The sequence below is a fragment of the Salinisphaera sp. genome (assembly GCF_002729955.1).
GTDB lineage: Bacteria > Pseudomonadota > Gammaproteobacteria > Nevskiales > Salinisphaeraceae > Salinisphaera.
Genome location: NZ_PBYA01000028.1, coordinates 1 through 115,343 on the forward strand (window position 1 = coordinate 1; position 115,343 = coordinate 115,343).

The window sequence follows — 115,343 nt, forward strand, 5'->3', positions numbered from 1 at the left end:
GGCGAGGGCACGGTCGGCGACGCCGGGCCTTCCGGCGGCGGAAAGCTGGTGCGCTGGGTGGTGGCACAGCCGGCCAGCGCTATGGCCAGCGCCAGTACTGCGATTCGTTGCATGCTCCCAAACCTCTCGTTGCAAGACCGCGCGGCTTGCGCGAGTACGTGGTCAAGACCGGCGTCGATAAACCTCGGGCGATCACTCACTGCGATCAACCGAACAATCTTTGCAGCCAGTTGCCTTCGTCCTGCTCCTGCTGTTGTTCCTGCTGACGCGGCCGCTCTCGGCGATAGCGGTTTTCGCGCATGATATCGCTATCGCAGTCGGAAAGCCCATCCGGCACCTCGCCGCGCACGAAGGGTACCGGGGTGGTGCCGCTACAGCCGCCGTAGTCATTGCCGGCCGTGCCACTGGGGTCGAAGCGCATGCGCAGCGGTATTTCCACCACGTCTTCCGGCGGCACGTTCATCAGCCCGCGCGGGTCGATATCGGCCATGATACCTGCCCACAGCTGCAGCGCGCCGGTGGCACCCGTGAGCTGCGCGGGCTTGTTGTCATCGCGACCGACCCAGACCACGGCCAGGCGATTGGCAGCGAAACCCGCGAACCAGCTATCGCGCAGATCGTCAGTGGTACCGGTCTTGCCGGCCACGTTGATGGAACGGTCGAGCGTTTTGTACATCGATGCCCCCGTGCCGTAGCGCGCAACACGCTGCAGAATCCAATTGGTGATATACACCGGCGATTCATCCACGGCGCGCCGGATCTTGAGCGGATAACGCGACAGCGGCTCCCCGTCACGCGTGGTGACATCGCGAATGGCGAGCAACGGCGTGTAATAGCCACCCGCGGCGAGCGTGTTGTAGATCTGGGCGACCTGCATGGGCGCCATATCCACGGCGCCAAGGGCCAACGACGGTACAGACAGCGGATCGCCGTTGTAGCCGAGCTTCTTGAGCGTCTCGATGACGTTGGGAATACCCACGTCGAGGGCCAGGCGCGCCGTCGACAGGTTATAGCTGTGGGTAAGCGCGTAGTGCAGCGGCACCTCGCTGCCGTGCGAGCGCATGGAATAATTGTTCGGCCGCCACGTGTCACCGTTGGCGAGTTTGACCGCGAACGGGCCATCGTCCAGTGGTGTGAGCACGTTGTATTTCGAGGGCTCGGCGAGCGCGGTCAGATAGACCACTGGCTTCATGAGCGAGCCGATCGGGCGCCGGGCGTCCAGCGCCCGGTTGAAGCCGGCAAAGCCGGCGTCGCGGCCGCCAACCAGTGCCAGTACACGCCCGCCCTCGACGCTGGTCACCACCGCCGAGGCCTGCAGGCTGTCGCGAGAAATCCCGCGTGCTGCCTCGACCTTGTCCAGCCCGTCCGAGACGCGCTGCTCGGCCGCGGCCTGTACCGCCGGATCAAGCGTGGTGAAGATACGCAGCCCTTCTTCGGTCAGGTCGGCGTCCTTGTACTGGCCCAACAGCTGGCGGCGCACCAGATCGATGAAGGCCGGATACTGGCTGGTACTGCGTACCGTGCGCGCGGTCACGCCCAGATCCGCCTTCTTGGCTTCGCGCCAGCTTTCGTCTTCGAGAAAGCCGGCGCTATGGAACATGTCCAGCACCAGATTGCGCCGACGCAGGGCGCGCTCGGCGTTGCGGCGCGGGTCGTAATAGCTCGGGCCCTTGACCATGGCCACGAGCAGCGCGATTTCCTGCGGCTGCAGCTCTTCCAGCGGCTTCTGGAAATAAAAATAGCTGGCCAGGCCGAAACCGTGGATGGCGCGACCGCCGTCCTGACCGAGATAGACCTCGTTGAGATAGGCCTCGAGAATCTCCGGCTTGGAATAATGCGCATCGAGCAGGATCGCCATGAGCGCTTCCTTGGCCTTGCGCACCAGTGTCTGCTGATTGTTCAGGTAGAAGTTCTTGACCAGCTGCTGGGTGATCGTCGAGCCGCCCTGCACTACGCCGCCGGCGCGCAGGTTGGCGACCGCGGCCCGCAGGATCGATTTCGGGGAGACCCCCCAATGGTTCATGAAATCGCGGTCTTCGACCGTGATCAGCCCGGCCGGCAACATCGGCGGCACCTCGCCGAGCTTGACCAGAATCCGGTCCTCGCCCTGCTTGGGATAGATACTGCCGATCATCAGCGGGTCGAGCCGGATCAATGCGGGATCGCCGGCGTTGTCGAGCGCGCTCAGCGAACTGACCCCGCTGCTATTGAAATTCAGCCGGATCTCGCGCGCGTCCTGCTTGCCGTCCCAGAAATGGAAGGCGCGGGTATGGATATCCAGCTGCCCGGCGCTGCTGCGATACGTACCGGAGCGCGACAGGCTGGAGCTTGCGCGATAGCCCTGCCGATCAAGGCGCGAAACGATTTCGCTGCGTGTGAGATCAAGGCCGCTATAGAGTTCCAGCGGGCTGGCATACACCTTGGCCGGCAGGGTCCAGCGCGTACCCTCGAACTGGGCCCGAACGGCGCCGTCCAGATACACCATATAGCCGGCCAGCACCGCTGCCGCGATACAGCCAAACAGGAAAACGTACGGCAGCAGCCGTCGGAAGAAACCGCGCTTTTCTTTCGCGCGCGAAGGGGTGCGCGCCTTGCGCTTGGATGCCGTTCGAGTGGGTCGTTTTTTCTGGGCCAATTCCGCTATCCGCGCCGGTCAGGGTCGCTGATAGTACCAAAGCTCGATGGGACTTTTGTGCGCTGCACCCCGCTCAGGCCAACCCGCAGGACTGGCCCGAGCTCACCCACCGCGCCGCCGCGCGGCGCCCTCGGTGACTTCCTTCTCCATCGCTTCAAGGCCGATATGGCGTACGTCCTTGCCCTCGACGAAGTACACGACGTATTCGCCGATATTCGTGGAATGGTCACCGATACGTTCCAGCGCTTTCACTGCCCACAGTACGTCGAGCATATGCCGGATCGTGCGCGGGTCCTCCATCATGTAGGTGATGCACTGGCGCACGATGCCTTCGTATTCGCGGTCGACCTCGGCATCCTGCTGGGCCACGCGCAGGGCGGCTTCGGAGTCGAGACGAGCGAAGGCATCGAGCGAATCGCGAAGCATTTCTCGCACGTGCCGTCCGAGTGTCTCGATCTGGCGGAACGCGCTTTTCGGCCGGTCGTAGCTGGCCAGATGGGTGGCCATGCGGCCGATCTTCTCGGCCTCGTCGCCGATGCGCTCCAGATCGGTAATGGTCTTGGCTACCGCGATGATCAGGCGCAGGTCGCCTGCCTGGGGCGCGCGCCGAGCCAGGATGCGCGTGCACTCCTCGTCAATCTCGACTTCCATGCGGTTGACCTGGGAGTCGCCCTGCACGACGTCTTCGCCAAGCGAACCCTCGCCCGTGATCAGCGCGCGCACGGCGTCGGCGATCTGCTGCTCGACCAGGCCGCCCATCGAAAGCACGAGCTCGCGCACATCCTCCAGGTCCGCATCGAACTGCTTGGACGTATGTTTTTCCAGTCCGACTTTATCCATGACGCTCTCCTCCCTGCTGCCGATCAGCCGTATCGGCCGGTAATGTAGTCTTCGGTCTTCTTCTCGCGGGGGTGGGTGAACAGCGAGTCCGTGTCCGAATATTCGACAATATTGCCCAAATGGAAAAACGCCGTATACCCGGCCACACGAGCGGCCTGCTGCAGGTTATGGGTGACGATCACGATCGTGTAGTTTTCCTTGAGCTCGTCGATGAGCTGCTCGACCGTGGCGGTCGCCACCGGATCGAGGGCCGAACACGGCTCGTCCATGAGCAGGACCGACGGGCTCACCGCGATCGCGCGGGCGATACACAAACGCTGTTGCTGGCCGCCCGACAACGATAGACCCGGCATCTGCAGACGATCCTTGACCTCTTCCCACAGGCCCGCGCGTTTGAGCGAATGCTCCACCAGATCCTCCATGTCGGTGCGCTTGCGCACCTGACCCAGGATCTTGGGGGCGTAGGCGATGTTGTCGTAGATGCTCTTCGGAAACGGGTTCGGCTTCTGGAAGACCATGCCGATATGCGAACGCAGCTCGACAACGTCGACCTCCGGTGCATAGATGTTCTGGTTTTCGAACTCGACCTCGCCCTTGATGCGCACGTCAGGAATCAGGTCGTTCATGCGATTCAGGCAGCGCAGAAAGGTGGATTTACCGCAGCCCGAAGGACCAATCAGCGCCGTGACCTCGTTCTCGACCACGTCCATCGAAACACCGTGCAGCGCCTGTTTCTCGCCGTACCAGACCTCGAGGTCGCTTATCTTCATCTTCATGTTCTGGTTCACGCGCGGGCGCTCCGTCGTCGGCACTTTCACCACCTGGGTGTTATCGCCGGTCAAGTCTCGTGTACGCATCCTAAATCTCCGCCCCGGGAAAGGGAAAATATTTCAATTCGTTAGTACCGCTCACGCCTACCAGCGACGCTCGAAACGGTTGCGCAGAATCACCGCCGTGGCATTGAGCGTGATCAAAAGCGACAGCAGCACGAGAATGCCGGCCGCCGTCAGACTCACGTAGGCGCCCTCCGGCATACCCGACCAGGTATAAATCTGGGCGGGCAGCACCGTGGCCGCTTCGGTCATGCTGGTCGGCGCATCGGGAATATAGGCAATCATGCCAATTAACAGCAGCGGCGCGGTCTCGCCTATGGCCTGGGCAATACCGATGATCGTGCCGGTGAGAATGCCGGGCAGTGATAGCGGCAGCACGTGGTCGCGAATCGCCTGCCAGCGGGACGCACCGACAGCCTGTGCGCCCTGGCGGATGTTCTGGGGCACCGCCTTGAGCGCCGCACGGGTGCTGATGATGATCACGGGCAGCGTCATCAGCGACAGGGTCAGGCCGCCCGCCAATGCCGAAGAACGCGGCACGCCGAAAAAGTTGATGAAGATGGCAAGACCGAGCAGACCGAACAGAATCGAGGGCACCGCCGCGAGGTTGTTGATATTGATCTCGATCGCCTGGGTGAAGCGATTGTCCGGCGCGAACTCTTCCAGATAGATCGCCGTTGCCACGCCGATGGGGAAACTCACCACCAGCACGACGATCATCACATAGAACGAACCGACGAACGCCGACCATAGACCCGCGTTGGACGGGATCTTGGAATCGCCCGAAAAGAACAGGCCGCTGTTGAAGCCATAGCTCACGCGGCCTTCCGAGTCTAGTCGGTCGAGCGTGGCCTTGAGCTCGGGATCAAGCCGGTCGCTATACCCCTTTCGGTACTGATCCACGTGCGCGGTCGCCGTCAGCCAGCGCGTCTGGGTGGTATTCATAAGGTCGGGATTGGCCTCGACCTGGCGCGGAATGGTGCGATAAAAGGCGCGCGAGATCAGCGGCGAGACTTCTTCCGTCACCGATTCGTTGGTGAACTTGATCGTGTCTTCGTCGTACGTGACATCGACCTTGATCTCGGTCTGCACGAACGCCGAATAGCCCTGTCGGATCATGTCCGAGAAGAACACCACGAGAAACGCCAGGGCCAGCAGCAGCGCGGCTATGCAATAGGCCTTGAAGCGTTGTTCCGCACGGTAGCGTTTCTTGAGCCGGCGTGAAGGGGCCAGCGTAATGCCTTGACTCATAATCGAATGCCCTTTAGCGCTATTCGTAGGACTGGCGGAACTTGCGAATGATGATGATCGAGATCAGGTTCAGCGTGAGCGTGACCACGAACAGCACCAGGCCCAGCGCGAACGCGGCCAGCGTCTCAGGGCTGTCGAAGGCCTGATCGCCGGTAAGCGCATCGACGATGCGCACCGTGACCGTGGTCATATCCTCGAGCGGATTCCATGTCAGGTTCGGGCGCAGGCCGGCGGCCATGACCACGATCATGGTTTCACCAAGCGCGCGGGATATACCCAGCAACGAGGCCGCCATGATGCCCGGGAAAGCCGCCGGCAGAATGATCTGCTTTATGGTCTCGGACTTGGTTGCGCCCAGCGCATAGGCGCCTTCGCGCAGGCTGTTAGGGATGGAGTTGATCACGTCATCCGACAGCGAGGAAATGAAAGGAATGATCATGATCCCCATGACCATCCCCGGCGCGAGCGCGTTGGTATACGACGCGTGCAGACCAAAGAAGTCGGCCACCTCGACGACCAGCGGACTGACCGTGATCGCAGCAAAGAAGCCATAGACCACGGTAGGAATGCCGGCCAGGATCTCCAGCACCGGCTTGGCCAGCGTGCGGATGCGATAGCTGGCGTATTCAGACATGTAGATGGCCGAAAGCAGCCCCACCGGGATCGCCACCAGCATGGCGACCAGCGTGATCATGAAAGTACCGGCGAACAACGGCACCGAGCCGAACTGGGAGTCCGCTGCCTCCTGGCCGGGGCGGAATGTCGCCACGGGCGACCAGTTGGTGCCGGTTACAAAGTCCCAGACGCTGACCTGGCTGAAAAACTTCAGCGCCTCGAACAGAATCGAAATGATGATGCCGAACGTGGTGAGAATCGACACCAGCGATGCGGAAAAAAGCGTCCAGTAGACGAACTTCTCGATCGCGTTACGGGCGCGCAGCGTCGGCTCGACCTTTCGCAGCGCCAGCATCAGGCCCACGGCCGCGCCGAACAAGGCGAACGAGAGTACGAACGGCGCCGGCGGAACCTGCAGGCCGAGCAAAGCGACCGCGGCCGCGACGATACCGATCGCGAGTGCCGGCAGTGCCATCCAGGTGGCGACATACACGCCGTACTGGGCTGGCAGGGAATGCATGCGGCTGCCGGAGGCATCCGACATCAGCGCCTTGCGGCGCCCCAGGGCAAACGCTACGGCGGCCATGGGCACTAGACCACCGAAGAAGACGAGCAGTACTTGGCTGGTTTCCAAAACGCGTTCCTAGGCTTGAAAGCGAGTGCGGCGGGCCGCCATGTTAATCGAGATGGCGCCGGCACGCCGCAGAGCGACATGAACCGGCGCCGCTTAGAGTCGAACGTTTAGCCTTCGAGATCCGATGCCTTGAGCTTGGCGCGGGATTCCCATTCACTACGCTCGGATTCCAGGCGATCTTCCGGCAGCGGAATCAGGCCCAGGTTCTTCAGATAACCGCGATCGCTGGCCATCTGGTCCGAAAGGAACATGTCGACGTACTGTTCCATGCCCTTGACCTGGTCGACGTGCGCGTTCTTGGTATAGAAGAACAGCGAACGCGAGACCGGGTACTCGCCCGAGGAGATCAGATCGCGCTCGGGTTCGACGCCGTCGATCTTGGCGCCCTGGATCTTGTCGCGGTTTTCTTCCAGGTAGGAGAAACCGAAGATGCCGAAGGCAGCCTTGTTCTGGGCCAGCTTCTGCACGATCAGGTTGTCGTTCTCGCCGGAGGGCACGTATTTACCGTCCTGACGGATGGTGGTGTAGGCCTCGTCGTAGCCGTCGATGTTCTCGGAGCCATGCTCCATGACCAGCTCTTCGAAGGCATCACGCGTACCCGAGGAGGTCGGCGGGCCATAGATGAGGATTTCGCGATCCGGCAGCGACGAATCGATGTCGCTCCACTTGTTGTACGGGTTGTCGACCAGCTCACCGTCCTTGGGCACCTTGGCCGCGACCGCCAGCGTGATCTGCTCGCGGGTTAGGTCGATGGCGTCATCGGACTTGCTCTGTGCGAACACGATACCGTCGAAGCCCACCACGTTCTCGGTGATGTCCTTGACGCCGTTCTTCTGGCACATCTCGAATTCCGACGGCTTCATGCGACGCGAAGCGTTGGTGATGTCCGGCGTATCGGCGCCCACGCCGCCGCAGAACAGCTTCATGCCACCGCCCGAACCGGTGGACTCGACGACCGGCGTGCGGATGTCGGTGGTTGCGCCGAGCTCTTCGGCCACGTAGGACGAAAACGGATAGACCGTGGACGAACCCACGATACGAATCTGATCGGCGGCCTGGGCGGTGCCGGCCGCGGCGAGCAGGCCCGCAGCGATACCCGCTGCGCCCAGCGTGTTTTGAAAACGAAGTTTCATCAATGTCTCCCGGATGAAATATTTCAGGCCAGCGGTTCTGACCTGCGGTGAGTGTGGGAGCAAACTTTGAACAGGGTATTGCCGATCCGTGACAGATTTATGACAACACCCCGACGTCCCCTTCGTAACGCTTATTCGAGGACCAGACGATAGAGCGTGGTCGAGCCGCTGACCTCGTTGCCCACCGCCAGCAAAGCGACACCCGTTACCGGACTCTTGTCGGCGGGGATGAACACGATGCTTTCAGGCCCCAGATCACCGGCCACCAGAGCACCGTTCTCTGTCTCCATGTCGGCGCTGACGTCGCGCGAATTGGTATAGCTGACATAGACTGGCGCGTTGACGTCGGTGATGTCGTAGACGAGGAAGCCGCCCATGCGTTCCAGACCGATGAACGCATAGCGCCGGCCGTCGATCACGCCATAGGCGATGGCTTCGGGCTCTGGCCCCTTGTTGTCCGAACGCGAATCGCCGTCGTTTTCGCTGTTGTCGTTGTTGAACGCGTCGCCGTAGCGTTCACCGGTAATACGCTCAAAGTCGTCCCCGGAGTCATAGACGAGTTCGGCCGTGTCGGCACGACGAATCGAGAAGGACCGGGCGCCGTAGGCATAGAGCGTGTCGTAGGTGGGTTCGCCCTCGGCATTGGTCTGGCCTGTCCGGCCCAAGGTGTTGGTGACCTTGAGGTCGCCCAGTTGAGCGTCTTCCTGCAACATCGCCGCGTTCGGGAACGCGCTTGGATCGAGCGAAAGATCCTTCACGTCGACTTCTTCACTGAAGCCGTCGTAATCGCGCGCATCGCCTTCGTTGGCAGTCAGCAGATAGGTGGTACCGTCTTCGCTGAAGGCGGCGATGGTATCCGGTTGATACATACCCAGAACCGGCACGGTACGGATGTTCAGCCCATCCTCGTTGCTCGGGTCGATGCCCTGCCCTGCAACGCTGTGGTCCTTGTAACCCAGCGGCAGGACGTCGGTAATCTCCATGGCCTGCAGGTCGATTACCGCGATCGCGTTGTTCTCCTGAAGGCTCGCGTAGGCGCGCTGGCCATCCGGCGCGACCGCGATGTATTCCGGCTCGAAATCCTGGGCCGCAGTCGCATTGGGCCCGAATATGCGTACGCCGGCCGCACGAAGTTCGTCGGCCCGGTCATTGAAGTCGCTAAAGCCCAGCGTATTCACCATCGGCGCATTGAAGCCGGCGCTGACGTCGATCACGCTGATCGAGCCTTCCGGGTCGTTGTCATAATCGTCGTTGGGCTCGCCTTCGTTGGCCACGAGTACGCGTGTGCCGTCGGGCGTGAAGGTCACCATATCGGGCAACGCGCCCACTGTGGCCTCGCCGAGCTTTTCCAGACCGGTGCCGGAGTAGAACACGACCTTGCCGGGCGCCTGGGCGTCGTCGGCTTCGATGGCTACGGCAACCGTGCCCTCGTGGACCGCAACGCTGTTGGCGGAATCCCCTTCGGCGGTGGCGTCAATCTGGCCCATGCGCATGAGGCTGCCGCTGCTGTCGATCGCCAGCACGTCGACCGTTTTAGCATTCGAGTTGACCACATACAGACGCTGCGTGGTCGCGTCGTAGGTCACGATCTCGGCCGCCCCCTCGTCGAACACATCGTCCAGAAACGACTCGCCGGCCGCAGGCTGGACCTGATAGCGCCCCACCTGGTTCACCGTCAGCGTGCGTGTTGGTTCGCTGTTGCGGTCCTCAACCGACCGCGTGTCGTCACTGCAACCGCTCAGCCCCGCCGCAGCGATAGCGACTGCGAGCCCTGCCCATTGGTATTTCATTTCCCGATCCCCGTAAAAGTTAAATGAACCTAAAAAAAAAAAGACCCCGGCCAAGCCGGGGTCATCGTCGATGGGAACAATCCGCTTTTTATTCTCTGGGAGCTTTGTTTACAGGACCTGCTGGAACTGCAGGAACAGCGTGTTCTGGTCCTCGCCGATACCGGCCGGGTTGATCACCTGGCCGTTGGCGTCGTTGGCGTACAGCACATCGCGGCCGATTTCATAGGTCAGCTGAATCTTGGCGTCGTGCTTGTTGAAGAAGTAGTTCAAGCCCGCCGTGTAGCGCTTGTCCATGTCGTCGGAGATGATGTTGCCGGCGCTATCGCGATAGCCATCGTCGAGGTCCAGCGCCGAGAAGCCGGCGGTGAATTCGAGCTTGCTGGGCACGATCATGTAACCGGCCTTGACCATGTAGGTCATGAACTTCGCGTCGCCGTCGTTGTTCACGAAGCCGATACCGTTGAAGTCCGTGCCGCCATTCGCGGTCGCGACGAAATCACGGGTGTCGTTGGTGACTTCAGCACTGGTGTACTGAACCGCCGCGTCTGCGGAGAAGTAACCGCTGCGGAAGGCCGCGTCCAAGCCCAGGCCGGTGACGTTGTCGTATTCGCCTTCCGGGCTGCTATCCGCTTCGAAATCGTCGAAGCCGGCGTCGCTGTCGTTGTCCCAGTAGAAGGCGTTCAAGCCCATGCCGAACTTCGTTTCTTCGCCGAAGGCACCCTGCGCAAGCTTGAAGCCGCCCAGCGGGGTGAAATCGATACGGCCGGCGAACAGCTTGCCGAAGTAGTCGGGGTCGCCGCTCACGCGCGATTCGAAGTCCACTTTGTCCAGGTCGCTTTCGAGGCCGGCGTTGAACACGCCCGCAGCCACCTGGAACACATCGCTCGGCGCGGCGGTGTAGAGGATACCGATCTGACGATCCGGCACACCGAAGTTGTGGTCGCCCACCACTGTGCGTTCGACGAACTGCTGGCGCTTGGAGGAGGTCAGCAGCTCACGCGAGTACGGCACCTTCATGTTACCGACCTGGATCTCGCCGGCCGACAGCCCCGAATAGTTGATGAAGGCGTCCTTGACTTCCGGATCGTCGGACACGCCGCCGAAGTCGACCTGCCAGATGCCGTAAATGTCCTTGGTCAGCGTGCCTTCGATATAGAAACGCATGCGGCGCAGAAAAAAGTCGTCGCCCGAATCGCTGCCCTGACCTTCGCTGTCGGCATCGACCAGACGATACTGCGGTTGCAGACGGCCGCCGATTTCCAGCGACTTGTCGCCTTCCTCATACAAGGTGATGCCGGCCGAAGCGAGCATGGGCATGGCGGTCACGGCCGCGCCGGCGAGCACGCCCATGGCGCGCAGTTGAAAACGGTTCATCAGTAGGTCTCCCTGGATTGTGTCTCGGCTTGTGCAGCCGCGGGAGAAGCTACCTAAGGCTTGTGACAGCTACATAACGGCGGTATGACATAAATGTGACAGCGTCGATCGTCGCCCGATGCGCGCCCCAGAGCGATGCGTGGGGCGACGGTTGAAGCACGGAGCCGATAGACGAGCGCTGCGCCGACTAGGTACGGCTGAATCCGCCGGCCATCGCGCCGAGCCACGGCCCGCCAGGCCCGACTGCGCTTACCCGGTCGCGTTCGAAATCGCGCGTGAAAACACGCGGCTCAGGCGGCCTGCCGCTCGAGAGCGCGCTGGACGGGGAACCGGCAGGTGAAGGTCGAGCCAACGCCGGGCTCGCTGTCGATATGGAGCTCGGCCTCGTGATGCTCGAGACAGTGCTTGACGATCGCAAGCCCCAGCCCGGTGCCGCCACTGCTGGCCTGACGGCCCGGATCGACACGATAGAAACGTTCGGTCAGGCGCGGCAGATGGCTGGCTTCGATGCCGGGGCCGTTATCGGTGACCGAGAAACAGGCGGCCTCATCCTCGCGCCACCAGCGCACGTGAATGGTACCGGCGTCGCCGGTGGTATAGCGCACCGCGTTCGATAGCAGATTGGAGAACACGCTCTCCAGTTCTCCCGGCCGACCATACAGATCCAGTCCAGGCTCGATGTCCATCACGATCTCATGGCTGGTACTGTTCGCGCGTCGGATATCGTCGACCAGCGATTGAATCATCTTCGGAATATCGATGCGCTCCTGGCGCTGTTGAAGCCCCTCGCTTTCCAGCCTTGCGAGTTTGAGCAGGCTTTCGATGATCCGGTTCATGCGTCGCGATTGCTCGCCCATCTCACGAATCGGCGCCTGCCAGCCGGCAAGCGCGCCGTCGCTGCCGGCTTCTTCCTCCATCATTTCCAGATAGCCGCGCAATACCGTCAACGGCGTGCGCAGTTCGTGGGATGCATTGGCCACGAAGTCGCGACGGGTATGTTCGAGGCGCTTCTGCTCGCTGATATCCCGTGCAATCAGCAGGCGCTGATTATTGCCATAGGGGATAAGACGCAATAACAGGGTGTCTTCTTCGTTAACCGGAGACGGCACTTCCAGCTCACCGATATGCTCGGCTTTAATCAGGTGGCTCGATACCCGCGGATGACGCAGCAGATTGGCCAGCCGCTGACCCAGATCCTGTGGGCTGCGCAAAGCCATGAGCGCGCCGGCCGCCTCGTTGAACCATACGATGCGCCCCTGCGAATCCAGCACCACCGCGCCGTCCGGCAGGGCCGCGGTCGATGCCTGAAACTCATGAACGATGCTCTTGAGACGCTTCTTGCGTTTGCGATTGCGCTGTTTGAGCCGGTAGAGCTCGGTATAGATTTCCTGCCAGACGCCCATGCCTTCGGAGGGCTCGATGCGATCCGAAGCCAGCCAGCGATGCAGCTGGTAGGCATAGGTCAGATGAACCGCAAGATAGGCACTTACACCGAACAACAGGGCCAGCAGCGCATAACCAACCATCAGCCCGGTCAGCGTACACAGAGCGAGCCAGAGCGCGACAACGACCAGCTCGCGACGCCATGTCCGCGCGGTCCCTGCCGAAGGCATGCTCATACACGGGCTCGCGGGATCGGCGCGAGGCTAGATAGCCTTGCTTGAGAATCGATAACCACTGCCTCGCACGGTCTGGATGAAATGGTCGAAACCGAACGGGGCCAACGCCTTGCGCAGCCGGCGGATATGTACATCCACCGTACGCTCTTCGACGAAAACATTCTGACCCCAGACACGGTCGAGCATCTGTTCGCGCGAATATACGCGCTCGGGATTGCTCATGAAAAACCGTAGCAGCCGGTATTCCGTGGGGCCGAGCTTGACCGGCGAATCGCCGGCCGCCACGCGCTGGCTGGCCGCGTCCAGTACGAGGCCGTCCAGTTCCAGCGTTTCGTCCTCGCCGCCGGGCAGGCTGCGCCGGAGCACGGCGCGTACGCGCGCGACCAGTTCGGAGGAGGAGAAGGGCTTGGTGATGTAATCGTCGGCGCCGAGGTTGAGACCGCGCACCCGGTCGTCGGCATCCACACGCGCGGTCACCATGATTACCGGCAGCTGGGCCGTGAGCTCGTCGCGCCGTAGTTCGCGGGCGAACTCGGCGCCCGACACACCGGGCAGCATCCAGTCGAGCAACACGAGGTCCGGCCGCCGTTCAGCCATGGCAAGCCGCGCCGCCTGGGCATCCTCTGCTTCGCTGACGGCAAAATCGGCCCGCTCCAGGGCAAACCGAATCATGTCGCGGATCGGCGCTTCGTCCTCGACGATCAGAACATGCTTGTGCTGCATTACGTTGGGTCTCATGGAGATTACGACGCCGTAACGCTAGGCACTCAATATTACAACAATATGACGGTGCAGGCCGCAGGCCACACGCCGCACGGCTCAGCTCGCGTCGGCGCCCTCGAGCCCTGTCGCGACGATCTCGCGCGTGTTCTGCGACAAGTCGGCTTCTGCAATACGCGTAAGTGCGGCTCGCATCCCGTCGGCCTGGGCCGTCACATGGCGCGCCCAGTTGGTGAGCATGCCGGCAAGCGCGGCCGCGAGCTGGGGGTTGAGCCCATCCAGGCGCAGTATTTCGTCAGCGATCAAGGCATAGCCGGCGCCGTCGGCACGATGAAAGCCCACCCGGTTGCCGCGCACAAACCCGCCCAACAGCGCACGAATACGATTCGGGTTGGTGAAATCGAAGCGGCCATCACCCAGCAACTCACGCACATGCTCAACGCTATCGTCGCGACGAGTCATGGCCTGCAGACGCAGCCATTTATCCATGACCAACGGGTAATCGGCCCACTGCTCGGCGAAATCCGCCAGCACGCGCTCGCGTTCGGGCGTTTGCAGATCGCGCAGTGTTTCGAGTGCGGCCATGCGATCGGTCATGTTGTCGGCGCTGTCATAGAGCCGGGCCGCACGGGCCGCGATGCCCGGTGCTTCGATGGCGGCCAGATAATCCAGCGCCAATGCCAGTACACGCCGACGCCCGGCTTCGGCCACGTCGAACACATAGGCGCGCGTGGCGGCATGGGTGTCGGCCAGCGTTTCGAAACGCGCCGCGAAGCGCGTGGCGATCGCCTGCTTGAGATCGCGACGGGCGGCATCGATTGCGAATATGTCGATCGCATCGAACTGCTCGCCCAGCATCGCTTCGCTGGGCAGAGTCAGCATTTCGGCGAGCAGTTCGAGATCGGCCGGGGGATTGTCGAGCAGTGTCTCGATCGCTTCGAACAGATGTTCCGGCGCCGCCAACGCGGGCCTGCCCCCACGCCGCGACTCGACATCGGCGACCAGCGTTTTCAGATACAGCGCCTGGGCCGCGTCCCAACGACAGACCGGATCGCTGTCGTGCGCCATCAGCCGGGCGAGCGCCTGCTCGTTCTGGTCGTATTCCAGGCGCACCGGCGCGGTAAAGCCGCGCAGTGCCGAAACCGTCGGCTCGGCAGCAAAGCCGTCGAATGTCCAGGTCTTTTCGGCTTCGTTCAGACGCAGCACCTCCGGTTCGCGCACCGGTGCGCCGGCGCTATCAAACAGGGCGATTTCGACCGGAATATCGAACACCGGCTTATCCGCCTGGCCGTGCGTGGCCGGCGTATGCTGCGCCAGCTTAAGCTGCAGCCGGCCATTGTCGAATGCGGTGGAAACGCGCACTCGCGGCGTACCGGCCTGGGCATACCAGTGGCGGAACTGGGCCAGGTCGAGACCGGTCGACTCTTCCATGGCGAGCACGAAGTCCTCGATCGTCACCGCCTGGCCGTCGTGTTTGTCCAGGTAATGGCGTACCGCGGTAATGAACGCCTCGCGCCCTGCCATCTGCGCGATCATGCGAATCACCTCGCCGCCCTTTTCATAGACGGTGATGGTGTAGAAGTTGTTCATCTCCACGTAGGAGTCCGGGCGTACCGGATGCGCACGCGGGCCGCCGTCCTCCGGGAACTGGATCTCGCGCATGGCACGTACCTGGCGGATTCGGGTCACGCCCGGCGAACCCTGATCGATGGCGAACTGGTGCTCGCGATAGACCGTCAGCCCCTCCTTCAACGACAGCTGGAACCAATCGCGGCAGGTCACCCGGTTGCCGGTGTAGTTATGAAAGTACTCGTGGGCGACGACATCGCGCACCAGGGCAAAATCGCTGTCGGTCGCGGTATCTGCACGGGCGAATATGCAGGCCGTGTTGAACACGTTCAGGCCCTTGTTCTCCATCGCGCCCATGTTGAAGCTGCCCACGGCAACGGTGACATAGCTGTCCAGGTCGTATTCCAGTCCGTAGGTGTCTTCATCCCATGCCATGGCCTGCTTGAGCGAGGCCATGGCGTGATGGCACTGATCCTCGTTGCCGTGCTCGGTATACAGCCGTAGATCGACCGCGCGCCCCGAGGTGGTGGTGTAGCGGTCGCGGATCATGCCCAGATCGCCGGCCACCATGGCAAACAGATAACAGGGCTTGGCGTAGGGATCTTCGAATACGGCGTAGTGGCGGTCGTCATCCAGCGCGCCCTGCTCCACGCAGTTGCCGTTGGCCAGCAGCACCGGGAATTCGCCCGCGTCGGCGCTGATACGCGTGGTATAGCGCGCCATCACGTCGGGGCGATCCGGAAAATACGTGATCCGGGAAAAACCGTTTGCCTCGCACTGGGTGCACAGGATGTCGCCGGACCGGTAAAAGCCTTCGAGCGAGAGATTTTGTTCCGGGTCGATCGTGTTCTCGACGGTGAAAGTAAACGCCGACGGCGGATCGGCAATGATCAACGCATCGTCGCGCAGACTGTACTCGCCGGCCGCCAACACCTGGCCGTCGATCGCTGCCGAAACGAAGGTCATATCGCGACCGTCCAGCCGCCATTGCGAGGCGTCTGGCGCATCGGGGTTGCGGCGTACCGCATACGTCGCACGCACCCGGGTGTGATCGCTGGCGATATCGAAATCCAGATCCACCGTATCCACGAGATAGGCCGGCGGCTGGTAGTCCGCACGGTACTTGCGCTGCGTTTCGCCCGTCATAACAAGCTGCCTGCTGAGATCGTCAAAATGGTCGGCGGCGCGGCTGGCACCGCGCGTGCCGCGCTATCGCTTGCGGGTGACGACGCTGCCCGCGGAATAGCCGGCCCCGAAGCCGCAGAGCACGCCCACCTCCCCGGCGGCCATATCGTCCGAGAACTTGTGAAAGACGATCACCGGAGAGGCCGAACTGGTGTTGCCGTATTCGGCCAGCACCGACGGCATTTCGGCTTCGCTGGCCTCGCGGCCGAGGACACGCTTGCAGATGAGCGTGTTCATGTTGATGTTCGCCTGGTGCAGCCACAGCCGCTTGATGTCGGCCGCCCCCAGCTCGAGCTCGTCGGCGTGCTCGACGATCATCTGCGCCACCATCGGCGCGACATCCTTGAACACGCGGCGCCCGTTCTGGATGAACAGCCGGTCGCCGTCAGAGCGGGGTTCGGTTTCGGTACGATTGAGAAAGCCGAAGTTGTTGCGAATATTGTTCGAGAACTCGGTCTTGAGCTTGGTGCCGAGCACATCGAAGCCCTGCCCCGCCTCGACATCGTCGCCGTGCTCGATGAGTGCTGCGGTGCAGACATCGCCGAAGATGAAATGGCTGTCGCGATCACGAAAGTTCAGGTGCGCCGAGCAGATTTCCGGATTGACCATGAGCACGGTCCGGGCGCTGCCGGACTTGATCATGTCGGCCGCGGTCTGAATACCGAAGGCGGCCGAGGCACAGGCCACGTTCAGATCGAAGCCGAACTGCCCGGCACCCAGATACTTCTGAATTTCCACCGCGAGCGCCGGATAGGGGCGCGGCAGGTTCGAACAGGCCACCAGGACCGCGTCAATATCCTCCGGTCGCTTGCCCGCCTTTTCCAGGCAGGGCTCGATCGCCGCCATGGCCATCTCGCACTGCAGCGACGGCTCGTCGTTGCCACGGGTACGAATCCAGGGGTGCATCACCTCGGGATCGAGAATGCCGCTCTTTTCCACCACGTAGCGGCTCTTGATACCCGACGCCTTATAGATGAAGTCGGCGTTCGAAGGCGACAGCGCCTCCAGTTCGCCGCGTTCGATGGCGGCGGCGTTGTCGCGGTTGTAATTCTCTACGTAGGCATTGAAGGCGGTGACCAGTTCTTCGTTGGAAACCGACTCCGGCGGTGTATAGAGCCCGGAGGCCGAGATAACGACGTTGTTCACCTGTATTCCCCTTCCATGACCGACAAAGACAGCAGTGCGCGGCATTCTCGCGCGCGAGCGGCTGTGTCACAACCGTGTCTTATTCGGCCGGGCGGTTGCCGGGGGTGATCAGGCCATGGCGCGCAAGCGCGTTTTCGACGAACGGCAGCAGTTCGGCCTCGCGGCGTACCGAAAGATGCGAACCGTGATACCAGTGCATCGCCGGCTCGTCCCAATGTCGCCACAGCCGCAGCGGCTGATCCGGCTCGACCAGCTGATCGGCGGTTGCAGCGAAGATATAGCGCCGCTCGTGTGGCACCGCCGGCGTCAGATGCAGCGGCGATACGGGCGCCATGAGTTCACTCAGCGCGCGCTGCGACAGACCCTGCGCTTCCAGAAACCGCAGGTGCAGCGTCGGCATATGCGCCCACAGCGCGGCCGGGATATCGGTCAGGGGAATGCCCGCGATCACACAGGCCAGATCGGCTTCGAAAGCCGCCAGCAGCGCGGCATGATAGCCGCCCAGACTATAGCCGAGCGCGCCGATCGGCTGATCGGGCTGATCGGCTTCGATCCAGGCTTTCAGACGACGCAGATCCCACAGCCCCTGGGCCTGGGCATGGATCAGATCGGCCATGGGCCCGTCCAGAAATTCACCGCCGGTCACCCGGGCGATACTCCGGCTGCCATGCAGCGGCAGAATCGGCATGGCCACGTTCATGCCGAACTTCAGATGCAGCCGCTTGGCACGAAACAGCGACAGATCGAGTCCGTCGATGCCCATGCGATAGCCGTGGATACAGATCAGCCACGGCCGCGGCGCGCCCTCGTGGCGAAAGATGCGCGCCGCCATATGCTGGTTCGGCCGGTGGGACTCCCAGCGCGCCGCGCCCGGCAGGGCCGGGTCGGCTTCGAACTCGCTATCGAAATGCAGCCATTCGAACTCGCAGCCGCGCGATTTTGTCGGTAACAGGCGAAAGTCGGCGGGCGCGCTCGGCGTTCGGTGCCAGGCCTTGGCGCCATCGGCCCAGTAGCCGTTTTCGGCTGCCGACTGCAGCGCCAGCAGCTCGTTGTAATCGCGCTTGACCACCGCGCCCCGCGGAATACGCGCGCCGGCAACGAACAGCCCCAGCAGGGCCTCGTCGGTGGCCACCTTGCGGCACACGCCCAGCGACAACGGCGGCTGCGGCACCGCCGAAGGCCGTACCGATTCCAGCGTGGCGACCCAGCCGGCCACGAGAAAACAGGCGAGCGCGCCCACGAGTAGCAAGAGCGCCGCCCAACTTACCCAGGGGGCAAGCACCAGCGCGACCGGCAGGCTGACCAGTGCACTCAACGCCAGATACTGGGTGATCTGCCGGTCACCCGGCCACAGCAAGATCGCGGTGCCGCAGCCGAGAATCGGCACGCCCGCCAATGCGGCCGGGATCGCCACCCCCCAGGCATGGCTCCAACCGCTGGCCAGCCAGAACAGCCCCACCGCCAGCGGTATCAACGCCGCGAGCTGCCAACGGGGCTGGTTGCGCATGGCTTGTGGTTCGCTCATATGATCAACCTGGCATCGAGCAGTCGGAACGCCGGCATGCGACAAGCCGCATGCAGCATGAAATCGCTGTTTATCGGGCGCCGTTGTACGCCCGATTCGCTGCGAGCCGATGAAGGCATCGGAGAGCCGGCGCGCCGATCGGCCGGTATACCGTCAATACCGCTGGGCCACGGCAAAGATCACGACGCCGATCAGCGCGGCCAGCAAGACGCCTTGCCCCAGCCACAGCGCGGGGTGGCGCTTCTGGACCAGCCAGGTCGAAAGACCCGCCGCGGCGGTGAAACCGGCGGTCACGAGCGCGATCCGGACCACGTTATCGAAATCGCCGCCGGCGTCGGCCACCAGCTGCGGGTACGGCCACATCATCAGACAGACCACGGCATAGAGCAGCGTCGTCACCGCGCCGATACCCAGGGCCACCCAATTGAGAAAAGACAGAAGTTTCAGCGTCGGTCCCCGTGCTACGGATCGAACAGCGCACGATGAGACCGTGCGCCGTGGCATAGTACGACGCCCCGCCAACCAACGTCCATTCCATGCCCGAGATGTCCGAACCCCGTGTTGTCTTCGCCCACGGCAAGGAAAGCGGCCCCTGGGGGAGCAAGATCCAGCATCTGGCTGCCATCGCCCGCAGTCAGGGATTTGCGGTCGAAAGCCTGGATTACAGCGACCTGATGGATGCGAGCGCCCGCGTCGAACGCCTGCTGGCGCACGCGCCCACCGGCACACCCCTGATGCTGGTCGGCTCCAGTATGGGCGGCTATGTTGCAGCGATGGCCTGCGAGGCGCTTGCCCCCGATGCCCTGCTGCTGATGGCGCCCGCGCTCTACCTTGAGGGGTATCCGGGCGATCCGTCCCACTGCCCCGACGATACGGTGGTCATCCACGGCTGGGACGACGATATCGTGCCGCTGGAGGGCAGCTATGCCTTCGCCAGCGCAAGGCGCGCTGCCCTGCATGTGGTCGCCGATGGCCATCGGCTCGCCGAATCGATCGAACTCATCGGCGAACTGTTCAGCGCACAGCTGCAACGCGCTCGCGATCGCGGGTAACCACCCGCTTAAGCTCCCGCGCGCGCTGGCCCGCGTAGACGTGCTGTGCGGCCTTCGCACAGTCCGCGATCAGACGTGGGCCCTGATAGATCAGCCCGGTATACATCTGCAGCGCCGTGGCCCCGGCTTCGAGCTTGTCGGTGGCATCGCGCGCGCTCTGAATACCGCCCACCCCGATGATCGGCAGCCGCGAACCCAGGCGCGCGTAGAGCGCCGCAATGACCTGGGTAGAGCGTCTGCGTACCGGCACCCCGCTCAAGCCGCCCGCCTCGCGGGTCCAGCGTAAGTCCACGCCTTCGCGCGCGATGGTGGTGTTGGTGGCAATCACGCCATCGATCCCGTGCTGAAGCAGACGATCGGCGATGGCGTCCAGCTGGCCCTCGGTCAGGTCCGGCGCGATCTTGACCGCCAGCGGCACATAACGCGACTCGGCCTCGGCCAGGCGGTCGCGCTCTTCGCGCAGCGCGCCGAGCAGTTCGTCGAGGCTTTCCCGGCCCTGCATGTCGCGCAGGCCCTTGGTATTCGGCGACGAAATATTGATGGTCACATAGTCGGCGATGGCATAGACCGCCTTCAGCCCGGCCAGGTAATCGGCCACGGCCTGTTCCGGCGGCGTGATTGCATTCTTGCCGATATTGATCCCCAGCGCTGTCGTACTCCGTCGGTGCTTTGCGCGTTCGACCAGGGCGGCCACACCGTCGTTGTTGAACCCCATGCGGTTGATCAACGCACGCTGTTCGGGCAGCCGGAACAGGCGTGGACGGGCATTACCCGGCTGCGGCTCCGGCGTGACCGTACCCACCTCGACAAAGCCGAAGCCGAGTGCGGCCAGGCCATCGATACAACGGCCGTCCTTGTCCAGGCCGGCGGCCAGACCGATCGGGTTGGGTAATTGCAGGCCCATGAGATCGACCGGCACATGGGCGACCTTGTCGCCATACAGTCGGCGCGCGAGCACCGTGCTACGCGCAAGCGCGCCCAGGGTGACGTCGTGTGCCCTCTCCGGGTCCAACGTAAACAACGCACGCCGAGCGAACGCGTACATAACCGCTCCTGCAGATCGAACCGATGAAATCTATCCGGGCCCATATTGTGACGCCGATCACCGGCCCGTGCGAGCGGGTAGCCCGCGGCCCGGCCACCCGGCGATCAAAAGCGCGTAAAATATGTGCCGATGACGGCAACAGCTACGCAAACGTCGATTCGAACCGCCACCGGCCCCACGCCGGGCGCGCGTATCAGCGTGGCCCCCATGATGGCCTGGACCACGCGCGAGCAGCGCTATTTCATGCGCCAGATCACGCGCTCTGCCCTGCTCTATACCGAGATGGTGACCACCGGCGCGTTGATCCACGGCGATCGCGAGCGCTTTCTCGCTTATAACGCCGACGAGCATCCGATTGCCCTGCAGCTCGGCGGCAGCGATCCCGCGGCCATGGCCGACTGCGCTGTCATGGCCCAGGACCACGGCTACGACGAGGTCAATATCAACGTCGGCTGTCCGTCGGACCGTGTCCAGAATGGCACCTTTGGCGCCTGTCTGATGGGCGAGCCACAGCGCGTGGCCGACTGCGTGGCGGCGATGAAGGCACGCGTTGATATGCCGGTGACGGTCAAGACCCGCATCGGTATCGATCACCAGGACAGCTACGAGTTCCTGCAGGCGTTCACCCGCGCCGTGGCCGACGCCGGCGCCGACGCGCTGATCGTGCATGCCCGCAAGGCCTGGCTATCCGGGCTCAGCCCGAAGGAAAACCGCGAGGTTCCGCCACTCGACTATGCCCGGGTGCATGCGCTCAAGGCCGATTTCCCCGACCTTGCGATGAGCATCAATGGCGGCATCGTCGATCTGGATACGGCCGCGGCCCAGCTCGAACACCTCGACGGCGTGATGATCGGCCGCGAAGCCTATAAGAACCCCTATGTGATGGCCGCGGTGGACCGGCGCTTTTTCGACGCCGATGCCGACATACCCCGGCGCGGTGAGATCGTGGCCGCCATGCGCGGCTACATCAGCAATCACCTGGCGGCGGGCGGCGCGCTCAAGGACGTTACCCGTCACATGCTGGGTCTGTATCATGGCCAGCCAGGCGGTCGGGCCTGGCGACGCGTGCTCTCCGAGCAGGGTCATCGAAAGGACGCCGACCTGAACGTTCTCGATGCGGCACTCGCACGCGTCGAACCAACCGAGGCCGTTGCCTGATGAAGTTGCTCGCTACTGTTTTTGTTTCTCTCGCGCTATGCGCGCCCCTCGCGTTCGCCGCCGGCGACGCCAGCAAGGATGATTCCATGGTTGTTATGCATACCAATCTCGGCGATATCACGATCGAGGTTTTCGAGGACGATGCGCCGAAATCGGCGGCGAATTTCCTGCAGTACGTACGCGACGGTTTCTACGACGGCACCATCTTCCACCGCGTGATTCCGGGCTTCGTGATCCAGGGCGGCGGTTTCACCGAAGACTATCAGCAGAAGAAAACGCGTGACCCGATCGTCAACGAAGCCGACAACGGCCTGAAAAACGACCGCGGCACCCTGTCGATGGCCCGCACCAGCGATCCCAACTCGGCCACCTCGCAGTTCTTCGTGAACCTCACCGACAACGCGCCGCTCAACCCGAGCCGTGGCAACGCCGGCTATGCCGTATTCGGCAAGGTCACCGACGGCATGGACGTGGTCGACAAGATCGCCGCCACGCCGACCGGTTCGGCCGGCCCGTTCCGCCAGGATGCGCCGCAGGACCAGGTCGTAATCGAGACGGCCGAGGTCGTCGAAGACTAATCGAGGGTGGCGGTTCATCTACTTGCCGATGTCCATCTCACCGGCGACGACGACCCGAACGCCCAACGCCTGATTCGCTATCTGGACGGCCCGGCCCGCGCGGCCGAGGCCGTCTACGTGCTCGGCGATCTGTTCGATGTATGGGTCGGCGACGACGGCTCCCTGCCGACCCACGCCGGAGTAATCGACCGCTTTGCGGCCCTGGCCCGAACCGGCGTGCCGCTGTATTTCATGCGCGGTAACCGCGACTTCGCGGTGGGCGAGGCGTTCGTGGCGGCCAGCCATATGCAGATCCTCGACGACCCGGTGGTGGTCGATCTGCAGGGCACGCCCACCCTGCTGTCTCACGGCGATATCTTCTGCACCGACGACACGGCCCACCAGGCCTTTCGTGCGCGCTACACCAACCCGCGCTGGCGCGCTCGCATGATGAAGATTCCGCTCTGGCTGCGAAGACGCATCGCCCGTCGTGCCCGCCGGCGCAGCCTGCGCGGCAAGGCCCGCAAGCCGGCCCACATCATGGACGTCAACGCCGAGGCGGTACGCGAGAGCCTGCAGGCGCATGACGTAACCCGGCTCATCCACGGCCATACCCACCGCCCGGATACCCATTATTTCGATATTGAGGGCCAGGCCTGCGAACGTATCGTCCTCGCGGACTGGCGCCCGGAGCGCGTCGAGGTGCTCATCGCCGATAGCCACGGTATCGACCGCGTGGACGTCAGCTCAGGCTGAAAGCCGCACTGCCCGAGCGCGATCGGCCGTGATAATGTGAAATCATCTCATTTCACAAGCCAAACGCAGCATGAGCCAATACACCCTGATCACCGGCGCCAGCTCCGGTATCGGCGAAAGCCTCGCCCGTGAATATGCCGAGAGCGGCCACGATCTGATTCTGACTGCCCGTCGTACCGACCTCCTGGAGAAGCTGGCCGCAGAACTGCGCGAGCAACACGGTCGCACCGTTGAAGTCGTCAGCGCGGATCTGGGCGACCCCGGCGGCGTCGCCGAGCTGGCCGATACGGTCATTTCTCGCGAATGGGGCCTGCAGGGGCTGGTCAACAACGCCGGCTTTGGCGACAGCGGCCCCTTTGCCAAGCGCCCGCGCGAAAAACAGCTGGCGATGATCCAGGTCAACGTCACCGCGCTGGTGGATCTCACCCACCGTCTGCTGCCGCTGCTGCAAAAGGCCAAGGCGCCCTTCATCCTCAACGTGGCCTCGGTCGCCGCCTTCCAGGCCGGGCCGAACATGGGCGTCTACTACGCCAGCAAGGCATTCGTACTGTCATTTTCGGAAAGCCTGGCCGAGGAACTGCGCGGGCGCGTGTCGGTAAGCGCGCTCTGCCCGGGGCCGACCGAGTCCGAGTTCGCCGAGCGGGCCGAGGCGAGCAAGGCGAAGCTGTTCAAGATGGGCACGATGAGCAGCCAGCAGGTCGCCGAGATCGGCGTCAAGAATCAGAACCGCACGATCGTGATTCCGGGTATGCGCAACAAGATGATGGTCTGGAGCGGCAAGATCACGCCGCGCGCTCTGCTGCGCCGAGTCGCCTATCGCATCAATCGCTGAGCGCGGCTATGAATGACGTTTGGCGAGCCAGTCGAGTTCGTTTTCCGAGAACCGGGCTTCGCGCCGGGCCGGAAAGTTGTACGGGCCCGGCGGGCCGCCGTTCATGTATTCGTCGAGCAGCTTTGTGAAGGTGCTGTCCGGGTCGAGCCCGCGCGGTTCGGCGCAGTAGCGAAACCAGCGGGTGCCGATTTCCACATGCGGCACCTCTTCTTCGAGAATGACTTCCAGGATGGCGACGGTTTCATCGTCGCCGGCCTGGCGCAGTTTCTCGATCATGCCCGGCGTGACGTCCAGCCCGCGGGCTTCGAGTACGCGCGGCACGAGCGCCATGCGAATCATCACGTCGTGGGCGGTCTTCACCGCCATTTCCCACAGGCCGTTGTGGGCATCGAAATCCCCGTAGGTGAAGCCGTAGTCGGCCAACCGGTTGTTGAGCATCTCGAAGTGGCGTGACTCATCGGCCGCCATGCTCAGCCAGTCGGCATAGAAGGCGGCCGGCATGCCACGAAACCGATAGGCCGCGTCCAACCCGAGATTGATCGCATTGAATTCGATATGGGCAATCGCGTGGATCAACGCGGCCCGCCCGGCCGGTTTGCCCAGGCCCCGCTTGGCCAGCCGGGCCGGATGCACAAGGGCCGGCGCATCCGGGCGCCCCGGCACGACCACCGTCTCTGGCGTACCCCCGGCCTCGGCCAGCGCCGAACTGTCTGCGGCGTGCAGAGCCCGCGTCGCCGCGCACTTCTGCGCCGGGTCGCACATCATCAGCGCTGCATGGACGTCGTCGATATGCACGCTCAGCCCAGACCGCGAGCCAGATCGGCGATGATGTCTTCGACGTTTTCCAGCCCCACCGAGATACGAATCACCCCTTCCGTGATGCCGGCCCGAGCACGGTCCTCGGCCGAGATGCGGGCATGGGTCGTACTGGCCGGGTGCACGATGGTGGTACGCGTGTCGCCCAGATTCGCGGTGATCGGGAGCATCCGCGTGGCATTGATCAGCTTGAACGCCGCCTCACGGCCACCGGCCACCCGCAGCGACAGCACGCTGCCAAAGCCGCCCGGCTGCTGGCGCGCGGCGAGTTCGTGCTGGGCATGCGAGGCCAAGCCCGGGTAATAGACGTGTTCGACGCCCGGCTGGGCCACCAGCCATTCGGCGACCTGCTGGGCCGAGCGGCAATGCGCCTGCATGCGCACTTCCAGCGTTTCCAGGGCCTTGTAGAACAGCCAGGCGTTGAACGGGCTCATGGTGGGCCCGCAGGTGCGCAGAAAGCGAAACACCTTGTCGCCGACGATATCGGCATCGCCGACCACGGCACCGCCCAGGGCGCGCCCCTGGCCGTCGAGGAATTTCGTAGCCGAATGGGTCACCACATGGGCGCCGAAATCCAGCGGTCGCTGCAGGGCCGGCGTACAGAAACAGTTGTCGACCACCAGCAACGCATCGTTATCGTTGGCGATCTCGGCCAGCGCGGCCATATCCACGATTTCGGTCAGCGGATTGGAGGGCGTTTCCACGAACAGCATGCGCGTGGCGGGCGTGATCGCGGCTTTCCAGGCATCGACGTCTTCCGGCGATACAAAGGTCGTGGTGATACCGAGCTTGCCCAGATAGTTGTTGAACATTCCGATCGTGGAGCCGAACAGCGTATGCGCGGCCACGATATGGTCGCCGGCTTCGAGGGTGGCCAGACAGATCGCCAGGATCGCCGACATGCCCGAGGCCGTGGCCACGCAGCATTCGCCGCCTTCCATCGCCGCCAGACGCTTGCAGAACGCATCCACCGTGGGGTTGGTGAACCGCGAATAGATATTGCCCGGCGCGTTGCCGGCAAAGCGGTCGGCACATTCCTCGGCCGAGTCGAACACGAAGCTCGACGTCATGTAGATCGCGTTGCTGTGCTCGCTTTCGGGCGTGCGATGGGTGCCTGCACGCACACCGCGTGTGGCCGTACCCCAGCTTTCGTCGAATTCTTCGGTCATGGACAATCTCCAGGCAGACGGTTTCGGGCACAAAAAAACCCGCAGTCGCGATGCGATGCAGGCTTGCAGTCCCCGGACCGTTTAGCGGAATTTATAGGGCGCCCGCAAGCTGTTACAAATCGGCGCATATGCAGTATGAAGCCATCTGTCTACATCGGCAACCATACCGGCGCTTATCCGGCCCCGATTTGCGGATCCTGAATACGCACGTAATAAACCGCCGTTGCTGAAGCGGGATCGTCGTGACGGTCTTCTACTTCAACGTAATTCAAGGCATGGACCAATTGTCCAAGCTTCTGGTAGCCATAATTACGCGCGTCGAATGAAGGGTCGTTCTTGTTGATCTGACTACCGACCGCAGCTAGCGATGCCCAGCCATCATCTTTTGACACCGCGCTTACAGCCGACTCCATCAAGCGACGCAACACCGCATTCTTCGACTCGTCGGTGATCGCGACCCGGTCTCCGAGGTCTAGAACTTCCGTGTACAGAAATCGATCACAAGCTGAAACAAAAGCTTTCGGTGTCTTCTTTTCACCGAACCCATAAACCAACAAGCCGGACTCACGAATTCGGGTCGCTAACCGGGTGAAGTCGCTATCCGATGAAACGAGCACGAATCCATCGAGATGCCCTTGATGCAGCAAATCCATGGCGTCGATAATCAACGCTGAATCAGTCGCGTTCTTTCCCGTCGTATAGCCAAATTGCTGAATGGGTTGAATTGCGTGTTCGTTGAGTTGTTCTTTCCAGCCTTTTAAATGTGCGGTAGTCCAGTCGCCGTAGGCACGCTTGACGCTGGCTAATCCGAAAGACGCGACTTCGGCGAGCAACTGGCTACAGCGCTTAGCCTGCGCGTTATCGGCGTCAATTAGAACAGCCAGTTTGTCGTGTTGGGCTACAGCCATTAAAGCACCTTGAACGGCTCCTGGATCTCAGCCGTCGTTGTGCAGTTCCAGCACGGCATTGTCCTTGGCACGCCGATCTTCGCGGGCGGCGTCGGCACGGAACAGCTCAAGCTGCTCGAGATACGAGGCACTGATATCGGCGGTGACGTATTCGCCGGTGAACACGGAATCGTCGAAGCGCTCCAGGTCCGAGTTGCCGACGTTGACCGAGCGCACCAGGTCTTCCATATCCTGATAGATGAGCTTGTCGGCGCCAATGATTTCCGCGATCTCGTCTTCGCTATGGCCATGGGCGACCAGTTCGGTCGCGCTCGGCATGTCGATGCCGTAGACGTTGGGGTAACGCACCGGCGGCGCGGCCGAGGCGAAATAGACCTTGCGTGCACCCGCCTCGCGCGCCATTTCGATGATCTGGCGCGAGGTCGTACCGCGCACGATCGAGTCGTCGACCAGCAGTACGTTCTTGTCGGCGAACTCCAGATCGATGGGGTTGAGCTTCTGGCGCACCGATTTCGCTCGCTGCTGCTGGCCCGGCATGATGAAGGTCCGCCCGATATAGCGGTTCTTGATGAAGCCTTCGCGGTACTTCACGTCCAGCTGGCTGGCCAATTCCACCGCCGCGGTGCGGCTGGTCGACGGAATGGGAATGACCACGTCGATATCGTGATCCGGCCATTCGCGCTGGATCTTTTCGGCGAGGTACGTACCCATGCGCAGACGCGCCTTGTAGACATAGACGTCGTCGATCACCGAATCCGGACGTGACAGATAGACATACTCGAAGATGCACGGCGCATAGCTGGGCGCGTCGGCGCACTGCTGCACGTGAATCTCGCCGTCGAGGGTGATGACCACGCATTCGCCCGGGTTGATATCGTCGATCAGCTCGTAGCCCAGCGCATCGAGCGCCACCGACTCGGAGGCGATCATGTAATCGGTGCCGGCTTCGGTTTCGCGCTTGCCGTAAACCACCGGCCGAATGCCGTGCGGATCGCGAAAGCCCACCAGGCCATAGCCGGTGATCAGCGCGGTGGCGGCATAGCCGCCGCGGCAGCGCCTATGAACGGCGGTGACGGCTTCGAAGATATCCGAGGGCGCCAGCTGCAGGCGTTCGCTGCGCATCAGTTCGTGGGCGAACACGTTGAGCAGGATCTCGGAGTCGGAATCGGTGTTCAGATGACGCCGGTCGGAGCGATACAGCTCTTCCTTGAGCTGATCGGCGTTCGTCAGGTTGCCATTGTGCGAAAGGCAGATGCCGTACGGCGTGTTCACGTAGAACGGCTGGGCTTCGGCGCTGGTATCCACCCCGGCCGTGGGATAGCGCACATGCCCCACCCCGGCGTTGCCCTGAAGGCGCAGCATATGGTCGGTACGAAACACGTCGCGTACCAGGCCGTTGTCCTTGCGCAGAAACAGCCGCCCGCCACTGGTGGTGACGATGCCGGCCGCATCCTGGCCGCGGTGCTGCAGCACCGTCAGGGCGTCATACAGCTCCTGATTGACGGGGGTATGAGAAACGATTCCTACAATGCCGCACATAGCGAGACCAGTTCAGATAGAGGATAGAGAATCTTCAGCCGGCGCTGCCGGATCGGGATAGGTGATCGCGCCGGCCAGATCCGGCGGCAGGAGATCGCGCACCCGAAGCGCGCCTTCCTGTAGATGGGCGATGAATATCGACTCTTGCCACCACGCGTCGCGAGGTATCGGCGTCACTCCGGCGAGCAGCACGAGCACGATCAACACGGCGACGCCGCGCAGCACACCGAACACGCCGCCGATCGCCCGGTCGGTACCGGCGAAACCGGTCTGGTTCACCAATCGGCCGATAACGTAGTTCAAGATCGCGCCGACCAGCAGCACCAGAATGAAAATCAGACCGAACGAAACCGCCAACCGGGCCGAGGCTACCGATATCCAGCCCTGCAACAGAGCAGCGCCGGATTCGGCGAAGGAAAACGCCGCATAAAAGGCCAATAACCAGGTTGCAAGCCCGACCGCTTCGCGCAGAAAACCACGGGAGAAACCAATGACCGCAGACAGCGCGACCACCGCCAGAATGACGATATCGACCCAGATCATGGCACTCGTTCAAACCGGCCGGACGCGGGTAGTCCAGGGAAGCTGGCAAACACACACCCCGCCCGGCCGTACATGATCACTCGGCCCGGCGAACCAGCGTGGCTCGCCCGGCTCGCTTGAGCTGGGCGGCCGCCGCGTTGGCCGCGGCCTCGTTCTCGAACGGCCCGACACGCACCCGGTAATAGGTGGTGCCGTTGACCTCGCCTGCACGATAGAAGGCCTTGAATTCACTATTGAGTTCGCGTGCCACTTTCTCGGCGCTGGCCTCGTCGCGGAAACTCGCTACCTGGACCACGTAGCCCCCCGAAAACGAAGCATTCTGGCGTAGCGAACCGCTATTCGACGCGGACGACGCGGCACTCGCCGCGGTCGGTTCCGAGGGTTCCTGGCCCGCCGGTTCGGGTTCGGGTTCGGGCGCAGCAGATTGCTCGGGCTCGCTCTGCACCGGCGTACGCTCCGGCACGGCCGCCGGGGACACGGCGTCCGGCAGGTCCGGGGTTTCCACTTCTTCCGGCTCGGGCTCGGCCGCGCGGCGTTCGTTGTCGGCCACACCGCTGGCGCCATCGACATCGTCGCGCACCGGCGTGTCACCGTCATCGGCGCTTGCCGGGCGCGCTTCGCCATCCGGGGCAACTTCGTAGACACGCATGGCCTCGGTTTCGCCGTCGCCACCCTGCATGCAGCGTGCCAGCAGCAACGGCAATGCGATGCCGAGAACGACCAGAACCGTGGCTCCGACAACTCGTTTTTTCATTACATCCTTCATGACGGCATTGGCCTCCGGGCGTGCGCCACGGTAAGAAACGAACCACACACGACCACGCGATCTCCGGCCTCGCTGGCTGCCAGCGCCGCGCTCAACGCAGCAGCCGGCGACTCGAAACACCCACCTTCGATACCGGCACGCCGGGCCAGCTCCCGTGCTGAAAGACCGCGACTGCCCAGCGTATCCAGCCCTGCGAAATAGAACCGGTCGGCGATCTTTTCAAGGTGTGCGATCACCGTTTCGACCGGTTTGTCCGCGAGCATGCCCAATACGACGTGCGTCTGGCCGGGCACGCGTTCGCTGGCCAGTTCCGTGGCGAGCACCGCGACCGCCTCGGCATTGTGGGCGACATCGTAGATGATCGGGACGGCGGCGTCGACGCGCTCGCGACGCCCGACCAGCCGAGCCTGTGCACGACAGGCGTTGTCGATCGCCGCCGCACCCGGCAGCGTACCGGTCAGCGCATCAACGACGGCCAGAGCGCCGGCGAGATTGTCAGCCAGCACGCCGCGCACCCGCGACAGTTCACGCCTGCGGCCGCCGCGATGAAAAGACCAGCCGCCGGCAACGTATTCGATATCGAATGCTTCGCCGATGCCTTCCAGCCGTGCGCCGATCTCCCGGGCATGACGCGCCAGCGAGGCCGGCGGCTGACGATCGCAACAAATGGCCGGGCGATCCGGGCGCATCACCCCCGCCTTCTCGTAGCCGATGCTTTCCCGATCGTTGCCGAGCCAGTCGAGATGATCGAGGCCAATGTTGGTGATCAGCGCGACATCGGCGTCGACGATATTCACCGCATCCAGACGCCCGCCCAGGCCAACCTCGAGCACGGCATAATCCACGCGCTCGGCATCGAACAACCAGAGCGCGGCCAGCGTGCCGTACTCGAAAAACGTCAGCGAGGTCTCTCCGCGTGCGGCTTCCACGGCCTTGAAGGCACGCAGCAGCGCGGCATCCGAGACCGGCGCGCCGTCGATACGAAAGCGCTCGTTGTAGCGCCACAGATGCGGCGAGGTATAGGTGCCCACCCGGGCCCCGTCAGACAGCAGCTGCTCGATAAGCGCCGCACAGCTGCCCTTGCCATTGGTGCCGGCAACGATTACGCGTCGGGCACGGCCCGTGGGTACGCCCAGGCGGTGGGCCACCTCGGCCACCCGAGACAGGCCCAGCTCCATCTCGCTGGCATGCAGCGTGAGCTGCCAGGCCAGCCAGTCGTCGACGCTGCCTTCGAGCGGCGCAGGTTCGTTCACGTTACATCGGCGGCCTGTTCGGACGCGGCATCGTGATGCATGAATACGGAGACGACTTTGTGAATGCGGTCACGCAGGTGGCGGCGTTCGACGATCATGTCGATCGCGCCGTGCTCGAGCAGAAATTCGCTGCGCTGAAAACCTTCCGGCAGGGTCTGCTTGACCGTCTGCTCGATCACGCGCGGGCCGGCGAAGCCGATGAGCGCTTCCGGTTCGGCCACGTTGATATCGCCCAGCATGGCGTAACTTGCGGCCACGCCGCCCATGGTCGGATGGGTCAGCACCGACACGAACGGCAGGCCGCGATCGGCCAGACGGGTGAGCGCCGTACTGGTCTTGCCCATCTGCAGCAAAGAGAACAGACCTTCCTGCATGCGGGCGCCACCGCTGGCGGAAAAGAATATGAACGGGCAATTGCGCTCGATGGCGCCGTGCACGCCGCGTACGAAGGCTTCGCCGACGACGCTGCCCATGGACCCGCCCATGAAGCCAAAGTCCAGTGCGCCTGCCACCACCGGCATCTGCTTGAGCGTACCGGCCATCACCAGCGCGGCTTCGCGTTCGCCGGAATCCTTCTGCGCCTGGCTCAGGCGCTCGCGATACTTGCGGCTGTCGCGAAACTTGAGCGGGTCACGCGGCTCTATGCCCAACGCCAGCTCTTCGCGATTGTCGGGGTCGAGAAACAGGTCGAGCCGCTTGCGCGCGCGCAGGCGCTGGTGTGCATTGCACTTCGGGCAGACTTCCAGCGCGCGCTCCATTTCCGCGCTGTAAAGCACCGCGCCGCAATTGCTGCATTTGGTCCACAGTCCTTCGGGGACCGTGCTTTTCTTTGCCGCCGAGTCGTTGCGCATCTGCGACGGCATGAGTTTTTCGAGCCAGCTCATGCGCGGCGTGCCTCCCCTTGCGTATTGTCCTGTTCGTCGATCGCGCGACGCATGGCCGACAGCGTATCGCGTAACGCGGCCTGGGTGGCGTCGCGGTCGGCCCCGTGTTCGGCGATCTGGCGCACGAGCGCGCTGCCCACCACCACGGCATCAGCCACCCGCGATACATCGGCGGCGTTTTCCGGCGTGCTCACACCGAAACCCACGGCGACCGGCAGCTGGGTTTTAGCGCGAATACGCTCAACGCTTGCCGCCAGCGACGATACGTCCAGGCTCGCCGAGCCGGTCACGCCCTTGAACGATACGTAGTAGATGAAACCGCTTGCCTTGGCGCAGATCTTTTCGATGCGGGCATCGCCCGTGGTGGGCGCGATAAGACAGACCGCGTCGAGCCCGGCGTCTTCCAGCGTCGGTACGACGTCGGGCGCCTCTTCGGCGGTCATGTCGACGATGAGCACGCCGTCCACGCCCGCCTTTTGTGCGCGCTCGGCGAATGTATCCAGCCCCATGCGATCGACGGGGTTGAGATAACCCATCAACACGATCGGCGTTTCATTATCGCGCTGACGGAACTCCGTGACGATATCCAGCACGCCCGACAGGCTCATGCCAGCCGCCAGGGCCCGTTCGCAGGCACCCTGAATGACCGGCCCATCGGCCATGGGATCGGTGAACGGCACGCCCACTTCCAGCACGTCGGCGCCGGCCTCGACCAGGGCATGCATGAAGCCCGCGGTCGCGTCCGGCGCCGGATCGCCGGCGGTGAGATACGGGATCAGCGCGCTACGGCCCTGCTCGCGAAGTGCGCCCAGACGGCTGGCCAGACGGCTCACAGCGATTCTCCTGCGGCTTCGGCGACGCTGTTCATATCCTTGTCGCCGCGCCCGGACATGTTCACCAGAACGATCTGATCCGGCTTCATCGTGGCCGCCAGCTTCTGGGCGTAGGCCACGGCATGGGCGGATTCCAGCGCCGGCATGATGCCCTCGATACGAGTGCATTCATGGAATGCGTTGAGCGCTTCGGTATCGGTGATGTCGACGTAGTGCGCACGCCCGATATCCTTGAGCCAGGAGTGCTCGGGGCCTACACCCGGATAGTCGAGCCCGGCGGACACGGAGTGCGTACCGCTGATCTGGCCGTTGTCGTCCTGCATCAGGTAAGTGCGATTGCCGTGCAGCACGCCGGAACGCCCGGCCGACAGCGGCGCCGCATGGCGGCCGGTGGCCACCCCGTCGCCGCCGGCTTCCACGCCGTAGATCTGTACGTCTTCGTCGTCGAGGAACGGATAGAAGATGCCGATCGCATTCGAGCCGCCGCCCACACAGGCCACCACCGCATCCGGCAGCCGATCCAGACGTTCGAGCATCTGACGCCGGGACTCGCGCCCGATCACGGCCTGGAAATCGCGCACCATGGCCGGATAGGGATGCGGGCCGGCGACCGTGCCGATGATGTAGAAGGTATCGTCGACATGGGCCACCCAGTCGCGCAATGCCTCGTTCATGGCGTCCTTGAGCGTCTTCGATCCGGATTCCACCGGCCGCACCTCGGCGCCGAGCAGACGCATGCGATAGACGTTGGTGGCCTGGCGGCGCATGTCTTCGCTGCCCATGAACACCACGCACTCCAGCCCCAGCCGGGCGGCCACCGTGGCCGTGGCCACGCCGTGCTGGCCAGCACCGGTTTCGGCGATGATGCGTTTCTTGCCCATCCGGGCCGCCAGCAGCGCCTGGCCGATGGTGTTGTTGATCTTGTGCGCGCCGGTATGGTTCAGATCTTCACGCTTGAACCAGATCTGGGCGCCACCCGCCTTCTTGGACAGACGCTCGGCGTGGTAGATCGGCGTCGGCCGCCCGACGTAGTCGGCCAGATCGTTGTCGAGTGCGGCCATGAAGGCCGGATCGTTACGCGCGGCTTCGTAGGCTTCGGACAGTTCATCGAGCGGCGCCATCAGCGTTTCGGCAACGAAGCGCCCGCCGTAGGGGCCGAAATGGCCACGCACGTCCGGCATGTTGCGCCAGGCGTGAACCAGCGGTGTGCCGGGGTCGAGCTGCTGGGGTTCGGGTGTATTCATACTTCAAGCCTCCGTTCGATCGAAACGCCCGATCGGGCGTCGCTCGTCAATCCTAGTTCTTCGCCTCAGCCCGGCTCGGCCTGCTCGCCTTGCCGGCGCTCGATACCGCCGGGCCGGGCGCGGCTCACGGCAGCGGTGAAAGCACGCACCTTGTCGGCATCCTTGATACCCGGTGCGCTCTCGACCCCGCTGCTCACATCCACCGCATACGGCTGAAAACGCTGAATGGCTTCACCGACGTTGTCGGCATGCAGGCCACCGGCGATGATGATGGGCATATCGGGCATCGCGGCCTCACGCTGCCAGTCAAAGGTCTTGCCGCTGCCACCGGCTGCACCGGCACGGTTGGCGTCGAGCAACAGCCCCTGCGCATCGTGATAATAATCGGCCCAGGCCCTCGGCTCGACGTTTTCTTCGCCCATCGGCACGCTCTTGAGGAACGGCCAGGCGAAACGCCGACAGAACTCCGCCGTCTCGCGACCATGAAACTGGAGCGCGTCCGGACGCAGCTCGTCGAGCACGGTTTGCACCGCAGCGGGCGCCGGTTCGAGAAACAGCGCCACCCTCGCCACGAACGGCGGCAGCCGGCGGCTTATTTCACAGGCGTGCTGAACGTCGATGGCCCGGGCGCTGGCTTCGTGAAAGACGAAACCGATCGCATCCGCGCCCGCATCCACGCAGGCCAGCGCGTCTTCAAGGCGCGTGATGCCACAAATCTTGATGCGTACTCGTTTCATAGCCGTCGCGATGGCGAATGACCCGTGTTTGCCAATACGACAGTTTACCAGCCGTCGTCATCCAGCGCCGGGGCGGGCAGCTCGAATTCCGGCGGATAGTACACACGACGCAGCGAAAGACCCTGGGCGGGTGCGGTCATGCCGGCACGGCGTCGGTCGCCTTCGGCCAGCAACTGGGCTATCCATTCGCTGTCGTACTGGCCGCGCCCGATCGGCAACAGGCTGCCCACGATATTGCGCACCATATGATGCAGAAAGGCGTTGGCGTGGACTTCCAGGCGCACCCAGTCCCCGCGGCGTACGACATCGCAACGGGTGAGTTCGCGCCACGGCGTCTTCGCCTGACAGGCCGCGGCTCGAAACGCGCTGAAGTCTTGATAACCGAGCAGATGCTGGGCCGCCTCGTGCATGGCGCCTTCATCGAGCCGGTGGTGGGAATGATAGGCACGGTTGCGCCACAGCGCGCTCGGCGCGGTGCGATCCAGAATCCAGTAACGATACTCCCGTGCGATCGCGCCGAAACGCGCATGAAAATCGGTCGAGATCGGCATCACCCACTGCAGGGCGACATCGTCGGGCAAATAGCGATTGGTACCGAGCAGCCACGCCCGTTCGCTGCGCTGCACGTCGGTATCGAAATGCACGATCTGGCCCTGGGCATGCACGCCTGTATCGGTACGCCCGCTGCAGACGGTACGAATCGGCGTCGCGGCCAGGCGCGACAGCGCGGCTTCGAGGGTGTCCTGAACGCTCGCCGTGTGCGGCTGACTCTGCCAACCGTGATAGGCCGAGCCATCGTATTCAACACAGGCTGCCCAGCGCACTAACGCGCCCTCCCGCAGACGCACATTGCGCGGCATGAAAACACGGCGACGCCCGACGGCGCGGCCGCGGTGTGCGGTTCGATGAAGGACATCCGCATAGGATTCGGACGGCTAGGGTCTGCCGTGGGTACGTCGAGTAAAGAAAAACGCCGGCGGCCAGGCCTGTTCAGGCTCGGCCGGCATGCCGGCCGCCGGCAGTATGAACAGGCCCTAGAGCTTGTTCAACAACTCGGTCGCGGTCGCGCGCTGCGTTTCATCGCCCTCTTTCTGCACGTCTTCGAGCAGTTCGCGCGCCGCGGTGTTGTCTTCCATCTCGATATACATGCGCGCAAGATCGAGACGGATTTCGACCGGATCGGTATCACCGTCCTCGCCGTTCTCGTTATCGCTGCCGTCGTCGAGGTCGAAGCCGTCGGTATCGATGGTCTGGATCGATTTGGGCTCGGGCTTGGGCGCCGACTCGCGCGGACTGTCCAGATCGAACGTCAGGCCCGGCTCGTCGCCCTGATCGTGCTCGCGCTCGTCACCGCCTTCGATCTTCTGGTCTTCCCACTCGAAGCCATCCATATCGGCCGCCGTGTCGCGGCGACCCTGGCCTTGCGCCGCGGCATCCTCGCCACGAGCAGAGGGCGTCGGGGCGGGGTCGACGTCGTCGCTCGACTCGTCGATGCTGAAAAAACGCTCGGCCGCGGCGTCGTCTTCTTCCGGCACCGGCGGCAGTTCGTCGTCGAGGCCGCTGTCGTTGCTCGACATGAAGCTGTCGTACAGCGCATCGGCCGACTCGGCGTCCGGCTGGGCCGACCCGTCTTCCTCGGCGGGTGTCGCAGCGGGGCTATCGCCTTCCAGGCCGAGCGCGAAACGCGGATCCTGCGGGCGTAGAACCCGACCCATGGAGGCAACGCCGGCCCAGCGCACACCGTTGTCGCTGAGCGCCGTGCCGAAACGCTCGATGTTGGCCATGAAAGCCTGATCGTCGCCGGTGAGATAGTCCAGCTCGAGCCGCTTGTCCTGCAACGCACTGTCGTTGGGATGCTCTTTCAGCCCGGCTTCAAGGGTTTCGCGTGCTTGGTCGAACTCGCCGGCCTTGATCTGGGTCTCGGCGCGTTCAATGCGCTGCGACGGCCGGCCCGTATCCGGCGCCGGGGCGATATGCGCCTGGCGCGGCTCGCCCGCCGCCGGCAGCGGCTCGTCAACGGTCGGTTCGGCCGCATGCCCACCTTCGGCCTCGAAATGCAGCGGCACCGGCTTGTACTGCCGGCGTCGACGCCAGGCCAGAAGCAGCCCCACGAGGCCCAGCCCCCCGGCAAACAACAACAGGTTGCGCGGACGCAGCAGGCCGTCGGTGCCGGATGCCCCGACGACATCCGTATCCGACGACGGCAGCGGCCGGTAGTCGCCCCCTTCGCTCGCGTTGACATCGTCACCATCGACCGCAACGGCCGAAGACGAGTCGACGCCGTCGTTTTCGCTATCGGTCGTCAGCGCGGGTTCGGCGGTGTTGCCGGTCAGCGTATCCGGTGATTCAGCAGGCGACGTCGTGCCTGGGGCAGTCGGCTCGGCGGTGTCCGCAACCGCCGTATCATTGTCGACCGCTGCCGTATTGCCTGCGTCATCGACCGGCGAGCCTGTGCTCGTGGTCGCATCGACCTCGCCGACCGAGCCTGTCGAGGGCGCAACGGAATCGGGTGTGGCCCCACCTTCGGCAACCATCGGATCGGCCTCACCCGGATCGGCCTCGCCCTGGCCGGCTTCGCCGACCTCGGTGGTGGCGGGTGTGGCCGGGCCGGTTTCGTTGCCGGCGCTGTCGAAATCGGGCATGGCCAGCCGGCCGAAACCGGCCGTACCGACCTCGCCCCGACCATCGATACGCGACGGTTCCAGACGCAAACGCGCATCGGTGGTCGCCGAGGAGACATCGGCCGTGGGACCGGCGCGATCGACCGCGGTCGCGGCATCGGCCTGGGCCAGGCGCTCCATTGCCTCGGCCTGCTGCTGGCGCACGACCGCGCGTGCCTCGCCGTTTTCTATGGCACGAATACGTTCGACCGGCGGTACAGAGAGCATCGCGCCGCGTAGCAGGATGTTCATGTTGTCGCTGAACGCCTGTGGGTTGTTGCGATAGATCGCGACCTGCATCTGGTCCAGCGTGGTACCGGGCCGACGCAGATCAGCCGCGATACGCGACAGCGTTTCGCCGGCCTGTACCGGACCATAGCGATCGGGCACGGGCTCGGCTGCGCTGGTGCTCGACGCAGTGCCGGCCGCCGGGCCTGCGTTTGCCGGCGAGCGTGCCGGTGTCGGCTGTTGCGACGCCCGCGGCCGCGGGTTTGCAGCGCCGGGCTGCGGCGCGCTCGCCTCGGTCTGTGGTTGGACCTGGGTCCCGGCCTGAGTCCCGGCCGGGGCCTGGCCGGGCGGATCGAGCAGGACCGTGTATTCGCGCAGGGCGCGGCCGCTGCCGGTATCGGCCTCGATGAGAAAACGCAGGAACGGTTCCTGAACCGGCGCATCGGTGGTCAGGCGCAACAGCACCTGACTGTCCTCATTACCCGGCGCGGCCACGATACGGATACGATCCGCCAGGCTTGTACGCTGGATTCCGAAACGCCGGAACATGTCGGCGCTGGCCATATCGACCTGCAGCGCCGTCTTTTCTTCGGGCGTGAGCGCCACGAGATTGATCGTGGCGTTCAGCGGTTCGTTAAGCGCCGAATGCACGCGAATGGTCCCGAACCCAAGCGCGGATGCCACGCCCGCGTTCCCCAACAAGGCGGCCACGGCTGCAGTCTGCAGCCCGCGCCTCAAACACGATTTTGAATCGACCACGGCGCCTGCGTATCCCCCTGAATCCGACCCTCGTCTTCGCATGCGAAGCTCAAGGGCCGACGCGCCTGGCAGCCTGCCGGCCCGGCGCGTCGTAGATGTCTATATGTATTCTTCGATCAGTCTCTCGGCGATCTGCACACTATTGAGCGCAGCGCCCCTGCGTACGTTATCGGCCACGACCCAGAAATTTAGACCATTTTCACATGAAATGTCTTCTCGGATACGCGAAACGAACACCTCGTCCTGGTTCGCGGCATCGGTCACGGCGCTTGCATAGCCGCCGGCTTCCGGCGTATCGACAACCGTTAGGCCCGGCGCATCCGCCAGCAGCCGGCATGCCTGCACGGCCGATAGCTTGTCGCGCGTTTCCAGGTGTATGGCTTCGGAATGGCCGAAAAACACCGGCACCTGTACCGCGGTCGGATTGATCTGCATGCCGGGCGCATCGAGAATTCGCCGCGTTTCGCCGACCAGTGCCATCTCCTCGCGGGTATAGCCGTTGTCTTCAAGCGTATCGATCTGGGCCAGAACGTTGAACGCGATCTGCTTGGTGTACACCGCGGGCGTCTTGATCGCCTGAGCGTTGAGAAGCCGCGCGCTCTGATCGGCCAGTTCGCGCAGACCCGTCGCCCCGGAGCCGGATACGGCCTGATACGTAGTCACGTTGACGCGCCGAACCTCGGCTACCTCGTGAATCGGTTTGAGTGCCATCGCCATCTGAATGCTCGGCCCGCCCGGACTGGCCACGATCCCGCGCCTGCAATAGCCGGCAAGCGCCTGCGGGTTCACCTCGGGCACGATCAGCGGCACGTCTTCGGCGTCACGAAAATGCGCACTGCTGTCGACGACCACGCAGCCCGCAGCCGCCGCCGCGGGCGCAAACTGCCGCGAGACGGCATCCCCCGCTGCGAACAGCGCTAACTGCACCCGCGAGAAGTCGAAATCGGCCACGTTCGCCACCGATACGCTCTTGTCGCGAAAGCGCGCCCGCTTGCCGGCCGAACGTTTGCTGGCCAGCGCAAAGATACGCCCGACCGGAAACTCGCGCTCCTCGAGGATTTCGAGCATGACCTCGCCAACCGTGCCGGTCGCACCGACCACGGCCACATCATATGTCTTGGTCATTGCGCCCCTGATCAATGGCCGGTTTATTCCGCTGCACGCGCTGTTCAGCGCAGCATATCGACGATGGCGCCCCCGATCTCCTGGGTACTCGCCATCTGCGTTTCATCGTCCATGATGTCGCGCGTACGCAGGCCGCGATCCAGCGCATAGCCCACCGCGTTTTCCACCTTGTCGGCGAGATCGCCCCGGTCCAGCGAGTAGCGCAGCATCATCGCCACCGACAGGATCGTGGCCAACGGATTGGCCACGCCCTGGCCGGCGATATCGGGCGCGCTGCCGTGGACCGGTTCGTACAGACCCTTGCCGTTGATATCCATCGACGCCGACGGCAGCATGCCGATCGAGCCGGTAAGCATCGCCGCCGCGTCCGAGAGCACGTCGCCGAACAGATTGCCGGTCACAAGCGTGTCGAACTGCTTGGGCGCCCGCACCAGCTGCATGGCGGCGTTGTCGACGTACATATGTGTGAGTTCCACGTCCTGATACTCGGCATGCAGCTCGTTCATCACGTCCCGCCACAGCTGGGAGACGTCGAGCACATTGGCCTTGTCGACGCTGCACAGCCGGCCGCCGCGCGCGCGGGCGATATCGAAGGCGGTGCGACCGATACGACGGATTTCGTCCTCGTCGTAGCGCATGGTATTGAACGCTTCGCGCTTGCCGTTGGCGTTCATGTGCCGACCCGCAGGCTTGCCGAAGTAGATGCCGCCGGTCAGCTCGCGCACGATCATGATGTCCAGGCCCGAGACGATATCCCGCTTGAGCGCCGATACGTGTGCAAGCTGCGGGTACAGAATCGCCGGGCGCAGATTCGCGAACAGCCCCAGCTCGCTGCGCAGTCGCAGCAGGCCGGATTCGGGCCGGTTCTCGCGCGGCTCGTCGTCCCATTTCGGGCCGCCGATCGCGCCGAACAGAATGGCGTCGGCCTCGCGCGCCGCGGCCAGCGAAGACGCCGGCAACGGTTCACCCTCGGCGTCGATCGCCGCGCCGCCTACAAGAGCTTCATCCAGCTCGATATCCAGGCCGTGGTCGCTGGCCAGCGTATCGAGCAGGCGCACGGCCTCCCGACAGATTTCGGGGCCCACGCCATCGCCGGGCATCACGAGAATTCTTGCTGTCATGGAATGATCTGTCCTTTTACCGAATACGCGGGCAAGCGAAACGCAATGGGCCTACAGGTCGCGGAACAGCCAAGGCTTTTCCTGTGCACGCCGGGCCTCGAACGCACGGATCTCATCGGCATGCTGCAATGTCAGGCCGATGTCGTCCAGACCGGCGAGCATGTTCTTGCGCCGATAAGCGTCGATATCGAAATCGTAGATGTCGCCGGCCGCCGTCACGATCTGCTGCTGGTGCAGGTCCACCTTGGCCGTCATGCCCGAGTTCGACTCGGCCTCCGCGAACAAAGCGTCAACCATTTCTTCTTTCAAGGCAATGGGTAACACGCCATTCTTGAAGCAATTGTTATAGAAGATATCGGCAAAGCTCGGCGCGATCACGCAGCGAATACCGAAATCCGCCAGCGCCCAGACCGCGTGCTCACGTGAAGAACCACAGCCAAAGTTCTCTCGTGCAAGCAGAATACTCGCCTGCCGATACGGCTCTTTGTTGAGGATGAAGTCCGGGTTCTCGCGCCGGCTGGTGATATCGGTTTCCAGCCCGCCCTGGTCGAGATAACGCCAGTCGTCGAACAGATGCGGACCGAAGCCGGTACGACGAATCGACTTGAGAAACTGCTTCGGGATGATGGCGTCGGTATCGACATTGGCGCGGTCCAGGGGCGCCACCAATCCTTCGTGAATCGTGAATTCTTGCATGATGATATCTTCGTTACTTAGAAATCGGTTGAAGTATCGAAACGGTTCAGGCGGCCGCCCGGCGGGCATCGAAACGTAGCCGCACATACGGCACCGTCCAGCGTCCCTGGGCATCCCTCAGGCTGTCGATCAAACGTTCGCGCACCGAGGCGATATAGTCCGTTCGGGCCGAACCGGGCGCGAAGGCAGCCACGAACGGCCCGGCGAGCGTGGCAATCCAGCCGCTCACATCGCCCGGCAGCAGCGTCGGTCGTTCGAAACTGAACAGTGTCTCGACCGTGAACCCGGCCTGTTCCAGGCGCTCGCGATATTGCGCGTCGGTCGGGAAGTACCAGGGATCGATCGCGTCCGCATCCAGCCCCTGAGCCTGGGCTTGCTGACGAAGCGCATCGTGAACCGGCGCCACATTACCCGCCGCGCCGAACTCGCCCACGAATCGACCACCCGGCAGCAGCCGCTGGTAGACGCCATCGATCACCGCCTGCGGATCCTGTTTCATCCAATGCAGGGCCGCATTGGAGAAAACCGCGTTGAAGCGGCCCGGGATTTGGCTACACTCGGCGAGTTCGTGACCGTCCGCCACGATCGCATCGATACCGCGCTCTCGCGCTGCCGCGACCAGCTCGGCGCTGGCATCGACGCCGAGTACGTCGGCGCCGCGCGCTGCAATGGCCTGGCTCAGCACGCCGTCGCCACAGCCCAGGTCCAGAACGCGCTCGCCCGGTCGCGCCGCGAGCTGCTCGACCACCGGCATGGCCAGATCCGCTACGAAGCGTGCATTGCTGGCGTAGTCCTGCGCGTTCCAGCCATGATCGGCTTCGCCGTCTCGACACACGGCCGTACTCATTGCTCGATGGCCAGTTCGCGGATATCGACGAAATGCCCGTGCACCGCGGCGGCCGCGGCCATTGCGGGACTCACCAGGTGGGTACGCCCGCCCTTGCCCTGGCGACCTTCGAAGTTGCGATTGGATGTAGATGCACAGCGTTCGCCGGGCAGCAGGTTGTCGTCGTTCATGCCCAGGCACATCGAACAGCCGGCATCCCGCCATTCAAATCCGGCGGATTTGAAGATCACGTCCAGGCCTTCCTTTTCGGCCTGCTGTTTCACCAACCCGGAACCCGGCACCACCATCGCCAGCTCGATGTTCGGGGCAATCCGGCGGCCCTTGAGGTATTCGGCGGCCACGCGCAGGTCTTCGATACGCGCGTTCGTGCATGAACCCAGGAATATCTTGTCGAGCATGATTTCGGTGATCGGCACGCCCGGGGTGAGATCCATGTACTGCAGCGCCGCGCGCCAGCTTTCGGCCTGCGTTTCGTTGACGGCGTTGGCCGGGGACGGCACCCGATCGGTGACCGGGCCCACCATTTCCGGCGAGGTGCCCCAGGTGACCTGCGGCGCGATCTCGGCCGCATCCAGGACCACGACCTGGTCATACTCGGCATCCTCGTCGGATACCAGCGTGCGCCAGTACTGTTCGGCCTGCTCCCACTCTTCACCGCGCGGTGCGTAGGTGCGACCGCGCATATATTCGATGGTGGTGTCGTCCACCGCCACCATGCCGGCACGGGCGCCGGCCTCGATCGACATGTTGCAGATGGTCATCCGACCTTCCATCGACAGGGCACGCACGGCTTCACCGCCATACTCGATCACATAGCCGGTACCGCCGGCGGTGCCGATCTTGCCGATGATCGCGAGCATGATGTCCTTGGCGGAAATACCGGGGGCAACCTGCCCATCCACGCGAACCAGCATCGTTTTCGAGCGGGCTTGGGGCAGTGTCTGGGTGGCCAGCACGTGCTCGACCTCCGAGGTGCCGATACCAAAGGCCAGCGCGCCGAAGGCGCCGTGCGTGGCGGTATGCGAGTCACCGCAGACGATGGTCATCCCCGGCTGCGTCGCGCCCTGCTCCGGGCCGATGATATGCACGATGCCCTGGCGCGGATCGCCCAGGCCGAACAGGCGAATGCCGTGCTCATTGCAGTTCCTGAGCAGTGCATCCACCTGGGCACGCGAAATGGTATCGGCAATACCGCCATCGCGGTTGACGGTCGGTACGTTGTGATCGGGCACGGCAAGATTGGCATTCACGCGCCAGACCGGGCGATCGGCCAGGGCCAGCCCTTCGAAAGCCTGGGGCGAGGTGACTTCGTGCACCATGTGACGGTCGATATACAGCAAGCCATTGCCGTCTTCTTCGCGAACCAGGTGTTCGTTGAACAGTTTTTCGTAAAGCGTCTGTGCCATGACCGGCTCCGTATCAGTGGATGGCGTACAGCCTAAGCGCCGCCCATGAATTACTCAAATGAATCTTTCGGATATAATCGATTACCTTTAGGCAAGGGCGACCTTCATGCAAACCGAAGCGATCCGTGCGTTCGTCACGGTCTGTGATCAGGGCTCGTTTCAGGCAGCGGCGAACGCGCTGCACCTGAGCCAGCCCACCATCAGCAAACGCCTGGCGTCACTGGAAACGCGCCTGGGCCACGAACTGTTCGACCGTGTGGGCCGTGGCGTCGCGCTGACCGAGGCCGGGCGGGCTTATCTGCCCCATGCACGGGAGCTGCTTGCGGTGGTACAGGACGGGCGCCGCGCGCTCGACAACTTACACGTCGAAACCACCGGGCCGCTGCGCCTGGCCCTGTCACATCATGTGGGTCTGCACCGCATGCCGGAGGTACTGCGCGCCTATGTGGCCCGCCATCCGAACGTGACGCCGGAGATCGTATTTCTGGATTCCGAAGCCGCCTGTCGCAGCGTCGTCAACGGCGACTGCGAGCTGGCCGTGATTACTCTGCCGACGCCGCCCCACCCGGGGCTGGTCGAAGACTGTATCTGGAATGATCCGATGAGCGTGTTCGTGGGCCAGGATCATGCCCTGGCCAACGCCGGGCAGGTCAACGTGGCGGATCTGGCACGCTATCCCGCCGTCTTGCCGCCGGTGGAAAGCTACACCTATGACATCGTCGCGGCGGCGCTGGCGCCGTACGGACTCACCCTTGACCCGCGCATGACCAGCCATTATCTGGAAACGCTGCGCATGCTCGCCGGCGTGGGCATCGGCTGGACCGTGCTGCCCACCTCGATGCAGCACCCGGAGCTCACCCGTCTCGAACTGCCGGGCGTGCATATCGAACGCCGGCTGGGCGCCATTCGCCACCCGCGCCGGAGCCTGTCCAACGCAGCGCGCGCCCTGCTAACGATGCTGGACGCGCGCCGCGACTAGCACTAGCTTTCGCGCACGATGCGCCAGCCGCCGTCCTCGCGTACCAGGGTCACGCGCTTGCGCTCGCGATCTTCGTAAGTGTTGGACTTGTAATGCTGATTGAAGCTGGCCTGGGCGCGATCGTCGCCCAGCAGGCTGACCTGAATATCGCTGATCTCGACCCGAATCCAGGCCGGGCCCTTCACGGCGCGGTCGCGCGACTTCGCCCAGGCGGTCAGGCTGGTGCCGTCCTTGGGCTGATAATTGTCGCTGTAGGCATTCAGATAGCGGCGCACATCCTGAGCTGCCCAGGCATCCGCCCAGTCCTTGAGGGCCTGTTCGACGGCCTGGCGTGCCTGCGACTGGCTTTCGGCCTGCATCTGCGCCGGCGCGGAAGCCGGCTCGGCACCGGCGTTCTGACTGGGCGTATTCGACGCCGGTTCAGGGCTCGAATCGTCGGCCGAAGGCGCGCCATCACGCGGCGGCGCTTCGCTCACGCGCTGGCTGTCGACGCTTTCGGACTGAGCAGCGTCGGCGGACACGGTGAACTGGATTGCGTCGGGATCGCCTTCGCGCAGAATCTGCCAGCCGTCGGCGGTTTCCTGCATCAGCAGCGCCTTGCGCTCGCTGTCCTGATAGGTGTCTGACTTGTAGCGCTGGTTGAACTTCACCAGCGCCTGCTCGCCGCGGTGGTCGATCTGGGTATTGCTCAGGGTAACGTCGATACGCGCCGGCCCGCTCACGCGCTCACGCCGCTGTGCGGCCCAGGCCGAACGGCTCATGCCGTCGTCGGGCACGAAGTCGGGGCTGTACATCGACAGATAACCGTCGACATCCTGCGCCGACCAGACTGCCGCCCAGCTTTGCAGCGTGGACTGCGGCGAACTGGTATCGATATCCACCGGGGCATTGCGACGGGCCGTGACGTTGGGTACGGCCGGCGGCGTCGGCTTGGAAGCCGAGGCCGAGCCTGCGCTCATGCCACCGCCGATGAACTCGGCCAGCTGCTGGCTTTTGGCCCGGGCGATGGCATTGTCGCTTTCCAGCTCGCCCGCGCGCGCATAGGCGCCCTGCGCCATGGCGACATAGATATCGCCGAGATTCTCTTGCGCCGGACCGTGCTGGGGATTGATTTCGACCGCCTTTTCCAGCGCCGACTGCGCGCCTTCGAGGTCGTTGTTGCGGGCACGCAGTACGCCGAGATTGTTCCAGGCCTCGGCCATTTCCGGGTTATCCGACACCAGTGCGTTGAAGGTATCCAGCGCTGCCGCCGTATCGCCGCTGCGAGCGAGCGCGAGGCCCTTGAGAAACCGGGCTTCGGCGTTGTTCGGCGACTTCGCCAATACCGCGTCCAGCTGCTCTACCGCGCTCGAATAATCGTTGCGTGACAGGGCGTCGCGTGCGGCGTCCATGTCCGCATGGGCCACCCCGCCCGACAGCGCGGCAACGATAAGGGCCGTGGCGGCCGAGGTCTTGAATCTGATGGTCATGGAAACGAAATCCCCCAAGCGAGTTCTACTGCGTTCGTATTATGCCGTTTAGTGATCGCGTTGCCAGACCAACGCATCAATCAAGCGCGCTCCGAGGCGATCGGTGCCAGCCCGCTGGCGACATCTGCGTTCTGGGCGCGATGACGAAGGGCGTGGTCGAGCAGCACAAGCGCGAGCATGGCCTCGGCGATGGGTGTCGCCCGCAGCCCCACGCAGGGATCGTGGCGACCGGTGGTGCGCATCTGTGTGGCCTGGCCCTGCGTGTCGATGGTATCGCCCGGAATGATGATGCTCGAGGTGGGCTTGAGCGCCATGCTCGCGCGAATGGTCTGGCCGCTTGAAATACCGCCCTGTATGCCACCCGAATGGTTGCTGGCAAAGCCCTCGGGCGACATTTCGTCGCGGTGCTGCGAACCGCGCTGATTGACCACGGCAAAGCCGTCGCCGATCTCCACCCCCTTGACCGCGTTGATGCTCATCAAGGCCTTCGCAATCTCGGCGTCGAGACGATCGAAGACGGGCTCGCCCCACCCCGGCGGCACGCCGGTGGCCACCACGTTGATACGGGCGCCGATCGAGTCGCCGTCCTTGCGCAGGGCGTTGATGTAGTTCTCCAGCTCTTCGAGACGCGCCGGTTCGGCACAGAAGAACGGATTGTGATTGGCGGCGTCCAGATCGTTGCAGGCCAGCTCCAGCGGGCCCATGGCCGCCAGATAGCCCTGAATACGCACGCCGAAGCGCTCGGCGAGCACCTTGCGCGCGATCGCACCGGCCGCCACGCGGGTGGCGGTTTCGCGCGCCGAGGAGCGGCCGCCGCCACGATAATCGCGAATGCCGTATTTCTGCAGGTAGGCGTAATCGGCGTGATTGGGCCGGAATACGTCTTTGATCTTGGAGTAATCGCGCGAACGCTGATCGGTGTTTTCGATGATCAGCCCGATCGGCGTGCCGGTGGTCTTGCCTTCGAACACGCCCGATACGATACGGGCGCAATCGTCTTCACGGCGCTGAGTCACATAGCGCGACGTGCCGGGCTTGCGCCGATCCAGATCGGCCTGCAAGTCGTCTTCGCTGATCTCGATGCCGGGCGGGCAGCCATCGACGATACAGCCGATCGCCGGCCCGTGGCTTTCGCCGAAGGTGGTGACCGTGAATCGTTCGCCCCAGGTATTGCCTGCCATATGTCTAAAGCCTGTCGAAAAACTAGTTGGCCGTCTCGTTCTGGGCGTCCACCCAGGCATCCAGATCCTGTGCTTCCAGCACGCCAACGCCCAACCCGCCGCGCTCGAGCTCTACCCACGTTATCGGCAGGTCCGGGTAAGTCTGTTCCAGAGCGAAGGCGCTGTAACCCACTTCCAGCACCAGCAGCCCATCTTCGCTGAGATAGTTGCGGGCGTCGAATAGAAGCCGGCTGACCAGCAGCAGGTCGTCGCTGTCGCCGTGAAAGGCAAACCCCGGTTCGTGTCGGTATTCCGGCGCCAGGCCGGCCCATTCGTCGCGGGTGACATAGGGCGGGTTGGTCACGATCAGATCGAAACGCTGCTCGGGCAGACCATCGAACAGATCCGCCTTCACATACTCCACCTGCGGCCCGATATCGTGCTTGTCGCTGTTGATACGCGCGACGGCCAGCGCGTCGTCGCTGGCATCCGTGGCGACCACGCGGGCTTCCGGAAAAGCCAGCGCGCAGGCGATGGCAATCGCGCCGCTGCCGGTACACAAATCGAGAACGGACAACGGTTCGCGGTGGCCCAGCCACGGCTGGAACTCGGTTTCGATGAGTTCGGCGATCGGCGAACGCGGCACGATCACTCGTTCATCCACAAAGAACTCCAGCCCCGCGAACCAGGCCTTGTTCGTGATGTAGGCGGCGGGTTGGCGGCTGTCGATACGGCGCTCGATGATCTCGATAACCGCGTCGCGCTCGGCAAAAGTCAGCGTGCTGTCGAGATAGACATCGGGCAGCGTCGCATCCAGACCCAGCGTATCCAGCACCAGATGGGCGGCCTCGTCGACCGCGTTGTCGCTGCCGTGACCGAACGCCAGCCCCGCCGCGGCAAACCGGGATGCGCCCCAGCGAATGTAATCCATCACGCGCGTGAGCGTTGCGGCGATGTCGGTGTTGTCGTGCTGCGTCATACCGTCTCGTGTGTAGCCTCAAAGCAGCCGTCCCCGGGGCGTCCGGGCATCTGGCTGGTACGCAATCATAGCGACGCCGTGCGCCGCGTGGCGCAAGGATAAACCACATCCGCGCTTTGCGCGGCCCGGCAACCGCTGCATAATTCGTCGGGGCCGCCTCGTTTCGCAGGCGATCGACGAACAAACGCGCATGGCATGGCTTTGGCGCGCTGGCGCGCCGTCGAGTTCGACCCCGAGAGGTTGAAGGCTCACGCAAACGCTACGGGAGCGAATACGCGAGGATCGCGTTGCAGCGCTGGCTCGTATGGCCTGTCATGCCACATCCGCGCGGGCGAACTTGGGCCGCGGCCGACTATGCACAGGTTCGCAGGCGGCGCTACGCTGCGCGCATCCACCGATTCACGGTATATCGAATGGCTTCACCGAACGCGGCAAGCACCGGCGACCGGCTTTTTGCTGCCCTGCTCTGGCTCTTGCCAACGCGCGCGATATCGCGCGCCGCCCATGCCCTGGCACGGGCACGCCTGCCCTGGTTGAAACAGACGCTGATCAACACTTTCATGCGCCTGTATCCCAGTATCGACATGCAGGAGGCGGCCCAGCCCGACCCCACGGCCTATTCCAGCTTCAACGCCTTTTTCACCCGCGCGCTCGCCCCCGATGCACGGCCCATGCCCGAGGACCGCGAACGGATCGTGTCGCCGGTGGACGGCACCCTCGGCGCCTTCGGCCAGGCCCGTACCGGCATGATCTGCCAGACCAAGGGCATGGCCTACGATCTGCGCACGCTGGTGGGCGGCAGCGAAGCCTGGTCGGCCGCGTTTCTGGGGGGCCACTATGCGACCTTTTATCTTGCGCCCTCGAACTACCATCGCGTCCATATGCCCCTGGACGGCTGCGTACGTGAAATGCGTTATGTGCCCGGGCGGCTGTTCGGCGTGAACCCGCGCTGCGTGCGCGCCATTCCGCGCCTGTTCGCACGCAACGAACGCCTGGTGACCCTCTACGACACGGCGGTCGGGCCAATGGCGCTGGTCATGGTGGGCGCGTTCATCGTGGGCGGCATCCACACCCGCTGGGCCGGCCAGGTGTGCCCGCCGCACCGGCGTACCCCGCGCAACGAAAGCTTCATCGATGCCACCCTGGAAAACGCCTACTACGCCCGCGGCGAAGAGATGGGCCGTTTTTCGATCGGTTCCAGCGTGATCCTGCTGTTCGGTCCGGGGGCGCTGGCCTGGGAGGACCCGCTTTACAACGGTCAGCCGGTCAAACTGGGCGATTCCATCGCCCGCCTCGGCAACGGCGCCTGAAACGCGCCGAATCGCTCAACGACGCGCCCAATCGAAGGCCAGCGCCTCGGCCAGGCAATCGAAGCCGCAGATAAGCGCCAGTAGCCGGTCCACCCCCAGGGCCACGCCGGCACTGGGCGGCAGCCCGGTCGCCATCGCGTCCAGCAGACGTTCATCCAGTTCCGTTGCGGGCGCCCCCGCCTCACGGCGCAGCCGCTGTTCCCGCTGCATGCGCTCGCGTGCGGTTGCGGCATCGGTCAGCTCCTGGGCGCCGTTGGCCAGTTCCACGCCCTGCCAGAACCATTCGAAGCGATGGGCCACGCCGGGGCGCTCGCCATCCGTGGCCACCAGAACCGCGTCCTCGGCGGGGAAATCGACTACGCACTGCGGGCCGTTCTGGCCCAGCGTGGGCTGAACCGCCAGACTCATGATGAGGTCGAGCCAGAATGCGCGATCATTATCAGACGCGGCATCGGCGGGGGCGAGCTGTCGCTGACGCGCCCAGTCGGCAAGCGCCGCCGCTTCGCACTCGATCGGGTCGAGTCCGGTCACGGCTTCGAACACCGCCCGATATTCACGGCTCGGAGCACAGCGTACACCGGCGACAGCCTCGATCAGCGCGCCGGTCTCCGCGACCATATCGGCCATGCCTGCCTGCGGCCGATACCACTCGAGCATCCAGAACTCGGGGTTGTGCCAGCGCCCGGCCTCCCCGGCACGAAAAACCGGCCCAAGCTGATAGATGGCGCCCATGTCGGCGGCGAGCAGGCGTTTGAGTGCGTGCTCGGGCGACGGCACGAGATAGCCGGCCTGCTCGACGCGCATGCTCATCAAGCCGCGCTCTGCCGGGGCCGCGCTGGCTAGCAGCGGCGTGTTGACTTCGAGCACGCCGCGCTCGGCCATGAACGCGCGGATATCGCCCAGCAGCCGGGCACGACGTGCCAGTGTCGCCCGGCTTGCACAGGGGCGCCAGTCGTTCATGCCGGGCCTGGCAACGCCTTGCGCGCCGGACTAGCTTTCGTTGGCGCGGGAGACGTATTCGCCCTTGCGCGTGTCGACCTTGAGCGTTTCGCCTTCTTCGATGAACAGCGGCACGCGCACCACGGCGCCGGTTTCCAGCGTGGCCGGCTTGCCGCCGCCGCCGGAGGTGTCGCCGCGAACGCCCGGATCGGTTTCGGTCACGGTCAGGGTGACGAAGTTCGGCGGCTCGACCTGCAAAGGCGTACCGTTCCAGAGCGTCACGCTGCAGGTGTCCTGGGCCTTGAGCCATTTGGTGGCATCGCCCACCGCCGCTTCGCCGGCCTGATACTGCTCGAAGCTGTTCGGCTCCATGAAGTGCCAGAACTCGCCGTCGTGGTAGAGATACTGCAAATCCACGTCCATCACGTCGGCGGCTTCGACGCTGTCGCCCGACTTGAAGGTACGCTCGATAACGCGGTTGGTCTTGAGGTTGCGAATCTTGACGCGGTTGAACGCCTGGCCCTTGCCGGGTTTGACGAACTCGTTCTCGACGATGGCACAGGGGTCGCCATCGAGAATGATCTTGAGCCCGCCCTTGAACTGGTTGGTATTGAAGGTCGCCATAGAAGCTTGTTTCTGGTTGGTTGAAAACCGCGCGCCCGGGACGCGCGCCCGGTTGGCGCAGCGCGGACGGCGTTCTACACTGACCGCCATGCATCACGCCAAAGTCGAGACTCTGCGCGCGCCTGCGCGAAAGCGCGCCAGTCTATCGCAAACCGGTCACGGCTGGCAGCAGGCCATGCGCGAGTCGGTTACCGATATCGAAACCCTGCTCGATCTGCTCGCGTTCGACGAGTCCGCGCGCGGCGTATTCGCCCATGTACATACCGGCTTTCCGTTACGGGTGCCGCGCAGCTATGTCGCGCGCATGCGCCCCGGCGATGTAAACGACCCGTTGCTGCGTCAGGTTCTGCCTGTGGAGGCAGAAAACGCTGACGTGCCCGGTTTCTCGATGGACGCGGTCGGCGATCACGCCAGCGCACTCGGCGATGGCGTACTGCATAAATACCACGGACGTGCGCTGCTGGTGACCACGGGCGCCTGCGCGGTGCACTGTCGCTATTGTTTCCGGCGCCATTTCGACTATGCGAACCAGCATGCGGGCGCCCGTCAGGGCGACACCGCCCTGGCCCATATCGCGGCGGATACGAGCATCAACGAAGTGATTCTGTCCGGCGGTGATCCGCTGTCGTTGAGCAACGCCCGGCTCGAAGCGCTGGGCGAAGCGCTGGATGCAATCGAACACGTCACCCGGATTCGGATTCATACCCGTACCGCGGTCGTATTGCCCGAGCGCATCGACGCCGGCCTGGTCAACTGGGTGAGTCAGCGGCGCCAGCAGGTGGTGATCGTCATCCATGCCAACCATGCGCAGGAGCTCGACGACGAGGTGGCGATGCGGCTGGCCGCGCTGCGCGAGGCCGGTGCCACCCTGCTTAATCAGGCGGTTCTGCTCAAGAACGTCAACGATGATGTCGATACATTGATAGAACTCAGTGAACGGCTCTTTGCCGTGGGCGTGATGCCGTACTATCTGCATATGCTCGACCGGGTGGCCGGCAGCGCCCATTTCGAAGTGGCCGAGACGCGGGCACGCGCGCTCGTCGACCGTGTGGCGGCCCGCCTGCCGGGCTATCTCGTGCCTCGGCTGGCGCGAGAAAACGCCGGCGACGCCGCAAAACAGGTACTCGGCCACGACGCCGGCCCGAGCGGCGCCCATACGCGATGATGTCAAGGGGAAAGGATTGAACCAGCACACAACGGCCTCACAGCCCGGCACCGGGGTCGGCAAGACTCTGGCAGTCCTCGCGATCACGGCCAACGACACGGTCTTCGAACGCATTCATGGTGTGCTCGACGACAGCGACGATCCGGTCGACCTGGTTCGCGTCGAGGATCCCACGCAGCTGGGCGAGGACGATGCCATATCCGGCGTCGCCTTGATTGTTCTGCACTGTCACGCTGACGAAACTCGCGCACGTCGTGAACTCGGGCTCGTACATGGCCTGGCCGGGCTTGCGCCGGTTGTCGTACTCGACAACTCGGATGCCGGCATCGACCGCGACGCCGCCCTCGAGGCCGGGGCCTGGGAGATGGTCGCGCTGTCCGAAGATGCACTGCTCGGCCTGCGTCTGCGCCAGGCTCTGGAAGTCGGGCGCGTGCGGGTTGAATTGCAGGACGCCGCACAACGCTTGAACCAGACCCAGCGCCGGCTCGATGTGCTGCTCAGCCACGGCCAGGACGCCCGTGCAACCCTGTTGGGGCAGCGCGTGGCCGAGCCCAGCCCCGCCTTCGCCCGCCTGATTGGCGTCAAGGATATCGAGAGCGCGCGCGGCATCGACCTGCTCGATCGCGTGGCGCCGCACGATCGCAACCGCTTTTCCGAAGCGCTCGACCAGGTCGCCACCGAGCAGTCCGATGCGTCGCTGGTGTTCGATCTGACCACGCACCTCAATCACCGCCAGAGCGTACGCGCCCTGCTGACCCCGGGCGTGGCCGAGAAGAGCGACGAGCGCCGCACCAACGTGGTTCTGCAGTCGGTCGACAGCGAACAGCAGGCCGGCGACGCGGCCCGCGGCCCGGCGCTCGACGGGCGCATGGCGCTGCATTCGGTGCTGTCGCAAACGGTGAGTCGAGCCAAGGAATACGTGCTCGGCATGGTCTTCGTGGCCGTCGACGAGGTGGCCGGGCTGCAGGATCAGTACGGGCTGGCCGAAAGCGATCTGCTGCTGCAGGAAGTCGGCCTCTATCTGATACAGGCTTTGCGCGGCGAAGATCGTGTCTTTCGTTTTGCCGCCGGCGAATACGTGATGATCGTCGAACGGCATTCCGCCAACGAGATCGAGGAATTCGCACAGACCCTGCAGAGCGCGCTCGCCGAGGAAGCCTTTGGTGACGAACACCAGAGTGCGGCGCTTACGGGGAGCCTGGCCTACTGTGTTCTTTCCGGCGGCTCCAGCCAGAACGACGCGCACCTGCAGCGTTTGATGAACGCCGCCTACGAACTACGCGAACAAGGCGGCAATGCCTGTCGTAAATGCACGGTCGACAGTCCGGCCGACGCCAGCGTCGGTGCCCACGACGCCTGGGTGCAACGCCTGCAGGACGCGCTCGAACAGGACCGTTTCAGCCTTGCCTATCAGGGTGTCACCAGTCTTGCCGGCGACAGCCAACCCTACTTCGACGTGCTGCTGCGCTATGTGGATGACCGCGGCGCGCTGGTACGCCCGGGCGAATTCCTGCCCGCTGCCGAGCACGCCAACATGATGCCGGATATCGATCGCTGGGTCGTACAGCGGGCGATCGACGTCATCTGGCAGCAAAAGGCCAAGAACACCGAAATCATACTGTTCGTGAAGCTTTCCCCCGCCACGATCGAGGCCGGTGAAACATTCACCCAGTGGCTGGCCGAGGCGATCGAACAGCGGCCTATCGATACCAGCGCGCTGATCTTCAGCTTTCGCGAAGACGATGTCCGCAGCAATGCCCGTGCCACCGGCCAGCTCGCCCAGGCTCTGGCCGATGCCGGCTTCCGCGTTGCCCTGACCCATTACGGCAGCACGCCGAAAGCCGTGCAGATACTCGATCGGATGCCGGCCCACTTCATCAAGCTCGCCCCCGACTTTGCCCGTCAGATTCTCGGCCGCGAGCAGGACGAGCGCCTTGCCCACATTATCGCCAGCGCACGCGAGCGCGAGATTCCGCTGATCGCTGAACAGATCGAGGACGCCAACAGCATGGCGCGCCTGTGGCAGGCCGGCATCAACTACGTGCAGGGCCACTTCATCCAGGAGCCCGACACCGAGGCCCTGACCGACGACACGGCCGCACCCGCGTTATAGCGGGACTACGCCACGCCACACGACGCATTGCCCGGTGGCGTGGCGTACCAGTTCCGGCACCCGGCCTGCGACCTGTCTCAGGCCCGGGGTCGATTTGACTCAGGCACGCTGCGCCTTGGCCCCTTCCAGCGCGGCAATGCGCTCTTCCAGCGGCGGGTGGGTCATGAAATAGCGCTTGATACCGAGCGCCTTCTTGCCGGAAATACCCAGGGCCTGCATCTGGTCGGGCAGCTCGGTGGCGATGCTGCCGGCCTGCAGCCGGCGCAGCGCGCCAATCATCTTGGCGCGCCCCGCCAGATGCGCGCCGCCCGCGTCGGCCGCGAACTCGCGCCGGCGCGAGAACCAGAACACGATCATGCTCGCCAGCACGCCGAGCACCATTTCCGCGAAGATCACGGTCACGAAATAACCGATTCCGTGCCCACGCTCGTTGCGCAGGACCATACGGTCGACGATATGCCCGATCACGTGGGCGAAGAAGAACACGAAAGTGTTGACCACGCCCTGGATGAGCGAAAGCGTGACCATGTCGCCATTGGCGATATGACTGACTTCGTGGCCGATCACGGCCTCGGCCTCGTCCTGGCTCATCTGGCGCAGCAGACCGGTGGATACGGCCACCAGCGCGCTATTACGGCTCATGCCGGTGGCAAAGGCGTTCATGTCGGGCGAATCGTAGATCGCCACTTCCGGCATGCCGATTCCGGCCTGACGGGCCTGACGCGTCACCGTGGATACAAGCCAGCTTTCCATGGCGTTCGAGGGCTGCTCGATCACCTGCGCGCCGGTCATGCGCTTGGCCATGAACTTGGACATGGCCAGCGAAATCAACGAACCGCCCATGCCGAACACCGCGGCAAAGATCAGCAGCGACGGAATATCCAGATTGACGCCGTTGGCGGCAAGCAGGCTGGTCACGCCAAACAGCTGAAGAATGACCGTCAGCACCAGCATGATGGCGATGTTGGTCAGTAAAAACAGCGCGATACGTTTCATCGATCAACCTACGGTTGCGGGTATACCGATTAGATAGCGTAGCCGCGCATTGGTTTCAAGATAGGCGAGCGCGTTTATTTTTTTGGCCGTTTTCAGATCTGTGCGAGGTCAGCAAAGCCCGACCGGCCGCGAATGAATCGCGGTTCCCAAAGGCAGGGCGGTCCGCAAATGAACGCCAATAAACGCGAATGATAAAACGTCTAACGTCGGGATTTCAGTGCAACCAACACTTTACGCTGGCTGCGACAGGCAAGACGCCTCTAGCGATAGCTCAGCGGCTCGGCCAGCCCCGATCACACCCATCGCTCTTCCATTCGCGCGTATTTGCGTTCATTTGCGGACCAACATGCTTTTCGGCGGTCGCGCACTGGTCGCAAGCCCACCTGCACACCGTGGCTATGCCCTGAAGAGAGAACTGTCCGCGAATGAACGCCAATTAACGCGAATGATAAAGCGTCTAAAGGCGGGGATTCAGCTTAACCAAACACTTGCGGCTGGCTGCGGCAGAGCAGAAGCCTCTAGCGATAGCGCAACGGCTCGGTCAGCCCCGATCGCACACACCACTCTTCCATTCGCGCGTATTTGCGTTCATTTGCGGACCAAAAATGCCTTCCCGGCGGTGGCGCATTGGTTGCAAGCCCACCACCGCACCGTGCCTACCCTGAACGCAGGACCGTCCGCGAATGAACGCCAATCAGCGCAAATAAAAAAAGACTAAGCCCGGGCATTGCTTTTGAACAAACACCTGAGGCACCCGGGAACCGACCGCTAGCGCCAGACCGGAGCGCGAGAGCACGGTCGCGCCCCCAATCGCCCCACCCTCTTTCATTCGCGTGTATTCGCGTTCATTTGCGGACCGACTCGTCTTCTACCGAATCGCGTACGATCGGAAAGAATTCGGCGTCGGATCAGTCGTCGACCTGTACGGCCTGAACCTGCGTAAAGCCGCGTGGCAGGCGCTTGCCCCGTGAGGCGCGCGGGCCGCGATAGCTGTCGCGCTCGCCGGCCTTGAGCGTCATATGCCGCTTGCCGCTGTAGAGGGTGAGCGCCGCGCTTGCCGGCAATGCCGCGACCGCGACCACCGTTTCGTCCTTGTTGAGCGAGATCAGCTTGTTGCCCTTGCCCTTGGAAAGCGCCGGCAGTTCGCCGACCGGCAGGCAAAGCAGCTGGCCCGAACTGGTGACAACGCAGACCTCGGGGTCGTCGCCGGCGATCGGCGCGGGTGCGAGCGCATCCGCGTTCTTGCCCACCGACAGCGCGGCCTTGCCGCTCTTGTTGCGGCTGCTGATCTCCCCCAGCGTGGTGGTAAATGCGTTGCCGGCGGAGCTGGCCAGCACACAGCGGGTATCTTCGTCGCCGAGTACCACGCCGACGAACCGCGCGCCGTCGGCCGGGTTGAGACTGCCCGTGAGCGGCTCGCCCTGCCCGCGCGCAGACGGCAGCCGGTGGGCAGCCAGCGTATAGCTGCGCCCGGTGGAATCGAGCACGATCAAGGTCTGATTACTGCGCCCGGGCGCATGGGTGAGATAATCGTCACCGCTGCGAAAACTCAGGCCCGCGGCGTCGACGTCGTGGCCCTTGGCCGCACGGATCCAGCCCTGGCGCGACAGCACTACGGTGATCGGCTCGCTGGGCAGCAGGTCGGCTTCGGACAGCGCCTTGGCCTGGTCACGTTCGACCAGGCGACTACGCCGGGCATCGCCGTATTTTTCGGCGTCGGCCATGATCTCGTCGCCAATGAGCTTATCCAGCTTCTTGCGCGAGCCCAGGATTGCTTCCAGCGTCTGGCGCTCGGCTTCCAGCTCTTCCTGCTCGCCGCGAATCTTGAACTCTTCGAGCTTCATGAGATGACGCAGGCGCAGGTCCAGCACCGCATCGGTCTGGGTGCCGGTCAGTCCGAAGCGCTCCATCATCACCGGTTTGGGGTCGTCCTCGGTACGGATGATGTGAATGACTTCATCGATATTCAGATAGGCCGTGAGCAGGCCTTCCAGGATATGCAGCCGATCGAGCACCGCGTCGAGGCGATGTTCGAGACGGCGCGTGACCGTCTGGCGCCGATAGGTCAGCCATTCGGTGAGAATTTCCTGGAGGTTCTTGACCCGGGGCGCGCCGTCGAGGCCGATCACGTTGAGATTGACGCGTATGCCCTTTTCCAGACCGGTGGTGGCGAACAGATGCGCCATCAGCGCTTCGGTATCCACCCGGTTGCTACGTGGCACGATGATCAGACGCGTGGGGTTTTCGTGGTCGGATTCGTCGCGTAGATCCGACACCATGGGCAGCTTCTTGGCTGCCATCTGGCCGGCGATCTGTTCGAGAACGCGTGCGCCGGAGGTCTGGTAGGGCAAGGCATCGATCACGATCTCGCCGTTCTCGAGGGTATAGGTCGCACGCAGGCGCACGATACCGTTGCCCTTGGCATAGAGCTCGCGAATTTCCTCGGCGGGGGTGATGATCTCCGCCCCGGTCGGGAAATCGGGCGCCGGCAGGTATTCACACAGCGCGTCGAGGTCGGCCTCGGGGTTGTGCAGCAGGTGCACGGTGGCCTCGGCGACTTCGCGCAGGTTGTGCGGCGGAATATCGGTGGCCATGCCCACGGCGATGCCGGTGCCGCCGTTCAGGAGCACGTTGGGCAGACGCGCCGGCAGCGTCACCGGTTCGTTGAGGGTGCCGTCGAAGTTGGGCTGCCAGTCGACCGTGCCCTGCCCCAGTTCGGACAACAGCGTCGCCGCATAGCCGGTCAGCCGCGATTCGGTATAGCGCATGGCCGCAAACGACTTCGGATCGTCGGCGGTGCCCCAGTTGCCGTGCCCGTCGACCAGCGGGTACCGATAGGAAAACGGCTGGGCCATGATCACCATGGCTTCGTAGCAGGCCGAGTCGCCGTGCGGATGGAACTTGCCGATCACGTCGCCGACCGTACGTGCGGCCTTCTTCGGCTTGGAGGCAGCGGACAGGCCCAGCTCGGACATGGCATAGACGATGCGACGCTGTACCGGCTTGAGGCCGTCGCCGACATGCGGCAGCGCCCGATCGAGGATGACGTACATCGCATAGTCGAGATACGCCTTCTCGGCGAAGGTGCGCAGCGGCTGGCGCTCGCTTTCGTGTTCTGTCGTGGCCATCGGTTGTCTTGTTGTTCAGATCAAGAAGGAAGGCGGTCCGCCGATTACGCAGAATTCACCGATTGAAGATTAAGCCAGTCAGGCTTCGATCGCCTACGGACGTGACGCGAACAAAGGGTTCTTCAGTTCCTGTTTCAAATCCGTGCAATCTGCGTAATCTGTGGATCAAGTGCTGCTGTCTTGCGCCCGCAACGGAATCAGACCTCGGCCTCGTGGCCCCTGGCTTCGAGCCAGCCACGGCGGTCGGCCGCGCGTTTCTTGGCCAGCAGCATATCCATGAGTTCGTCGACTTCGGTATCCGGCATGCCGTCTTCGTCGATCGACAGCTGCACCAGCCGGCGCGTGTCCGGGGCCATGGTGGTTTCGCGCAGCTGTAGCGCGCTCATCTCGCCCAGGCCCTTGAAGCGGGTGACGCTGATCTTGCGCTTCTTCTTTTCGTTTTCGAGCCGGCGCAGGATGACGTCCCGCTCGTCGCGATCGAGCGCATAGAAGACTTCCTTGCCGGCATCGATACGAAACAGCGGCGGCATGGCCACGAACACATGGCCGTGCTCGACCAGCGGACGGAAATGCTTGACGAACAGCGCGCATAAAAGCGTCGCGATATGCAGCCCGTCGGAATCGGCGTCGGCAAGGATGCAGACCTTGTGATAGCGCAGCCGGTCGAAGTTGTCGCTGGACGGGTCCAGCCCCAGCGCCACCGAAATATCGTGGATTTCGTTCGAGGCCATGATATCGGCCGGCTCGACCTCCCAGGAATTGAGAATCTTGCCGCGCAGCGGCATCACCGCCTGGAAATTGCGATCGCGTGCCTGCTTGGCACTGCCCCCGGCCGAATCGCCCTCGACCAGGAACAGCTCCGAGCGCGAGGGATCGTCGGTCACGCAGTCGGTGAGCTTGCCCGGCAGCGCCGGCCCGGCGGTCACCCGCTTGCGCTTGACCTTCTTCGCACTACGGGCACGGGCCTGGGCGTTGCCGATGATCTGGGCCGCCAGCAGCTCGCCGGTTTCTGCATGGCGATTGAGCCACAGCGAGAAAGCGTCCTTGACCGCATTGGACACGAAACCGCTGATATCGCGTGAAGACAGCCGTTCCTTGGTCTGACCCGAAAACTGCGGCTCGTTCATTTTCACCGACAGCACATAGGTACAGCCGGACCAGACATCCTCGGGCGCGATCTTCACGCCGCGGGGCAGGAGGTTGCGAAACTCGCAGAACTCGCGCACCGCCTCGGTCAGGCCGGTGCGCAGGCCGTTGACGTGCGTGCCGCCCGAAGCGGTGGGAATGAGGTTCACGTAGCTTTCGGCCACGCCGTCCACGCCCGGCTGGTCGGGGGCGAGCCAGGTCAGCGCCCAGTTGACGGTCTGACTGCCGCCGTCCTCGCCGCCGGTAAACGCCGGCGTAATCACGCAGTCGATATCCTGCAGCGCATCGGCCATGTAATCGGCCAGACCGTCGGCATACTGCCAGGTGATGTCCTCCTCGGCCGCCTCGTCGACGAAGTGCACCTTCAGATTCGGGCACAGCACGGCCTTGGCGCGCAGCAAATGTTTAAGTCGCGCGGTGGCAAAGCGCGGGCTGTCGAAATACTGCGGATCGGGGTCGAAATGCAGCTTGGTGCCGGTCTTGTTCTTGGCACAGGAACCGATTTCGGTAAGCGGGCTTTCCAGCTCGCCGCCGGTAAAACGCATTTCGTAGTGGGTGCCCCCGCGCCAGACCTGGGCCACCAGGGTGGTCGACAGCGCATTGACCACCGACACGCCCACGCCATGCAGGCCGCCGGAGAACTGATACTGCTTGTTGGAGAACTTGCCACCCGCATGCAGACGGGTAAGGATCAGCTCGATACCCGGTACGCCCTGTTCCGGATGAACGTCGACCGGCATGCCGCGACCATTGTCGGTCACCGACAGCGAACCATCGGTATGCAGGGTTACCTCGATTTCGGTGGCGTGACCGGCCAGCGCCTCGTCGACGCTGTTGTCGATGACTTCCTGGGCCAGATGATTCGGGCGTGCGGTATCGGTGAACATGCCCGGGCGCTTGCGCACCGGGTCCAGACCGGAAAGTACTTCGATGTCGGCAGCGTCGTAGCGGCTGGCCATGGGCCCTCGTCCTGGCTTGAGATGAGGCGGTTCGCATCACCCCGGACGGGCGGCAACCGCTTTCAGCGAATGCGCGGCACGTTAAGCCAAGGCGCGCACGCTGGCAATAGACACTGACGCCGCGCCGTTGTGACGCTAGACTGTCCGATTGATCGCTCCTGCAGGCCGATACCATGGCAAAAACCGATACGCCCGCCGCTGAAACCGAGAACCCGCCCCGGTTGGCCGCCTTCGAAGAGTCCGTGACCGAACTCGAAGGCCTGGTCGAGGCGCTGGAGAGCGGCGACGTATCCCTCGAACAGGCTTTGGCGAAGTTCGAACGCGGCGTGGTGCTGGCGCGCCAGTGTCAGCAAACGCTTAAGAACGCCGAACTGCGCGTCGATCAGCTGCTTGCCGAAGGCGACAATGAGCGTATCGCCGATTTCGACCCACCTGCCGAGGGCGACACGGTCGGCTAGCCTTCGACGGATTTAACGCGGCGACGACGCTATGGTCGCGACAGGCCCGGTGGCTGTGGCAAACCGTGACCCCGTCCGCCGGTATAAGCGCTTTCAACCTAGCGCATACGTGCACGAATCTGGGCGCCATGCACGTGGGTATCCTCATCGTCGGCCGCGCTGAAGACATGCACTGACCCCTTGCCGCTGAGCTTGACCGAATACAGCGCGCGATCGGCGTTGTGCATCAGGCGATCGGCGTTTTCGCCATGCGCGGGGTAGAACGCCAGGCCAATACTCACACCCACGCTGATATCGCTGGAGCCGCCGGCACAAGGCAACGAGATCGGCTCGCTCAGCTGCGCCCGCAGCGCCTCGCAGAGGGCGATACAGGCCTGCTGATCATCGACATTTTCGAGAATGAGCGCGAATTCATCGCCGCCAAAGCGTGCCACCGTGTCGGTCTTGCGGGTGTTCTCGCGCAGCCGATCGGCGATCGTCTGCAGGGTGATATCGCCCACGCCGTGCCCGAACTCGTCGTTGACCGGCTTGAAGCCGTCGAGATCCATGTATCCGAGAGCGAAAATCCCGCCTTTGCGCCGGGCGCGCTGCATGCTCGTGGCCAGTCGATCGAGAAACAGCAACCGGTTGGGCAAACCGGTGAGCGCATCATGGGTGGCCAGCTGCTGCGCACGATCTTCGGCGCGACGGCGTTCCTCGATTTCGCGTTCGAGCTGGCTGTTGCGCTCGTCGAGTTCGGCCAACGCTCTCTTGAGCGCGTGCCGGCTTTCATAAAGTTCGATGAAGTTGCGGACCTTGGCCGACAACAGCGACGGATTGAGCGGCTTGGTGATGTAGTCGACCGCGCCCACGTCGTAGCCCTTGAGCCGATCCATATCATCGGTTGCGCCCGCGGTGACAAAGATCACCGGCGTGTGCTGGGTCGACTCCTCGCCGTGCAGAAACTCCGCGACTTCCATCCCGTCCATGCCCGGCATCTGTACGTCGAGCAGAATCAACGCGAACTCGGTTTCGATACAGGCGGCCAGCGCATCGTTGCCGTTATCGGCTTCGACCACTTCCACCTCGAGCGTTGCCAGCACCCGGCGCATGGCCAGCCGGTTGGCATACAGGTCATCGACGACCAGTATGCGCGGGCGCGAATGCTCGGATGAACTATCGATAGGCGGCATCATTAAATTACCGTGCAAGCCGTGAAATAACGCGCACGGCGTCCAAGAGTTGGCTGGGCGAGTTCTGCCGATCGGGCTCGAACAGCTTCAGCGCGGCGCGCGGCATGTCGGGCGCGCTTGCCGTTTCCGGAGTTTGAACGATGGTCAGCCCGCCCAGACGATGAATCGCCCGGAGCCCGGCCGCACCGTCGGCGTTGGCGCCGGACAGCAGTATGCCGACCAGATACCGACGGTAAGTATCGGCCATTGATTCAAATAATACATCGATACTCGGTCGCGCATACTGAATTCTCGGCCCGGCACACAGGGCGAATGTCGCGCTGCGCTCCACCAGCAGATGGTAGCCGCCCGCGGCGAGGTGCACCCGGTTCGCCTCGACCGCCGTGCCATCCTCGGCTTCCACCACCGGCAACTCGGTATGCCGGCCCAGCACCGCGCAGAGATCGTCGAGGTCCCGGCTGGCGGTGTGCAGACAAATCACGATCGCCAGACGCGTCGGCGCTTCCAGACCTTCGAGCAGCCGACAGACCACTTCCAGGCTGCCGGCCGAACCGCCGATGACCAGGGCCGCGTAGTCCGCGTCGCTCATGCCCGGTCCCGCTTGAGTCGATAAATGCGTTCATGGGCGCTGACCAGTTCGAAACGGTCCGCCACCGGCGAGGTCGTGCTGAGCGCCTCCTTGTTGCCCAGCACCAGGAAACCGCCCCGCACCAGACTGTCCGCGAACAGCGTCAGGACCCGATCCTTGAGCGGCTGGGTGAAGTAGATCAGCACGTTGCGACACATGATCAGCTGGGCTTCGGCGAAAACGCCGTCGGTGACCAGGTTGTGATGGGCGAATACGACCTTCTCCAGCAACTCCCGACGCATGCGGATGAGGTTGTAGCGGGCATGGTAGTAGTCGGACAACCGGCCCGGGCCGCCGGAGGCCAGATAGTTACTGCGATACTCGGGCAGGTTCTGGCGATTGAAAATACCTTCGGCGGCGCGTTCCAGCGCGTAGTCGTTGAAATCCGTGGCATAGATCTGGGAACGCGGGGTCAGGCCGGCCTCGGCGAGCATGATGGCCAGCGAATAGACTTCTTCACCGTAGGCACAGCCGGCCAGCCAGATATTGATGCGTGGCCAGGACGCCAGCATGGGCAGCACCTCGCTGCGCATGGCCTGGAAGACTTCCGGGTCGCGAAACAGCGACGACACCGGCACCGACAGGTGGGACACGATCTCGCGTACCAGGGCCGGCTCGTAGAGCGTGCTCGGAATGAGGTCGCCCACGCGCTCGACGCCGAGTTTGCGGGCCAACTCCTGGGCGCGCCGCTTGAGCGATGCCCGCGAGTACTCCGAGAAGTCGTAGCCATGCCGAAGTTTCAGCGCGTGAATGAAGGCTTCAAGCGCGATGTCTTCCGCTTCGAGTGCCTGTTCGGCCTCGTTATCCCTGGGCTTGACCATCAGTTACAGCAATCGCCCCATAAGCGTGAGCAAGGCCTGGATATCCAGCGGCTTGGCCTGATATTCGGTCGCCCCGGCCTCGATACAACGTTCACGATCACCGGGCATGGCCTTGGCGGTCAAAGCGATGATCGGCAGGCTCTCGTACTCCGGCTGCGTACGAATACGGCGGATCGTTTCATACCCGTCCATACCGGGCATCATGATATCCATGAGCACGATCGATATCTGCGGATTCGCTGCCAGCTGGTCGAGCGCCTTGAAGCCGTCGCTGGCCATGAGCACCTTCAACCCCTTCTCGCGCAGCGCGCGCGACAGGGCGAAGGTGTTGCGCATGTCGTCGTCCACCAGCAGCGCAGTCTGGCCCACCAGATTGGGGGCCACCGAGGCCTGCTCGCCCGCCCCACCCTCGGCGACGCTCGGCGCGGTCGCGCTGGCGCGTTCACCCAGCTGATGGAAGAACAGCGAAACCTCGTCGAGCAGTCGCTCCTGGGCGCGCGATCCCTTGATGACGATACTGTCGGTATGGACCCGCAGCCGCCGGGTCTCTTCTTCCGACAGCTCGCGCGCCGAATACACCACCACCGGCGGCGCTTCGTCACGCTGAGCGATCTGCTCGAGCAGTTCGAAGCCACTGATGTCCGGCAGACTCAGGTCGAGCACGACACAGTCGAATTCCTCTGCATCCAGGCGTTCGATCGCCTCGGCGCCGTTGACCACGGACGTTATATGAACGCTTTCCGCGCGCAACAGATGTGAGATCGCGGTATGTGCATCGCGGTCGTCGTCGATGACGAGTACGCGCCGGGCCTGGCGGCCGCTGAGGACTTCGGCGCGTGCGAACAGCGTTTCCAGGTCGGCCTTGGACACAGGTTTTCGCAGATAACCCACCGCGCCGGCCTGTTTGGAGTAACCGGTATCATCGGACGCCGACACGATATGCACCGGAATGCTGCGGGTACGCTCGTTCGCCTTGAGCCGGTCCAGCACCGCCCAGCCGTCCAGACCGCCGGGCAGGCCTAGATCCAGCACGATGGCGTCGGGCAACTGCTGGCGCACCATATCCAGACCGCGCTCGCCGTTGGCGGCAATGCTGCTGTCGAAGCCGCGACTCTGCGCGGCCTGGGCGACGATGCGTGCGAAGGGTGCATCGTCGTCGATGATCAGCACATGCGGCCGGTCTGACGGCCTCTGCTGGCCGCTGGCCGGCGACTGCGCCAGTGGGGTCTGTTCGTCGATCCGTCGCGTGAGCGCCTTGTCGCTGACCTTGGGCGATATCTCGATATCGGCATCCAGCACGCGCCGTACGTAAACCGAGAACCGGCTGCCGGCGCCCAGCTCGCTTTCGACGCCGATTTCGCCGCCGAGCAGACGGGCGAGCTCGCGCGAGATGGAAAGCCCCAGCCCGGTGCCGCCATAAGTACGGCTGGTACCGGCATCCACCTGCTCGAAGGCCTGGAATATGTGTTCCAGACGGTTCTTCGGAATGCCGATGCCGTCATCGATGATATGGATCGCCAGGGCGTTCTCGGCGTCGAGCCCTTCGGTCCTGAATACGGTATCGGCCGCGGGCACCACGATTTCCACGCGAACCGTGCCCTGTTCGGTGAACTTGATCGCATTGCTCACCAGGTTGCGTATCACCTGATCGAGCTTGCCGGCATCGGTGACCAGCGTGTCCGGCACGCCCGCCCCCACGTGCACTTCGAAAGCAATGCCCTTGTTCTGGGCCACATGGGCAAAGTCGCGTTCGATCCGGCGCACGACGCCGTCCACCTCGGTGCGCTCCGGCGTGACCGCCATCTTGCCGGCTTCGATCTTGGACAGATCGAGGATATCGTTGATCAGGCTCAGCAGGCCGGTACCGGACTCGTGGATGATCGCCGCCGCCTCGGCCTCTTCCTCATCCAGATGGCCCGCGCTGTTGTCGGCCAGGCTGCGCGACAGAATGAGCAGGCTGTTGAGCGGCGTGCGCAGTTCGTGCGACATGTTGGCCAGGAAATCCGACTTGTACTGGCTGGTCCGCGCGAGCGCTTCGGCGCGGCGCTTGGTCTCCGAATGCAGCCGTGCCAGCTCCTGCTGCTGTTTGCGCATCGTCTCCTGGCGCTGGCGCAGCTCCTCGTTGGTGGCCTGCAGCTCGTCGGACTGAACCTTGAGCTCTTCCTCGGAGGCGCGCAGTTCCTCGGACTGGGCGTTGAGCTCCTCGCTTTGCATGCGCAGTTCGCTGTTGGCGTTCTTGAGCTCTTCCTGGCGGTCACGCAGGCGCTGCTCGGACTCCTTCAATGCCTCGGTCTGCGCACGGCTCTGTTCGAGCAACTCCACCGCGCGGCGCGTACGCGCCAGCGACAGCAGTCCCAGCCCAACGCTGGGCAACAGGGTACTCAAAAGCTCCTGCTGGGCTTCGGTCGGCGCCTTGAACATGCCCAGTTCGAGTACGCCCAGGATGCCCCCGCCAGCTCTGGCAGGCGCGATCAGCAACACCTCGGGGGTCAGCTCTCCGAGCCCGGAGCGTACGCTCAGATAGCTCTCCGGCACATCGGTGAGCACGATCTGCTCGCCGCTGGCGATGACCTGGCCGACGAGACCTTCGCCCTCTTCGAAGGTCTGGGCGACATCGCGGCTGTAGCCATAGCTCGCGGCCAGCGCGAACACGTCGTCGCGATCGCTGCCGGCCACCGGCGTGAACAGCGCCGCATAGCCCGCGCCGAACAGCGGCGCGAGTTCTTCGAGCAGCCGTTTGCCCACTTCCTGCTCGGACTTGCATTTCTGCAGGGCCACGGTGATGCGCGCCCGATGATCGCGAATCCAGGCCTGCGCGTCCTGTTCGATGATGATCTGGCGGAACTTCTCCAGCGCGTTGGCGACTTCGCCAATCTCATCCTTGCGTTCGCGAAAATGCACGTGCAGCGTACGTTCGCCCTCGGCCAGTCGGGTGGTCATCTTCGCGAGCACGCTCAGTGGCCGGGTCACGCGGCGAACGATGGCGCGAACCATGAACAGACCGATCAGCAGGCCGAACAGCAGCACGCCCACAAGCAGCCACCGGGCACGTTCCTGACGGTACTCGATCACGGCCACGCTGCGATCGAGCTCGTTCTGCACCTGGAAACGGAACTGGTTCAGATTCTGGCGCAGCGCATCGGTCAACTCGATGCCCGGCCCGCGGCTGAGATCCCGCCGTGCCTGGGCAAGGTCATCGGCGGCCACCTCGTCGATCACGGGAACGATCACGTCGGCATACCACTGCTGCTGGAGGCGTTCGATCGCGCTGAGCCGGCGCCGCTGGAGTGCGGATTCGTCGCTGTAGTCGTAAAGGCTGTCGAGCGCCGCCTCGAACTGGGCGGTCATTCGGTTGATGGTGTCCACGAACTGGCGATCGCCGGAAAGTGCATAGCCGCGCAGTGCGCTCTGGCTGCGGGTCACGGCTTCCTCGAGTTCGGCGGTACGCGTGAGCGTGCTCGATACGTCGTCGGACAGCGCTCGTGCCGAACGCACATTCTCGAAGGCGAAAAAGCTCACCGCGCAGGCCGTGCCGAACAGCAGGAGCAGGCATACGACAGAGCCGATCAGGCCTTGCCGTATCGACAGGCGGCGCCAGAAGGCATCGGAACTCTTGGCCAGTTTATCGGTATCAGGCATCAATGGATTAACTCGTACCCGGCGCGTACACGCCCTGGGGGAAACATGTCCTTGTCAGTGAATAGCGCACCGGTCGAAATCCAGCCGCACCGCGCCGCGATCCCGCCAGCGTGGCGCATAACGTGCCGGCATGCATGCCAGCGTCTCTAGACCGAAGCGACGCGGCGGCGCCGGGCTGTTTTCAAGATGGGCCTGCTCGGTTTCGGACAGGGCCGGAAAGAAGTTCATTCCAGTACGCGCCTCGATGGCGGCGATCGCAACCAGAAACTGAACCAGCGGCTCATCGCCCCGTACCGACTGCGGCACCATGAACGCCGTCGCCTGCCAGGCACCGTCTTTGTCGTGCGCAATCCAGATTCGGAAGAAAGCGACCGGCGGTTCGCTGCCACCGTCGCCCTTCGGGTCGTCGCCGAGCGCAACGCGCGCCGCGGGGACGGGCCCGAGCAGAACCCAGAGCGGGCCGTGCCGGGGCGCGATATCGTCGATCTCGATCTCCTCGAGGCGCTGCCATACCAGCTGATTCAACCGCGGGCGCTGCGGCACGATATTGCTGTAGTAAAAGCTCTGGCGCTGCGCGACTTGTCCGTAAAGCTGGCTCATTGCGTAGTTGGGTGCCAAGTGTCCGCGGTCATAGTCCGGCCCGTCGTATACATGCGTATCCGTGCTCTTTTGCAGCCGCGGGTCGTCGATAAACGGCGGCCTTGGGCGGTTCACGTAATCCGACACCGCCGTCAGACGATAGGCCACCCACGCCGCACGCCCAAGCGATTGGTCGTAGCCGATCACGAATCCATCGTTTTCGATAAGACGTATATTGCGATCAAGTGACTGCGGCAAACCGAGCTCTTCGGGCCATGACGGATGTGCCAGCGCAGCCGGCACGAGCATACCGCCAACCAGCCCGTAGAGTACGGCAAATGCGGGAACGATCGAATGCGCAAAGAGTCTATGGTTCCTGAAGAAATCGTGCAGTAGAAAACGGTTTATATGCATTGTTCAGGCAAAGATTTCTTTGCGAATAAAGCGTGATAGCCTCTCAACCATACTCAATTCGAGATCGATAAATGAACGCGGAACGCACTCTTCGAACTTCGCGCGCGCAGACAGCGCTGGCCACCAACAGCGTACTGCGCAATACCTACATGCTCCTGTCGCTGACGCTGCTGTTTTCGGCAGTGGTCGCGGGTACGGCAATGGCGCTCAACGCGCCGCATCCCGGGCTGATCATTACGCTGGTCGGTTATTTCGGTTTGCTGTTCGCGGTGGAAAAGACCAAGAACAGCGCCATGGGCCTGGTCAGCGTCTTCGCTCTAACCGGCTTCATGGGCTATACCATCGGCCCGATTCTCAATCTCTACATCAACAACTTCTCCAACGGCACCGAAATCGTCATGCTGGCGCTGGGCGGTACCGGCACGATCTTTCTGGGCATGTCCGCCTATGCGCTGGCTTCCGGCAAGCGCTTCAACCAGTGGGCCGGCATGCTGTTCATGGGCATCCTGGTCGCCTTCGTGATGAGCATCATCGCGGTGGTGTTCTCGATCCCGGCCCTGTCGATGGCGGTTTCCGCCCTGTTCGTGCTGCTGATGTCGGGCCTGATCGTCTATCAGACCGGCGAGATCGTTCACGGCGGCGAAACCAACTACATCACCGCGACCGTGACCCTGTTCGTGACCATCTACAACCTCTTCCTGAGCCTGCTGCAGCTGCTCGGCGTGTTCATGGGTGAGGAATAAGCGCACAAGCGCTTGAATAGTCGGGCCTGGCACGGCCTGCAAACCCGAAGCGGATTATCCGCTTCGGGTTTTTTTTGTCGTCGCCGCGGCGCGAAGCGCCGCGTTATTCGGGATCGGGGCGAAACCAGCCGAGCGTTTCGTTGAGTCGTACCACCTCGCCCACAATCAGCAGAGCCGGCCCCTCGATCGTCTCGCGGGCCACGCGTGCGGGCAGGTCAGCCAACGTGCCGACGACCAGCCGCTGGTGCACCGTCGTGCCTTCAATGACCAGCGCCGCCGGCCAGTCGTCAGCCAGCCCGTGTTCGCGCAGCGCTTCGCAAATAACCGGCAAACTCTTGACCGCCATGAAGAAAACGACCGTCTGGCCGGCACGCGCGAGCTGTGACCACGGCAGCTCGAGCTCACCCTGCTTGAGATGCCCGGTGACGAACGTCACCGACTGGGCATGGTCGCGGTGGGTCAGCGGGATGCCCGCATAGGCCGCACAGCCGCTCGCGGCCGTGATACCCGGCACGACCTGAAAAGGAACGCCCGCGTCGGCGAGCTGGGCGATCTCTTCGCCGCCACGACCGAATACGAAAGGGTCGCCGCCCTTCAGCCGCAGCACGCGCTTGCCTTCGCCGGCCAGCCGCACCATCAGCGCATTGATGTCTTCCTGGGGCAAGGTATGGCGCGAGGCCCGCTTGCCGACATGAATACGCTCGGCCTTCGGGTTGGCCAGCTCGACGATCGCAGCCGGTATGAGGCTGTCGAATAGAACGACGTCGGCGCGTTGCATGAGTCGCAGCGCGCGTGATGTCAGCAGATCCGGATCGCCCGGGCCTGCGCCCACGAGATAGGCCTCGCCCCGGGTGGGCACGGCCGGGCTGTCTTCGGCCAGCAGGTCGTCCAGCTCACGACGCGCTTCGGCCAGTCGGCCGGTAAACACCTTTTCGGCGACCGGCCCGTCCAGTACTCGCGACCAGAAACGGGCACGGTGATGTCGCGGCAGCTTTTGCTTGACCACGTCGCGAAAATCGGCCGCCAGCCCGGCGAGATCGCCATAGGCGCGCGGCAGCCAGGCATCAAGACGGCTACGAAGAATACGCGCGAGCGTTGGCGCCTGGCCGTCGCTGGAAACCGCGATCTGCAAAACGCCGCGGCGTACGACCGCCGGCACCAGGAAATCGGAGGCGCCCGCGTCGTCGGCCTGCTGAACCAGCGTCCCGGCGCGATGGCCGGCCGTGGCCACATCGGTATTGATCGCCGGTACGTCGGTACAGGCAAACACCAGCGCATGGCCCTCGACATCGGTCGGGTCGAAAACGCGCTCGAACAGACGAAGTCGGCCGGCGTCGGCCCAGTCACGTACCGCGCCCGCGACCGAGGGCGCAACCACGGTTACAGCCGCGCCGCTATCAAGCAGACGCTCGATGCGGCGTGTGGCCACGGCGCCGGCGCCGACGACGAGCACGCGGCGCCCGGCAAGACGTACGAATATCGGCAGACTGGAAACGTTGTTCGACAAAACAGTCAGACGGAAAAAACCTCAACCGGCCGAGGTGAGAGACACGACGCTATCAAACAGCATGCTCGCGCCAATCACCAGCAGCAGAACGGATATGATCGGGCGCAGCAGTCCATCGGGCAAGCGCGAACCCAGCCGCGTGCCCAGGTAAATGCCCGGCAGCGAACCCAGCAGCAGAAAGCCCAGCACGGGCAGATCGGTGGTGCCAAGGCTCAGATGGCCCATGCCGGCCACGAGGGTCAACGGCACGGCATGGGCGATATCGGTACCGACGATGCGTATCGCGGCCCGGCGCGGATACAGCAGCAGCAACAGCGTGGTGCCAAGCACGCCTGCGCCGACCGACGACAGGGTGACCAGTACGCCCAGCACCACCCCGCCCACGACCGTAATCGCCGGGCGCAGGGCCAACAGGCGCGGCGGCAGGCCGGACTCGCCCAGGTTTTCCTCACCGATCCGCGCCATGATGCGCTTGCGCACCAGGGTGAGAACGGCGGTGGCGATGATCGCCACGCACAGCGTGATGGTCATCAGATGCTCGACCCAGGGATCGAGCCCGACATAATGCAGCCAGAAGATGGTGAGCACGGCAGCCGGCAGACTGCCGCTGGCCATCAGCCCCACCACGGACCAATCCACGGTCTGCTGGCGGCCGTGCAGCCAGGTCCCGAAGCCCTTGGTGCCCGCGGCATACAACAGGTCGGTGCCCACTGCTGCGGACGGCGCAAAACCAAAGATCAGAATCAAAAGCGGCGTCATCAGGGAACCACCGCCGACACCGGTCACGCCGACGGCTACGCCGACCAGCAACCCGGCTAGGCTGAACGCAATCATCGTCTGCGCTACTCTCGGACCAAGCAAGAAAGCGCGCAGGCTATCAGGTGGCTGTCAAATCGGATAGAACTATATATTCATGCTTTAATAAGATAACGGCATAACGTGACCGACTCTTTCCAGCCATGAAATTGCGCCAGCTCGTCTATATCAACGAAGTCGCCAAGCGCCGGCTCAACATCACCGCCGCGGCCGAGGCGCTGCATACCTCCCAGCCCGGGGTGAGCAAGCAGATCCGCCTGCTGGAAGAAGAACTCGGCGTGCTCGTGTTCGAGCGCAACGGCAAACATCTGGATCGGATCACCCCCGCGGGCGCCCGTATTCTGGAAACCACGCGCCGTATTCTTTCCGAGGTGGAAAACATCACCCGTACGGCGAGCGAATTCGCCGATGCGGACCGGGGCTCGCTGTGCGTGGCCACCACCCATACCCAGGCCCGCTATGCCCTGCCGCCGGTGGTCGACACCTTTCGTCGCGAATACCCCCAGGTATCGCTGCATCTCAACCAAGGTGCGCCCCCGCAGATCGCCGGCTGGGCCGCCGCCGGGGATGCCGACTTCGCCATTGCCACCGAAGCGCTGGAGCATTACGACGAGCTGGTGATGCTGCCCTGCTACCACTGGAACCGCTGCGTGCTCGTGCCCCGCGATCATCCGCTGGCCGATACGCCCCGGCTGCAACTCACCCAGCTCGCCGAGCAGCCGATCGTGACCTACACCTTCGGTTTTACCGGCCGCTCGCATCTGGACGCCGCCTTCGAAGCCGAGGGCCGTACCCCCAATGTGGTGCTCACCGCCGTCGATGCGGACGTGATCAAGACCTATGTACGCCTCGGGCTCGGCGTGGGGGTAATCGCGAACATGGCCTACGACCCGGTCGCCGACGCCGATCTCGTACGCCTGGACGCCAGCCACCTGTTCGCGGCCAGCACCACCCATATCGGCTTTCGGCACAACCTGTTCCTGCGTGGCTACATGCGTCGTTTCATCGAGATCTTCGCACCGCACTTGACCAGCGCCGTCCTCGACGAGGCACTGGCCGAATATCCGGGTGCGCGCTACGACGCGCTGATCAAGCAGCTCTGGGCCGAACTGCCTGAGCTTTAGTCTTGCTGTTGTTTCTCACCTGATCGCGTGTCTTCGCGTTCATTCGCGAACAACCGGCCCGCTTGAACGAAGCCAACCGCGTTTGACACAAGCGTAAGACGAACGCGCCCTGTGGTCGGCGTCGTTCCGGCGGGCATGGCTTCATGCGACGGACTGCGTTATTCCAAAACCCGTCCGCAGATCGACGCAGATTCACGCCGATGAAAGGCGCGGCAGTCGGCGCACCCAAAATCGGGCAAGCGCAAACCCGGCGCTGCCAGGTCCCGCTCTGATCTGCGTTGATCCGTGTCGATCTGCGGACAATCGCCTTATCGCCGTGTCTTCGCGTTCATTCCCGAACAACCAACCCGCTTGAACGAAGCCGACTGAGTTTCAAATATGACCCAAGTGAGTCTTGAGTCGGACCACGCGCGCGCCCGCACCCGAAACCGGGTGGAAGCGCGCACGAGTGCTTTGACGGCTCAGGCTTCGATACGCGTCACGCCACCCATGAACGGCTGCAGCGCGGTGGGCACGTCCACACTGCCGTCTGCGTTCTGGTAGTTCTCGAGTACGGCCACGAGGGTGCGCCCGATCGCAAGCCCGGAACCGTTGAGCGTATGCAGCAGCACCGGCTTGCCGGTTTCCGGGTCGCGATAACGCGCGCCCATGCGCCGGGCCTGAAAATCCGTGCAGTTGCTGCAAGAGGAGATTTCACGATAAGTGTTCTGGCTCGGCAGCCAGACTTCCAGATCGTAGGTCTTGGCCGCGGCAAAGCCGATATCGCCGGTGCAAAGCGTCACCACCCGGTACGGCAGTTCAAGCCCCTGCAGAATGGACTCGGCGCTGGCGGTCAGCGCTTCCAGCGCCGCGGCCGATTCACTCGGTGCGACCACGTTGACCATTTCCACCTTTTCGAACTGGTGCTGACGAATCATGCCGCGCACGTCGCGCCCGGCCGCGCCCGCTTCGGCGCGAAAGCACGGCGAATGGGTGACGAACTTCAACGGCAGCCGATCGTGCTCGACGATCTCGTCGGCCACGATATTGGTCATCGGCACTTCGGCGGTGGGAATCAGGTAATAGTCCTCGGGCTCGGCCAGACGAAACAGATCGTCCCCGAACTTCGGCAGCTGCCCCGTGCCATACAGCGATTTGGAGTTGACGATGTAAGGCACGTTCAACTCGGTATAGCCGTTGGCGGTATGGGTGGCGAGCATGTAGGCGATCAACGCCCGGTGCAGCCGAGCCACGCCGCCCTGGAGCACGGTAAAGCGGGCGCCGGTGAGCTTGGCGGCCGTGGCTGCATCCAGGCCGTCGAGCATTTCACCGATCTCGACATGATCGCGCACTTCGAAATCGAAGGCGCGCGGTTCACCCCAGCGACGGGTTTCGACGTTGTCGTCCTCGCTTGCGCCCACCGGCACGTCGTCGGCGACGAGATTGGGCAGCCCAGCCCGGATGGCATCCTGTTCGTCCTGGATGGTTTCCAGTTCGGCCTTGGCCGCATCGAGCTGTTCGCCCAGATCGCCCACCTCGGCCTTGAGCGGTTCGATATCCTCGCCGGCAGCCTTGGCCTGGCCGATCGCCTTGGAACGACGGTTACGCTCACCCTGTAGTTCCTCGGTGCGCGTTTGCAGCGTCTTGCGGCGCGCATCGAGATCGGCATAGGCCGCGGCATCGAAATCGAAGCCGCGCTTCTTTAGTGCCGCCGCGACGGCCTGTGGATCGTTACGAAGCAGGCGGGGATCGAGCATAACGTCGTCGTCATTGGATTTGCGCGGCATTATATGGGGCACGGCCGGCGGCTGCAGCCTGACAGTCGCCCGCTGCCAGCTGCGTGGGCCACCGTAGCCCGAACCGATCCGAATAGAGACGGCCGCCAGCGGCCGCGGGGGAATTCGTCATCATAAGTGCCTGGATACTGGTCGTAAGCTCGATCGTCTATATCGGCATCCTGTTCGTGATCGCCCATTGGGGCGATCGCCGCGGGCGCGCGAACAAGCGCCCCGGCCCGCGTCCGGTGGTCTATGCGCTGTCACTGGCGGTTTACTGCACCTCGTGGACGTTCTTCGGCAACGTCGGCAGTGCAGCAACGCGGGGCTGGACCTATTTGCCCATCTATGTCGGGCCGATGTTCGCGCTGCTGGTGTTGTCGCCGATCCTGCGCAAGATGCTGCTCATCGCCAAGCAGCAGAATACGACGTCGATCGCCGACTTCATCGCCGCGCGCTATGGCAAGTCGCAGGGGCTGGCGGCCCTGGTGTCGGGCATCGCCCTGTTCGTGGTGTTGCCCTATATCGCGCTGCAGCTCAAGGCGCTGACCATGTCGTTCTATACCCTCACGCAGGGCGCCGAGGTAGCCAACGCCGACACCAAGCCGCATATGCCCTGGGTGGACACCGGGCTGTATGTGGCGGTGCTGATGGCGGTGTTCACCATCTTCTTCGGCACACGCCACGTGAACCCGCGCGAGTCGCATCAGGGCCTGATCCTGGCAATCGCCTTCGAGTCGGTCGTCAAACTGGCGGCCTTTCTGTTCGTCGGCCTGTTCGTGGTCTACGGCATGTTCAACGGTCTGGGTGACCTGTTCGCCCAGGCCGGCGAAGTCGACAAGTTCAACCAGCTGTTCGACGCCCCGCTGCTGGATGCACGCTTTGTCACCACCTGCATCCTCGCGGTTGGCGCCACGCTGTGCCTGCCGCGCCAGTTCCACGTGGGCGTGGTAGAAAACACCGATACGCGCGACCTGAACACGGCACGCTGGCTGTTCCCGCTGTATCTGCTGCTGATGTCGCTGTTCGTGATACCGCTGGCCGCTGCCGGGCTGGTGCTGTTCGAGCCGGGCCAGGTCAATCCCGACCGTTTCGTGCTCGCCCTGCCGCTGTCGGCCGACGCCCCCGGCGTAGCCCTGGCCGCCTATATCGGCGGCGTGTCGGCGGGCACCAGCATGGTCATCATGGCCACGGTGACGCTGGCCACCATGCTCTGCAACGAAGTCGTGGTCCCGCTCATCCTGCGTATTCCACGGTTGGGCTTCATCGGCCGGCGCGATATCGGCAACGCCCTGCTGCATATCCGGCGCGGGCTGATCGTGCTGATTCTGTTTCTCGCCTGGTGCTGCTACCGGCTGTTCGGTACTTCGGAGGCCCTGGCCTCGATCGGGCTGCTCTCGTTTGCCGGTGTGGCCCTGTTTCTGCCGCCGCTGATTGGCGGGCTCTATATTCGTGCGATTGGCCGGCGCGGCGTGGTCGCCGGGCTTGCCGCCGGCCTGGGTGTGTGGGTCTATACGCTGGTTCTACCCAATCTCGCCGCGGTGGGCTGGTTCGACGCCGGCTGGGTTACAACCGGGCCTTTTCATATCAGCTGGCTTACGCCGCAGGCGCTGTTCGGCTACGACTTCGGCGATACGCTCACCCACGGCGTGTTCTGGATCCTGCTGGTCGATATCGTCGTGATGGCGGGCGTATCGCTCAACAGCTCGACCAGCCTGATCGAACGCGCCCAGGCAACCGCCTTCGTCGACCTCGGCCTGCGGCGCGCCCAGCGTCGGCGCACCGAAACCCGCCAGCCCGCGATCCGCGTCGCCGAACTCGAAGTACTGCTCCAACGCTTTCTTGGCGTGCAGGCTGCCCATGCCGCCCTCAACGAGTATGCCGGCAATCACGATCGCGAGATTCTGTCGAATCAGCTGGTCGATGCGCATTTGTTGCAGTTCGCCGAGCGCCGGCTCGCCGGCGTGGTGGGCAGTGCGTCGGCGCGGCTGATGCTCGCCTCCGGACTGCGCCAGCGCGATCTGGCGATCGAAGACATGGTGCGCCTGATCGACCGCACCGCCGACGCGGTTCAGTTCAATCGCAGCGTGTTGCAGGCCGCGCTGGAGAATATCGATCAGGGCATTTCCGTGATCGATCAGGATCTGCGTCTGGTCGCCTGGAATACCCGCTATCTGGAGCTGTTCGAATATCCGCCCGGACTGGTACGCACCGGCCGGCCGGTGGCCGATCTGATCCGGTTCAACGCCATGCGCGGCGAATGCGGCCCCGGCCCGGTCGAAGAGCATGTCCGTAAGCGCCTGGCCCATATGCGCGAGGGCCGAGCGCATCGCTTCGAACGGCATCGGCATAACGACACCGTGCTGCAAATGACCGGCAGCCCCATGCCCGGCGGCGGTTTCGTGACCACCTTCAACGACATTACCGCCTTCAAGCGCACGGAAGCGGCCCTGACCCGCGCCAACGAGCAGCTCGAGGCCCGGGTGGCCGAACGAACCGCGGCGCTAAGCCGGGCCAACGAAGGCCTGCGCCGCGAGAACGATCAACGCGCCGCCGCCCAGCAGGCCGCCCAGCAGGCACGCCGCGACGCCGAACGGGCCAACCTGAGCAAGACTCGCTTTCTGGCGGCGGCCAGCCATGATCTTCTGCAGCCGCTCAATGCCGCCCGTCTGTTCGCGGCCACTGCCCGCGAACGCGGCCATGCCGACCAGAGCGAGGCGTTGACGCATATCCAGACCTCGCTGGAGGCCGCCCAGGCCCTGCTCGAGCCGCTGCTGGATATCTCCAAGATCGATGCCGGGGCCTGGGACGTCAGCCCCAGCGCCTTCCCGCTCGCACGCGTGCTCGAACCACTCACCGCCGAGTTCTCCGTACTGGCACAGGAGGCCGGCCTGGCATTGCACAGCGTGACGTCGAACTGCTGGGTGCGCTCCGACCCCGCCCTGCTACGCCGTATTCTGCAGAACTTTCTGTCCAACGCCGTGCGCTATACGCCGCAGGGGCGCGTGCTGCTGGGCGTGCGCCGCAGCAAAGACCGGGTACGTATCCAGGTCTGGGATACGGGCCCTGGCATTGCCGAAGAACAGCTGGGCACGATCTTCGAAGAATTCTCGCGCGGTGCATCGACAGCGGTCTCCGGCGATCGCGGCCTGGGGCTGGGCCTGTCGCTGGCCGATCGTATGGCACGCCTGCTTGGCCATCGTATCGAGGTGCGCTCGCAAGTCGGCCACGGCACGCTGTTCTGCCTGGAGGTTGAACGCGTCGCAGCCGGTGAGGATACGGCAAGCCAAAGCCGCGTACTCAATCCCGCCGACGAGGTCCAGGCACTCGCCGGCTGCCAGATTCTGTGCGTGGACGACGACAACGCGTCGCTCGATGCCCTCACCGGCCTGCTTGAACGCTGGCAGACCGAATGCATGACCGCACCGGCCGAGGATGCCCCCGAGGTGGTCGCCGATCTGGATATCGAGATCGCTGTGCTGGATTACGACCTGGGCCGCGACAAGCCGAACGGTCTTGAGCTGGCCGCGCGCCTGCTCGAAATACGGGATCTGCGCTGTCTTCTGATTACCGCCAATCGCGACCGTGCGATCGTCGAGCGCGCTCGCAAGATGGGCGTCAGTGTGCTCTACAAGCCGCTCGAACCGGCCAAGCTGCGGGCGACGCTTGCCACGCTCGCCCGCGCTTGACCGCGGCGCTCAGGATTCGCTGTTGCTCGGCGCGCCCGGCGTGCTGCGACCGTAGCTGGCCCAGTCGATTTCCAGGCTGCGCGCGGCGATCACCGCCTGGGTGCGCGTATGCACACCGAGCTTGCGCAGAATCGCGGTGATATGCGCCTTGACCGTCGCCTCGGAAATATCCAGATCGATCGCGATCTGCTTGTTGAGCAGCCCGTCGGTGAGCATGACCAGCACCCGCTGTTGCTGCGGGGTCAGAAGCGCCAGCTTGTCGGTGAATTCGTTATCGCTGTTGGGCGCTTCGTCGACGGCCTCGGGCGCCCAGCGGTCCCCGGCGAGCACCGTATCGATGGCATGGGCCATGGTTTCGGGTGGCGCCGACTTCGGAATGAAGCCGGCGGCGCCGTGATCGAGCGCGGCGCGAGCCACGCCGGCATCCTCGTAGGCCGACACCACGATCACCGGCAGCGCTGGCGCCACGCTGCGTGCGTGCACCAGCGCCGAATAACCACGCGCACCGGGCATGTTCAGATCGAGCAGCAGCAGATCCAGATCGGTATTGCGCTTGAGCATGTCGCTGAGTTCGTCGAAAGAACCCACCGTTTCGAGCGCCGGTGAGTCCAGGCATTGCTTGACCGCCTGGCTCAGCGCGGAACGAAACAACGGATGGTCATCTGCAATTAGAACTTTCATCGCGCCTCGGAAAAAGTAGGCCGCCGTAACCCGTACGGGGCGGCGACTGTCGATTCCGTGATCATAAACGACATGCCGCGTTCATACCTATGCCGTGTCGCGCCCGTTAAGCGGCGCCTGCGGGCGCTTATCGCGGCCGGCAAGGCTTTGGCCGCGGGTTCGCCGGCCGCAGGAAAATATGTCTTTTCAGACGTTGGGCCGGGATTGGCGGGTTTTCTGCGTTTGATCTCGCAATGTCACCGCACTCGCCGTACGATTGTGGGCAATAGAGTTTCCCTTTAGCTAGCCGCCATGCCGCACCGTCATCTTGTTTTCGACGTCAACGAAACCCTGCTTGATCTGGCGCCCCTGGATCCCGTCTTCGAGTCGCTGTTCGGCGACGCCGACGCGCGCAAGCGCTGGTTCGCAAGCCTGCTCCACTGGTCCACGGTCACGACGCTGACGGGCGAATATCGGGATTTCAGCCAGCTCGCCGATGCCTGCCTCGATGCCATGGCCGGCTCGGAAGAATTATCGAACGATGCCAAGCAGCAGGTATTCGACACCATCGCTCAACTCACGCCCCATCCGGAAGTACCGGATGCCCTGGCGATGCTTCGCGAGCACGGCTTCAAACTCGTCGCCCTGACCAATTCCGCCCAGAAAACCGTGGATCAACAGTTTGCGAACGCGGGCCTCGCGCCGTTGTTCGACCATGTGCTGTCAGTCGACCACGCACGCAAGTACAAGCCGCATCCCGCCGCCTATGCGGTTGCCGCAAACGCGCTGGACTGCGATCTATTCTCCCTGCGCCTGATCGCGGCGCACGACTGGGATATAACCGGCGCCATACGTGCCGGCTGCGCAGGCGCGTTCGTCGCCCGCAATGGCGAAACCGTCAACCCGGTGGGCGAAGCCCCGGATATCCTCGGCTCGGATTTGGGCGAAGTCGCCCAGCGTATCGTCGAGCAGGACAAGCTATGAGTCCGGTACGCGCTGGCCAGGCCTCGGCGAGCGAGTAAGGCGATCCGAGCGGCGGCGGCCGGGCGAGCCGCACTCCCGGCGGGCAAACGGCGTCGCCGCGAACCTGCCTGCCAGCCGCCTGGCGCGTAGTCCTGTTTGCGGCCGAGTTCGTGCGTCAATGCGCCCCGTCGTCGCTAACGAAACATTTCCATCTGCTGATGCGCGGTGGCCACGGATTGCCAAAAGGCCGTCATGAAGGTCTCGGCATCGATATCCATGGCCTGCAGTTCGTCCCACGGCACTGTCTCGAGCTCGCCGCGTTCATGCGCGAGCGTTGCATCCAGAATGACGCCAAGCGGGCCCTGCCGTTCGAGCAATGCCGAGACGATCTTGCTATCGAAAGGCGCCTGCGCCAGCACGTCGGCCAGCGGGCGATCCGTGAATGCGTCGAGACACGACAACAGCCCGATCATGAACCCCATCGGGCCTTCGCAAGAGGCCCGCTGCTCGCACAGGGTCTGGCAAATATAGCTGCGGCTGATGGCAATGTATTGCAGGGCCAGCGGTTTACGCTGCAGGCCGGACAGGGCCAGCAGGCTTGCAAAGGCGCGTAGCCGGTTCAAACCCAGGGCAAGGATCGCGCGGTCGAGCGACGTGATCTCACGGGCCAGGCCGAACAGCGAAGAATTGACCAGCTTGAGCACCCGCAGGCTCAGATACGGATCCTCGCTCACGGTCCGTCCGATTTCGTCGATGCCGGCATCGGGATCGTTCAGCCGCGCGAGCAGCTCCAGGATTCGAACCTGCGCGGCCGGTAGCGGCCGGCCGCAGACGGGCTCGGGGCGCGCAAGGAAGTACCCCTGGAACAGATCGCAGCCCAGATCGCGGCAACGGGCGAAACCCTCGTGGGTTTCGAGTTTTTCGGCGAGGAGCGTGATCTCGGGGTACTGCGCTCGCAGCGCATCGACCGCCTGCGCGAGGGTTGTCTCCGAATAGGCCGGGTATTCAAGCTTGACGATGTCGGCATACGGCAACAGCGGATGGTCGGCGTTCGGCCGGGCGTAGTCGTCGAGGGCGATCTTGAAGCCCATACCGCGCAGATTTTCGAGTGCGGCGAACACGGCGGGTGTGGCCGCCACGCTTTCCAGAACTTCCACCACGAGAAACGCGGGGTCGAATGGCAGATCCTCGATGATCGTCTGCTCGGTGAAGTTCACGAACGCCGGATTGCCCTCGCAGACGACTTCGATATCGGCCTCCGAAAAGGCGTTGACCAGAACGCTGCGCGTCGCCGCCTCGCCGTCGAAAACGGCGGGCGCATTCGCCGCATTCGCGCTCTGACGAAACAGCAGTTCAAACCCGCGTCGCGTCGCATCACGGTCGTAAATGGGCTGGCGGGCAAAAAGAATATCGGAGGTTTGAGTGCTTTGTGCCGACATTAAACGCAATCCTTGATACTCAGAGGCTATAGATACGTCGTATCGACGCCGCTGGACGATGCTTTGCATAACCCCGAGCGGCCCGCGTGGCTGACCCGCTCCCAGGCGGGTAAACCGCTGGCGACTGGGTTTTGCGAAGTAACTTGCGCCCGAACAACGACGTACGTTTGCTCTGTTATCGGCCAATCCGAAAATTTATCGAGTCGCTTTCTACCCGGTCGGCTGGACCCTGTGTTGCAGCCGGTCTCAAGCGAGATAACGGAATGACCGAACGCGGAAGACAGCGCTCGCAACGCCTACGGACGGCAGGTCTGCGTGTCGGGTTTTGGATTTCTGGCGCGTGCTCGCGTATCGGTCATTGCCGAACCACGCGCCGCGCAGCGTGACGGTGTTCAAGCGAGAGCCAAGGCTGCGATAGCCCGACGCCGGGCTTGAGCTTGGCGCCGCTGGGTACCGCCGGCCACGGGCCAGTGTCTTTTGCGGCCGGAGGTGAAACCGGGGCGGGGGCAATCGTCATCGGCGGTTTGGCAGGTTCACGAGCGTCTGCATCCGCGCCGGGCAGTACGGGTTGCCGCGTTGACGCCTCGCCGGGCGGCGTCATGGCTAGCCGTTATCGCCCGAACTGCCCTGCGCGTGGCTGCGGGTGACGCGGCGCGGCCCCTGGGCATCCTGCTCACGCAGGCGTGCGAGCTTTTCGCCGATCTTGATTTCCAGGCCGCGCGCGACCGGCTCGTAGTAGCGGGTGCCGGCCAGCTCTTCGGGCAGGTAACTGTCGCCGGCCGCATAGCCGTCGGCTTCGTTATGGTCATAGCGATAGCCCTCGGCATAACCAAGATCCTTCATGAGCTTGGTCGGCGCATTGCGAATATGCATGGGCACTTCGAGCGTGCCGCGATCGCGCGCGTCCCGCCAGGCAGCGTTGAACGCCATGTACACCGCGTTCGACTTGGGCGCACAGGCCAGATAGACCGCTGCCTGGGCGATGGCGAGTTCGCCTTCCGGCGAGCCCAGGCGCTCGTAGGTATCCCAGGCGTCCAGCGTGAGTCGAAGCGCGCGCGGGTCAGCGTTGCCGATATCCTCGCTGGCCATGCGGGTAACGCGGCGGGCCACATAGCGCGGGTCGCAGCCGGCTTCGAGCATGCGCGACAGCCAGTAGAGCGTGGCGTCGGGGTCGCTGCCACGCACGCTTTTGTGCAGGGCCGACATCTGATCGTAGAAGTAGTCGCCGCCCTTGTCGAAGCGACGCAGCCCTTCACGCAGTACCTCGTCGAGATCGGCCTGGGTGATTTCGCCGCGCCCATCATCGCGCCCGGCCGCAATATCCGCGGCCAGCTCGAGCAGGTTCAGGGCGCGGCGGGCATCGCCGTCGGCGCGGGCGGCCAGCTGGTCGCGCAGCTCGGCCGACATATCCAGTTCGCGTTCGCCCAGGCCGTGTTCGCCATCAGCGAGCGCGCGGTCGATGAGTTCACGCACCACGGTCGGGTCGAGCGCTCGCAGCACATAGGTGCGCGTACGCGACAACAGCGCGTTGTTGACCTCGAACGAAGGGTTTTCGGTCGTCGCGCCCACGAGCACGACGGTGCCGTCCTCGACATAGGGCAACAGACCGTCCTGCTGGGCCTTGTTGAAGCGGTGCACCTCGTCGACGAACAACAACGTACCGCGGCCTTCGACTTCGCGCGCCTTGCGGGCTTCCGCCACCGCAGCGCGAATATCCTTCACCCCGGCCATCACCGCCGATATCTGCACGAAGCGGATATCCACTTCCGCGGCGAGCAGGCGTGCGAGCGTGGTCTTGCCCGTGCCCGGCGGCCCCCAGAGGATCATGGAATGAATTCGCCCGGCCGCCAGCGCACGGGCAAGCGGCTTGTCCGGCCCCAGGATATGCGTCTGGCCGACATAGTCCGACAAACGCGCCGGACGCATGCGGTCCGCCAGCGGGCGGCCCGCGCTGGTGACAGGGCTATCGAGGTTGATCTGTTTTTGCTGCGACACGCGCGTCAAGATACCCCAGCCAGCGCATTGCCCCAAAGCGTGCAAGTGTTACACCCGCGACCACGCCAAAGGCATCGGCCATCAGATCGTGCCAATCCGCGCTTCGATAGGGCGTGAATGACTGCGCGACTTCAATGAATGCGCCAAACAAAACCATGGTCACGATGACGCGCAGATAGTGCGGCGCCAGGAGGTTGGCGAACCAGCCCGACAGCAGTGCAAATGCAGCGAAATGCTCGAACTTGTCGAAATGCTGCACCTGGGCCTGCGGCGGGTTCGGCATCAGGCAGGCATAGACGAGCACGCCGCAGCCGAACAGCCCGAGCGCGAGCCAGAGCCGACCCAACGCATAGTCCTGGCGCAGGATGGGCACTACCGGCCCTGCCCGTTCATGCCGCGGCCGTCGACCACTTCCACGTCATCGGGAATATCGAGCGTGAAGCGCGATGCATCGAGCTTCGGATTGAGTTCGATATCGCGAAACCGGATATGTGTGGTCTGGCCCAGGTTATCGTCCAGCTCCATGACGCTGGGCACCTGATTCTTGAGGCCAAGGCGCACTTCCTGAAAATCGGTATCGTCGGCACGCGGGGTCAGGCGCACCCAGCTCATGCCATCACGCTGGCCGGCCGAGGCGATATTGAATGCGTCTTCGAGTGCCGCGCCGCCGGTGAGCAACAGCGCAGGCGTGGCCTGAAGCGTGGCATCGATACTGCGAATGGTGACCTGGGCGAGGTCGACGTCGTAAAAGCGAAACGTTTCGCCGTCGCTGACGATCACCTGCTTGTAGGGCGCGGTGTATTCCCAGCGAAAACGGTCCGGGCGCGACAGCAGGAACGTACCGCTGGCCTGTTGCAGCATCTGCCCGCTGTCGTCCTTCTGCTCCTGCTCGAACTGGGCGGACAGGCTGTCGACGTTGTTATAGAAGGCTTCGAGATCGCCCACGCCGTCGGCGTGCGCGCTTACCGCGGCACAAAGCAGGACGAAGGCAACGAGAATTCGGCGCACAGGCATTGCAGCGCTCTCCTTGATGGATATGTAAGAGGCGAAGGATGTTTCAGAGCATGCTAGGCCTCGGCCATGAATCAAGCCTGAACTCTGCCCCCCCCCCCGTGCCGATTGCAGGACAGATCGGCCGACGTCGACAAAAATTCAGTCCTCCGGCGGCGGCGGTGCCAGTACTTCCCGCCCGCCGCTGCCCTCGGCGGCGCTGACGATGCCCGCGTTCTCCATCTGTTCGATGAGTCGTGCCGAGCGGTTGTAGCCGACCCGCAGGCGTCTCTGTACATAGGAAATCGAGGCCTTGCGGGTCTTGGTAACGATGGCCACGGCCTGATCGTAGAGCGGATCCGCCTCGGCGTCTTCCTCGTCCTCGGCGCCGCCCTCGCCGTCAGCGCCGCCGCCTTCGAGAATCTCGTCGATATAGTCCGGCGCGCCCACCTGCTTGAGGTATTCCACCACCTTGTGGACTTCGTGGTCGTCGACGAACGCGCCATGTACACGGGTGGAGAAGCCCGTACCGGGCGGCAGATAAAGCATGTCGCCGTGGCCGAGCAGGCTTTCAGCGCCCTGCTGGTCGAGAATGGTACGGGAGTCGATCTTGGAAGCCACCTGAAAGCCGATACGCGTCGGGATATTGGCCTTGATCAGACCGGTGATCACGTCCACCGACGGCCGCTGCGTGGCCAGGATCATGTGCAGACCGGCCGCACGGGCCTTCTGGGCGATACGGGCGATCAGTTCTTCAACCTTCTTGCCGACCACCATCATCATGTCGGCCAGCTCGTCGACGATGATCACGATCGCGGGCATGGGTTCGAGCGTGGGTACCTCTTCACCGGCCTCGGCCTGATCGTTGGACTGCGCATTCTTGAGAATCGGATCCTCGATCGGCGTGCCGGCCTCGATCGCCTTGCGTACCTTGGTGTTGTAGCCGGCGACGTTACGCACGCCCAGCGCGGCCATGAGCTTGTAGCGCCGTTCCATCTCACCTACGCACCAGCGCAGCGCATTGGCGGCGTCCTTCATGTCGGTGACCACGGGGGCGAGCAGATGCGGAATCCCCTCGTAGACCGACAGCTCAAGCATCTTCGGGTCGATCATGATCAGGCGAACCTGCTCGGCGGTGGCCTTGTGCAGAATGGACAAGATCATGGCGTTGACCGCCACCGACTTGCCCGAGCCCGTGGTACCTGCCACCAGCAGATGCGGCATTTTGCCCAGATCCGCGGTGACCGGATTGCCGCCAATATCCTTGCCAAGCGCCATGGTCAGCGGCGATTTGTTGCCGCTGTAGAGCGGCGATTCCAGAATCTCGCGCAGCGCCACGATCTCGCGGTCGGCATTCGGGATTTCCAGGCCCACCACGGACTTGCCCGGGATGACCTCGACCACGCGCACGCTGGTCGTGGACATCGCCCGCGCCAGGTCCTTGGCGAGATTCGAGATCTGGCTGACCTTCACGCCCGGTGCCGGGTCCAGCTCGAAGCGCGTAATGACCGGGCCCGGCTCTACCGCCACCACCTTGCCCTGGACGTTGAAGTCCGCAAGATGCTGTTCGAGCTGCTCGGACATGCGCTGGAGCACGCTCTCGTCCTGGTCGTTCTTGCTCTCCCGCGCCGGATCCAGCAGCGCGGTGGGCGGAATCGGGCTATCGCGCTCGGGATCGTAGGTGGGTACGTCCACATGCTCTTCGATCGGCAGATCCAGCTGATTCGCCTTGATCGATTTCTTGGGCTTCTTGACCTGCACGCCCCCGGCCGCAGGCGCCGGCACGGGCGCACTCTCGGTGCTATCGCCGTTTTCAAGCGACGGCGCAATCCGCGATTTCTTCTTCGCCTTGGGCGCCGGTTTGGCAGGCGCCGCCGCCTTGCGTTCGGCGCGGTTGGCCTGCCAGGCGCGCAGCCGATCGAGCGTTTCCGTAAACCCGCCCTGCAATATCGTCAGCACGAAATGACCCGTGCGTTCGGTAACCACCAGCCAGGAAAACCCCAGCCCCACGGACAGCGTGATCACGAACACGGTAATCAGCAGCCATGCAGCGCCGAGCTTGTTGATCACGCCGGCGATCGCGCCCGCGCTCGCCGCCCCCAGAATGCCACCGCTGCCCTGCGGCATGGCCGCATTCTGGTCGCCCAGGGCAAGCCAGGCCAGGCCGCAGCCAGACACCAGCCACAACAGCAGCGCGCCGGCACGAATGCTGCGCGAGAACACATCGCTTCGTTCACGCTCGCTGTTGGCAAACACAAGCCAGCCGCCGTACAGCACCAGCCAGGGAAAGATGAAGCCGAGATAGCCGAACAGGCTCAGCAATACGTCCGCAAACCATGCCCCGGGGGCACCGAACAGGTTGCGAATGGCGGTGCCATCGCCAAGGCCCGACCAGCCCGGATCGCGCGGGCTGTATGAAACCAGCGCGGCCAGCAAAAACAGCGTGATCGCCGCCGCGCCGAACAGCACGGCTTCACGCATCAGACGTCCCAGCCGCTGGCGGTAGCGACTCGGCGGCGCCGGCGGCGTATTCTGTTCACGCGCCTTGGCACTGGGCTTGGGCCCTGCTTTACTGGCTTTGGTTTGCTTGGCGGCTGCCTTTGCCATCAATCGCCCTTCACGGCCGTCTATCGAATACGAAGTTGCCAATCGAACAAGGCGCGATTGTACCCGACACCAACCCGGCAAGCGGACGCATATCTCGAACACCCGCGCGCAGCACCTTGAATCGGCGCGATTTGTGCACCATTTATTGGATGTGACCTTAGTCGTTCTGCATGAATGCGCGAAACGGCCGCAGGCTCTAACGATCCATCAAGCGGAGTACGTTATGTCCGTACATCACTTCCTGCTCACCCAGGATGGCGCGATCGAAGAATTCAGCGAGGATGAGGCCGCCGAAGTGGCCGAGGGCCGCCGCGAACTGCCCCAGTTCGCCGACAAGCGCTTGCGCTATGTGCAGGTCGCCTACGACGACAAGGCCAACGAAAACGGCGAGATCCATGTCAAGACCGTGGGCGCGATCGTGAGCTTCGACGATGCGGGGCGCCTGCGCGAAGCCGGCACGGCCGACAACGAACAGGACAAACTCGATGCGTTCGAACACGATGCCTGCGTACAGTATGCGCTGCGCGATAGGCTCGGTCAGCGTTACGCCCTGAACTGATACCGACACTTCTTTATCTGCGTCGGCGGCAGCGCGCCCATCATCGGCCGCGCGGTCCTCGACGTATCCGCTTGCAACCGCTTTCATTCTTCGATGTGATGCTGTCATGGCGCGACTCGTACAAGTCGATTCCATTCTCGACGTCCCCGCCACTAGCTGGGACGACTTATGCGCCAGCGGACAGCCGTTTATCCGGCACGGCTTCCTCGCGGCCCTGGAGGCCAGCGGCAGCGTAAGCGAGGCCAACGGCTGGGTGCCGGCGCACTGCCTACTGGAAAACGACGATGGCCAGATCGTGGCCGCTGCCCCGCTCTACGAAAAGCATCATTCCTACGGCGAATTCGTTTTCGACTTCGCCTGGGCCAACGCCTATGCCCAGGTCGGGCTGGACTACTACCCCAAGCTGCTCAATGCCGTGCCCTTCACGCCGGTCAGCGGCCCGCGCATTCTCGGTCGCGACGAAGAGGCACGACTCGCGCTGGCGCGCGCCATGGCCGACCTGCCGGGCGAACATGACGCCTCGTCGCTGCATAGCCTGTTCGTCGACGCCGACTCGGCTCGCCAATTCACAGAAGCCGGCGCCAGCGCACGACGCGGCTGCCAGTACCGCTGGTACAACCGCGACTATGCAGACTTCGACGCCTTCCTCGCGCAGCTATCCTCGAAACGCCGCAAGGAGATCCGGCGCGAGCGCAAACGCATGCACGACGCCGGCGTTCAGGTACAGGCGATGCGCGCCGACGAAATCGACGACGAACTCTGGGATACTCTCTATGCCTTCTATGGCCGAACCTATGCAATTCGCGGCCAGGCCCCGTATCTTACTCGGGAGTTCTTCACCGAATTATGCAACCGCATGGGTGAGCGTGTGCGCTTCTTCGTCGCCTACCACCGCGACCGCCCGGTCGGCATGGCCTTCATGATGCTCGGCGACGATACGCTTTACGGCCGCCACTGGGGCTGCGAGACGGATTACCACAGCCTTCACTTCGAAACCTGCTACTACGCGGGCATCGAGTACTGCATCGAAAACGGGCTGGCATGTTTTGATGCCGGCGCCCAGGGCGAGCACAAGATTCGGCGCGGCTTCGAGCCGGTGCCGACCTGGTCCTACCACGTCATCGACCATCCCCAGCTCGCCGCAGCCATCGACGACTTCTGCGTCCGAGAAGCTGCCATGATGGAATCGTTCGAAAACGAGCAGCGCGAACGCAGCAACTTCGCCTGCGACGCGCCACCGACCACGTGAGCGGCCTACGCGTGTACTGGCTGGATCCGAACACGCCCGACGGCGCCTTCCCCGATCCCGAACTCGCGCTCGACGAGCCGAACGGGCTGCTCGCGATGGGCGGCGACCTGTCGCCTTCGCGTCTGCGCCGTGCCTATGCCCATGGCATCTTCCCCTGGTACAACCCGGATGAATCGATCCTTTGGTGGTGCCCCGACCCGCGTACCGTATTCGACACCGGTGACATGCACGTCTCCCGCCGGCTCAAACGCACCCTCGCCAAGGCCGATTACGCCGTCACCCTCGATGAAGACTTCAACAGCGTCATCAGTCACTGCGCGGCCGTTCGTTCCGGCAACCCCGGCACCTGGCTCGGCCCCGAGATGCGCGCCGCCTACGCGAAGCTGCACGCACTGGGCAACGCACATTCAATCGAAGTATGGCGCGACGGCGCGCTGATCGGCGGGCTGTATGGCGTGGCCATCGGGCGCATGTTCTTCGGCGAATCCATGTTCTCCCGCGAGCGCGACGCGAGCAAGATCGCCCTCGTCTGGCTTGCCCGGCAACTGCATGCCTGGGGCTTTCCCCTGCTCGACGGCCAGGTGGGCTCCGGCCACCTGTATCGCATGGGCGCGATCGACCTACCGCGCAGCAAATTCCTGAAGATCGTGCGTCAGTCGATCGACAAACCTGCCCCGCAAGGCCCCTGGCGATTCGATATCGAGGTACCGGCCAGCCCCCAGCATATCGGCGAATGACTGTCTGTCATGCGCACAGGATTGAACCGCCACCCCAAATCACCGATAATCCAGCGGTTAAACCGTCAGAATTAGAGATCAGGAGTCAATGGCCAAAGAAGACCACATCGAGATGGACGGGACCGTCGTCGAGACGTTGCCGAACACCACCTTCCGCGTAAAGCTGGAAAACGGACACATCGTCACCGCCCATATTTCCGGCAAGATGCGCAAGCACTATATTCGCATTCTGCGCGGCGATACCGTCACGGTACAGATCACGCCCTACGACCTCAGCAAGGGGCGAATCACCTACCGCGGCCGCTAGTGACAAAAAACGTCACCTTCTGACGTAGCCAGAATGACAAAACACGTCACTACCGCCTCAGGCTATTGAGAATAAAGCGTTACAAAGCTGGCACGGACCGTGCGATACAGCTACCACGTCATAACGACGCCGCTCTTCTTCACGCTCAACGGGGAACCCAAATGCAAAAGCAGCAAGGCTTTACACTTATCGAACTGATGATCGTCGTCGCGATCATCGGCATCCTGGCGGCCATCGCCATTCCGCAGTATCAGAATTACACGACTCGTGCGAAAGCATCCGAAGGTCTGACTTTGGCTAGCAGCGCAAAAACAGCCGTTGCCGAGACCTATCAAACCGACGGTTCTTTCCCTTCCAGCAATAGCGCTGCAGGGCTTCCGGCCACGATCTCGGGAGAGTACGTTAGCAGCGTTGCAGTTAGCGGCAATGGTGTCATTACCGTTACGTTCAATAGCAACGATGGCACTTTGAGCGGAAAGACGATCACTTTGACGCCAAGCGCCACAAGCACCGGCGCCGATGGAACTACGGCATCGACGGGCTCGATCAGCTGGGCCTGCGCGGGCACCTTGGAAAATCAGTACAAACCTGCAAATTGCCGGGCCGACAGTACAGGCGGTTAAAAGCTACGCCTCTCCCACGGCTTCATGTCGGCAAAAGGCTGGACGATGTCCAGCCTTTTTGCTCGCCGAACGAAATTTTTATTTACACAACGCTTCTGACCTAATATTAGAAACGCTTAGCCGCGCCGGTTTGGAGTAGCGCCGCGCGTTTCGACAACGGGCACGTTTCGCAAACCCGGAGAAAACGGGTCAGATCCTTTTCCTCTTTTCCTGCTACGGTAGGCTAAAATTCGGCAAATCGTGCACCGATGCCTCGCCTGCCTCGCTTCAACCTGATCGATGTCCCACAGCACGTCATCCAGCGTGGCAATAATCGGCAGGCCTGCTTTTTCGATTTCGACGATTACACGTTTTGCCTAGAGTGCCTCGCCAAGGCCGCAGGCGATACGGGCTGCGATATCCACGCATACGTATTGATGACCAACCACGTCCATATCCTGGCGACGCCGCGCCGCAATCATGCCGTGCCGAAGATGATGCAAGCGATCGGTCGACGCTATGTCCAGTACGTGCATAGCGCCATCAGCGCACTGGCACGCTGTGGGAGGGCCGCTATCGTGCTGCGCTCGTCGAAGCCGAGCGCTATCTGCTAGCTTGTTATCGGTATATAGAACTCAACCCCGTTCGGGCGCAGGGCATGGCGGATCGCCCTGAAGATTATCGTTGGTCGAGCTATCACACCAACGCACTGGGGCAAAACGATACGTGCATTACATCACATCCCGTCTATACCGCACTCGGCGCCACACCGGCCGCCCGCCGTGCCGCTTACCGCGCACTTTTTGCCAAAGCTCTACCGGCGGATACCCTTAAGGAGATACGTCAAAGCCTCAACCAGGGCGTTGCGCTGGGCAGCGACACGTTCAGAGACCAAATCGAAACAATGCTGAAGAGGCGTGCGAAGCCAGGGAGCCGTGGCCGCCCTGCAAAAGGGAAGATCGATGAGTCCGCATAGTCACAAACGTTCGATCGTCGGTAGCGAGCACAGCGCTAACGCCATTCTTACCTGGCCAGACCGCTTTAGAAGGAACAAGCGAGAAGCGGCGTCCATGGGGCGTCGGCCTGATCGCGTATTAATTGGATCTGACCCCTTTTTGGGGAGGCTGTCTGTGGCCAAGCTTCGCGATTACGGCTCGGCCGGTTTCACCCTAATCGAACTGATGATCGTGGTCGCGATCATTGGCATACTCGCAGCCATTGCTGTTCCCTCGTATTACAGCTATGTCGCACGCGCCCAATTCACGGAAGGATTAAGCCTTGCCAGCGGGATTAAAACGGCCGTAGGCAACACCTACCAAAACCGCAAAAAACTCACGGGCATCGACAACGGCGTCGGCTCGGTGCCCGCCGCGGGTACCACTACAGGCACATACGTGACCGGCGTTACCGTAAAGAACGGCGTTATCAGCGCCCGTTTCTCGAGCGACAGCGCGTTGGCCAACAAAAGCGTGACGCTGATCCCGACCGAAACGAGCGGTGCCCTGTCCTGGCGTTGCACCACTACGACCGACTTCTCCAAGGCCCCTGCCAGTTGTCGTACTAAGACGCCGGATCAGCTGGATTCGGACGAAATACCGATCGACGACGGCGGTCCTTAAGGTTACAAGACGCTATGGCGCTTACAGTGATCAAGCGGGGCGTGATCACTGCTAGACGTAGCGTAGGTTGGATTAGCGAAGCGTAATCCAACAGCGAACGGCGGCTTGTCGTCAGCTGCGGGCACATTCCAGCCGAGTGCCATTGTCCATGTCGGCTTACGGCCTACGGCCTAAGCCGACCTACGGGTGTCGAGTGCGGTTTGAGGGGCGTAGTAGCGTAGGTTGGATTAGCGAAGCGTAATCCAACACGAACAACGGCTTGTCGGCGGCGTAGGCTGCGGGCTACATTACAGAACGGGCCCGCTATACGCAGGCCCGTCCAGTCGCCAAGGCGGCCGCTAGGCCCTAGCCTTCAACCGAAACGAATATCGGGTTCGAATAGAACCAGACGTCGGTATAGTTTCGCTCGTTGAGCTTTTCGTAGTACTGGAAGTAGTTGTCGTCGCTGACTACATCGGAGCGCTGCGGCTCGCCGTTCACGGTGAGCCCTTCAACGTTATAGTCCAGGTTCGTTCCACGAAGACGAAGGTATTGATCCCGGTCGGCGGTGAAGCTGTAGGTCACAGCGTAGTACCCGTCATCGTCCTGGTACCAGTCGTCGGCAGTGTATGACTTGACCACACGGGTGCTGTCGTTGGTTTGCTTGCTATAGGCGGCGGTGCCGGGCTCAGCCTTTGTGCCAACATCACCCGCGATCACGTCGATATGGTGCACGCCCGGGTTGGTACCGTCGTAGTTGCCATCGTTGACGGTCAGTTCGCGGTTATTTGTGGCGGGCTGTTTGAAGCGAACGGTGACTGTGACAAGGTCGCCGCGGCGTGCGGTAAGCGTATCGCCCATTCGCGCGTTATCGCCGCTCACGCGCTCGGCATGGAAGTCCAGCGCGTCGATCAGGTCGCCGAACACCGAGAACGTTCGCCCGGTTCGCAACGCATCCAGAAGCGTTTGCGAGGTCAACCGCTCGCCCTCTTCGGCGGCGACCCAGGTGTAGTTCTTTGCGTACTCGCCAGGATAATAGCCGCTGGCATACGGCGGCCGGGTCTTGAAGTGGTGGTCTGAATTGGCCATGTTCCATACACGACGACCTTCGCCGAGCAGCGCATCCCACCAGCCACCTAGTTCCGAAACCACCGGATCGGTGCCACCATGCACGCCGTCGGCACTTCGGCTGCCGTAGTCGCCGCGGTTGCCGTTGAACTGATTCCCCACCATGCCTTCTACCAGGAAGAACACGTCCGGCGCGGCGTCGTTGAGTTCGCGTACGTCTTCAATTGTGTAGCTGGAGGCATACCGCAGCGGATGGTTGAGCATGCCGTAGCTGCTCTTCGGATAGGTCTGCTGCAGCCATTCGAGTGCGGCAACTGCATCTTCATGGGTTTGATTCTGGCGCTCGATGCCGGCGTCCTGCCAGGCCTGTACATCCGCAGCATTGAAATCGGACAGCTGGTTCTTGTTACTGAACCGGTACTCGAACTGCTTGATAGCGGCCAGGCGTTCGGCCTTGTTGGCCTCATTCCAGAGAATGCCGACGTTGTAGTGCTCGTGTGTGGGCATATCCCACTCGAAGGACGAATAGATCAGCCGGTCCGGGTAGTCGCTTTTCTGCAGCCGTTCCACGCCGGGAAGCTCGTATTCGGTCAACGCCTTGTAATACAACAGGCCGCCGAGATCGTTGTCGTTATTGTCCTGGCTGTCGTTACGCATATGGTTCGACAGGCTCACGTAATCCAGGTCGAAATCATCGAACGCATGCTTGAGCACATCGGACAGCGGCGAGCGAGCATCACCCGACAGCGCGGTATGCACATGCAGATCGCCCGTGACCCACCGGCCGGTCTGCTCGGCAGGCGTTGCGCCCGGTGGCGCGACTGCCACCTCGTCGCTATCGCCGCTCGAATTACAGCCGACAACAAGCGCCGCACACGCCAGGCTCAACGACAACAACCGAACCCTACTATTCAACATCACGCACCCTCGTAGTGATTCACCTGCTTCATACAGGCACTCAAGAAAACATAAGCGCGTGAATCTATAGCCGGTGTGTTTCACTCATATGACGGCGCAGCGAGCAGCCGCCTCGCGGAGTCACCTCGGTTAAGTTAGCGCCGCGTAATCCGCCACCGAAAGAGACGGTCCGCGGGATACGTGCACAACGCGGGGCTGGCCCGGGGTTCGTGTCGGCTTACGGCCTGTGGCCTAAGGCGACCTACGGGTGGGAGGGCCCGATCCGCCGGAGGTAGGTTGAATTAGGTAAGCCTCATCCAATACCAAACGGCGCCTCGTCGGCGGGAGGCGTGTACAGCGTTGGGAGGGCTGGCGGTGCGTCGGGGTTCATGTCGGCTTACGGCCTGCGGCCTAAGCCGACCTACGGGCCCTGCCCGGTTCCGACCCGCGTAGGTTGGATTAGCGAAGCGTAATCCAACGCTGAACGGCGACTCTACTTTGGGACGTGCGCGTAACGCTGGCCGGGCGCCGTCGTTCGGGACGGCTTACCGCCGGTAGCCTGAGCCGTCTCGCGCTACGGGTCTGGCCGCGCGATCCGGCGCGCGGGTAGGCACTACCCTACCCGCGCCCAAGTATCGGTTACCCCTGCCGCTGGAGCATGAAGGTCTGGTAGGTCAGCTTCTGGAACTCGCGGTCGAGGAAGGCCAGCCCGGCGAGTGACGAGATCATCAGCGAGATGGCGAAGCCATAGCCGTAGAAGATCGCACCGAGATACATGCTCAGCAGCGTAAGCAGCACGTTGCTCACCAAAAACAGCAGACACAGTCCGAGCGCGATCTTGAGTTTGTCCAGATAGAAGATGACGTTGAGAATCGCCATGAACAGCACCTGCATGCCAACGGCGACGATATCGATATTGAACAGGGGCACGTAGTACGGCGAAAAGCCGAGCCAGTCGATCAGCGACGGCGCGATCAACAACAGCGCGACCACGGTAATACCCTGAATCTTGAAGATATCGTAAACGCCCTGCTGCACCGTCTCGACCATACGGTCCAGCCGCAGCTCGATATGCCGCAGCGTATCGCCACCGCGCACGGCGTTGTAATAGGCGTCGTAGCGCTCGGCGAAGTCGGTTTCCAGACGGATTAGGAACACCGCCATACCCGGCACAATCGACAGATAAGCCAGAAAGATCGGGAAGTCGTAAATGGGCGAGGCGCGCAACGGCCCGATGACCTGCTCAGAGGTCGCGGGGTTGTACCAGAACAGGAACTTGTCGGCCCAGAGGCCGAGGTTATAGAACAGCCCGGTAAAGGCCAGCGAGCGATACGTCATCTTCGCATGACGGATATCGAACGCGGCGATCTTGTCGCCCGGGTAATAGCGCAACACCAGAAACAGCAGGATATAGAACAGAATACCCTGGCCAACCACGAAGCCGCCCAGCAGCCCCACGAGATCGTAGCGGCGCAGCGCCATGCCCAGCACGAAGGTGATCGCATAGCCGATGAAAAACGCCCAGAGCACCTGCCGGTAGGCTTTCATGCCCGTGATGAACACGGTGATGCACCAGATATTGGTCAGCAGCACGAAGCCGACGAACATCTCGACGCGATACAGCAACGGCGTACCATCGAACAACGCGTAAAGCACCGCGAACCCGATCGCCGCCGCCAACACGTTCATCATCGTCAGCAAGCCGATGAGGTTGGGCAGAATGGTGCCGTCTTTCTTTTCGAACAGCCGGTCCGCCACAAAGCGGGTGAACAACAGCTGGGCAATACCCGACAGACTGAGCGACGCGGCGACCAGATAGGTGACCGACACCAGGAACTGCCAGATCTGCTGGGAGCGATCCGGCAGCAGGCCCAGCGTGAGCAGGCCGATGGCCATGATCACGAGAATGGACAGAACCCAGGGCCCGGAGCTGATGATGCCGGCGTAGCCGTAGGCACGCAGCAGCCCGAAATAACTGTCCTTGCGTAGCAGCTTGCGCAGCTCGAAACCGATACCGGCCATGCCCTACTCCCCTGCGGCAGCTACCGGTCGCGCCCGCTGATCGGTCGCTTCCGCGTAAAGGTGTTCGTAACGTTCGAGCATGAGCTGCTCGGAATAGTGCTCGTCCACGCGCTTGATGCCCACTTCGCGGGCCGACTCCCAGGCTTCACGATCGTTGAGCAGATCGAGAATGGCAGCAGCGGTTTCGCCAGGATCCGCGATCGGCACGATGCGCCCTGCCGCATGCTTGGGATCGGCCGGCGTGGTCAACGATGTCGCACGGTCTTTCGGATGGCCATGTACCAGCTCGTAGCAGGATCCAACGTCCGTGCACACCACCGGAATACCCGACGCCATCGCCTCGAGCGCCACCAGCGGCTGTGCTTCACTGATGGAGGTCAGGGTGGCCACACGGATACGTGCGAACACGTCTTCGGCCTTTTGAAAACCGCGGAACTGCACGATACCGCCCAGATCCAGCTGGGCCGCGAGATCGCGACATTCCTGCGCGTATTCCGGGTCTTCCGATTCCGGGCCGACAATCCAGCCCTGAGCACCCGGCAGACGCGAGGCGACGATACGCATCGCCCGCACAAACGTCTTGATTTCCTTGATCGGCGCGACGCGCCCGATCAGCGCGATGATGGGCGCCGTATTCTGGTGCGTCTGTTCGCGCAGCGGCGAAAAACGGCTGATGTTGATCCCGTTGGGAATCACACGCGTATGTTCGGCCGGCGCGCCGTCGATGATCTGGCGCTCCCGGTTACCCTCGTAAAGCGTGGTGATCGGGTTCGCTGCCGCGTAGGTCAGCCGGCCGATGCCGTCGAAGAACCGAATCCATAGCCGGCGGATATAACTCACGTCATGGCGAAAACCGTGTGTCAGCACGTCGTCGTAGGTCTTGATCCACTCGGCTTCGGTGAGATCGATCTGGCGTTCCTTGGTATAGATGCCGTGCTCGGTGACGATGAACGGCAGATCGTGCATATGCCGCGCCAGCGCACCCAGGAAGCCCGCATAACCGGTCGAGATCGAATGCAGGCAGCGGCTCGGCGGCAGATTGCGGGCGATACGTGCAAGCATGAACAACGGCGAGTGCATGTTGCGCACCGACCAGAAGTAGTCAAGAAAGGACGGATCGGTGCAGTACTTGCGGTAATAGTCGACGATCTGTTCCCAGGCCTGGCGGCTGTAGAGGAAATCCTCATGCGCCAGCCCACCCTTCTTGCCCAGTAGCTGGGCGACTTCGCACAGCTGGGTGTTGGGGTCCGAGCTGCGCGGATCCTTGAAGTACTGGTGCAACTCGTCGCTGGCCTTGAACGCCTTACGGTTGCCTTCGAACTGGCGCGGCTCGTCGACGCTCTGGCCGGCGTCCATCAGGTAATGGCATTCCAAATGCACGACGTTGTCGGGCTTGTCGTAGAGAATGCCGTTATAGGCAGCTTCGCTGCCGCCCATGAATACGATCGCAAAACGACGATGCGGCAAGCCGCGGATCATCTGTTCGACCCAGCTGGCCACGCCGCCGCGCACCATAGGATAGGTGCCTTCGAGCAGCAGCGTGACGTCCGCCGGCGGGTCGTTCGGGCGCAGGGTGGGCCATTTCATAACCAGTACTCCATCACCGGCCGCATAACAGGATTGTTGAGTGCGCGAGGGCTCATGCGCGACAGCGCCGGTGCCACTTCACCATAATCGCCGCGCACGAAGGCCAGCTCCGCCCAGCGCGGCGCGGCATCGTCGCTCGACAAACCCTGGCGCTCGGCGCGGCGCAGCGCGTCCTCGGCCTCGTCATAGTCGCGAAGTTCCATACAGATACGCGCTCGCAAAAGCGAACGCTGAGCCGAATCATTACGCTCGATCGCGGTGTCGAGGGCATCGCGGGATTTGGTGAGCATGAGCTCCTTGACGCTGCCCTTGGCGAGTTCGAGATAGGAAAACTCCCAGAACAACAGCGCACGCTCTTCGTGTAGCTCGCCGTCCGGATCGCCGCTGGCCGCGATCGCGTCGCGCACCTCGTTGAGCTGGCCTTCCAGGTCGCGCTCGATCGAGTTGAGCATGGCATAGGCCAGCAAGCGGACTTCGTCAGCCGAATCACTCAACGCCGAGCGCAGGATGGGCACCGCGTCGCGACGCGGCAGATGACGACAGGCCATGATCGCCTGCTGGCGACGGTTACGGTCGTCGAAGTGGGTCAGCACCGACGACAGGCCATCGCGCATGAATACGTCGTTCGGGTCGACCGTGACCGGCTGGAACGGCAGGTCCGGAATTGCCAGCGCGTCCCAGGCCTTGGGCTTTTCGCGGTAGGCAAAATAGAGCCCCGATAGCATGCCCAGCGTCAGCCCGATGGCACCCAGGGGCGGCGTAAACATGCTGGCGGTCGCCAGAAAGGCGAAACCGCCGCCCACCGGGCGCTTGTAGGTCGGCGGCAGGGCCAGATACAGCCCGACGATGAGCACCGCACAGCCGAGCAGGTGCACTAAAAGGATCGTGAGCAGCGCCACCGGCTCGTGCCAGCCGATGACGAACGCCCAGGTCGCCAATGCCTCGATCAGCAACCCCACCGGAATGAGAATCAGGCTAAGCAGGCGCATTTTGCTCGGCCTGGCGACGAATACCGGCCACCAGATTGGCAGCGGACTGTTTGCCATCGACGTTGCGCTGGTGGAACACCAGACCGCTTTCTGCCACGTCGACACCGAAACGCTCGTTGAGTAGCAGCGTCATGCGCTCGCGATACGCCGCCGAGCCACGCTCGGGCGTGAGCGGCATGAGCACGTATATCAGCTTCGAGTCGTGGCCCAGATCGGTGGTCCAGGCATAGTCGAGGGCACGCAGCTGCTCGTAGATGAGATCCGCCAGCGTCGCGCTGCTCACATCGTCGATATGCCCCGGCACTTCGAAGGCCACCAGCAGCGAGTTCAGCTTGTAGCGGGCGGCATACCGCGACCAGCGCTTGAGCCGTTCCTCGAACTGGAAGCGGGCCAGCTCGGCGTCCGCAGGCGTACGGGCATAAGCCTCGGTGATGATATCGCCGAGATTGCCGCCCAGCACGGACAACAAATGCAGATTACCGCGCTCGAATTCGACGAACGGCATTTCCGTAACCGTCACGATCGCCCAGATCTTGTCGTTGACGTCGATCAGCGGAATCACGGCCAGCAACGGCTGGGCGCGATTCTGCAGCTCGACTTCCATCTCGCTTTTCAGGCTGATCATGCAGCGCTGCTCAAGACAGGCCTGCACCATCGGATCACTCGCGATATCTCTATCCGCCGGGCGACCGCCGATGAACGCCAACGGCTCACGCTCGACGCGTTCGCGTTCGTCGACGCGATAAAGCGCGCCCTGCTCTACACGACCCTCGTGCGAGATGAAGCTCAACAGGTCGCTGGCCCGCTCGGTGAGAATATCGTCGCCCGGCTCCACCACGTCGAAACGCTCGGCCAGGGCAAGCAGTACATCGCGCAGGTTGTGCGGATTGGCCGCCAGACGCTCGGCGAGCTGATCATGCGAAACACGCAACACATGAAAGTTGCGCACGAACTCTTCAAGACGGGTGCCCTGATAGTCGTTGATGATCTTCATCTGGGTGATACGGCGCCGCCAGATATCGGTGAACTCGCCGGCCACCATGCCGGTAAGCAGCACCCCGATGGCGTACTCGATCGGCAGAAGGCCGTCGCCCCAGCCGGTGCCCGCGGCGATCATCATCAGCGCGACCGTAAGCAGCGCCGAAGCGAAGCCGAACAGAAAGCCATAGCGCAGCCCGGCCAGCAGCGGCCCGACAATCAGCCAGGCGAACGCGCTGGCGTAGAACAGCGGGTCGTCGGCATTGAACAGCCAGCCGGCCACCGGTACCAGCAGCGTGAGGACCGCCGTTTCCAGCATGCGCACCCAGATGGGTGGCACCTGGTAGTTCACGTCTTCTATTTGGGTGACCATAGGCAACCTTTCGTACTTTCGGGCCGGCTAGACGCGGGTCAAACTTAAAGCGGCATGTCGCCGACGAGATCGCTCATCAGCTTCTGCGCGGTGCCACTGACGGTGGCATAGCCCCAGCCGGCCTTGGAGCCCGAGGCGCTCCACACCGTGGCGCCGGTGTTGATGTCGATAACCCGCAGGCTGACGCCCACGGCCGGCTCGCCGTCGAGGCCGGTCTTGTACTGCCATTCCTCGACCGCGCCGGTCACGCCGTACTGATAGCCCTGGCTACGGGCCCAGCTGATCGCCTGATCGAGCGCGGCGTTCTGGTCGAATTCGGGCAGACCGCCATTGTCGCTGCGCGGCGCCGGGGTAAGCGTACGCACGCCGCGCTGATGCAGCAGCGTGGTCAGGATGGATTCGGCACGCTGGCCGGCCTGAGGCGTTTCCGCATAGTTGGCGATCGGCAGCAGCGCCCAGCGCGCCGAGCCGTCGAGCTGCTGGCTGCGGTGCACATCGGTGACGGCACAGCCGGAAAGCATGGCGACGGCAAGCGCGAACAGGCCTGCGATAAGAGTAGAGCGTTTCATGGTGGTGGTTTCTCCCTGCCTACGAGTGACGTTGTTGAGCGTTCTTTGATCGGCGCGTTAACGGCCGAGGAAATACTGATACTTGATGGAACCGCTGTACGAATTGTCCTGAGTCTGACTGCCGGTCTGATCGACGCCAAAGTTCAGGCTCAACTCGTCGCTGCCGAATACGCGGCTGCCGATCGCGAAGTTCGCACTGATGCCGAATTCGTTGTCGGGCAGCACATAGCCGGTATCGATGTTGAGCTGATAGCGCGGTGACGCCACCAGCGGATACTCCTCTCCCGGAATACCGCGGGCGAACGACAGCCCCGCGCCGAGGAAGGTATATCGCGTGGGCACGACATCGTTGAGGTTGGTGCCGGCCGGCAGCCGTGCCGCCATGTCCGACGGCAGATCGTCTTCCAGGAAGTTCTGCGACGTATCCGCGAAAACCCGCGCCTGTACCTGATGCGTCGGGCCAACCATCAATGAATGCGCGAACGACGCTTCCAAACCGTAGCCGTCGCCCAGATCATTGCGATCCTCGCGTGAGTGATACTGCGAGTAGGTCGCGGTCAGCGAAAGACTGTCGCGCGGGTTGAGCACCCATTCCAGGCCCACGCCCAGATCGTCGCGGAGCCCGAGCGCGCGCAGCTGGGCGGTATCGTCCGCCAGCGTATTGATGTCCAGGAACACCGAGGCGCCGACGTTGCTGGTGAGCTGCCAGTCCTGGCGCAGACCCAGCTGGGCAATATCCTTGGCATCGGTGGATACGGCGCCCACCCGTACGGTCGTCATGCCGCGACGCTCGCGCCAGTTGAGCACGACGTTCGCGAACTGCTCGTCCTCAAGCCCATCGAGGTCGACCAGATCGTCGTCGGCTGACAGCTGACGCGCGCCCACTTCGACACGGGTCGAGAGCTTCTCGCCGCTCAGGCGAAGGAACACGCTTTCGGAGTTGATATCCAGGTCACTGATGCTGCGCACAATCAGTTCCGTGCCGAAATTCTGCGGCATCGTCTGATAAAGCTCGGCGGCGTAACGCGGCACCACGTCGATACCCGTCACATAGGGTTCGTTCGGGCGTTCGTGCTCGAGCGCCAGTACGAGTGCGCGGGCACGGTAGTCGAGCTGGCGCAGCGCGGTAATGCGATCGGCGATACCAATATCGCCGCCCGGGCGGGAGCCTTCCAGAATGCGCTGCATCGCCACCTGATCGTTGGCCTGGAGGGCCACGGCCAACTCCTGCCAATCCTCGGTTTCCAGCCGGCGCCGATGCGCCTGTAGCAACCAGTAGCGGGAGTACGCCGGCTGTTCTTCACTCAGATAGTAGCCGAACAGCATTTCGACGTCGGTCGGCGTGAGTTCGTCACCGCTGCGCCCGTCCAGGGCGCGACGCAGCCAGTCGCGACCTTCGTCCGCCCCCAGCATGTTGGCCTGCACCGACAGAATGCGCCCATCCTCCTCGCGCTGTTCGCGAGTGAGCTTGCCCTGCTCCTGCAGATGCCGCATCAAGCGCGGGCGCAGTTCGGTGAGCGCATATTCGCGCATGCGCCGCGCCGAGTCGAAGCGCCGCCCGCGCTCGAGCGCGTCCGCGTAGTCGAGCACGAGCAGATAGTTGTCCGGGTCCCGCTGTACCGCGCGGTCGTACCACGGCAAGGCGGTCCGGGTTTGCCCAAGCCGGCTGTATGCCATGGCAAACACGGGCCATTGCCGCGAATCGTTCTTGGCGTCGTCGGACCAGGCGTTGACGTAACGTGCGAGCTCGTCGGTATAGCCACCGTCCGCCAACGTCGCGAGCAAGGCCGCGCGCGTGCCGGCATCGTCGGGCGCCAGGGAAAGGGACTTCAAATAGGCGCGTCGGGCCTTTGCAAGATCACGCTGCTGATACTGGTAATCGCCATAAAGCTGCCAGTAGTCTGCCGACTGCTCGAACACGGCCGGGCGCGTCTGCGCCATGGCGATGAGTTCGCGGGTGAGATCGGGCCGGTTTTCCCGCTGAGCGGCAGCCAGCATGGACACGATCATGTCGCCGTGCTGGTTCTCGCGCCAGTCGGTACGGGCCACTTCCATGGCCATATCCATGCGGCCAGTGACAACAGCCGTCTGCGCCAGACGAAGATACCCTGTCTCGTCGAGCTTGCGCCCGAGATACAACTGGTAATAGGCATCGCGGGCGATCGCGGGGCGGTTCTGATTCCAGGCCAGCTCACCCACCGTTTCCCAGTAGAAGACCTCCTGCTCGGTGGCCGTGCCGGGCTTGTTCGGCAGCGAAGTCATAACCGCCAGCGCCTCATCGAGTTGCCACTGACGTGTTAGCAGACGCCCTCGCGCCTGGCTCTCTTCCACGCTACGACCAAAGCGCGACGCGATTTCGTTCCAGGTAGCCAACGCGCCCGGCAGATCGCCGTTGAGCTCCTGCATCATCGCCAGCCGCACCCACAAGTCTTCGTCGGGCGAGCCTTCGCGCACCCAGTCCGACAACATGGCGATCGCGCGATCGGGGTCGCCCTCGCTGTTGAGCAAGTCAACCAGAAGGCGCCGCTGGCTGGTACTCAGCGGGTGCCGTGACTGGATACGCTGCAATGCGGCGAGCACGGCGGACGTGTCGTTGAGGTCGGTGCCGATGTCGATAATCTGATTATCGTACGCATCGGAGCCGCTGCGCTGCGCCAGCCACTTGTAATTGGCCAATGCAGCCGCGGGCTGCCCGGCCCAGACTTGCACTTGGGCAAGCTGGGCGCGCAGGTTCTCGTTATCGGGGTTACGACGAACCAGCCGCTCCAGGCCGGCTAGCGCTTCGTCCAGCTGATTGTTCGCCAGGGCGATCTGCGCGTCGCGCTCGAGCCCCTGCTCATCGTCCGGACGCAGCTGCACATAGCGGCGCGACCAGGTCTGTGCCTGGGCGAGCCGGTTGTTGGCCAGCGCCATCTCGATGCCGATATCGAGGAACGTCGGATCGTTGGGGTAGGCGTCGATAAACTCGCCCGCCATGCGCAGACCGCTGCCATCATTGGTCTGCTGCGCGGCATCGAGCGCGGCCAGTGCCGCATCCCGACGCAGGGATTCGTCGTCGGTCGCGGCAAACGCCGACTGCCACGCCTGGGCAGCACGCATGGGCGCATCGGCGGCGAGCCACCAGCGCGCGGCCTCGCCGTACCAATCGTAGGCGCGTGCGGGGTCCTGTACGGCCAGGCGCTCATAAAGATCGGCTGCCCGTGCCGGCCGGCCCAGTTCAAGCCAGCGACCGGCAAGCACCTCGAGCTGTTCCGTGCTCAACGACTCATTGCGTTCGAGCGCGTTCATCTGCGCGATCAGTTCGCCCTGCTGGGCGTCACGGCGCGGGTCGTCCGCGGCCAGGGCGTTGAAGGCCTGCCAGGAAATCTGGTGATACAGCCAGCGAGCGTTCGCGTCGGTGCTATCCGCCAACGGCTGCATCACTTCCATCGCCTTCGGGATGTTCCCTGCCGCGGCGAGCTGGCGTGCCAGTTTCAGCCGCAGCTGATCGTCGCCCGGGTTGGCTTCCAGCAAGGCTTCGAGATAGGTGATCGACACGCTGCTCGGGTCGTCTCGTCCACCGTCGACCTGGCTGAGCGACAGAAAGCGGCGTGCCGGGAACAGCAGCACCAGGGCTACCACCAGCACTACGGTGATGATCAGCAGCGTTAGCGGCCGAACAAAGCGTGTGCGTTTGGGCGGGTCTTGTTCTTGATTGTGTTCAGCCACAGTCGATCCTTACAGGTCCCGACGTACTGCCTGTGTAGCGCAGCGTTACCGTATTGCCCCCACCTCGACGCGAAGCGCCGTCTGCCGAGACACGACAACCGGCCGTGCCGGCCAGCTCGATCTCCAGCGGCACGTGCTCAGCCGCCATTTCCAGCGTCACGTCACCGCCGCTGTTAAGCCATTGCGTGATACGGCCGTTCGAGCGCCGCACATAGGGCGTCGACGGCTCGCCACGTTGCAGCTGCAACGTCACCCGCGGTTCGCCCGAAAGCGCCACATAGCGCCCGGGGCGCAGATCGCTCACGCCCACAACGCCACTGGATGCCGCAATGTCGGGCCAGCCGAGTGCGGGCGGCAGGCGCAGGGTACGCATATGTGTGGCCCCGGTAATCTGCCAGCCGCCGTCCAGGCGACGGGCGATCCCTGCGTCATACCAGTTGCGCGCGATACGGCTGTATTCGCTGGCGAACAGCGGCAACGTGCGCTGACTGCGCGCATACGCGTAGACGTCCTTGAGCGCATTCAGCGAGGCCGGGCGTCCGGCGGAATAGAAATGGTAATAGATGTCGATCGGCTTGAGCCGGCGCGGCTCGTCGGTGAGCTTGAACGTCTCTATCACACGCCGAAAACCCCAGTAAGGTCCCGTCATGTCGTTGGTATAGACGTTCTCGTTGATCACCGGGGCATACACCTGCAGGTGGTTGCCCTGCGGCCGCAGCATGGGGGTCACATCAAGCAGCGTCGGGTTGTCCGACATGATGTGCGTATTGCCACCGTTGAGGTTCTCAAGCCCCAGCCGGTCCGCGATCGCGAGCGCCTTTTCCGGCGGCAGCGCGTTACCACTCCACAGCAGTGTCGTCACCCGCTTGCCGGGCGGCGCCAAGTTTTCATTGATGTAGCGGGTCGAGCCGGCGACCTCTTTCTCAAGCGAGAACCGATAACCCTTGATCGGGAGGTTGTAGGCAAAGCCGGCTGCGGTCCGCCCCTCGCCGGCCAGATCGCCCTCCTCGAGCGCGGGCCAGTCGAACGGGTGGCTGAAGGTATGCGAGGCGATTTCAACCCAGGGCAGTTTGAATATCTCGCGTGCGATCGGTTCGAGCTGGCTGGACAGCTCGGGGTATAGGCCTTCCGGGGAAAGCTCGCCCTCGATCACCGATACCGTCGTGGGCACGCGATATTGCTTGAATATGCGCTCGAGCATCACCTGACTGGTGAACGGGTTACCGGGGAACGCAGCCCGGTTCATGAACGCGTCGCCGTCGACCTCGGTCATCCAGTAGCGGGAACCGTTTTCGGTCGTGGCGTCCGCGACGGGCATATCCGGCAGCGCCAGCGCTCGCTTCAAGAATGCGAACGGGTCCAGGATCCAGCGGGCCTGATCGGCCATGCCCTGCTGGACCAGCCAAGGGGACAGCGCCACGCCACCCCAGCTGCCAGTGGCGATCGGCACGAAGTTCGATCCGTTGCCGTCACGCATGGAAAGATGGGCGGTGAGTCCGTCGCCCACGAGCTCATAGCCGGTCTCGTTGGTGGCCGGCGTACTGGGCATACCTTCAAAGCCGAGCATGTCGTCGTGATCGACGACTTCGAGCCCCTTGTCGGAAATCGAGGGGACGACCTGCAAACCGGTCAGGTCCGACAATTCGCCGGTGACGGGAACACCCGGCGAGCCGAACATGGCCACCTGCACGCCATCTCGCATCTGCTTGAGCAGCCAATCGCGATAGGCCGACTGCGCACCCACGCGGCCGTTGAGCCAACTCACCACGCCCGCATAGCGCCCACGCAGCGTGTCGTCAGGCAGCGGCCCGTCCACATCCTTGTACACGGCGCCATAGCCCAGGTACTCCAGCGGCATGGCGATATTGAGGTGCGCGTTCGAATACGCCACCTCGTTGTACTCGATTTCGGAGGCATCAAAGAGCACGAGCACCTTGCGCGGCATCGGCTCGATCGAACCTACGCCCACCTGATTGAGCGCCCCATTGCTCACCCACGGCACAATGCCTTCGTCCGCGATGCGGCGCGCGGTCTCACGCGCGAGTTCACGATCGGCCGGCTCGACATAGTCGATGGCGATTGCGGGCAGGCCGTAGTCGTTGCGCACCTCGCGCAGCCGATCCAGCACGTACTGCGTATCTTCCGGCTTCACATCGCGATAGCTTTGCGTGCGCACATCCCAGGACTGGTACAGGGATTCGGCCGCCACGCCGACAATATCGCCGCGCACCCGATCCAGAATCTCGAAGCCGCGGTTGAGCAGCAGCTTGATACCGGGAAATTCCGAACGAATACGCTTGATCAGTGCCACCAGCGCCTGCTGCTGCTCGGCCGCCGACGCTTCGTCGGTGGCAAACAGGCGGTAGCTGTCCAGCGTATCCAGGAACAGTGCGCGGTAGCCCTGACTCCAGAGCGGGCGGATACGCTCATTGATTATGTAGTCGCCCCACTTCTTCTGGGTCAGGTCGGCGGCCTGGCTGTTCCAGCCCTCGTTGCGCGCCTTGAATGCCTCGCTCGGCAGGCTCTCGCCCGCACGCCAGTGTTCGGCTTCGCCCAGGCTCACATAGGCGAATGCCTGGGTGCCGTACTGCTCGAGTTCATCGAGCTGGCCTTCGCCCATATGCTCGGACTCGACCACCGCCCAATCGAACTGCGCGAGCATATCGACGGGCACATCGTTACCGTAATAGATCGCCACGCTCGGCTGGCCGTCGACATCCGCATGCGCACTGCTCGCCATGAACACTGCCACCAGGGCCACCAGCAGGGCCAGAACCATGGCTTGCCAGCGACGAGCGCTATCGGCGCTGACACACGTTTCATCTAAGAACGGGCGGAAAGTGCTCACGCACGAACTCCTTCACAAAAACCTGGCCCGGCAGAACATCTGCTGGGCACCAGCGACGCGCGCGGATACCGCGCAATCCGCCTGGGCGCGGAAACACAGGTTTGCGCGCACAACAAGACAAAGGCCGGAGTCGCGCGCTGCGCACGAGTAACCTGCGTATTCGATGCCATCGCGGTAACGATAGTCACCCTGATTTCCCGCGCCGAGCGGGCATGCGCCCGAGGCCGAAGCGGCCGTAACCCATCGCCAAATCGAGCGCGAACAACGAACGGTTACCGTCGCGCTGCCAAGCCGGCGAGCTATTAGCGTCCACCGACGCATCACCGCGCGGCCCCACCAGACTGTAGCCATGCACCGCAAGACCGACGTCGTGACCGTGCGCCATCATCGCCTCTTCTGTGACGTCCCCCAAACCGTTGGGTATTCGCGATACCCAACTGGGAACAATCTACCACGAAACGCGAGCGCAACCGCACACTTAAAAGCGAAAATATTTCTTTTCCGTGAGCGCGCACTCATTCGACGCACCAGGCCCACGACTAAAACGCGCTCCTCGCGCGGAAGGAGCAGCGTATTCCGAGATAATTGAAAGGCTTAGGCCGCCGGCGCCAGAACGCGCTGGCGCACGCGCGCCCAGAGGGCATTGGTAGCCAGGCAGTAACCGGCAAACACAACCACGAAAGCCATGCACCGCGTCGCTTCGCTCACGCCCAGTGCCTGGCTGGCCAGGCCTGCGGTCATGAAGGCGCCCGCCACGGCAAGCCATGCGTAGAGCGCCCAGCCGGGCGACAGCCCGAGGCGCTGCAACAGGTGATGAAAATGATAGCTGTCCGCGGCAAGAGGGCTCTTACCCCGCATGACACGGGAAACCATCAAATAGACCGTATCCGCCAGCGGCAGGCCGAACAGCCAGACCGCAGTAATAGGCTCGATGACGGCCTGAGGGCCCTGCGCTGCCTGGATGGTGAACCAGGTCAGAATGAAGCCGAGCACCAGCGAGCCCGCGTCGCCCAGGAAAATACGCGCATGCTTCTGCCAGGGCATGCGCAGATTGAACGCCAGAAACCCCAGCACGCTGCCCAGCGTCACACACAGAAGCACGGTGTTGACCGCGCTCGTCCCGGCCGCCAGCGCGAGGATCGTCGCCACGATCATTACCGAGAAGCCGCCCGCCAGGCCATCCATGCCATCCACCATGTTGACGGCGTTGATGATGCCAACCGCGGCAAAAATGCTGAACCAAATCGCGTGACCACCGAGCTCGAAATCCTCGGCGCCGAATATCGCGCCCAGATTCTGCAGGTAGACCTCGCCGAAAAAGCACATCCCCGCACCGACGGCGAGCGTCTGCAGCGCAAGCCGCACCGGCGCCGGCACATGCTTTCTATCGTCGAGCGCGCCGAGCACCAGGAGCACAGTAATGCCGAACGCAAAGCCGGCAAACTGGCGGGACGGCACCATGCCAATACCCAGCAGCACAACCGTGAGGGCGATGGCCAAACCGCCGCAAAGCGGCGTTGCCAGCGAGTGAGCCTTGCGGCCGCCAGGGTGATCGACATGGCCGATCTTGTGGCAAAGAGGGCGCAATATAAGTATCGCTGCGGCACTCAAGGCGAAAGCAATGAGGCCGATAAAGGTGTTGATCATGGTGAAACAGCTACCGTTCAGCCCTCGTTGAAACCAGTTCTGGCTCTTGTCGCGGCGCAATATTACATCGGACATTATGACGGTTGCTTGAATGCGACCTTAATAAATCATCGCGCACGCAGGCCGAATTGGGAAATAAATCCCTAAGCCGAACGATAGCCGTCCAAATTTGTGCTGATAAATACTCTGAAATTCAGCAGCTTGCATATCACCTCTCATGTCGTTCCTAGCGCGGGGCAGTGTACGCTTCTTTCGAGGCGGGCTTATGCAAGTCGCCGCCATTCGAACGCTCGACCGAGCCCGAAAAGCGTCGACATGCGCAAATTTCCGCAGTTCGGTCCGCTGCCGCACACCCGAGCCATCGTGAATGGTCGTCCGCTTCCCAGCGTTTTGCGTGCACCCCGCGTTAAGCGAATACGCACCCTTTGAGCAACCGCCCAACCGTAGGTCGGCTTAGCGAAGCGTAAGCCGACAGAGAACGAACCCTAAAAATTATTTATTATTCTAAAATAGATCCTTACGGGTACATACTAAGAACAAACTCAAACCCCATAATACCCGCGATACCAATCCACGAAGTTCTTCACGCCTTCCTGCACACGCACCTCGGGCCGATAACCCACGGCCTCGAACAAACCCGTTACATCTGCGCTGGTCGCCTCGATATCGCCCGCCTGCATGGGCAGCATCTCTTTCTCGGCTTCGATCCCCAGGCATTCCTCGAGCCGATGGATATAGTCCATCAACGGCACCGGGTCGCCATTACCGATGTTGTAGATTCGCCAGGGCGCACAGCTGGTACCCAGGGTCGGCGCATCACTCGACCAGTTCGGGTCCGGCTCGGCCGGTTTGTAGAGGATGCGCGCCACCCCTTCAGCGATGTCGTCGACGTAGGTGAAGTCCCGCCGGTGCTTACCATGGTTGAACACCGGGATCGGCTCGCCCGCGAGCATCTTGCGGGTGAACAGGAACAACGCCATGTCCGGCCGCCCCCACGGCCCATACACGGTAAAAAAGCGCAGCCCGGTCGTGGGCAGGCCGAAAAGATGCGAATAGGAATGCGCCATTAACTCGTTCGCGCGCTTTGAAGCCGCATAGATCGCGGCCGGATGGTCAGCTGTGCCCTGCGGCGAAAACGGCATGTCGGTCGACAAACCATAGGCCGAACTCGTCGACGCATACACCAAGTGCCCAACCTTCGTATGCCGACACCCTTCCAGCACATTCAGCGTGCCGGTGACGTTGCTATCGATATAGTCGTGCGGATGGGTAATGGAATGCCGCACCCCGGCCTGGGCGGCCAGATGCACCACCCCATCGAAGCCGTGCGCCTCGAACAGCGCCGGCATGGCCTCGCGATCGGCGATGTTCATATGAACCGACTCGAACCCGTCCCGCGCAATCAGCCGATCCAGCCGCGCCTGCTTGAGCGCCGGATCGTAATACGGATCCAAGTTGTCGACGCCGACGACCGTCTCCCCCCGATCGAGCAACAGATGCGCAACATGCGAACCGATAAACCCGGCCGCACCGGTGACGAGTACCTTCATAAGAACGATTACCTGATGAATGGACCACCGCGCGAGCAGCACGGCCCGCGCAGTATAACGCGCGCGAGGCATTGCCCCGGACCACGTCGCGCACGTACCTTGTGGACGCAGGCCAGCTTAGGACGTAGGTCGGCTTAGCGAAGCGTAAGCCGACAAGGCAGCGGCAGCCCCAGCCGTCAAACCGTCCAATCCCTCTTGTGAGTACACGTTCGGCGCCCGTCGCGCTGTACAAGTTCGGCCACAGCGTAGGTCGGCTTAGCGAAGCGTAAGCCGACAAGGAAACGTAACCACCATGTGCCAAACCTGCCTTACCCCTCTCGTCGGCAACACGCCGCGCGCCGAAGGCTCCCCTGTTACCTGGCCGAAAACAGACCCGCATATCGCACCCGATAACGGGGAGTTTGCAAGCCCAGCCAATAGGTGACGCGCCTACTGGCGACACTTGATAGAACACGCTAGCCTAGAACCGCCAGAGGGCCCAGGCCGTTGCCCTAACCCCGCTGCCAATTCACCGGGTTGATACCATGCAGCCGAACGTTAACTGGGATGCCCCCCCTTGGCAGGCCGGACGAAAGCCGGCGTCGGACCACCATCGATGCAATGAAGATCCTTATCACCGGCGGCGCGGGCTTCATGGGTTCAGCGCTAGTCCGACACCTCATCGCTCAAACGGACCATGCGGTCGTGAATGTTGACTCACTGACCTACGCGGCCAACCTCGACGCCCTCGAAGGCGCTTCACAAAGCCCCCGCTACGCATTCGAACAGGCGGATATCCGCGATCGGCAAGCGGTCACCCACGCACTGGCAACGCATCAGCCGGACGGCATCATCCACCTTGCTGCGGAATCGCATGTCGACCGGTCGATTGCCTGGCCCGCCGATTTTGTCGCCACCAATATCGTCGGCACCTTCGAGCTCTTGGAAGCCGCCCGTGCTTACTACGAGCAGTTCGACTACCCGCGCCGGAAAGCATTCCGTTTTCTTCATGTCTCGACGGACGAAGTCTACGGTTCCCTCGGCGACCAGGGTTCGTTCTCCGAAAACAGCGCTTATGCGCCCAACTCGCCATACGCGGCTAGCAAGGCAAGCGCCGATCATCTGGTCCGGGCCTGGCACCGCACCTATAGCCTGCCCGTCGTACTCAGCCACTCATCCAATAACTACGGCCCCTGGCAATTCCCTGAAAAGCTTATTCCTCACACCGCTCTCAATGCGATACGCGGCAAGCCGATCACGATATATGGGAGCGGCCGCAACGTGCGGGACTGGCTTTATGTGGAAGACCATGCGCGCGCCCTCGTACGTGTATTCGAGGAAGGTAATACCGGGGAGCGGTACAATATCGGTGCGCACGAGGAATGGACCAACCTCGACCTCGTACGCCGTGTGTGCCGCATGCTCGACGAACTCGCGCCAGACCCGGATATCGGTTCGCGCGAACAGCGCATCGAGTTTGTCGACGACCGCAAAGGGCACGATCACCGCTACGCGATCGACGCCACGAAAATGCAAAGCGAATTGGCCTGGCGGCCCAAGGAGACACTGGAAAGCGGACTCAGACACACACTTGACTGGATGCTGGACAATCCGGCCTGGATCGAAGCCCATTCGCCGAGAATGGCGCAAACCGCTGGTTTAAGACCTAACTAAAGACGTTATGAGCGTTGCGTTAACATCACGAACGTCGTAGAAGCTTTCTGCGCGTTGTCTGCCGGCCTCGCCATGTCGACGCGCTAAATCAGGGTTCGATAAATAGCGGCGCATTGCAGCGGCCAGTTGGCGCGCATCACGCTGCTGAACTATAAGGCCATTTTCTTCATGGATTACGGCATCACTGCACCCCGGGGCGTCTGTCGTAATTACAGCCACACCCATCGCCATCGCCTCCAAGATTGATCGCGGCAAACCCTCTCGATAATAAGTCGGCAGAACCAACGCCGTAGCGACGCCTACGTATTCCCGCACATCTTGTACCGCACCCGGCCATACGATGACGCCCTCGCGCGCCCATTCCGACATCTGGGATTTGCTAATAGCACTCGGCGAATCCTCAATCCCTCCCAATACGACAAATCTAGCGTCGGGAAACTCGTCCACGAGCTGCCGAGCGGCTGACACGAAATATTTGATGCCTTTTTCCTCGATTAACCGAGCCGGCAAGCAAAAGGTCGGCACATCAGCAATATCGCCCTCTTCTCGCTTAGCGTAATGCGACAGATCGATACCGATTCCGGGAAGTTTGGAAACTGGCCCGCGGCGTACACCTCGTATAGACGTAAATAAATCTTGATCCTGCGTATTCAGTACAAAGACTTCTGTCGCACAGCGCAGGCTGACAGCATAAAGACAGGTCATCACTACACGAACCGTGCGCCGCTTCAGGGACTCCGACGCGTTCGCCGTGAAAACCATGCCTGCCCCTTCGATGAGGCCCACACGGCGCGGCACACCCGCCAAGCGAGCTGCCAACATGCCGTAAATTACAGGCTTCGCAAAGTACGCCAGCACCGAATCAATTTTCTGCCCACGAATGAGCCGCATGAGACTTATAAACGTGCGCAGATCCGAGAGCGGATTCAGCCCAGTACGAGACATGGACGCATCGACAGGCGTCGCTCCAAGACCTCGAATCGCCTCACGGGTATTCGGGTCGTAGTCCGGCGCGTAGACGAACACTACGTGGCCGGCGCGAGTCAACTCACTAATCAGGGGCCCTCTAAAATTTATGGCTGAGCGCGCCTGATTTCCGATAATCGCTATTCGCATCGCGGCGCTCCGCATAGTATGACGCTAAACAACTCAGTCATACGCGGGCCCCGGGTCCGTGAGAAACGGCCAGACTCGGTAGGGAAACCAGTCCGGACTATGAGAGGCATAGACTAGCCAAACGTACTGCACAAGCGCGTAAACCGCCAGCACAACGATGCGTGCCAGGACCCGGTCATGGGGCCTTACAAAGCGGATAAGATAAGCCGCGCACATCAATTGAAGCGGGGAAAAATACAAGGCAACGCGATCCACCGCTGCCGGCGCCTGGAATACCAACACCATGCCTACAAGCGACATAATAGATAATACCGCCCACACACGGCGTTCGACCCGGTTCAGCTCAACTTTACGAGCAATTATTAGCCATACTGCCGCCGGGAACGCATTCATAGCAACGCGTAACGGGGCCCCCTCCGAGGTATGCGAAAATTCAGACTCGACGTACTGGCGCCATAACGAATCGAACCGGCTTGCCAATAGCACGCCAAACACCACACCCGAGGCTACACCGGCCCCCAGCACAACCCGCATATCATTGGGCCGCCCGGCCAACGCCATGAGGGGCACGAAAATGATGGCCGACTTATGAAAAAGCGCTCCAGCGGTGACGGTTACAAGATACGCCAGTAAACGACGATCATAGAGGTATGGCAACGCCCAAAGCACGAAGCCAATTGCGAGCGCTTGCCGCGTGTAGTTCATCGCGACGACGATAGCCATATACGGAATGGCCGCCGTGAATGCGACCAATGGCTCGGGCAGGCGCCTCACGAAGCGAACCAAGCCAGCGGTAAATACAACGCCAGCCAAAAGGTTAACGCTCCAATACCCGAAGCCCAAGGTTTGCGCAAACCAGTTGAATAAGAAAAACCCGGGGTCAGGTGAACCTAGCGCCTGAACAAAACTAACCTGGCCGGCCGGCCGAAAATACATCGCAATGTAGTTCCACCAATCCGTGCCAACCTCGAATCGAAGCCCGATACTCAGGGCGATTATGCCGCCAAGAAACCACCACCCCATCCGGCTCACTGGAACTCGAGCAAGTGCTAGCGACGCGGGCAGCAGCAATAAAGTCCAGTAAACGAGCAAACATCAATCCAGTGGATCACGGTAGACTGCGGATTTTGAGCGACGAACACCGCGATGACAAGCAAGCAGGCATCTCAATCGGCGCCGGGCCCGGAAGCCTTCCCATCCGGTATTGCTCTGTTCATTCCCGATCTTGGCGGCGGCGGCGCTGAGCGCGTGGTGGTCAATTTGGCGAACGAATTCTCGCGGCGAGGTATCACCACTTACCTCGTGCTAGCTAGAGCGACCGGGCCGCTGCTTGACGTTGTTAGCGAAGACGTATGTTTGGCCGATCTTAAGTGCCCCTCCCGAGCAATGGCCCCACTGCTGCTCGCTCAATGGCTAAGGAGGACCCAACCGAACGTTCTCTCCAGCCACATGGATATCGCTAACGTCGTCGCCGCTCTCGCCTCGAAACTGGCGGGCTTTAAAGGCCACCTTCAGCATGTAGTACACATACACGTCAGTTCGCAAAAGAACCACCATCGACGCCTCAAAGATAGCCTCGTGTTTGCACTTTGCAAACGAGTTTATCCAAAAGCCGATTCTATCGTCGCCGTTTCAGATGGAGTAAAGGAAGACCTCGAATCCTCCCTAGCTCTGCCGCCAAACTCCGTAACGCGCATCTACAATCCGATAATCACCGATAGCTTTGAAACACTAGCGGCAGAGCCGGTTTTCCATGAGTGGATACAGGATAGCCAACTACCGCTGATAACCAGCGCGGGCCGGCTACACGGCCAGAAAGATTTTGCTACGCTGATTCGAGCTGTCGGAATTCTAAAGGCGGACGGCAACCCTGTTCGGCTGCTCATACTAGGCGACGGGCCCGAGAAACAGGAGTTAGCACGACTGGTGGAGCAACTCGGCCTGGGGGATTCGGTGCAGCTAATCGGCTATGTGGAGAACCCACTCGCGTACATTCACGCCTCGAATGCTTTCGTCTTGAGTTCTTTCTTCGAAGGCTTCGGCAACGTCCTTGTCGAAGCGCTAGCGTGCGGCACCTCCGTCGTATCAACTGATTGCCCTTCAGGGCCTGCCGAGATTCTCGACAACGGCCGCTATGGAGCACTAGTACCCGTAGGGGATGTAACAGCAATGGCTGAAGCGATACGCCGAACCCTCCTTAAAAAAAGGAATGATCCAAACGACTTCACCATCCAGACAAGAACCTTTCGAGCCTCACCGGTCGCTGACGCTTACCTAATAGGCTTCCGAACGCAAGCGAGACGTAATGATGATAGAACCCGCGCTAGACATCTTAGATGAGGCTAGCCATATCTAACGCTTGCTCAAAGACCTGTCTAACGCGCTTCCATGTACAAGGTTATCAATACCTGCCTGGATTGCACCTAAGACCATGTCTTCCGTAAATAGCGCCGCCTTTTCGCGACAAGCGTCGAAATAAGCCGCGTAGTCGTCGATTAATGCGATCAAACTTGCAAGG

The 115,343-nt window shown here is 63.0% G+C and carries 92 protein-coding genes (1 of these 92 running past the window's edge); 24 read left to right on the forward strand and 68 right to left on the reverse strand.

Translation table 11 applies throughout. From position 1 onward, the window contains the following. Window positions 1–205: 205 nt before the first annotated feature. From mrcB to CMN27_RS07650, 14 genes are all read right to left on the reverse strand, one after another. Complete coding sequence (gene mrcB / locus CMN27_RS07585) at window positions 206–2,635, reverse strand: penicillin-binding protein 1B (RefSeq protein WP_293625288.1); 2,430 nt, start codon at window positions 2,633–2,635, stop codon at window positions 206–208. Between the two features lie 102 nt (window positions 2,636–2,737). Then, window positions 2,738–3,475 carry a phosphate signaling complex protein PhoU gene (phoU, locus tag CMN27_RS07590; RefSeq protein WP_293625290.1) on the reverse strand — a complete coding sequence of 246 codons (738 nt, stop codon included), beginning with the start codon at window positions 3,473–3,475 and terminating at the stop codon, window positions 2,738–2,740. A 23-nt stretch (window positions 3,476–3,498) separates the two neighbouring features. Next, window positions 3,499–4,251 carry a phosphate ABC transporter ATP-binding protein PstB gene (gene pstB / locus CMN27_RS07595; protein ID WP_366515424.1) on the reverse strand — a complete coding sequence of 251 codons (753 nt, stop codon included), beginning with the start codon at window positions 4,249–4,251 and terminating at the stop codon, window positions 3,499–3,501. A 138-nt stretch (window positions 4,252–4,389) separates the two neighbouring features. Further along, complete coding sequence (pstA, locus tag CMN27_RS07600; protein ID WP_293625294.1) at window positions 4,390–5,559, reverse strand: phosphate ABC transporter permease PstA; 1,170 nt, start codon at window positions 5,557–5,559, stop codon at window positions 4,390–4,392. 19 nt (window positions 5,560–5,578) lie between these two features. Beyond that, window positions 5,579–6,808, reverse strand: a complete 1,230-nt coding sequence (gene pstC, locus CMN27_RS07605; RefSeq protein WP_293625296.1) for a phosphate ABC transporter permease subunit PstC — start codon at window positions 6,806–6,808, stop codon at window positions 5,579–5,581. A 107-nt stretch (window positions 6,809–6,915) separates the two neighbouring features. Next, window positions 6,916–7,941 (reverse strand): PstS family phosphate ABC transporter substrate-binding protein, encoded by a 1,026-nt coding sequence (locus tag CMN27_RS07610; protein ID WP_293625298.1) that lies wholly within the window; start codon window positions 7,939–7,941, stop codon window positions 6,916–6,918. A gap of 131 nt (window positions 7,942–8,072) precedes the next feature. Then, entirely contained in the window at window positions 8,073–9,614 is a 1,542-nt protein-coding gene (locus CMN27_RS07615) for a choice-of-anchor I family protein (RefSeq protein ID WP_293625300.1), read from the reverse strand. A gap of 225 nt (window positions 9,615–9,839) precedes the next feature. Beyond that, window positions 9,840–11,105 (reverse strand): porin, encoded by a 1,266-nt coding sequence (locus tag CMN27_RS07620; protein WP_293625302.1) that lies wholly within the window; start codon window positions 11,103–11,105, stop codon window positions 9,840–9,842. 290 nt (window positions 11,106–11,395) lie between these two features. Next, window positions 11,396–12,724, reverse strand: coding sequence for a phosphate regulon sensor histidine kinase PhoR (gene phoR, locus CMN27_RS07625; RefSeq protein ID WP_293625304.1), 1,329 nt, complete (start codon window positions 12,722–12,724; stop codon window positions 11,396–11,398). Window positions 12,725–12,751: 27 nt separating this feature from the next. Continuing rightward, window positions 12,752–13,447 (reverse strand): phosphate regulon transcriptional regulator PhoB, encoded by a 696-nt coding sequence (phoB, locus tag CMN27_RS07630; protein ID WP_293625497.1) that lies wholly within the window; start codon window positions 13,445–13,447, stop codon window positions 12,752–12,754. A 96-nt stretch (window positions 13,448–13,543) separates the two neighbouring features. Beyond that, window positions 13,544–16,159, reverse strand: a complete 2,616-nt coding sequence (gene pepN, locus CMN27_RS07635) for an aminopeptidase N (RefSeq protein ID WP_293625306.1) — start codon at window positions 16,157–16,159, stop codon at window positions 13,544–13,546. Between the two features lie 63 nt (window positions 16,160–16,222). Next, entirely contained in the window at window positions 16,223–17,344 is a 1,122-nt protein-coding gene (locus CMN27_RS07640; RefSeq protein ID WP_293625308.1) for a beta-ketoacyl-ACP synthase III, read from the reverse strand. A gap of 79 nt (window positions 17,345–17,423) precedes the next feature. Continuing rightward, the gene (locus CMN27_RS07645; RefSeq protein WP_293625310.1) at window positions 17,424–18,869 is read right to left on the reverse strand and encodes a hypothetical protein; all 1,446 of its coding nucleotides are present in this window, start codon (window positions 18,867–18,869) and stop codon (window positions 17,424–17,426) included. A gap of 153 nt (window positions 18,870–19,022) precedes the next feature. Further along, window positions 19,023–19,268 carry a hypothetical protein gene (locus CMN27_RS07650; RefSeq protein ID WP_293625312.1) on the reverse strand — a complete coding sequence of 82 codons (246 nt, stop codon included), beginning with the start codon at window positions 19,266–19,268 and terminating at the stop codon, window positions 19,023–19,025. A 137-nt stretch (window positions 19,269–19,405) separates the two neighbouring features. Here CMN27_RS07650 and CMN27_RS07655 point away from each other — a divergent pair, with 137 nt between their 5' ends. Next, entirely contained in the window at window positions 19,406–19,921 is a 516-nt protein-coding gene (locus CMN27_RS07655; RefSeq protein ID WP_293625314.1) for a YqiA/YcfP family alpha/beta fold hydrolase, read from the forward strand. Here CMN27_RS07655 and CMN27_RS07660 read toward each other — a convergent pair. Beyond that, window positions 19,884–20,966: a quinone-dependent dihydroorotate dehydrogenase gene (locus tag CMN27_RS07660; RefSeq protein WP_293625316.1), complete on the reverse strand. Its 1,083-nt coding sequence runs from the start codon at window positions 20,964–20,966 to the stop codon at window positions 19,884–19,886. The genes CMN27_RS07655 and CMN27_RS07660 overlap by 38 nt on opposite strands. Before the next feature lie 129 nt (window positions 20,967–21,095). Here CMN27_RS07660 and dusA point away from each other — a divergent pair, with 129 nt between their 5' ends. The 4 genes from dusA to CMN27_RS07680 all read left to right on the forward strand — a co-directional run bounded on the left by dusA (window position 21,096) and on the right by CMN27_RS07680 (window position 24,269). Further along, window positions 21,096–22,124 (forward strand): tRNA dihydrouridine(20/20a) synthase DusA, encoded by a 1,029-nt coding sequence (gene dusA / locus CMN27_RS07665; protein ID WP_293625318.1) that lies wholly within the window; start codon window positions 21,096–21,098, stop codon window positions 22,122–22,124. Window positions 22,125–22,210: 86 nt separating this feature from the next. After that, on the forward strand, window positions 22,211–22,702 hold the full coding sequence (locus CMN27_RS07670; RefSeq protein WP_293625320.1) for a peptidylprolyl isomerase: 492 nt from the start codon (window positions 22,211–22,213) through the stop codon (window positions 22,700–22,702). 6 nt (window positions 22,703–22,708) lie between these two features. Beyond that, window positions 22,709–23,437, forward strand: coding sequence for a UDP-2,3-diacylglucosamine diphosphatase (locus CMN27_RS07675; protein ID WP_293625322.1), 729 nt, complete (start codon window positions 22,709–22,711; stop codon window positions 23,435–23,437). A 70-nt stretch (window positions 23,438–23,507) separates the two neighbouring features. After that, entirely contained in the window at window positions 23,508–24,269 is a 762-nt protein-coding gene (locus tag CMN27_RS07680) for an SDR family oxidoreductase (protein WP_293625324.1), read from the forward strand. Between the two features lie 6 nt (window positions 24,270–24,275). Here the strand turns inward: CMN27_RS07680 and CMN27_RS07685 are convergent, their stop codons facing one another. From CMN27_RS07685 to leuC, 18 genes are all read right to left on the reverse strand, one after another. Continuing rightward, entirely contained in the window at window positions 24,276–25,070 is a 795-nt protein-coding gene (locus CMN27_RS07685; RefSeq protein ID WP_366515425.1) for a ferritin-like domain-containing protein, read from the reverse strand. Next, on the reverse strand, window positions 25,067–26,254 hold the full coding sequence (locus tag CMN27_RS07690; RefSeq protein ID WP_293625328.1) for an O-succinylhomoserine sulfhydrylase: 1,188 nt from the start codon (window positions 26,252–26,254) through the stop codon (window positions 25,067–25,069). The genes CMN27_RS07685 and CMN27_RS07690 overlap by 4 nt, the downstream gene beginning before the upstream one ends. Before the next feature lie 173 nt (window positions 26,255–26,427). Then, a complete protein-coding gene (locus CMN27_RS07695) occupies window positions 26,428–27,162 on the reverse strand; it encodes an NYN domain-containing protein (RefSeq protein ID WP_293625330.1) in 735 nt (244 codons plus the stop codon). A 27-nt stretch (window positions 27,163–27,189) separates the two neighbouring features. Further along, window positions 27,190–28,701 (reverse strand): amidophosphoribosyltransferase, encoded by a 1,512-nt coding sequence (purF, locus tag CMN27_RS07700; protein WP_293625332.1) that lies wholly within the window; start codon window positions 28,699–28,701, stop codon window positions 27,190–27,192. A gap of 12 nt (window positions 28,702–28,713) precedes the next feature. After that, window positions 28,714–29,244, reverse strand: a complete 531-nt coding sequence (locus tag CMN27_RS07705) for a CvpA family protein (protein ID WP_293625334.1) — start codon at window positions 29,242–29,244, stop codon at window positions 28,714–28,716. 76 nt (window positions 29,245–29,320) lie between these two features. After that, window positions 29,321–29,998 carry an SPOR domain-containing protein gene (locus CMN27_RS07710; RefSeq protein WP_293625336.1) on the reverse strand — a complete coding sequence of 226 codons (678 nt, stop codon included), beginning with the start codon at window positions 29,996–29,998 and terminating at the stop codon, window positions 29,321–29,323. Between the two features lie 8 nt (window positions 29,999–30,006). Continuing rightward, window positions 30,007–31,263 carry a bifunctional tetrahydrofolate synthase/dihydrofolate synthase gene (gene folC, locus CMN27_RS07715; protein WP_293625338.1) on the reverse strand — a complete coding sequence of 419 codons (1,257 nt, stop codon included), beginning with the start codon at window positions 31,261–31,263 and terminating at the stop codon, window positions 30,007–30,009. Continuing rightward, complete coding sequence (accD, locus tag CMN27_RS07720; RefSeq protein WP_293625340.1) at window positions 31,260–32,147, reverse strand: acetyl-CoA carboxylase, carboxyltransferase subunit beta; 888 nt, start codon at window positions 32,145–32,147, stop codon at window positions 31,260–31,262. The genes folC and accD overlap by 4 nt, the downstream gene beginning before the upstream one ends. Continuing rightward, window positions 32,144–32,980, reverse strand: a complete 837-nt coding sequence (gene trpA, locus CMN27_RS07725; protein ID WP_293625342.1) for a tryptophan synthase subunit alpha — start codon at window positions 32,978–32,980, stop codon at window positions 32,144–32,146. Before trpA ends, accD begins: the two co-directional genes overlap by 4 nt. Further along, complete coding sequence (trpB, locus tag CMN27_RS07730; protein WP_366515426.1) at window positions 32,977–34,161, reverse strand: tryptophan synthase subunit beta; 1,185 nt, start codon at window positions 34,159–34,161, stop codon at window positions 32,977–32,979. Before trpB ends, trpA begins: the two co-directional genes overlap by 4 nt. A 128-nt stretch (window positions 34,162–34,289) precedes the next feature. Further along, a complete protein-coding gene (locus CMN27_RS07735; protein WP_293625345.1) occupies window positions 34,290–34,961 on the reverse strand; it encodes a phosphoribosylanthranilate isomerase in 672 nt (223 codons plus the stop codon). A gap of 44 nt (window positions 34,962–35,005) precedes the next feature. Next, entirely contained in the window at window positions 35,006–35,785 is a 780-nt protein-coding gene (truA, locus tag CMN27_RS07740; protein WP_293625346.1) for a tRNA pseudouridine(38-40) synthase TruA, read from the reverse strand. A gap of 210 nt (window positions 35,786–35,995) precedes the next feature. After that, window positions 35,996–38,533 (reverse strand): FimV/HubP family polar landmark protein, encoded by a 2,538-nt coding sequence (locus tag CMN27_RS07745; protein ID WP_293625347.1) that lies wholly within the window; start codon window positions 38,531–38,533, stop codon window positions 35,996–35,998. A gap of 174 nt (window positions 38,534–38,707) precedes the next feature. After that, window positions 38,708–39,733, reverse strand: a complete 1,026-nt coding sequence (locus CMN27_RS07750) for an aspartate-semialdehyde dehydrogenase (RefSeq protein WP_293625349.1) — start codon at window positions 39,731–39,733, stop codon at window positions 38,708–38,710. A gap of 44 nt (window positions 39,734–39,777) precedes the next feature. Then, a complete protein-coding gene (leuB, locus tag CMN27_RS07755; protein ID WP_293625351.1) occupies window positions 39,778–40,854 on the reverse strand; it encodes a 3-isopropylmalate dehydrogenase in 1,077 nt (358 codons plus the stop codon). A gap of 51 nt (window positions 40,855–40,905) precedes the next feature. Next, complete coding sequence (gene leuD / locus CMN27_RS07760) at window positions 40,906–41,550, reverse strand: 3-isopropylmalate dehydratase small subunit (protein WP_293625353.1); 645 nt, start codon at window positions 41,548–41,550, stop codon at window positions 40,906–40,908. Window positions 41,551–41,596: 46 nt separating this feature from the next. Beyond that, on the reverse strand, window positions 41,597–42,397 hold the full coding sequence (locus tag CMN27_RS07765) for a class I SAM-dependent methyltransferase (protein ID WP_293625355.1): 801 nt from the start codon (window positions 42,395–42,397) through the stop codon (window positions 41,597–41,599). Beyond that, window positions 42,394–43,803 carry a 3-isopropylmalate dehydratase large subunit gene (gene leuC, locus CMN27_RS07770; RefSeq protein ID WP_293625357.1) on the reverse strand — a complete coding sequence of 470 codons (1,410 nt, stop codon included), beginning with the start codon at window positions 43,801–43,803 and terminating at the stop codon, window positions 42,394–42,396. The genes CMN27_RS07765 and leuC overlap by 4 nt, the downstream gene beginning before the upstream one ends. Window positions 43,804–43,909: 106 nt before the next feature. Here leuC and CMN27_RS07775 point away from each other — a divergent pair, with 106 nt between their 5' ends. After that, window positions 43,910–44,782, forward strand: coding sequence for a LysR family transcriptional regulator (locus tag CMN27_RS07775; RefSeq protein ID WP_293625359.1), 873 nt, complete (start codon window positions 43,910–43,912; stop codon window positions 44,780–44,782). A gap of 2 nt (window positions 44,783–44,784) precedes the next feature. On the opposite strand, the gene CMN27_RS07780 is transcribed toward CMN27_RS07775, so the two are convergent. The 3 genes from CMN27_RS07780 to prmB form a co-directional block, all read right to left on the reverse strand. Then, window positions 44,785–46,251, reverse strand: coding sequence for a tetratricopeptide repeat protein (locus CMN27_RS07780; protein ID WP_293625361.1), 1,467 nt, complete (start codon window positions 46,249–46,251; stop codon window positions 44,785–44,787). Window positions 46,252–46,331: 80 nt separating this feature from the next. Further along, window positions 46,332–47,432: a chorismate synthase gene (gene aroC, locus CMN27_RS07785; RefSeq protein WP_293625363.1), complete on the reverse strand. Its 1,101-nt coding sequence runs from the start codon at window positions 47,430–47,432 to the stop codon at window positions 46,332–46,334. Window positions 47,433–47,454: 22 nt separating this feature from the next. Beyond that, a complete protein-coding gene (gene prmB / locus CMN27_RS07790) occupies window positions 47,455–48,390 on the reverse strand; it encodes a 50S ribosomal protein L3 N(5)-glutamine methyltransferase (RefSeq protein WP_293625364.1) in 936 nt (311 codons plus the stop codon). A gap of 413 nt (window positions 48,391–48,803) precedes the next feature. On the opposite strand from prmB, the gene asd reads away from it, so the two are divergent. Then, on the forward strand, window positions 48,804–49,700 hold the full coding sequence (gene asd / locus CMN27_RS07795) for an archaetidylserine decarboxylase (RefSeq protein ID WP_293625366.1): 897 nt from the start codon (window positions 48,804–48,806) through the stop codon (window positions 49,698–49,700). A 15-nt stretch (window positions 49,701–49,715) separates the two neighbouring features. Here asd and epmA read toward each other — a convergent pair whose 3' ends face one another. Continuing rightward, the gene (epmA, locus tag CMN27_RS07800; RefSeq protein WP_293625368.1) at window positions 49,716–50,660 is read right to left on the reverse strand and encodes an EF-P lysine aminoacylase EpmA; all 945 of its coding nucleotides are present in this window, start codon (window positions 50,658–50,660) and stop codon (window positions 49,716–49,718) included. Window positions 50,661–50,690: 30 nt separating this feature from the next. Further along, on the reverse strand, window positions 50,691–51,263 hold the full coding sequence (gene efp / locus CMN27_RS07805; protein WP_293625370.1) for an elongation factor P: 573 nt from the start codon (window positions 51,261–51,263) through the stop codon (window positions 50,691–50,693). Between the two features lie 88 nt (window positions 51,264–51,351). On the opposite strand from efp, the gene epmB reads away from it, so the two are divergent. Next, the gene (gene epmB, locus CMN27_RS07810) at window positions 51,352–52,428 is read left to right on the forward strand and encodes an EF-P beta-lysylation protein EpmB (protein ID WP_293625372.1); all 1,077 of its coding nucleotides are present in this window, start codon (window positions 51,352–51,354) and stop codon (window positions 52,426–52,428) included. Between the two features lie 16 nt (window positions 52,429–52,444). Continuing rightward, a complete protein-coding gene (locus CMN27_RS07815; RefSeq protein WP_293625374.1) occupies window positions 52,445–54,541 on the forward strand; it encodes an EAL domain-containing protein in 2,097 nt (698 codons plus the stop codon). 99 nt (window positions 54,542–54,640) lie between these two features. Here CMN27_RS07815 and htpX read toward each other — a convergent pair whose 3' ends face one another. The 3 genes from htpX to parE all read right to left on the reverse strand — a co-directional run bounded on the left by htpX (window position 54,641) and on the right by parE (window position 60,770). Then, on the reverse strand, window positions 54,641–55,537 hold the full coding sequence (htpX, locus tag CMN27_RS07820) for a protease HtpX (RefSeq protein WP_293625376.1): 897 nt from the start codon (window positions 55,535–55,537) through the stop codon (window positions 54,641–54,643). A 908-nt stretch (window positions 55,538–56,445) separates the two neighbouring features. Continuing rightward, window positions 56,446–58,665 (reverse strand): DNA topoisomerase IV subunit A, encoded by a 2,220-nt coding sequence (gene parC / locus CMN27_RS07825; RefSeq protein ID WP_293625378.1) that lies wholly within the window; start codon window positions 58,663–58,665, stop codon window positions 56,446–56,448. A 197-nt stretch (window positions 58,666–58,862) separates the two neighbouring features. Continuing rightward, window positions 58,863–60,770: a DNA topoisomerase IV subunit B gene (gene parE / locus CMN27_RS07830; RefSeq protein ID WP_293625380.1), complete on the reverse strand. Its 1,908-nt coding sequence runs from the start codon at window positions 60,768–60,770 to the stop codon at window positions 58,863–58,865. Window positions 60,771–60,943: 173 nt separating this feature from the next. Between parE and CMN27_RS07835 the strand changes: the two genes are divergently transcribed. After that, complete coding sequence (locus CMN27_RS07835; protein ID WP_293625382.1) at window positions 60,944–61,228, forward strand: exodeoxyribonuclease VII small subunit; 285 nt, start codon at window positions 60,944–60,946, stop codon at window positions 61,226–61,228. Window positions 61,229–61,326: 98 nt separating this feature from the next. Here the strand turns inward: CMN27_RS07835 and CMN27_RS07840 are convergent, their stop codons facing one another. From CMN27_RS07840 to CMN27_RS07860, 5 genes are read right to left on the reverse strand one after another with little or no spacing between them, the layout of a single operon-like run. After that, window positions 61,327–62,403, reverse strand: coding sequence for a diguanylate cyclase (locus CMN27_RS07840; RefSeq protein ID WP_293625384.1), 1,077 nt, complete (start codon window positions 62,401–62,403; stop codon window positions 61,327–61,329). A 4-nt stretch (window positions 62,404–62,407) separates the two neighbouring features. Further along, window positions 62,408–62,989, reverse strand: coding sequence for a chemotaxis protein CheB (locus tag CMN27_RS07845; RefSeq protein ID WP_293625386.1), 582 nt, complete (start codon window positions 62,987–62,989; stop codon window positions 62,408–62,410). Next, the gene (locus CMN27_RS07850; RefSeq protein WP_293625388.1) at window positions 62,986–63,849 is read right to left on the reverse strand and encodes a protein-glutamate O-methyltransferase CheR; all 864 of its coding nucleotides are present in this window, start codon (window positions 63,847–63,849) and stop codon (window positions 62,986–62,988) included. The genes CMN27_RS07845 and CMN27_RS07850 overlap by 4 nt, the downstream gene beginning before the upstream one ends. A 3-nt stretch (window positions 63,850–63,852) precedes the next feature. Continuing rightward, the gene (locus CMN27_RS07855; RefSeq protein WP_293625390.1) at window positions 63,853–67,488 is read right to left on the reverse strand and encodes a response regulator; all 3,636 of its coding nucleotides are present in this window, start codon (window positions 67,486–67,488) and stop codon (window positions 63,853–63,855) included. A 54-nt stretch (window positions 67,489–67,542) separates the two neighbouring features. After that, window positions 67,543–68,481 carry a DNA/RNA non-specific endonuclease gene (locus CMN27_RS07860; protein ID WP_366515421.1) on the reverse strand — a complete coding sequence of 313 codons (939 nt, stop codon included), beginning with the start codon at window positions 68,479–68,481 and terminating at the stop codon, window positions 67,543–67,545. Between the two features lie 71 nt (window positions 68,482–68,552). Between CMN27_RS07860 and CMN27_RS07865 the strand changes: the two genes are divergently transcribed. Continuing rightward, window positions 68,553–69,224: a Bax inhibitor-1/YccA family protein gene (locus CMN27_RS07865; protein ID WP_293625394.1), complete on the forward strand. Its 672-nt coding sequence runs from the start codon at window positions 68,553–68,555 to the stop codon at window positions 69,222–69,224. A gap of 103 nt (window positions 69,225–69,327) precedes the next feature. Here the strand turns inward: CMN27_RS07865 and cysG are convergent, their stop codons facing one another. Both cysG and CMN27_RS07875 read right to left on the reverse strand, forming a co-directional pair. Further along, a complete protein-coding gene (gene cysG / locus CMN27_RS07870; protein WP_293625396.1) occupies window positions 69,328–70,731 on the reverse strand; it encodes a siroheme synthase CysG in 1,404 nt (467 codons plus the stop codon). A gap of 21 nt (window positions 70,732–70,752) precedes the next feature. Continuing rightward, on the reverse strand, window positions 70,753–71,565 hold the full coding sequence (locus CMN27_RS07875; protein ID WP_293625398.1) for a sulfite exporter TauE/SafE family protein: 813 nt from the start codon (window positions 71,563–71,565) through the stop codon (window positions 70,753–70,755). A 125-nt stretch (window positions 71,566–71,690) separates the two neighbouring features. On the opposite strand from CMN27_RS07875, the gene cysB reads away from it, so the two are divergent. Further along, the gene (gene cysB, locus CMN27_RS07880) at window positions 71,691–72,671 is read left to right on the forward strand and encodes an HTH-type transcriptional regulator CysB (protein ID WP_293625400.1); all 981 of its coding nucleotides are present in this window, start codon (window positions 71,691–71,693) and stop codon (window positions 72,669–72,671) included. A gap of 461 nt (window positions 72,672–73,132) precedes the next feature. Here the strand turns inward: cysB and serS are convergent, their stop codons facing one another. Beyond that, window positions 73,133–74,407, reverse strand: a complete 1,275-nt coding sequence (gene serS, locus CMN27_RS07885; RefSeq protein WP_293625402.1) for a serine--tRNA ligase — start codon at window positions 74,405–74,407, stop codon at window positions 73,133–73,135. 206 nt (window positions 74,408–74,613) lie between these two features. Here serS and CMN27_RS07890 point away from each other — a divergent pair, with 206 nt between their 5' ends. Then, window positions 74,614–78,114, forward strand: a complete 3,501-nt coding sequence (locus CMN27_RS07890; RefSeq protein ID WP_293625404.1) for a PAS domain-containing hybrid sensor histidine kinase/response regulator — start codon at window positions 74,614–74,616, stop codon at window positions 78,112–78,114. A gap of 9 nt (window positions 78,115–78,123) precedes the next feature. Here CMN27_RS07890 and CMN27_RS07895 read toward each other — a convergent pair whose 3' ends face one another. Further along, window positions 78,124–78,795, reverse strand: coding sequence for a response regulator transcription factor (locus CMN27_RS07895; RefSeq protein ID WP_293625406.1), 672 nt, complete (start codon window positions 78,793–78,795; stop codon window positions 78,124–78,126). 291 nt (window positions 78,796–79,086) lie between these two features. Between CMN27_RS07895 and CMN27_RS07900 the strand changes: the two genes are divergently transcribed. Continuing rightward, window positions 79,087–79,758, forward strand: a complete 672-nt coding sequence (locus tag CMN27_RS07900) for a haloacid dehalogenase type II (protein ID WP_293625408.1) — start codon at window positions 79,087–79,089, stop codon at window positions 79,756–79,758. Between the two features lie 173 nt (window positions 79,759–79,931). Here CMN27_RS07900 and CMN27_RS07905 read toward each other — a convergent pair whose 3' ends face one another. From CMN27_RS07905 to CMN27_RS07925, 5 genes are all read right to left on the reverse strand, one after another. After that, on the reverse strand, window positions 79,932–81,176 hold the full coding sequence (locus CMN27_RS07905) for an HDOD domain-containing protein (RefSeq protein WP_293625410.1): 1,245 nt from the start codon (window positions 81,174–81,176) through the stop codon (window positions 79,932–79,934). 603 nt (window positions 81,177–81,779) lie between these two features. After that, window positions 81,780–83,171, reverse strand: coding sequence for a replication-associated recombination protein A (locus tag CMN27_RS07910; RefSeq protein WP_293625412.1), 1,392 nt, complete (start codon window positions 83,169–83,171; stop codon window positions 81,780–81,782). After that, on the reverse strand, window positions 83,140–83,475 hold the full coding sequence (locus CMN27_RS07915; protein WP_293625414.1) for a VanZ family protein: 336 nt from the start codon (window positions 83,473–83,475) through the stop codon (window positions 83,140–83,142). Before CMN27_RS07915 ends, CMN27_RS07910 begins: the two co-directional genes overlap by 32 nt. Before the next feature lie 68 nt (window positions 83,476–83,543). Continuing rightward, entirely contained in the window at window positions 83,544–84,185 is a 642-nt protein-coding gene (lolA, locus tag CMN27_RS07920; protein WP_293625416.1) for an outer membrane lipoprotein chaperone LolA, read from the reverse strand. 138 nt (window positions 84,186–84,323) lie between these two features. Beyond that, complete coding sequence (locus tag CMN27_RS07925; RefSeq protein ID WP_293625418.1) at window positions 84,324–86,768, reverse strand: DNA translocase FtsK; 2,445 nt, start codon at window positions 86,766–86,768, stop codon at window positions 84,324–84,326. Between the two features lie 223 nt (window positions 86,769–86,991). Here CMN27_RS07925 and CMN27_RS07930 point away from each other — a divergent pair, with 223 nt between their 5' ends. From CMN27_RS07930 to CMN27_RS07965, 8 genes are all read left to right on the forward strand, one after another. After that, entirely contained in the window at window positions 86,992–87,327 is a 336-nt protein-coding gene (locus CMN27_RS07930; protein ID WP_293625420.1) for a hypothetical protein, read from the forward strand. 106 nt (window positions 87,328–87,433) lie between these two features. Continuing rightward, window positions 87,434–88,576, forward strand: coding sequence for a GNAT family N-acetyltransferase (locus CMN27_RS07935; protein ID WP_293625422.1), 1,143 nt, complete (start codon window positions 87,434–87,436; stop codon window positions 88,574–88,576). Next, on the forward strand, window positions 88,573–89,313 hold the full coding sequence (gene aat / locus CMN27_RS07940) for a leucyl/phenylalanyl-tRNA--protein transferase (protein WP_293625424.1): 741 nt from the start codon (window positions 88,573–88,575) through the stop codon (window positions 89,311–89,313). The genes CMN27_RS07935 and aat overlap by 4 nt, the downstream gene beginning before the upstream one ends. 88 nt (window positions 89,314–89,401) lie before the next feature. Beyond that, window positions 89,402–89,620, forward strand: a complete 219-nt coding sequence (infA, locus tag CMN27_RS07945; protein WP_293625426.1) for a translation initiation factor IF-1 — start codon at window positions 89,402–89,404, stop codon at window positions 89,618–89,620. A 161-nt stretch (window positions 89,621–89,781) separates the two neighbouring features. Continuing rightward, window positions 89,782–90,243: a pilin gene (locus CMN27_RS07950; protein ID WP_293625428.1), complete on the forward strand. Its 462-nt coding sequence runs from the start codon at window positions 89,782–89,784 to the stop codon at window positions 90,241–90,243. Window positions 90,244–90,491: 248 nt separating this feature from the next. After that, window positions 90,492–90,836, forward strand: a complete 345-nt coding sequence (locus CMN27_RS07955; protein ID WP_293625430.1) for a transposase — start codon at window positions 90,492–90,494, stop codon at window positions 90,834–90,836. Between the two features lie 44 nt (window positions 90,837–90,880). After that, entirely contained in the window at window positions 90,881–91,198 is a 318-nt protein-coding gene (locus CMN27_RS07960) for a hypothetical protein (RefSeq protein ID WP_293625432.1), read from the forward strand. A 154-nt stretch (window positions 91,199–91,352) separates the two neighbouring features. Next, window positions 91,353–91,841 (forward strand): pilin, encoded by a 489-nt coding sequence (locus tag CMN27_RS07965; RefSeq protein WP_293625434.1) that lies wholly within the window; start codon window positions 91,353–91,355, stop codon window positions 91,839–91,841. Window positions 91,842–92,186: 345 nt separating this feature from the next. Here the strand turns inward: CMN27_RS07965 and CMN27_RS07970 are convergent, their stop codons facing one another. From CMN27_RS07970 to CMN27_RS08015, 10 genes are all read right to left on the reverse strand, one after another. After that, on the reverse strand, window positions 92,187–93,806 hold the full coding sequence (locus CMN27_RS07970) for a hypothetical protein (protein WP_293625436.1): 1,620 nt from the start codon (window positions 93,804–93,806) through the stop codon (window positions 92,187–92,189). A gap of 618 nt (window positions 93,807–94,424) precedes the next feature. Then, a complete protein-coding gene (gene pelG / locus CMN27_RS07975; RefSeq protein ID WP_293625438.1) occupies window positions 94,425–95,807 on the reverse strand; it encodes an exopolysaccharide Pel transporter PelG in 1,383 nt (460 codons plus the stop codon). Window positions 95,808–95,810: 3 nt separating this feature from the next. Further along, entirely contained in the window at window positions 95,811–97,394 is a 1,584-nt protein-coding gene (gene pelF / locus CMN27_RS07980) for a GT4 family glycosyltransferase PelF (protein ID WP_293625440.1), read from the reverse strand. Continuing rightward, window positions 97,391–98,383: a HEAT repeat domain-containing protein gene (locus CMN27_RS07985; protein ID WP_293625441.1), complete on the reverse strand. Its 993-nt coding sequence runs from the start codon at window positions 98,381–98,383 to the stop codon at window positions 97,391–97,393. Before CMN27_RS07985 ends, pelF begins: the two co-directional genes overlap by 4 nt. Continuing rightward, window positions 98,370–99,734, reverse strand: a complete 1,365-nt coding sequence (locus CMN27_RS07990) for a PelD GGDEF domain-containing protein (RefSeq protein ID WP_293625443.1) — start codon at window positions 99,732–99,734, stop codon at window positions 98,370–98,372. Before CMN27_RS07990 ends, CMN27_RS07985 begins: the two co-directional genes overlap by 14 nt. 44 nt (window positions 99,735–99,778) lie before the next feature. Beyond that, complete coding sequence (locus CMN27_RS07995) at window positions 99,779–100,303, reverse strand: hypothetical protein (protein WP_293625445.1); 525 nt, start codon at window positions 100,301–100,303, stop codon at window positions 99,779–99,781. Between the two features lie 57 nt (window positions 100,304–100,360). Beyond that, a complete protein-coding gene (locus CMN27_RS08000) occupies window positions 100,361–104,011 on the reverse strand; it encodes a tetratricopeptide repeat protein (RefSeq protein WP_293625447.1) in 3,651 nt (1,216 codons plus the stop codon). After that, entirely contained in the window at window positions 104,004–106,859 is a 2,856-nt protein-coding gene (locus tag CMN27_RS08005; protein WP_293625449.1) for an endo alpha-1,4 polygalactosaminidase, read from the reverse strand. The genes CMN27_RS08000 and CMN27_RS08005 overlap by 8 nt, the downstream gene beginning before the upstream one ends. 594 nt (window positions 106,860–107,453) lie before the next feature. Beyond that, window positions 107,454–108,581, reverse strand: coding sequence for an MraY family glycosyltransferase (locus CMN27_RS08010; RefSeq protein ID WP_293625450.1), 1,128 nt, complete (start codon window positions 108,579–108,581; stop codon window positions 107,454–107,456). A 467-nt stretch (window positions 108,582–109,048) separates the two neighbouring features. Then, window positions 109,049–110,056, reverse strand: a complete 1,008-nt coding sequence (locus tag CMN27_RS08015) for an NAD-dependent epimerase (RefSeq protein WP_293625451.1) — start codon at window positions 110,054–110,056, stop codon at window positions 109,049–109,051. A 600-nt stretch (window positions 110,057–110,656) separates the two neighbouring features. On the opposite strand from CMN27_RS08015, the gene rfbB reads away from it, so the two are divergent. Continuing rightward, a complete protein-coding gene (gene rfbB, locus CMN27_RS08020) occupies window positions 110,657–111,709 on the forward strand; it encodes a dTDP-glucose 4,6-dehydratase (protein WP_293625452.1) in 1,053 nt (350 codons plus the stop codon). Here rfbB and CMN27_RS08025 read toward each other — a convergent pair. Beyond that, window positions 111,695–112,825: a glycosyltransferase family 4 protein gene (locus CMN27_RS08025; protein WP_293625453.1), complete on the reverse strand. Its 1,131-nt coding sequence runs from the start codon at window positions 112,823–112,825 to the stop codon at window positions 111,695–111,697. The two genes, rfbB and CMN27_RS08025, sit on opposite strands and share 15 nt — an antisense overlap. 33 nt (window positions 112,826–112,858) lie before the next feature. Further along, a complete protein-coding gene (locus CMN27_RS08030) occupies window positions 112,859–113,917 on the reverse strand; it encodes an EpsG family protein (RefSeq protein ID WP_293625455.1) in 1,059 nt (352 codons plus the stop codon). A gap of 54 nt (window positions 113,918–113,971) precedes the next feature. Between CMN27_RS08030 and CMN27_RS08035 the strand changes: the two genes are divergently transcribed. Next, complete coding sequence (locus CMN27_RS08035; RefSeq protein WP_293625457.1) at window positions 113,972–115,165, forward strand: glycosyltransferase; 1,194 nt, start codon at window positions 113,972–113,974, stop codon at window positions 115,163–115,165. A gap of 12 nt (window positions 115,166–115,177) precedes the next feature. Here CMN27_RS08035 and CMN27_RS08040 read toward each other — a convergent pair whose 3' ends face one another. Beyond that, a protein-coding gene (locus CMN27_RS08040) for a glycosyltransferase family 4 protein (protein WP_293625459.1) crosses the window boundary here: on the reverse strand, window positions 115,178–115,343 show its 3' portion. The gene runs 959 nt beyond the window's last position; the window shows 166 of its 1,125 coding nt (coding positions 960–1,125); its start codon lies off the right edge, out of view — the gene reads right to left on this strand; its stop codon occupies window positions 115,178–115,180.

What these genes read in the sequence shown, in the direction of transcription:
- CMN27_RS07655 (WP_293625314.1), top strand. Translation starts at nt 19,406, where the DNA reads ATGCCCGAGATGTCCGAACCCCGTGTTGTCTTCGCCCACGGCAAGGAA.
- CMN27_RS07895 (WP_293625406.1), bottom strand. Translation starts at nt 78,795, where the DNA reads ATGAAAGTTCTAATTGCAGATGACCATCCGTTGTTTCGTTCCGCGCTG.
- leuB (WP_293625351.1), bottom strand. Translation starts at nt 40,854, where the DNA reads ATGACAGCAAGAATTCTCGTGATGCCCGGCGATGGCGTGGGCCCCGAA.
- CMN27_RS07750 (WP_293625349.1), bottom strand. Translation starts at nt 39,733, where the DNA reads ATGACCAAGACATATGATGTGGCCGTGGTCGGTGCGACCGGCACGGTT.
- CMN27_RS08025 (WP_293625453.1), bottom strand. Translation starts at nt 112,825, where the DNA reads ATGCGAATAGCGATTATCGGAAATCAGGCGCGCTCAGCCATAAATTTT.
- CMN27_RS08035 (WP_293625457.1), top strand. Translation starts at nt 113,972, where the DNA reads ATGACAAGCAAGCAGGCATCTCAATCGGCGCCGGGCCCGGAAGCCTTC.
- parC (WP_293625378.1), bottom strand. Translation starts at nt 58,665, where the DNA reads ATGGCCACGACAGAACACGAAAGCGAGCGCCAGCCGCTGCGCACCTTC.
- pepN (WP_293625306.1), bottom strand. Translation starts at nt 16,159, where the DNA reads ATGACGGGCGAAACGCAGCGCAAGTACCGTGCGGACTACCAGCCGCCG.
- CMN27_RS07950 (WP_293625428.1), top strand. Translation starts at nt 89,782, where the DNA reads ATGCAAAAGCAGCAAGGCTTTACACTTATCGAACTGATGATCGTCGTC.
- CMN27_RS07865 (WP_293625394.1), top strand. Translation starts at nt 68,553, where the DNA reads ATGAACGCGGAACGCACTCTTCGAACTTCGCGCGCGCAGACAGCGCTG.
- CMN27_RS07955 (WP_293625430.1), top strand. Translation starts at nt 90,492, where the DNA reads ATGCCTCGCCTGCCTCGCTTCAACCTGATCGATGTCCCACAGCACGTC.
- CMN27_RS07765 (WP_293625355.1), bottom strand. Translation starts at nt 42,397, where the DNA reads ATGAGTACGGCCGTGTGTCGAGACGGCGAAGCCGATCATGGCTGGAAC.
- prmB (WP_293625364.1), bottom strand. Translation starts at nt 48,390, where the DNA reads ATGACGCAGCACGACAACACCGACATCGCCGCAACGCTCACGCGCGTG.
- CMN27_RS07970 (WP_293625436.1), bottom strand. Translation starts at nt 93,806, where the DNA reads ATGTTGAATAGTAGGGTTCGGTTGTTGTCGTTGAGCCTGGCGTGTGCG.
- CMN27_RS07860 (WP_366515421.1), bottom strand. Translation starts at nt 68,481, where the DNA reads ATGCATATAAACCGTTTTCTACTGCACGATTTCTTCAGGAACCATAGA.
- lolA (WP_293625416.1), bottom strand. Translation starts at nt 84,185, where the DNA reads ATGCCTGTGCGCCGAATTCTCGTTGCCTTCGTCCTGCTTTGTGCCGCG.
- CMN27_RS07905 (WP_293625410.1), bottom strand. Translation starts at nt 81,176, where the DNA reads ATGTCGGCACAAAGCACTCAAACCTCCGATATTCTTTTTGCCCGCCAG.
- CMN27_RS08010 (WP_293625450.1), bottom strand. Translation starts at nt 108,581, where the DNA reads ATGTCCGATGTAATATTGCGCCGCGACAAGAGCCAGAACTGGTTTCAA.
- rfbB (WP_293625452.1), top strand. Translation starts at nt 110,657, where the DNA reads ATGAAGATCCTTATCACCGGCGGCGCGGGCTTCATGGGTTCAGCGCTA.
- phoR (WP_293625304.1), bottom strand. Translation starts at nt 12,724, where the DNA reads ATGAGCATGCCTTCGGCAGGGACCGCGCGGACATGGCGTCGCGAGCTG.
- CMN27_RS07855 (WP_293625390.1), bottom strand. Translation starts at nt 67,488, where the DNA reads ATGCCTGATACCGATAAACTGGCCAAGAGTTCCGATGCCTTCTGGCGC.
- phoB (WP_293625497.1), bottom strand. Translation starts at nt 13,447, where the DNA reads ATGCAGCACAAGCATGTTCTGATCGTCGAGGACGAAGCGCCGATCCGC.
- pelF (WP_293625440.1), bottom strand. Translation starts at nt 97,394, where the DNA reads ATGAAATGGCCCACCCTGCGCCCGAACGACCCGCCGGCGGACGTCACG.
- purF (WP_293625332.1), bottom strand. Translation starts at nt 28,701, where the DNA reads ATGTGCGGCATTGTAGGAATCGTTTCTCATACCCCCGTCAATCAGGAG.
- CMN27_RS07875 (WP_293625398.1), bottom strand. Translation starts at nt 71,565, where the DNA reads ATGATTGCGTTCAGCCTAGCCGGGTTGCTGGTCGGCGTAGCCGTCGGC.
- CMN27_RS07705 (WP_293625334.1), bottom strand. Translation starts at nt 29,244, where the DNA reads ATGATCTGGGTCGATATCGTCATTCTGGCGGTGGTCGCGCTGTCTGCG.
- pelG (WP_293625438.1), bottom strand. Translation starts at nt 95,807, where the DNA reads ATGGCCGGTATCGGTTTCGAGCTGCGCAAGCTGCTACGCAAGGACAGT.
- leuC (WP_293625357.1), bottom strand. Translation starts at nt 43,803, where the DNA reads ATGGCACAGACGCTTTACGAAAAACTGTTCAACGAACACCTGGTTCGC.
- epmB (WP_293625372.1), top strand. Translation starts at nt 51,352, where the DNA reads ATGCATCACGCCAAAGTCGAGACTCTGCGCGCGCCTGCGCGAAAGCGC.
- leuD (WP_293625353.1), bottom strand. Translation starts at nt 41,550, where the DNA reads ATGCAAGAATTCACGATTCACGAAGGATTGGTGGCGCCCCTGGACCGC.
- CMN27_RS07985 (WP_293625441.1), bottom strand. Translation starts at nt 98,383, where the DNA reads ATGCGCCTGCTTAGCCTGATTCTCATTCCGGTGGGGTTGCTGATCGAG.
- CMN27_RS07845 (WP_293625386.1), bottom strand. Translation starts at nt 62,989, where the DNA reads ATGAGCGACGCGGACTACGCGGCCCTGGTCATCGGCGGTTCGGCCGGC.
- CMN27_RS07710 (WP_293625336.1), bottom strand. Translation starts at nt 29,998, where the DNA reads ATGAAAAAACGAGTTGTCGGAGCCACGGTTCTGGTCGTTCTCGGCATC.
- trpB (WP_366515426.1), bottom strand. Translation starts at nt 34,161, where the DNA reads ATGCCGGACGTGCGTGGCCATTTCGGCCCCTACGGCGGGCGCTTCGTT.
- CMN27_RS07990 (WP_293625443.1), bottom strand. Translation starts at nt 99,734, where the DNA reads ATGGTCACCCAAATAGAAGACGTGAACTACCAGGTGCCACCCATCTGG.
- epmA (WP_293625368.1), bottom strand. Translation starts at nt 50,660, where the DNA reads ATGAACGACTGGCGCCCCTGTGCAAGCCGGGCGACACTGGCACGTCGT.
- CMN27_RS07695 (WP_293625330.1), bottom strand. Translation starts at nt 27,162, where the DNA reads ATGGCTGTAGCCCAACACGACAAACTGGCTGTTCTAATTGACGCCGAT.
- CMN27_RS07900 (WP_293625408.1), top strand. Translation starts at nt 79,087, where the DNA reads ATGCCGCACCGTCATCTTGTTTTCGACGTCAACGAAACCCTGCTTGAT.
- CMN27_RS07960 (WP_293625432.1), top strand. Translation starts at nt 90,881, where the DNA reads ATGGCGGATCGCCCTGAAGATTATCGTTGGTCGAGCTATCACACCAAC.
- asd (WP_293625366.1), top strand. Translation starts at nt 48,804, where the DNA reads ATGGCTTCACCGAACGCGGCAAGCACCGGCGACCGGCTTTTTGCTGCC.
- infA (WP_293625426.1), top strand. Translation starts at nt 89,402, where the DNA reads ATGGCCAAAGAAGACCACATCGAGATGGACGGGACCGTCGTCGAGACG.
- CMN27_RS07690 (WP_293625328.1), bottom strand. Translation starts at nt 26,254, where the DNA reads ATGACCGAAGAATTCGACGAAAGCTGGGGTACGGCCACACGCGGTGTG.
- CMN27_RS07735 (WP_293625345.1), bottom strand. Translation starts at nt 34,961, where the DNA reads ATGAAACGAGTACGCATCAAGATTTGTGGCATCACGCGCCTTGAAGAC.
- CMN27_RS07840 (WP_293625384.1), bottom strand. Translation starts at nt 62,403, where the DNA reads ATGATGCCGCCTATCGATAGTTCATCCGAGCATTCGCGCCCGCGCATA.
- CMN27_RS07935 (WP_293625422.1), top strand. Translation starts at nt 87,434, where the DNA reads ATGGCGCGACTCGTACAAGTCGATTCCATTCTCGACGTCCCCGCCACT.
- CMN27_RS07680 (WP_293625324.1), top strand. Translation starts at nt 23,508, where the DNA reads ATGAGCCAATACACCCTGATCACCGGCGCCAGCTCCGGTATCGGCGAA.
- serS (WP_293625402.1), bottom strand. Translation starts at nt 74,407, where the DNA reads ATGCTCGATCCCCGCCTGCTTCGTAACGATCCACAGGCCGTCGCGGCG.
- aroC (WP_293625363.1), bottom strand. Translation starts at nt 47,432, where the DNA reads ATGGCAGGCAATACCTGGGGCGAACGATTCACGGTCACCACCTTCGGC.
- CMN27_RS07925 (WP_293625418.1), bottom strand. Translation starts at nt 86,768, where the DNA reads ATGGCAAAGGCAGCCGCCAAGCAAACCAAAGCCAGTAAAGCAGGGCCC.
- CMN27_RS07660 (WP_293625316.1), bottom strand. Translation starts at nt 20,966, where the DNA reads ATGTACGCGTTCGCTCGGCGTGCGTTGTTTACGTTGGACCCGGAGAGG.
- htpX (WP_293625376.1), bottom strand. Translation starts at nt 55,537, where the DNA reads ATGAAACGTATCGCGCTGTTTTTACTGACCAACATCGCCATCATGCTG.
- CMN27_RS07670 (WP_293625320.1), top strand. Translation starts at nt 22,211, where the DNA reads ATGGTTGTTATGCATACCAATCTCGGCGATATCACGATCGAGGTTTTC.
- pstB (WP_366515424.1), bottom strand. Translation starts at nt 4,251, where the DNA reads ATGAAGATGAAGATAAGCGACCTCGAGGTCTGGTACGGCGAGAAACAG.
- CMN27_RS07930 (WP_293625420.1), top strand. Translation starts at nt 86,992, where the DNA reads ATGTCCGTACATCACTTCCTGCTCACCCAGGATGGCGCGATCGAAGAA.
- parE (WP_293625380.1), bottom strand. Translation starts at nt 60,770, where the DNA reads ATGGCCAGCCGCTACGACGCTGCCGACATCGAAGTACTTTCCGGTCTG.
- CMN27_RS07620 (WP_293625302.1), bottom strand. Translation starts at nt 11,105, where the DNA reads ATGAACCGTTTTCAACTGCGCGCCATGGGCGTGCTCGCCGGCGCGGCC.
- CMN27_RS08015 (WP_293625451.1), bottom strand. Translation starts at nt 110,056, where the DNA reads ATGAAGGTACTCGTCACCGGTGCGGCCGGGTTTATCGGTTCGCATGTT.
- CMN27_RS07835 (WP_293625382.1), top strand. Translation starts at nt 60,944, where the DNA reads ATGGCAAAAACCGATACGCCCGCCGCTGAAACCGAGAACCCGCCCCGG.
- phoU (WP_293625290.1), bottom strand. Translation starts at nt 3,475, where the DNA reads ATGGATAAAGTCGGACTGGAAAAACATACGTCCAAGCAGTTCGATGCG.
- cysB (WP_293625400.1), top strand. Translation starts at nt 71,691, where the DNA reads ATGAAATTGCGCCAGCTCGTCTATATCAACGAAGTCGCCAAGCGCCGG.
- CMN27_RS07780 (WP_293625361.1), bottom strand. Translation starts at nt 46,251, where the DNA reads ATGACCATCAGATTCAAGACCTCGGCCGCCACGGCCCTTATCGTTGCC.
- CMN27_RS07850 (WP_293625388.1), bottom strand. Translation starts at nt 63,849, where the DNA reads ATGGTCAAGCCCAGGGATAACGAGGCCGAACAGGCACTCGAAGCGGAA.
- accD (WP_293625340.1), bottom strand. Translation starts at nt 32,147, where the DNA reads ATGAGCTGGCTCGAAAAACTCATGCCGTCGCAGATGCGCAACGACTCG.
- efp (WP_293625370.1), bottom strand. Translation starts at nt 51,263, where the DNA reads ATGGCGACCTTCAATACCAACCAGTTCAAGGGCGGGCTCAAGATCATT.
- CMN27_RS07610 (WP_293625298.1), bottom strand. Translation starts at nt 7,941, where the DNA reads ATGAAACTTCGTTTTCAAAACACGCTGGGCGCAGCGGGTATCGCTGCG.
- CMN27_RS07645 (WP_293625310.1), bottom strand. Translation starts at nt 18,869, where the DNA reads ATGAGCGAACCACAAGCCATGCGCAACCAGCCCCGTTGGCAGCTCGCG.
- dusA (WP_293625318.1), top strand. Translation starts at nt 21,096, where the DNA reads ATGACGGCAACAGCTACGCAAACGTCGATTCGAACCGCCACCGGCCCC.
- CMN27_RS07775 (WP_293625359.1), top strand. Translation starts at nt 43,910, where the DNA reads ATGCAAACCGAAGCGATCCGTGCGTTCGTCACGGTCTGTGATCAGGGC.
- pstA (WP_293625294.1), bottom strand. Translation starts at nt 5,559, where the DNA reads ATGAGTCAAGGCATTACGCTGGCCCCTTCACGCCGGCTCAAGAAACGC.
- CMN27_RS07995 (WP_293625445.1), bottom strand. Translation starts at nt 100,303, where the DNA reads ATGAAACGCTCTACTCTTATCGCAGGCCTGTTCGCGCTTGCCGTCGCC.